The sequence below is a fragment of the Nitratireductor sp. WH36-1 genome (assembly GCF_058725515.1).
Window position 1 is genome coordinate 1,542,584 of record NZ_CM178970.1, and the last position, 113,288, is coordinate 1,655,871.

A 113,288-nucleotide genomic window follows, 5' to 3' on the forward strand; every position below is an offset into this window, starting at 1 on the left:
CTGATCGGTGCACAGATTGAGCGACATGACCCGCTCGGGCGCAGCTGAAACCGGCGCACTGAGAAGCGCGCCGGCCAGAAATGTCAGGCCGGAAAGGCGGGAGAGGCGTTTCCGGCGCTCACGCATCAGGGCGCGAACTTTGCCTGGAACCCGGCGAACACCGAGAAGCCGGGCGTGTTGTAGCCGCGCACCGTCTGATAATCCTGATCGAGCAGGTTCTCCGCGCGCACATAGAGCTCGGTGTCCTCGGTCGGCTTGTAGGCCACCTTGGCGTTGACCAGCAGGTAATCGTCCAGCTTGAAATTGCCCGTGTCCACCGTGTCGATGGCCGCCTTGGCCGAGGCCGAAATGGTCCATTTCTCGGCAGGCCGAACGCTGGCGACCAGCCCGATCTCGTGGCGCGGCACGCGCGGCAGCCGTGCATCGTTCTGATCCACCGAATGCGTGTAGGTGTAGGCTCCGGTGAGGTCCAGCCAGTCGGTCGCGGCATAGCTGAGCGAGGCCTCGACACCGCGCATGCGCGACGTGCCGGGGATCTGGTTATACTGGGTCGTGTAACCGATCAGATCGTCGATCTCGAGCTGGAAATAGGTGATGTCGGCGATTGCCCTGTCGTTCCAGAAACGCTGCTCCACGCCAATGTCGAAACCGAAGCTGGTTTCAGGCCGCAGATTGGGGTTTGCCCCGAACGGACCGAAAAGCTCGTTGAGGCTGGGTGCACGGAAGCCGGTTCCCACCGAGCCGTGCAGACGCGTTCCGGTCGCATCGATGAGATAGGAGGCGGTTGCCCGGTATGTGGTGTGCCCGCCGAATTCGCTGTGCTCGTCCTGCCTGAGGCCGGCTGTCAGCGTCAGGTTTTCTACCGGCGTGGCAATGGCCTCGCCCCAGACGCCTGCGATCCAGAAATCGGAATCGATCTGGGGGTTGAACATGCCGGCGGGAAAGACTGCGCTCTGGCGTTCGTAATCCGCGCCACCCTGAACCGTCAGCCATTCATTGACGTCGAATGCGCCCAGATAATCGGCCTTGTAGCGGCGACCGTCATAAGAGCCGTCGAACGCGGTGCCGGTGATGGAGCGTTCCAGGTCGAAGGCCTGCACGGAAACCGTGTTGCGGAAGCGGCCGTCCATCAGGTCGAGATTGAAGCCGGCGCGGCCGGCCAGCTGTTTGCTGTGGTTGGTCGCCGTCAGATTGTCGCTCGGCAGAATGGTGCCGAAGCCCTGATTGTCGAACTCGGCTTCCGCGTCGATGTAGAGCGCCGAGCCGAATACGGAGAACACGTCGGAAAATGCATGCTCGGCATTCACGTCGAAGGTGACGTTCTCATAGCCATCGCGCTCCGTGCCCGTAGCCGCAGCCGAAATGCCGTCGGTGCGGTAGCCGGTTGCGTTGATGGAGAGTTTCGACTGTTCGTTCGCCGCCCTGAAGCCGTAGGAGCCGCCGACCGTGCCGTGCGAGCCGCCTTCGCCCTGAATGATATGGGCGATGCCCGGTTCGATGTCGCCCAGCGTCGACAGGCTGATCACGCCGGCAATCGCATCGGAGCCGTAAAGCGTGCTCTGCGATCCCTTCAGCACTTCGATGCTCTGCAGGCCGCCCGACAGAAGATACTGGTAGGACGTCTGCACCTGTGGGCTGGTCGGATCGGAAATGTCGATGCCGTTATAGAGCGTCTTCACATAGCGGCGCGGCGCGCCGCGGATCGAAAGGCTGCCCTCCGCGCCAACGCCACCCGGCGATGAGAGGCTCACACCCGGCAGCAGGTCGAGATACTCGACGGCCAGCGGCAGGGACTGTTCCTCGATCTCTTCACGGCCCACCACGTTCACCGTCGACCCCACGGTGGAGGCCTCTGCCGGTGTGCGGTTGGGCGTGATGACCAGTTTTTCAAGCACATAGTCTTCTGCGCCCGCCATGGTGGCTGAAAGGCCCGTCAGCAGCGCCGAAGCGCTGAGCAGGAGCCGGGTGCGATAACGTCTGGATGGCATGCGTGCTCTCCATGAGAATGCTGCTTCTTTTGCTGGAGAGCGATGGCTGTCTGAATCTGTCCCCCGCCAGCGATGACATTTCGTCACCACTGCGAGATCCACAGCCCCGGAAGCGTCCCGCATCCGGTCGGTGACGGCTCAAGGCAGGTTTCCTGGCTCGCGCTTCATCGGCTTCCTCGCCTTCCCGGGGCATTGCACCCAGTGGCATAGGAGGAGCCTCGGCGCTCACAGTTGCGGGAGCAGCCACGGCTGCGGCCTGATCATGCAGGGCCGTTCCGTGTTCCCTTTTCCCCGGCATGCGAGTGCCTGCCGGAGCACCTCAAGCGAACAAAAAATCGCTTACCAACTGGCTCCGGCAGCGTCAATCGCGGCCTGTGGGGCGGCTGTTGCGCCCATAACGGCGCAAGTGGCGGGGATTGTCAGTACAGGTTTCGAAAATTGTTGCGAAATCGGCTTTATTTGTCAGTTTTGCGGCTCATTTGTCGCAAACTCGTCATTTCAACGGTCGAAAAACCTGCAAAACTTACCATTGGCCCCGGTCGTTTTTTGACATCGCTGGCGCGATGGGAAATGCTGAACACAAACTGATAACGGCAAGAAATGGGAGTGCGTCGATGACGTTTTTCAAGAGCAATGGCGAGAAAGTGCCAGCCCGCGTCGCCGAAATGGCGAACGAAGCGCGCGTCGGAAAAATGGACAGACGTGAGTTCCTGGCGCTCGCAAGCGCACTCGGCGCATCGACAGCCGCCGCCTATGGCATGCTCGGCCTTGCCGTGCCCACCCATGCGCTCGCTCAGGAGCCCAAAATGGGTGGCACGCTGCGTGTGGCCATGTTCATCAAGGATCCGAAAGACCCGCGCACGGCCGACTGGTCCGAGATCGCGAACGCCATGCGTCAGACGCTTGAGCCGCTGGTGAAATACACGCGCGACTTCACCTTTGAGGGCCGGCTTCTGGAGAGCTGGGAGGTCAACGAAGACGCCACCGAGTACATTCTCCACGTGCGTCCGGGCGTGACCTGGAACAATGGCGACGCCTTTACCGCAGACGATGTGATCTACAACTTCAACCGCTGGTGCGATCAGACGGTGGAGGGCAACTCCATGCCCGCCCGCATGGCTGCACTCATCGATCCGGAGACCAAGAAGGCGCGCGAAGGCGCGATCGAGAAGGTCGACGACATGACGGTGAAGCTCAACCTGTCTGCCCCTGACATTTCCATCATTCCCGGCATGGCCGACTATCCGGGCCTGATCGTGCATCCGAGCTTCGATGAGACGGGCCGTGATTTCATCGCCAATCCCATCGGCACCGGTCCCTTCGAACTCGTTTCATACGAAGTGGGCAACCGCGTCGAACTGAAGAAGCGCGAAGACGGCAAGTGGTGGGGCGGCGAGGCCTATCTCGATGGCATCGAATTCATCGATTACGGCACCGATCCATCGGCCATGGTAAGCGCCTTTGAATCCGGCGAGATCCACACCAATTACGAGACCACCGCCGATTTCGTGGACATTCTCGACGCCATTGGCCTGGTCAAGTCCGAGGTCACCACGGCAACCACGATTGTGGCCCGCACCAATGTCAACAACAAGCCGTATGACGATGAGCGGGTGCGCCGCGCGCTGCAGATGGCCGTGGACAACGCCACAGTTCTGGCGCTTGGCTACGACAATGCCGGCGAGGTGGCCGAGAACCACCATGTCTGCCCGATCCATCCCGAGTATGCGGAGCTGCCCAAGATCGAGCGCAATGTGGACGCGGCCAAGGCGCTGATGGAAGAGGCCGGCCAGATGGAGCACGAGCACGAGCTGATCTCGGTCGACGAGGACTGGCACAAGAACACCGGCGACGCCATTGCCGCACAGCTTCGCGAGGCGGTTTTCAAGGTCAAGCGCACCGTTCTGCCGGGTTCGACCTTCTGGAACGACTGGACGAAATACCCGCTGTCCATGACCAACTGGAACATGCGTCCGCTCGGCATTCAGGTGGTCGCGCTCGCTTATCGCACCGGCGAGGCGTGGAACGAGTCCGCCTATTCCAATCCCGAACTCGACAAGCTGATCGAACAGGCGCTGGCCATTCCGGACCCCGACAGCCGCCGCGAGGTGATGAAGCAGATCGAAGAGATCCTTCAGGGCTCCGGCATCATCATCCAGCCCTATTGGCGCAAGCTCTACAATCACTCCGTGGAGACCGTGATGAACCACGGCATGCACCAGACCTTCGAGATCGACCTGGAAAAGGTCTGGCTCGACGAGGGCTGAGACCCGGAACAAGGGGGCCGCACGGGCCCCCATTGCGCAGGCAACCAACAACAACCTCCGTAAACGGGGGAAGGGGAAACCGTGCTTGGATTTATACTGAGACGTTTGGGCGTCATGGCATTGACGATGCTGTGCCTGACCCTTGTCGTGTTCTTTCTGGTCAATCTGGAGCCCAATCTCAAGAAGCTCGCGATCAGCCAGCTCGACATGCGCTCCTCGGCTGAAGAGCTCGAAAGCTGGCTTGAGAAGAACGGCTACCGGCAGAATTTTTTTGTGCGCTATGGCCAATGGCTCGGCGTCGTCCAGAAACAGCCCAACATCGACCCCGAAACGGGCGTCGCCACGCCACGGTTTTCCTATTGCGACGAACCCGCCGAACCCTATTACGGCGGCATTCTGCAGGGTGATTTCGGCTGCTCCACCAAGTTCAAGGTGCCGGTGGCCGAAAAGCTCTTTCCGGCCCTGGGCGCCACCGGCATCCTCATGTTCTGGGTGATGGTGGTGATGGTGCCCGTGGCGCTTCTGATCGGCGTTCTGGCCGGAATGCGGGAGGGCAGCCGCACTGACCGCACCCTTTCGGTCGCCTCCATCGCCACCACGGCGACGCCCGAATATGTGTCGGGCGTGATCTTCGCCGTCATCTTCGCTTCCTGGCTCGGCTGGCTCAACGGCTCCGCCGCCACCGCCACGCGACAGGGCATTTCGTTCTACAATTTCACGCTGCCGGTCATGACCATGGCGATCTACGGCATCGGCTATATCGCGCGCATGACACGGGCCTCGATGGTCGAGGTGATGACGCAGCAATACATCCGTACGGCGCGCCTCAAGGGGCTCGGCTTCCGCACCGTCGTGCTCAAACACGCGCTGCGCAATGCGCTGATCGCACCGTTCACGGTCATCATGCTCCAGTTCCCCTGGCTCTTGACCGGCGTGGTCATCGTCGAGGTGATGTTCCGGTACCAGGGGTTTGGCTTCACGCTGGTGGAGGCGGCGAGCAACAACGACATCGACCTGTTGCTCGGCTGCTCTCTGGTCTCGGTTTTCGTGGTTTTGTCGACGCAGCTCATTTCCGATGTCGGCTATGCCTATCTCAATCCGCGCATCCGCGTGCAGTAGGGAGGACGCGCGATGCAAGTGGATTATCTTGGAACTTTCGGCATCATTCTTGGCGTTCTGGCGCGCTTCTGGCCGGTCTGGGTGGCGCTGGCGATCATTCTGGTTTTAAGCCTGCGCTTTCGCAGCCGGCTCGGCCTCTACGGCCAGCTTTTCGACACGGGCGTTGGCATTACCGGCGTCATGATCTGCTGCTTCTGGCTGTTCACCGCAATCTTCGCCGGCACGGTCGCCCCCTTCGACCCGCTGGCGCAGTTCCCGATCATGAAGAACGTGCTGCCCGGCGCCATCGAGCCGGAGACGGGACAGGCTTTCCTCTTCGGTGGCGACAGGCTCGCGCGTGACGTCTTTTCGCGCATGGTCTATGGCAGCCAGATCGTGCTTATCATCGCCCCGGCGGCCACGCTTTTTGCGCTGATGGTCGGCACCACGCTTGGTCTGCCCGCCGGCTATTATGGCGGGCGCATCGACAGTCTCCTGTCGTTCCTCGCCAATCTGGTGCTGGCCTTCCCGGTCATCCTGCTTTTCTATCTGCTGGTCACGCCGGGCATCCGCGAAACACCGATCCCGCAATGGATGGCGGGCACCTTCTTCATATTCCCGATCATCTTTTTCGTGACGTTGTTCTGGACGCGCTATCGCAGCCGCCCGCAATTGCTGGCCATCCAGCTTGCACTGACGCTTCTGATCGGCGGCTGGATTTATGTCGGCCTCGTCTTCGACGCCGATCCGCTCGGCATCATTTCGATCAGCTCGAACCAGCTCAACATTTTCGTTGCGGTGGTGTTTGCTTCATCGCCCGGCGTTTTCCGCATCGTGCGGGGCCTCGTCATGGACATCAAGACCCGGGACTATGTGGCCGCCGCCCAGACGCGGGGTGAAACGCCCTGGTACATCATGCTCTGGGAAGTGCTGCCCAATGCGCGCGGGCCGCTCATCGTCGATGTGTGCCTGCGCATCGGCTACACAACCATTCTGCTCGGCACGCTTGGCTATTTCGGCCTCGGTCTTGCGCCCGAAAGTCCCGACTGGGGCACCGGCATCAAGGAATCGAGCCGCCTTCTGCGCGCCTATGTGCATCCCGCGCTTCCGCCCGTCTTCGCCCTCATGTCCTTCGTTCTGGGGCTGAACCTGCTCGCCGACGCGCTGCGTGAGCAATCGCTGAAGGATTGAGTGGATGAACACTGAAAGCGACGCCATGAACGAAGCCATCAGCACCTCGCACGGTGAGAACGCAGGCGAACCGATCCTCGAGATCGAGAACCTGTCCATCTCTTTCTTCACGCGGGCCGGCGAGATACCGGCGGTGATGGATTTCTCCTGCAGGGTCATGCCGGGCGAGGCCATGGGCATTGTCGGCGAATCCGGCTGCGGCAAGTCCACCGTGGCGCTCGGCATCATGCGCGATCTCTCCAATGTGGGGCAGATCGTCGGCGGCCGCATCCGCTTCAAGGGGCGGGACATGGCCGAGATGAGCGAGGAGGAGTTGCGCCAGATACGCGGCAACGAGATCGCCATGATCTATCAGGAGCCGATGGCCAGCCTGAACCCGGCCATGAAGATCGGCAAACAGCTCATGGAAGTGCCGATCATCCATGACCGGGTGTCGAAGGAGGAAGCCTGGAACCGGGCGCTGGAGATGGTGGAGGCGGTTCGCCTGCCGGACCCGGAGCGCATCATGCGCTCTTTCCCGCACCAGCTTTCTGGTGGCCAGCAACAGCGCATCGTCATCGCCATGGCGCTTCTGTCAAAGCCGGCACTGCTCCTTCTGGACGAGCCGACCACCGCGCTCGATGTCACGGTCGAGGCCGGTATCGTGGAACTGGTTAAGGGGCTCGGCAAGAAATACGGCACGTCGATGATCTTCGTGTCGCACAATCTGGGCCTGATCCTGGAAACCTGCGACCGCGTCACGGTCATGTATTCCGGCGAGGCGGTGGAGACGGGCCGTGTCGAGGATGTCTTCGAACGCATGAGGCACCCCTACACGCAGGGCCTGTTCCGCTCGATCCCGCTGCCCGGAGCAGACAAGAACGCCCGGCCGCTGATCGCCATCCCCGGCCAGTTGCCGCTGCCGCATGAGCGTCCCGATGGCTGTAATTTCGGCCCGCGCTGCCAGCACTTCAAGGCGGGCCTGTGCGATGCCGGCGACATTCCCATGCGCGCGATCGAGGGGCATGAGCAGCACCGTTCGCGCTGCGTGCGTTTCGACGATATCGACTGGAAGGCGCTGCCGGAGGGGGCGCTTGTGGAGCAGGAGCCTGTCGAGCCCGGCGCTCCCATGCTGCGGATCGAGAATCTCAAAAAGTATTATCACGTTGCCGCAAACAGCATTTTCGGTGGTGGCGACACCAAGACGGTGAAGGCCAACGAGCAGATCAGCTTCGAGGCGCGCGAGTCCGAGACGGTGGCCATCGTTGGCGAATCCGGCTGCGGAAAGTCGACGCTCGCCAAGGTGCTTCTGGGGCTTGAAACGGCGACTGATGGCACGGTGATGCTCGGCAATGAACCGATCCAGGCGACGCCGGTCGAAGACCGCTCCACCGGCACGGTCGCCAGCATCCAGATGGTGTTCCAGAACCCGTTCGACACGCTCAATCCAAGCCATTCCGTCGGCTCGCAGATCATCCGCACGCTGGAGAAATTCAACATCGGGAAGACGCTGGCCGACCGAAAGCAGCGCATGCTGGAGCTGCTCGACCTGGTCAAGCTGCCGCGCGCCTTCGCCGAGCGCATGCCACGCCAGCTTTCGGGCGGTCAGAAGCAGCGCATCGGTGTGGCCCGGGCCTTTGCCGGAAACGCAAAGGTGGTGGTGGCAGACGAGCCGGTCTCCGCGCTCGATGTTTCGGTGCAGGCGGCGGTGACCGAGCTGCTGATGGATATCCAGCGCAAGAACAAGACGACCATGCTGTTCATCAGCCACGATCTCTCGGTCGTGCGCTATCTCGCCGACCGGGTGGTGGTCATGTATCTCGGCCACATTGTCGAGCAGGGCACGACCGACCAGATCTTCGCGCCGCCCTACCACCCCTATACGGAGGCGCTTCTTTCCGCGATCCCCATCGCCGATACCTCGGTGCGCAAGAAGCACATCGTTCTGGAAGGGGACATACCCTCAGCCATGAACCCGCCCTCGGGCTGCCCGTTCCAAACGCGCTGCCGCTACAAGGATCAGGTTCCGGGCGGAAAGTGTGAGCGCGAGGTGCCGCCGCTGAAGGATCTGGGCAATGGCCATTTCAGCCTGTGCTGGCTGGATGATGCAACGCTTGCGGGCATGGAGCCGGTCATCAGCTTCGACGCGCCATCGGATTGATCGGCCCGAACGGCCGGAGGGCAGGCCGTGGCGTTTGCGCCCCGCGCCCTCTCTGCGCCTGTCGTGAACATCATCGTTTTGTTCAATGACTTCTGGATATGCGGCTGATTTTCCATCACTTTGCGCCGACTAACCGGATTGCAACAGGAGATTCGCATGCCCTCGGGGTTCTTCCGCTTCCTTCTCATGGCGTTCGCCGCTCTTGGCCTGGCGGCCGTGCTGTCGGTTCCGGCGCGCGCGTGGTGACGCTGCGCTGTACTGATCGTTACGAATGGTGCGAAGTGGGTTATGCGGGGCGCACGGGCTGGGTTTCCGCGCGCTATCTGCGCGACACAAGGCCGGCTTACAGGGATCGCCCGATCTCCGATATCGGATCGACGCTCGGGCTCAAACTGTTTGATTTCGTCATGCGCGAGCTGGATGATCGCCGCCGTGACGACACCGCTTTCGACAATGACGACCGTTTCGACGGCGACCGCCGTCCGACCCCGCGCAATGTGTGCTTTTACGACCGTCCGAACTTTCAGGGCCGCCGTCTCTGCGCCGGCATTGGCGACGATGCGCGCGTGATGGATCGCAACTGGGATGGCCGCGTGGCCTCGATCCGCGTTGGCGAGCGCACCTCCGTCGAGATCTGCTCAAGGATCGACTATGCCGGTCGCTGCGATCTCCTCACCCGTGATGTGCCTTCTCTGCGCCGGGGCGACACGGTTTCGTCCTTCCGGGTCTATCGCCGCCGGCCGGGCGACGAGGGCAGCTATGACCGGGTCCGTCGCGCCTGTTTCTACGAGCGTGTCGATTTCCGGGGCGCGAGCATCTGTTTCGATGCCGGTGACGGCACGGCGCGTTTGCCGCGTGAATGGAACAACCGCATTTCCTCGGTGACGCTTGAGGGCGGGGCCGAGGCGCGTGTCTGCGAGCGGCGCAATTTCGGCGGCTGGTGTGAAACCATCCGTCGCGACACCCGCCGACTGCGCGACATTTACAACGACGACATCAGTTCCATCGAGGTCTTCTGATCGCCCATTGCAGGGCCGTCCGCATCGCAAACGCCGCCCTTGCCGGGCGGCGTTTTTTGTTTGATATCCGCGGCTTGTAAACATGAATTGTAAATTCATGTTTTAATTCAAAGGGATGCGATGGGCTCAAAAATTTGACCGATTGATAAAAAAAAGAAACTGCGCTAGCCTTTCCCCAATAATAAAAGGGGAATACGGAATGGCTGATGGTCTCTACGCGGACGGCATCGCCGCCGGCCGCCTTTCCGGTGAGGAATACGAAAAGAACTTCGCCGACCTGCATCCACCGCTCGACCGCCATGAGGCGGCCGTCGAGGCGGACAGGTGCTACTTCTGCTTCGATGCGCCGTGCACCACGGCGTGTCCGACATCGATCGACATACCCATGTTCATCCGGCAGATAGCGACGGACAATCCGTTGGGTTCGGCCAGAACGATCTTCGACCAGAACATTCTGGGCGGCATGTGCGCCCGCGTCTGTCCCACGGAGACCCTTTGCGAGGAGGCCTGCGTGCGTGAGGAGGCAGAGGGCAAGCCGGTCCAGATCGGCAGGCTCCAGCGCTATGCCACGGACGCGGCCATGGAGGCTGACGCGCAGTTCTATGAACGCGCTGCTCCAACCGGCAAGAGCGTTGCCATTGTCGGGGCAGGGCCCGCAGGCCTCGCCTGTGCGCACCGTCTGGCCATGCATGGTCATGACGTGACGATCCTTGAGGCGCGGCCCAAGCCCGGCGGGCTCAACGAGTTCGGCATCGCCGCCTACAAGACGCCCAATGGCTTCGCCCAGGCCGAGGTCGATTACCTGATGGCCATTGGCGGCATCCGTCTTGAGGAAGGAAAGGCGCTGGGGCGTGATTTTTCGCTTGGCGATTTAACGCGTGATCACGACGCCGTCTTTCTTGGCATGGGGCTTGCCGGCGTCAATGCGCTCGGTGCGGAAGGCGAAGCGGCTGACGGCGTCGAGAGCGCGGTCGACTACATTGCCCATCTGCGTCAGGCGAAGGATCTCGCCGGCCTGCCGGTCGGTCGGCGTGTCGTCGTCATCGGCGGCGGCATGACGGCCATCGACGCAGCCGTTCAGGCGCGGCTTCTGGGCGCGGAGGAGGTCACGATCTGCTACCGGCGCGGTCAGGAACACATGAACGCTTCGGCGTTCGAGCAGGATCTGGCGGCGTCCAAAGGCGTCACCATAAGGCACTGGCTTCAGCCAACGCGCATCATCGCCGACAATGGCCGGGTGAGCGGCATTGAGCTTGAATACACGGCGCTGAAGCATGGCAGGCTTTCAGGCACCGGCGAAACGCTGACGCTGCGCGCCGATCAGGTCTTCAAGGCCATTGGCCAGTCCTTCGAGGCAGGTGTTCTCAACGGCAGCACCGCGTCGGTTGAGCTTGAAGGGCGTCGCATCAAGACCGATGCGGAAGGGCGCACTTCCATGCCGAACGTCTGGGCCGGTGGCGATTGCATCGCCGGCGGCGACGATCTCACCGTATCGGCGGTCGCGCAGGGGCGCGACGCAGCCGAGAGCATTCATCGCGCATTGGCCGGCTGAGGAGCGGAAAACCCATGGCAGACATTCGCAGCAATTTCGTCGGCATCAAGTCTCCCAATCCCTTCTGGCTTGCTTCCGCACCACCCACAGACAAGGCCTACAATGTCGAGCGCGCCTTCAAGGCGGGCTGGGGCGGCGTCGTCTGGAAGACACTGGGCGAGGAGGGGCCTCCGGTCGTCAATGTCAACGGACCCCGCTACGGCGCGATCTGGGGCGCGGACCGCCGGCTTCTCGGCCTCAACAACATCGAGCTCATCACCGACCGCGACCTTTATCTGAACCTGCGCGAAATCAAGCAGGTGAAGAAGAACTGGCCGGACCGGGCGCTCATCGTTTCGCTCATGGTGCCGTGTGAGGAGCAGGCGTGGAAAGCCATCCTTCCGCTGGTGGAAGAGACGGAAGCTGATGGCATCGAGCTCAATTTCGGCTGTCCGCACGGCATGAGCGAGCGCGGGATGGGCGCAGCCGTTGGCCAGGTGCCCGAATATGTCGAGATGGTGGTGCGCTGGTGCAAGCAGAACACGCGCATGCCCGTCATCACCAAGCTCACGCCCAACATCACCGATGTGCGCCAGCCCGCCCGTGCGGCCCATGCCGGCGGCACGGATGCGGTGTCGCTCATCAACACGATAAACTCCATCACCTCGGTCAATCTCGACAATTTCGCGCCCGAACCCACCATCGACGGCAAGGGCTCCCATGGCGGCTATTGCGGCCCGGCGGTGAAGCCCATCGCGCTCAACATGGTGGCTGAGATCGCCCGCGATCCGCAGACCGCTGGCCTGCCCATCTCCGGCATTGGCGGCATCACCACATGGCGCGATGCCGCCGAGTTTCTGGCGCTGGGGTCCGGTACGGTTCAGGTCTGCACCGCCGCCATGACCTACGGTTTCAAGATCGTCGAGGAGATGATCGAGGGGCTTGAAAACTGGATGGACGCCAAGGGGCACGCCACGCTCGATGACGTGATCGGCCGCGCGGCGCCCAATGTCACCGACTGGCAGTATCTGAACCTCAACTATGTCACCAAGGCGCGCATTGATCAGGACCAGTGCATCAAGTGCGGTCGCTGCCACATCGCCTGCGAGGACACGTCTCATCAGGCAATCACGGCCATGGTCGACGGCAAGCGTCATTTCGAGGTGATCGAAGAGGAGTGCGTCGGCTGCAATCTGTGCGTCAATGTCTGTCCGGTGGAGGGCTGCATCGACATGGTGCCGCTGGCCGCCGGGGCGCTCGACAAGCGCACGGGCGAGAAGGTCGAGCCGGTCTACGCCAACTGGACGACGCATCCGAACAACCCTTCCAAAGTGGCTGCGGAATAGCTCTGGCGGCGGCGGTTATCCGCCGCCGTTTTTCTTTGAGCGTCTGTCAGGAAGTGGCAGAAGCAACGTCTATTCCTATTGCGGATAATTATTATCCAGGATATATTTTATCCGCAATAGGGAGATCGACATGAAACTGAGTGAAGGCGTTGAGGCGGCGATCCATTGCGCCACGCTTCTTGCGCAGCTGGAAGAGGGGCGCACCATGCCGGCCAGCGCGCTTGCCGAATATCACGGCCTCTCGCCAAGTTATCTGCTCAAACATTTGAAAACGCTGACGGCCGCCCGCATTCTGGAATCGGTTTCCGGGCCCCATGGCGGCTATCGTCTGGCGCGGTCGGCGGATGCGATCACCCTGCTGGACGTGGTGCTTGCCATCGAGGGGCCGCAGCCGGCCTTTCGCTGTGCGGAGATCCGCCAGCGCGGGCCGGGTGCGCTGGAACCCGAGGTCTATGCCGCGCCCTGCAACATCAACGCCGCCATGCTGCGCGCCGAGCAGGCCTATCGCGCCGAGCTGCGCAAGACGCGGCTTAGCGATGTGATCTCCGACTATCTGGGGGAGGCCGATCCGCGCGCGCTCGCCTTCAGCTGCGCCTTCGTTGCGCGAAACCAGCGTCCGCAGGGCTGACGCCATCTTCTGAAATGGAAAGGACTGATCATGCAAGAACGCCTGAACTACGTGAAGACCGAGCCGAAACTGCTTGGCGCGATCTTCAATCTCAAGAAGGCGGTGAACGAAAGCGGCCTCGATCAAGGGCTGATCCATCTGGTGAACCTGCGCGCCTCGCAGATCAATGGCTGCTCCTATTGTGTCGACATGCACACCCGCGAGGCGCGGCGCGATGGCGAGAGCGAGCAGCGTGTGCATCTCGTCTCGGCATGGCGTGAATCCCCGCTCTATACCGGGCGTGAGCGCGCAGCCCTTGCCTGGACCGAGCGTCTGACGCACATCTCCGACGGCCCGGTCGAGGATGCGCTCTACAATGAGATGCTGGAGCATTTCTCCGAGCAGGAGCTGGTGCAGCTTACCGTGCTCGTCGGTCTCATCAATGTGTGGAACCGCATCGCGATCCCGTTCCGCTCGGTCCATCCCGTGATCGCCGATGATGCGTCGGCTGCCGCCTGATCCCTTTTAAGCCAGAACACGCCTTTCTGCCGAGCAGCCCGAAATCCGGTTTGGATTTCCGGGCTGTTCCTTTAGGCTGAATGGCGTTCTTCGGGGGGGCATTGACTGACACGGTAGAGACAAAGGCCGCGCGGCGCGAGGCGTATCGCACCAGCGCGACGGGGGTGCAAAAGCGGCTTGGCCATTTGGCCATGCTGGCCTTTGCAACACTGGTCGCCGGCTCCTTCTCGCTGGGGTCGATGGCCGCGCAGCATATCGGCCCGGTCGCGCTCAATGCCGCCCGTTTCCTGATCGGCATTGTCTTCATGGGGCTGGTGGTGCGCTTTGTGCTGCGCCAGCCGCTTCCCTTCCCGAAAGCCCCGTGGCGCTTTCTGGTTCTGGGCAGCCTGATGGCGTTCTATTTCGTCACCATGTTCGTGGCGCTCGGCATGACCAGCCCGGTCTCGACCGGCGCGGTCTTCACGCTGATGCCGCTGCTCAGCGCCTTTTTCGGTTATCTCTTCCTGCGGCAGGTGCCGCGCGGGCTCGTTATCCCGAGTCTCGTTCTGGCCGGTCTCGGCTCGGTCTGGGTCATTTTCGACGGCAATTTCGAAGCCATGCGCCGCTTCGATATGGGCGAGGGGGAGCTGATTTTCTTTGTCGGGGTCATCGGGCATGCGGCCTATGCCTCGCTCGTCCGGCTCTACAATCGCGGCGAGCCGGTCTTCGCCTTCACCTTCTGGACGCTGCTGGCCACAGGCGTGCTGATTGCGCTTTACGGCGTGGGCGAGATCGCCGCGACCGACTGGTTCGCCCTGCCGCCGATCACCTGGCTGGCGATCTTCTATCTGGCGATCTTCACCACGGCCGGCACGTTCTTCCTGCTCCAGTTTGCCGCCCTGCGGCTGCCCGCCTCCAAGGTGCTCGCCTATAACTACCTCACACCGACGCTGATCATCGTGTTCGAAGGTCTGCTCGGCCATGGCTGGGCGAGCCTTTCGGTGATGGTTGGCGCAGTGGTGACCATTCTCGGTCTGGTCATTCTGGCGCTGTCGCCCGAAGGCTGAGTTCAGCCGCCGAAGCGCCGTCCGAACCCTTTTGGATCAACCAGCGCCGGCAGGCCGGTTTCATCGAGCCACGCTTCGCTCGGTGCGCTCAGTCTGCGATAGATGTCGCGCACCAGCCTGCGTGCCGTCTCGCCCGGCCAGTCCTGCGGCAGGAGCGCGGTCGGCAGGCCGGGATCGCGCAGCACGATGCGTCGCCAGTCATGAATGAGCAGGGTTCGCGCCGCCATCGCGTCGATGGGCGCGGGCATATGCGTGCCGGCAAGCTGATCGGCCAGCGGCGTGTAATCGGCGATCAGCTCCGCATAGGCGGCGGCGATCTCGTCTGAAGGCCAGAGGCTGCGCAGCATTTCGGGATGTTCGGCGCTTGAACCGTGGATCACCAGCATGTCCGCGAGCACGGCGTCACCGTTCGGCATTCTGGTGCGCGGCAGCAGGTGAACCCCTTCCGCGATCTTCAGGAAGCCGCGCTCCTTTAGCGCCTCGTCATGTTCGCCATTGCCGTTGGGCGGCGCGATCGCCACCGTCCACGAGCCATCCCAGTCGGGCGCGCCGGCTGCATAGATGCGCCGTGTCGCCAGGTCGAAGGCGTGCTGGCCATGCCGGTCCAGCGAGAAGAAGGAGTTGCGGCCGCGCCGTTCGCGCACCACCCAGCCATCGCCGGCAAGCCGCGACATGGCGGTGCGCAGCGCGCCGGCCTCGATGCCCAGCCGCGCCATCACGGTTTGAAGTGCGGCCAGCGGCGCTTCGCCGCCACGCGGCACGATGGCGTCGCCGAACAGGGTGATCACCAGTGACCAGACCCTGAGGCGGCCACGCCCGTGCAGGCGGTCGATCAGATCGGAAAGGGCGGTTTCTGCAGTTTCGGTCGGCGCATCCATGCCATCCACATGCCACGGGACGGGGAGGCGGGCAAGATTGTCAGTCGAGCCCCTTCACGCCACTCACCAGAAGATGCGTGGCAAGCTTCGCATAGTCCTGCCGGGAGATGCCGCGATCCTCGCGGAACCACATGTAAAACCAGTTGAGCATGCCGAACAGGCTCATCGTCACCGGTTTCAGAAGCGGCCGGTTGTCGAAGACTTCCGGGTTCACCTGCCGCACGGCTTCGGCAAACAGCGCAACCAGCCGGCGCTCCAGTGCTTTCAGCTCTTCCTGCTGCGCGTCGGGCAGAAGCTGAAGGCCGGAAAGCTGCACACGGTGTTCATTGTCCGCATCGCGATAGGCGTCGAGCAGCGCCGTCACCAGCCCTTCCAGCCGCTCCTGCGGAGCTTCATGGGGCTGGTCAGCCTCTTCCACGGCTTCCACCAGTTCCTGCAAATGCGTTTCGATGATGTCGAAAAGCAGCGCTTCCTTGGAGGTGTAGTAGTGATAGAGCAGCGCCTTCGAAACGCCGAGTTCCGTTGCAAGCTGGTTCATCGAGGCGCGGTCATAGCCGTCACGCGCGAAGATGCGCGCTGCGCCATGCAGCATGGCGTCGCGCTTGTCGTCATAATCCTTGGCTCGGGTGCGGGCCATCAATGCATATCCCGGGGGCGTTTGTGCGTTTGTGCGTCCGTGTCGCCCCTCGCGCCGTTCATGGGCGGGAAGGGGCGAGTCACTGTTGAAATGAGCGTCGGTACTCTCACTGTTTGTCGCGCTTGTCGATGATGCGCACGGCCTTGCCCTGGCTGCGGGCCACGCCGCCGGGGTCGGTCGCGTTGACGCGCACCGTCACGCCGACCACATCCTTGATGCGTTCGCCGAGCTGGCGGCAGGCCGCAAGTCGCACTTCTTCGCCCGCTTCCAGTGCTTCCATCTCCACATGGATGGTCATCGCATCCATGCGGCCTTCCTGCGTCAGCTCGATCTGGAAATGCGGCGCGAGCCCGTTGACGGTAAGAATCTGCTCCTCGATCTGGGTGGGAAACACATTGACCCCGCGCAGGATCATCATGTCGTCCGAGCGGCCGGTGATCTTTTCCATGCGGCGCATGGAGCGCGCCGTGCCCGGCAGAAGCCGCGTCAGGTCGCGCGTGCGGTAGCGCACGATGGGGAATGCTTCCTTGGTGAGCGAGGTGAAAACCAGCTCGCCCTTTTCGCCGTCCGGCAGCACTTCGCCGGTCTCCGGGTCGATGATCTCGGGATAGAAATGGTCTTCCCAGATGTGCAGCCCGTCCTTGGTCTCCACGCACTCATTGGCAACACCCGGTCCCATCACCTCCGACAGGCCGTAAATGTCGACCGCATGCATGTCGAATGCGTCTTCGATCTCGGCGCGCATGGCGTTGGTCCATGGCTCGGCGCCGAAAATGCCCACCTTGAGCGGGCTCTTGCGCGGGTCGAGGCCGCGCGCGCGGTATTCATCGAGGATCGACAGCATGTAGGAGGGCGTGACCATGATCGTGTCGGCCCGAAAATCCTCGATCAGCGTCACCTGCCGCGTGGTCATGCCGCCCGATGCCGGCACCACCGTCGCGCCCAGCCGCTCCGCGCCGTAATGCGCACCCAGACCGCCGGTGAAGAGCCCATAGCCATAGGCCACGTGAACGATGTCGCCCGCCCGCGTGCCGGATGCGCGGATCGAGCGCGCCATCACCTCGGCCCAGGTGTCGATGTCCTTTGCGGTGTAGCCCACAACGGTCGGCTTGCCGGTCGTGCCGGATGAGGCGTGAATGCGCGCCACCTTCTCGCGCGGCACGGCGAACATGCCGAACGGATAATTGTCGCGCAGGTCCGTCTTCACCGTGAAGGGGAATTTCGACAGGTCGGAAAGCTGCTTCAGATCGTCGGGATGAACACCGGCGGCGTCGAAGCTCTTCTTGTAATGCGGTACGTTTTCATAGGCGTGCCTGAGCGACCATTTGAGGCGCACAAGCTGCAGGGCCTGGATTTCATCGCGCGAGGCGATTTCGATCGGGTCCAGGTCTTCCTTTTTGGGGGTCAGGTCTTTCATCATTATCTCCCGAAGATGAGGATGCCGTCAGGCGTCTTCCTCGAAATGCTTGCCGCCAATGACGCGGGAATTGCCGCGAAACTCCGCGATGACTTTGCCGTTCTGGTTCTCCACGCGAACATCATAGATGCCCGAGCGCCCGAACCGCGCCACCTCGCGCGCCACCGCTGTAAGCCGGTCGCCGAGCGCGCCGGGCGCAACGAAGGTGATGGAATTGTGCTGCGCGACAACGATCTGGTTGTAGGAGTTGCACGCAAAGGCGAAGGCGGAATCCGCCAGTGTGAAGATGTAGCCGCCGTGGCAGATGTCGTGCCCGTTCGTGTGGTGCGTTTCCACCGTCATCGACAGGGTGGCGCTGCCCGGCGCCACCGCATCAAGGCTGCATCCCAGCCATTGCGAGGCGTTGTCGCGCGCCCACATGGCTGCTGCGCTGCGCTCTGCGATCTCCTGTGGAGACAGTTGCATTTGTGACATCTAGGCTCCTCCCAACGGCGTCGGTGAAAGCAGACTTGCATAAACCGACCGGTCGGTCAATAATGCTGTTGAGAGGAGGCGGTGGGGCCGCTTCCGGGAGGAGAGCATGACAAAAACGGCAGACAACGCTGCAACCAATGGCGAGAAACTGGCGGAGGACTTTGAATTGACGGCGCTGCCCGCGGGCTTCGTGGACGATCCGTTTCCGGTCTATCACGCACTTCTGGAGCACGCGCCCCTGAAGCGTTTCGCCGACGGCTCGGTCATGCTGTCGCGCTATGAGGATCTCGACCGCGTCTATCGCGACACGAAAACCTTTTCCTCCGACAAGAAGGCCGAGTTCCTGCCGAAGTTCGGCGACACGCCGCTTTACGAGCATCACACGACGAGCCTCGTCTTCAACGATCCGCCGCTCCACACACGGGTGCGCAAGATCATGATGGGCGCGCTCACGCCGCGTGCGCTGGCAGCGCTTGAGCCGGGTCTGATCACGCTGGTCGATGGCCTGCTCGACCGTATGGAAGAGAAGGGCGAGGTCGATCTCATCGAGGATTTCGCCGCCGCGATCCCCATCGAGGTGATCGGCAATCTGTTCGATATTCCCCACGAGGCGCGCAAGCCGCTGCGCGACTGGTCGCTTGCCATTCTTGGTGCGCTCGAACCGGTTCTCACCGACGAGCAGCTCAAATGGGGCAACACCTCCGTCACCGATTTCAAGGCGTTCCTGAAGGAGATTGCCGATGATCGCCGGCGCAATCCCGGTGATCCGGCGACCGACGTCCTGACCCGTCTCATCAATGGCAATGAGGGCGAAGAACTCTCCGAGGTGGAGCTTCTGCAGAATTGCATCTTCATCCTCAATGCCGGTCACGAGACCACCACGAACCTCATTGGCAACGCCCTTTATGAGCTGTTGCACTGGCCTGAAGAGAAGGCGCGGCTTGAAGCCGACCCGGACCTGATCGCGACGGCCGTCGATGAGTTCTTGCGTTTCCAGAGCCCCAACCAGCTCGGCAACCGCATGGCGGTGGAGCCGGTGGAGTTCCATGGCGAAACCGTGGAGCCGGGCACGCCGATCCATCTGTGCATTGGTGCTGCCAACCGCGATCCGCGCCAGTTTGCCGATCCGGACCGGCTTGATGTGGGGCGCAGGCCCAACAAGCATCTGGCCTTTGCCGGTGGGCCTCATCTGTGCGCGGGCTTCTCGCTTGCGCGCATGGAAGGGCGCATCGGCATTTCGCATTTTCTCAAACGTTTCCCCGACTACCGGATGACGGGCGAGCCGGAACGCACCGGACGTGTGCGCTTTCGCGGCTTCTCCCGGCTGCCGGCGCGGGTGCGCTGATCAATAAAGGAGTTTTCCATGAGCGTGATGCGGCTTGAAAGCTATGCGGCAGGGGCGTGGGTTGCGCCCTCGGGCGATCTCAAACCCCTGCGGAGTGCGGTCACCGGCGATGTGGTTGCCGAACTCGGTTCGCAGAAGCTGGATTTCGCCGGCATGGCCGATCATGCCCGCCAAGTGGGCGGGCCGGCGCTGCGCGCGATGACGTTCCACGACCGCGCCTTCGCCATCAAGGCGCTGGCGCAGTATCTGAACGACCGCCGCGAAGCGCTCTACGAGCTTTCCTACGAGACCGGTGCGACCAAGCCTGACTCGATGATCGACATTGATGGCGGCATCGGCACGCTGTTCGTCTATTCGTCCAAGGCCCGGCGTGAGCTGCCCGATGACAAGGTCTATGTGGATGGCGCGCTGGAGCAGCTTTCCCGCTCCGGAAACTTCGTTGGCCAGCACGTGGCGACCCCGCTTCAGGGCGTGGCCGTCCACATCAACGCCTTCAACTTCCCCGTCTGGGGCATGCTGGAAAAGCTTGCGCCGACGCTGATCGCTGGCGTTCCGGCCATCGTCAAACCGGCCTCCGCCACCGCGTGGCTCGCTGAAGCCTGCTTCCGCATGATCGTGGAATCCGGCCTGTTCCCGGAAGGCGCGGTTCAGTTCATCGCGGGTTCCACCGGAGACCTGCTTGACCGCCTGACCGGTCAGGACGTGGTGTCCTTCACGGGCTCCGCCTCCACCGCATCCATGCTGCGCGCCAACCCGAAGATCATCGGCAATTCGGTCCGCTTCGTGGCCGAGCAGGATTCGCTCAACGCCTCGGTGCTTGGGCCGGATGCAGCCCCCGGAACGCCTGAATTCGACGCTTTCATCAAGGAAGTGCACCGCGAGATGACGGCCAAGGCCGGCCAGAAATGCACCGCTGTGCGCCGTATTTTCGTGCCCGACGCGCACCGCGATGCGGTCACCGACGCGCTCATCGCCCGGCTTGAGAAGACCGTGGTCGGCAATCCGCGCAGCGAAGGCGTGCGGATGGGCGCGCTCGCAAGCCTCGCCCAGCGCGACGACGTTCTTGAAAAGGCCGGCATTCTGGCCACCGAGGCCCGCCGTGTCTTTGGCGACCCGGATGCCTTTTCGGTCACCGATGCCGATGCCGGCGCGGGCGCTTTCGTGCCGCCCATGCTGTTCTCCTGCGACGATCCTGATGGCGCTCAGAAGCTGCATTCCATCGAGGCGTTCGGCCCCGTCTCCACCATCATGCCGTACCGCGATCTCGGTCATGCGCTGAAGCTTGCTAATCGCGGCGAGGGCTCGCTTGTCGCCTCGGTCTTCACGCATGATCCGGCGGTTGCCCGGCAGGCGGTTCTTGACGCGGGCGCTTTCCATGGCCGGCTCTATTTCGCCAACCGCGACACCGGCAAGGAGGCAACCGGCCACGGTTCGCCGCTGCCGCACATGGTGCATGGCGGTCCGGGCCGCGCCGGCGGCGGCGAGGAGCTGGGCGGCGTCCGTGGCGTGATGCACTACATGCAGCGCACCGCGATCCAGGCGAGCCCCGATCTGATCGCCGGCATCACCAACCGCTATGTGGCTGGCGCTTCGACTGAAGAGAAAGAGCCGCATCCCTTCCGCCTGACCTTTGGCGAACTGGAGCCCGGCCGCACACTCTGGGCCGGTCCGCGCGAGGTGACGCTGGCGGACATCGAGCATTTCGCCGAGTTCACCGGTGATACGTTCTACGCGCATATGGACGAGGAGGCGGCTGCCGCCAATCCGTTCTTCCCCGGCCGCGTCGCCCATGGCTATCTCATTCTGTCCTTCGCGGCAGGCATGTTCGTTGAGGCTGCACCCGGCCCGGTGCTCGCCAATTACGGCCTCGACAATCTGCGCTTCATGAAGCCGGTCTCCCCCGGCGACACGCTGAAAGTGCGCCTCACGGTCAAGCAGAAGACCCGCCGCAAGGATGAATATGGCGAAGTGCGCTGGGATGTCGGCGTCTACAATCAGGAAGGCGAGCAGGTTGCGGCCTACGAACTCCTGACCATGAACGCCATGTAGTGTGGGGCGATTTGGGGCGTCCTTTGCCATGTCCTCCCGCTTTCTGGAGAACTGGCGCAGCGCCCCTCATCCCCCTGCCGGGACCTTCTCCCCGCCTGCGGGGAGAAGGCAGCGTTGCGCCGCTGCGTTTCTCAGGAGCACCACCGGCTGAACATTTCCCCGCCACGTCGAGGTCTACCTCTCCCCGCCTGCGGGGAGAGGGTAAGGGTGAGGGGCGAGCGCCGACCGAAACCGGAAGATCTCTCCCAATCAACCCGCACGTTAAAAAGCGCCCCGGCATTCTGGAGAACCAGCGCAGCGCCCCTCATCCCCCTGCCGGGACCTTCTCCCGCCTGCGGGGAGAAGGCAGCGTTGCGCCGCTGCGTTTCTCAGGAGCACCATCGGCTGAACATTTCCCCGCCACGTCAAGGTCTCCCTCTCCCCGCTGGCGGGGAGAGGGTAAGGGTGAGGGGCGAGCGCCGACGGACGCCCGGGAACATCGCGCCCCGCTAAACGCTCCTGGCCTGGAACGCCAGCCCGTCCACCAGTTCCGAAGCCTTGAGCAGCGCCGCACCCGTTGCGACAACCATCTGCGGCAGAAGCATCCATTCCAGCGTCCATGCCGCGCCGGAGCGTTCGTTTTCATGCACCAGCGCCTGATGCACGCCACCCACCAGCGTGGCGTTGAAGCGCGCGAGCGTCACCAGCGCTTCGGCGGCGACCGGGTTCTTCTTGTGCGGCATGGCGGAAGATCCGCCGCCCGCCGCCAGTTCGATCTCGCCAATTTCGCTTTGTGCCGCAAGCACGATGTCCTGCCCCATCTTGCCGAGGCTTCCGCTGATCAGCGAGAGAACGGAGGCAAAAGCGGCGATCCCGTCGCGCTCGCTGTGGCGGGCATGGTCAGGCTGCGCAAGGCCAAGCCGTGCCGCCAGCCGCCCGGCAACGGCCTCGCCCTTGTGGCCGAGCTTGTCGAGCGTGCCGGCTGCGCCACCGAAATGCAGCACCGCGATGTCGCCCTGAACCGTCTCCAGCCGTCGCACATCGCGGATGAGCGGTTCGCGCCATGACCGGATTTTCCGGCTGGCGGAAACGGGAATGGCGGCCTGCATGCGCGTATGCGCCATCACTTTGGTCTGTCCGTCCCGCGTCTCCAGCGCCGCCAGCGCGTCGATCAGCCCGGCAAGCCGCCGCGCAAGGATCGCCATCGCATCGCGCGCCCGCAGCGCAAATCCCGTATCGATCACGTCCTGGCTGGTCGCGCCAAAATGGAGATGCGCCCTGACGTCTTCGGGAAGGGCTGCGCGTAATTCCCTGACCAGCGCCGGCACGACCACCCCGTCCTGCGCCACGCCGGCCTTCAGACCGGCCACATCCGGGCTGAAACGCGCTAGCGTCGCGGTGATCGCCTCCGCCGCCGGGCGCGGAATGACGCCCTCATCGGCTTCGGCTTCGGCAAGCGCGGCCTCGAATTTCAGCATCGCGTCGAGTTCCGCCCGCGCGGAAAAGAGATGCGCGAGCTCCTCATCGCCAAGCAGGCCTGAAAGGATGGGATGATCGAACACGGAGATGGTCATGCGGCAAATGTCCCGGTTGGCGTTCTGAGTAGCTCAATAACACATCTGCCGCCGGGCGATTGGCCCGGCGGCAGGTTGATGCGGCAAAAAAGAAAGCGGGGTGTCGTTCAGATGTCGAAGAACACCGTTTCCTTCTCCCCCTGGAGATGGATGTCGAACGTGTAGACGTCGCCGTCGCGGCTGGCGATCAGCGTCGGCACGCGGTTTCGATGTTCGATCCGCGCGAGCACCGGGTCCTCGGCGTTTGCTGCCTCTTCGTCACCGAAATACAGGCGCGTCGCCAGCCCCAGATTGATGCCGCGCGCCACGATCCAGAGATTGATGTGCGGCGCCATCATGCGTCCACCGGGGAAGGGAACCGGTCCGGGCTTGATCGTCTCGAAGCGGATTTCGCCGCTTTCCATGTCGGAGGGAAACCGCCCCCAGCCGCTGAAGGCAGGGTCCGCCGCGCCGCGCGTCTCCGAAGGGGAGTTGTAAAGCCCCTCGGCGTCGGCCTGCCAGGTTTCCACCAGCGCGTCCTTCAGAACCGAGCCTGTTCCGTCAAACACGCGGATCACCACGCTGATGCGCTCGCCCTTCGTCTGGTCGCTGACGAGCGATGCGCCGAGATCTTCAGGGAAGATGCCTTCAATGCCGCAGAAATTCGGCGTCAGGCCGATATGGACGTAAGGGCCGGCGGTCTGCGACGCGCTTTCCTTCAGGCGATTGAGATCCTGGGCCATCAATTGCCCTCCATGCGGTTTTCAAAAAGGGTCGAGCGGCGGCCACGCAGAACGATGTCGAACTTGTAGGCGCGCGCATCCATCGGCACGGTCGCCTCCATGTCGAGCGCAGCGATCAGCCCCTCAATGGCCCTGCGGTCGGGAATGGTGCCGACAATCGGGCATTTCCAGATCATCGGATCGCCCTCGAAATACATCTGGGTGATCAGGCGCTGCACGAAACCGTGTCCGAACACGGAGAAGTGGATATGCGCCGGCCGCCAGTCATTGATGCCGTTCGGCCAGGGATAGGCTCCCGGCATGATCGTGCGGAAGGAATAATTGCCGTCCTCGTCGGTGATGGTGCGCCCGCAGCCGCCGAAATTGGGGTCCAGCGGAGCGAGGTAGCCGTCCTTCTTGTGCCGGTAGCGGCCGCCTGCATTGGCCTGCCAGAACTCGACCAGAACATTGGGAACGGGGCGCGCATTCTCGTCCACAACCCGGCCATAGACGATGATGCGCGGTCCAATCGCGCTTTCGCCGGAGCGTGCATGGTTCAGCGTCAGGTCGTTGTCGAGCGCGCCCAGAATGCCGTGCCCGAATGTCGGTCCGGTGATCTCAGACGGCGTGTGCGGAAAGGCGATCGGCGCTTTCTGCGGCGAGCGCACGACGGATGTCTTGTAAAGCGGGGTCAGCGCTGGCGGTTGCCAGGCCCGGTCACGCTGGAAGAAGCCGCCGGTTTCCGGTCTCTGGTTCTTCATGCCTTGTCTTCCTCCATCGCCGCAAGCGTCTGCTTGACGATCTTGATTGCATGGTTTGCCGCAGGCACGCCGGCATAGATGGCCACGTGCAGCATGGCCTCGCGCAGATCCTCCGCGCTCGCACCCGTATTGGCGGTGGCGCGCACATGCATGGCCAGTTCCTCGTCCTGTCCGAGCGCTGCCAGAAGAGCGATGGTCACCATCGAGCGCTCACGCTTTGTCCATTCGGTCCGCGACCAGACATGTCCCCAGGCGGCTTCCGTGATGAGTTCCTGAAAAGGCTCGTCGAAGGCGGTCTTGCGGGCTTGCGCATTGTCCACCCAGACATCGCCCAGCACCGCGCGACGCGTCTTCATGCCCTCCTTGTGTCGGGCGCTTTCTTCCTTGCTGGACATGCTATTCTCCTTGGTAGTCTGGGGCCCGACCACAGGGTCGGGTGTTCTAATGGCAGGGGATCAGAAGGGCAGGCCGACATAGTTTTCGGCGAGCATGGTAAGTGCTGCGCGCGACTGGAACAGATAGTCGAGCTCCGCATGCTGGATGCGCTGGCCGAATGTGCCCTGATCGGGGAAGCGGTGAAGCGTGCTGGTCATCCACCACGAAAACCGCTCCGCTTTCCACACGCGGGCCAGCGCCTTCTGCGAATAGGCGTCGAGGCCGGCCGTGGAGTTTTCGATGTAATATTCTCGAAGCGCATCAAAGAGATAGCGCACGTCGCTCGCAGCGAGATTCAGGCCCTTTGCGCCGGTTGGCGGCACGATATGCGCCGCGTCGCCGGCGAGGAATAATCGGCCAAAACGCATGGGCTCGGCGACGAAGGAGCGTAATGGCGCGATGGATTTCTCGATGGAGGAGCCGGTGGTCATGGCCTCGGCTGTGGCTTCCGGCAGGCGGCGGCGGATCTCGTCCCAGAAGCGCGCATCCGTCCATTCCTCGACGCGCTCATCGGCGGCCACTTGCACATAGTAGCGGCTGCGTGTGGTGGAGCGCATGGAGCATAAGGCAAAGCCACGCGGATGATTGGCGTAGATCAGTTCGTCGCCCACCGGCGGCACGTCGGCGATGATGCCAAGCCAGCCAAACGGGTAGATGCGCTCGAACGTCTCCAGCGCCTCATGCGGGATGGACTGCCGCGCAATGCCGTGAAACCCGTCGCAGCCGGCGATGAAATCACAGGCGATGCGGTGCGTCTGGCCGTCTTTCTCATAAGTCACGGAAGGGGTGTCGGTATCGAAACCGTGCGGCTGCACGTCCCGCGCTTCGTAGACCGTCTGCGCGCCGATGGCGTCGCGCCCGTCCATCAGATCATGAGTGACTTCGGTCTGCCCGTAGACGAGAACCCGTTTGCCGCCGGTCAGCGTGTGAAGGTCGACCCGGTGGCGGCGATTGTCGAAGGCCAGATCGAAACCGTCATGCGGCAGGCCCTCGGTCCGCATGCGTGCGCCAACGCCGGCTTCGTCCAGCATGGCGGCGGTGCCTTCCTCCAGAACGCCGGCGCGGATGCGCGAAAGCACATGCGCTCTGGATGCGCGCTCCAGAATCACATTGTCGATCCCGGCGCGCGATAAGAGCTGCCCCAATAATAACCCGGCCGGGCCGGAGCCGATGATGGCGACCTGAGTCCGCACGATGGCAATCCTCCCAATTGCATCGCGAAGAGTGGTTGTTTCCGCCGGGCGCGGCAATGGACATTTCCGGCAAACGATTGCACTATTCGCGCATCGTGCGGGAGGGGGGCGGTGCAGAGATCGATACCGAATTACAGACTTTACCAAGAAAAAACAGGCGAATCTCCTGATTTCTGGCTGCATTGCGAAACGCTCTCCGTTCGCAGTTCACTGCACAATTGGGAAATTTCGGTGCACCGCCATTCCGCGCTTTTCCAGATATTCTGGGTGACGGAGGGCGAGGGCATCATGATGGTCGAAGGACAGGCCGATTGTCATTTTACCGCCCCTTGCGCGCTTTTCATTCCGCCCGGCGCTGCACATGGCTTCCGCTTTCTCGGCCAGTCCGAAGGGCTGGTGACCACGGTTCTGGCAGACCGGCTTTCCCTGCCCATCGCCGCCGACCGGACCCTTGCCGATTTCTTCGCCTCCACCCGTATCGTTCCGCTGGGCGAGCCTGATGCTTCCACCGGGGAGGGCGGTGCGCAGGTGGGGCGTCTCCTGCGGCGCATTCACGCCGAAAACGGGCGAAGGGACATTGGCCGCGATCTCATTCTCGATGCGCTTTTGACGGAGGTTCTGGTCTGGCTGGCGCGTCTTGGCGCAAGGGCCGGCTTGCCGAAGAAAGCCATGTCGACGCGGGACAATGCACGCATGGAGGCGCTCGATACGCTGATCGCCGCGCATTTTCGCGAGCATCGTCCGGTTGGTTTCTACGCCGGGCGGGTCGGCGTTTCCGTTGCACAGTTGAACCGCATCGCAAGACAGGAGGCCGGCGTCAGCGTTTCGCAGCTCATCGCCCGCCGCCTGCTCGATGTGGCGCGTCGTGATCTGGTGTTCACGCCAACCCCGGTGCAGGCCATCGCCTATTCGCTGGGTTTTCAGGACCCTGCCTATTTCAATCGCTTCTTCCGGCGGCAGACAGGCGCTACGCCCGGCGCGTATCGCGAGGCGGAACGTCGGCGCATGGCCGCCTGAAAGGCTCCGGTTCAGAACAAAGAAAAGGGGCCGCTTGGCCCCTTCCTTTTCGCCTCTTCCCTGGAAAAGCATGGGTTGTGTTGTCAGCCGGGCGTCGAGCCCGGCCAGCCATCACATCGCCTTGTTGGAAATGTCGTGCGTGAATGCGCCTTCCGGCTCCTTGGTGATCACCGGATCGGAACCGCCCTGCAGCAGCGTGTCGACGGTCTGCTGGTAAGCAGCTTCATCCAGCGTCGGGCTGTCGCCCAGAAGCTTGGCAATCTCGCGCGTCATGCGCTTCTGGTGCTTTTCGGTCTGCGCACCGGTCGCATCATTGTCGAGCACGATGAGCGCCGCCTCATCCGGGTTGTCCTTGGCCCACATCCAGCCCTTCATGGACGCTTTCACGAAGCGCGCCATCTTGTCCACGAATTCAGGGTCCTGAAGCTTGTCTTCCAGCACATAGAGCCCGTCTTCGAGCGTGGCCACGCCCTCGTCCGTGTAGTTGAACACAACGATGTCGTCTTCGCTCAGCCCGGCGTCGATCACCTGCCAGTATTCATTGTAGGTCATGGCGGTGATGCAGTCGGCCTGCTTCTGCAAAAGCGGGTCGACATTGAAACCGATTTTCTGGATGGTCACGCCGTTTTCGGAACCGTCGCGCGGCAGGTCGAGCTTCGACAGCCAGCTATAGAGCGGATATTCATTGCCGAAGAACCAGGTGCCGAGCGTCTTGCCCTTGAAGTCTTCCGGCTTTTCGATGCCGGTCTCCTTGCGGCAGACCATGGTGAGGCCAGAGCGGGCGAAAGGCTGGGCGATGTTGACCACCGGCACGCCTTTTTCGCGTGCGGCCAGTGCTGACGGGAGCCAGTCCACCATCACGTCCGCGCCGCCGCCGGCCAGCACCTGAACGGGCGCAATGTCCGGACCGCCGGGCTTGATCTCGACGTTGAGATCTTCTTCCTCGTAGAAACCCTGATCCTTGGCGACGTAGTAGCCGGCGAACTGCGCCTGCGTCACCCATTTGAGCTGCAGGGTCACGTCGTCGGCTGCAAGAGCTTGCGAAGCGGCGAGCATCAGCGCGCCGGAAAATATGCCTGTGACTGCGTGTTTCATTTCGCTTCCCTCTTTGATTGGGCCGTTCTCCTCACGGCCGTGATTATCCACTCCTGATGGATGGATGCCAGAAGGTGACAGCGCGCTCCAGAAGCGCGACCGCACCATAGAAGAGCGAACCGGCGAGTGCGGCAACGGCAATCTCGGCCCACACCATGTCGATGTTCATGCGCCCCACCTCGGTTGAGATGCGGAACCCCATGCCCACAATCGGCGTGCCGAAGAATTCGGCGACGATGGCCCCGATCAGCGCCAGTGTGGAATTGATTTTCAGCGCGTTGAAGATGAAGGGGGCCGCTGCCGGCAGGCGCAGCTTGAAGAGCGTCTGCCAGTAGGATGATGCATAGGTGCGCATCAGGTCGCGGTCGATGGCGGTAGAGGCGGTCAGCCCCTGCACCGTGTTCACCAGCATGGGAAAGAAGGTCATGATGATCACGACGGCTGCCTTGGAGGGCCAGTCGAAGCCGAACCACATGACCATGATCGGCGCAACGCCGATGATCGGCAGCGCGGAGACGAAATTGCCCAGCGGCATCAGGCCGCGCTGCAGGAAGGGCGAGCGGTCGATGGCGATGGCCGTCAGGAAGCCCGCGCCGCAGCCGATGGCGTAGCCGATCAGCACCGCTTTCAGGAAGGTCTGCTGAAAGTCCGCCCACAGGGTTGGAACGGAGGAGACCAGCCGCGCCCAGATGGCGCTTGGCGGTGTGAGAAGCACGGGCGAGATGTTGAAGCCGCGCACCAGCCCTTCCCAGACAACCAGAAGCGTGATGCCGAAAATGGCCGGGATCAGAATGCCGAGCGCGCGTTTGGCCGATGCCGAGCGCGGGTTGAGCCGCGCAAGCCACTCATTGAGCGCCCAGGCCCCTGCCCAGAAAAGAAAGGCTCCCGTCAGCGCCCAGTTCATGGCTTTTCTCCCATCCGCGCCATCACCATGCGCTGGCCGATGCCCACCACGCCCACCAGAATGGCGGCGAGTGCGGCCGCCATGAAGAGGGCAGACCAGATCTGCACCGTCTGCCCGTAATAGGAGCCGGCCAGAAGCCGCGCGCCGAGGCCCGAAACAGCACCCGTCGGCAGTTCGCCGACAATCGCCCCCACAAGGCTGATCGCCACCGCCACCTTCATGGAGGTGAAGAGATAGGGAAGGGCGGCTGGCCAGCGCAGTTTCCAGAAGGTCTGTGCGCCGCTGGCATTGTAGGTCCGCATCAGGTCGAGCTGGAAGGCTTCGGGGCTGCGGAAACCCTTCACCATGCCCACCACCACGGGAAAGAAGGACAGATAGGTGGAAATCAGCGCCTTGGGCAGAAGGCCCGAGAGGCCGATGGCGTTCAGCACCACGATGATCATTGGCGCGACCGCCAGGATCGGGATCGTCTGGCTGGCGATCACCCAGGGCATGACCGATTTGTCCATCGCCCTGTTGTGCACGATGCCCACGGCCAGCAGCACGCCGAGCGCGGTGCCGATCACGAAGCCGAGCAGGGTGGAGGAGAGGGTGATCCAGGCGTGATAGAACAGGTTGCGCTTGGAGGTGAGCCGCGTGCCGACCGTGGTTTTCCAGATTTCCGCCACCACCTGATGCGGCGAGGGCAGCACGGGCCGCTCCTGCGCCATCGTATCGCGCACGAGATCGGCGGCTGTCCATTCCGTCCCCGCGCGCTCATAGGCGTCGATCTGCCATGGCGCGTTCAGATAGACGGTGAAGGCGTACCAGATCAGAACGATGACGCCGAGCACGATCAGGATCGGCAGCGTCTTGCCCTCCACCGCACGGCGAAAGAAGGGCGTTGTGGCGCCCGCCGGCGCCGTTCCCGCCGCCGCCGTCATGGCGTCACCTTTGGGGCGGGGCGCTCGCCCCTCATCCTCACCTTCTCCCCGCAGGCGGGGAGAAGGGGGCATAGACGGGGCCGCTTCGTCCTTCTCCCCGTGCGCGGGGAGAAGGTGCCGGCAGGCGGATGAGGGGCAGCGCTGGCGGTGGACAATCTTCTAGTCATCCCCATGCCCCGCTCTCAGCCCATCGCGCACCCGGTGTGCGATCTCCAGAAACTCCGGCGTTTCGCGGATGTCGAGCGGCCGCTCCCTTGGCAGGGGCGAAACGATCACGTCCGTCACGCGGCCGGGCCGTGGCGACATGACGACGATGCGCGTCGACAGATAAACCGCCTCCGGTATCGAGTGTGTCACGAAGCCGATGGTCTTGCCGGTGCGCGCCCACAGTTCGAGAAGCTGCTCGTTCAGATGGTCGCGCACGATCTCGTCGAGCGCGCCGAACGGCTCGTCCATGAGAAGAAGGTCGGCGTCAAACGCCAGCGCCCGCGCAATCGAGGCGCGTTGCTGCATGCCGCCGGAGAGCTGCCATGGGAACTTCTTCTCAAAGCCCGCAAGGTTCACCAGGTCGAGCGTGCGGTGCACGCGCTCTTTCTGCTCCGCCCGCGAATAGCCCATGATCTCCAGCGGCAGGGCGACATTCTGCTCGATGGTGCGCCAGGGAAAGAGCCCCGCCGCCTGAAACACGTAGCCATAGGCCCGCTTGCGGCGGGCCTCTTCCGGCGTCATCCCGTTGACGAGGATCTCGCCGGCGGTCGGCTGCTCCAAATCGGCGATCACGCGCAGAAACGTGGTCTTGCCGCAGCCCGATGGGCCGATGAAGGAGACGAACTCGCCCTTGTTGATGGTCAGGTCCACATCGGCGAGCGCGCGCACCGGCCCGTCATTGGTCTCGAAGGTGAGGCCAAGCCCCTTGGCTTCCACGACGGGCTGGCTGGTTTGAGGGGAGGACGCTTCCTGGCGAATGGCTGGGTTGGCGTTCACTGGATCCGTACCCCCTTAAACGCCGCTTGCCGGAATGCCCGTCCGCTCCACCCTGCGTGGCGCGGTCACTTCCTTCCATTGCGACAGCGCCCTGTTCACCGCCATATGCGGTTCGCGCGCCACGAATTTTCCGTGGCCCGGCTTCGCTTTGACCACGCCATCCTCGACCACGATCTCGCCGCGCGACAGAACGGTCTTCGGCAGGCCCTTCACCTCGATGCCCTCGAACACATTGTAATCGATGGCCGATTGCTGGCTCTTTGCCGAAATCGTCTTCGTGGCTTCCGGGTCCCAGATCACGATGTCCGCGTCCGCGCCTTCAACGATCGCACCCTTCTGTGGATACATGTTGAGGATTTTCGCAATGTTGGTGGAGGTGACGGCGACGAACTCGTTCATGGTCAGCCGCCCGGTGTTGACCCCGCGTGTCCAGAGCACCGGCATGCGGTCTTCCAGTCCACCCGTGCCGTTCGGGATCTTTGTGAAATCGCCAACGCCATAGCGCTTCTGCTCGGTGGAGAAGGCGCAATGGTCGGTTGCCACCACCTGTAACGAGCCTGCCTGCAGCCCCGCCCACAGCGAATCCTGATGCTGCTTGTTGCGGAAGGGCGGGCTCATCACCCGCCGCGCCGCATGGTCCCAGTCGGCATTGGCATATTCGCTTTCATCCAGCACCAGATGCTGGATCAGCGGTTCGCCGTAAACGCGCATGCCCTTCTGCCGCGCCCGGCGGATCGCCTCATGGCTCTGTTCACAGGACGTGTGCACCACATAAAGCGGCGTGCCCGCCATGTCGGCGATCATGATGGCGCGGTTTGTGGCCTCGCCCTCCACTTCGGGCGGGCGCGAATAGGCGTGCGCCTCCGGCCCGTTATTGCCTTCCTCCATCAGCTTTGCCTGAAGCTGCGCGACCACATCGCCATTCTCGGCATGAACGAGCGGCAGTGCGCCAATCTCGGCGCAGCGCTGGAACGACGAATACATCTCGTCATCGTCCACCATCAGCGCGCCCTTGTAGGCCATGAAGTGCTTGAAGGAGGTGATGCCCTTTTCCACCACCTGCGGCATCTCGTTGAAAACCTGTTCGCCCCACCAGGTGATCGCCATGTGGAAGGAATAGTCGCAGGTCGCCCGGGTCGACTTGTTGTCCCACATCTGGATCGCTTCCAGCAGAGACTGGCCGGGCGAGGGCAGGCAGAAATCCACCACCATGGTGGTGCCGCCGGAAACGGCGGCGCGTGTTCCGCTTTCGAAATCGTCGCTTGAATAGGTGCCCATGAAGGGCATTTCGAGATGGGTGTGCGGGTCGATCCCGCCCGGCATCACATAGCAGCCGGTGGCGTCGATCTCGTGATCGCCATGTAGATCGTGGCCGATCGCCACGATCTTGTCATGCTGCACGAGAATGTCGGCCTTCCACGTCCGGTCGGCCGTGACGATGGTTCCGTTTCTGATGACCTTGGACATGAGTTTCCCCTCTTATTGTGTTGTCCTCGGCGGATATGCAGGATCGTCAGATCATTCGACGATCTCCGCCGTTTCCACCACGGCATGGAACAGGACATCCGCGCCGCCCTGCGCCCACTCCTTCGTGATCTCTTCCGCCTCATTGTGCGAAAGCCCGTCGACGCAGGGGCACATCACCATGGCGGTCGGCGCCACGCGGTTGATCCAGCAGGCGTCGTGACCAGCGCCCGAAACGATGTCGCGATGCGAATAGCCAAGCCGTTCGGCGGCGTCGCGGATCGCCTTCACGCAGCCCTCGTCAAAAGTGACCGGTGCGAAATGGCCGACCGGCTCGATCTCGAACTTGATGTCGAGCGCGTCGCAGATGGTTTCGATGCCCGCCTCGATCTTCGCGCGCATGCTGTTCAGCGTCTTCTCGTCGGGCGAGCGGATGTCGACGGTGAACACCGTCTTGCCCGGAATGACGTTGCGGGAATTGGGGTAGACCTCCACATGGCCGATGGCGCCCACGGCGTTCGGCTGGTAGTCCATCGCCACTTCGTGCACCAGTTCCGTTACCCGCGCCATGCCGAGCCCGGCATTGCGGCGCTTGGGCATCGGCGTCGAGCCGGTGTGGCTCTCCTTGCCGGTCAGCGTCACCTGCAGCCACCACAGGCCCTGCCCATGGGTGACAACGCCGATATCCACGAATTCGTCTTCAAGGATCGGGCCCTGCTCGATGTGCAGTTCGAAGAAGGCCTTCATCTTGCGCTGGCCAACGGGTTCGTCGCCTTTCCAGCCGATGCGCTCCAGCTCGTCGCCGAAGCGCTTGCCGTCAGCATCCGTGCGGTCATAGGCCCAGTCGCGCTCATGCACGCCGGCAAACACGCCCGACGCCAGCATGGCCGGGGCGAAGCGCGTGCCTTCCTCATTGGTCCAGTTGGTCACCACGATGGGGTGCTTGGTCTTGATGCCCAGATCGTTCATCGAGCGGATGACTTCGAGCCCGCCCAGAACGCCGAGCACGCCGTCATACTTGCCGCCCGTCGGCTGGGTGTCGAGATGCGAGCCCACATAGACGGGCAGGGCGTCCGGGTCGGTGCCTGCGCGTGTCGCGAACATGGTGCCCATTTCGTCCACGCCCATTTCGAGCCCGGCTTCCTCGCACCATTTCTGAAAGAGCCTGCGGCCTTCGCCGTCTTCGTCCGTCAGTGTCTGGCGGTTGTTGCCGCCGGCCACACCGGGCCCGATCTTCGCCATCTCCATGAGTGAATCCCAGAGGCGGTCGGCGTTGATCTTTAAGTTCTCGCCCGGTGCGGCCATGTTGCGTATTCCCTTACTTCAATTCGACTTCGACGAACGACATCGGTTTGTCGCCGCCATTGATGACATTGTGCTCCACGCCCTCGTCGCGGCGGTAGGAAACGCCCGCTTCAAGGTTGTTGTGCACGGTTTCGCCGCCCGGCATTTCCAGATGGAAAGCGCAGGGCGTGAGCGTGGTGATGACATAGTCCATGCCATGGCGGTGCCAGCCGGTCTCCGCCCCCGGCGCGAAATCCCAGCGGGTCACGCGCACGCGCTCGTCCTCGATCAGCACCTCATGGGTGGCCTTTTCGCGTTCCGTCGCCATATCAGTCAATCATCCTCAAAACGTCGCGCAGATTGTCGATCAGCTCATCGATCTGGCCGCGGGAGATGATCAGCGGCGGTGAAAGCGCGATGATGTCGCCCGTCGTGCGGATCAGGAACCCGCGCTCATAGGCCTTGAGGAAGGCCGAGAAGGCGCGCTTGGTCGGTTCGCCGGGAATGCTCTCCAGCTCCACCGCGCCGACAAGGCCGATATTGCGAATGTCGATCACATGCGGCTCGCCCTTGAGCGAATGCAGCGCGTCGGCCCAGTGGTCGGCAAGCTCCGAGGCGCGCGTGAGCAGCCCCTCTTCCTGATAGGTGTCGAGCGTTGCCAGACCCGCCGCACAGGCAATCGGGTTGCCCGAATAGGTGTAGCCGTGGAAGAACTCGATCAGGTGCTCCGGCCCGTTCATGAAGGCGTCGTGGATTTCCTTCTTCACGAACACCGCGCCCATCGGGATGACGCCGTTGGTCACGCCCTTGGCGGTGGTCATGATGTCCGGCACCACGCCGAAATAATCCGCAGCAAACGGCGCGCCGAGGCGGCCGAAACCGGTGATGACCTCATCGAAGATCAAGAGGATGCCGTGCTTGTCGCAGATGTCGCGCAGGCGCTTCAGATAGCCCTTCGGCGGGATCAGCACGCCCGTGGAACCGGCCACCGGCTCGACAATCACCGCTGCCACCGTCGATGCGTCATGCAGTGCAACGATGCGCTCCAGCTCGTCGGCCAGGTCGCCGCCATGCTCCGGCTCGCCGCGCGTGAACGCGTTTTCGCCGGGCAGATGCGTGTGCGGCATGTGGTCGACGCCCGTCAGAAGCGTGCCGAACATCTTGCGGTTGGACACGATGCCGCCCACCGAGATGCCGCCGAAATTCACGCCATGATAACCGCGCTCGCGGCCGATCAGGCGGAAGCGCGAGCCGTCCCCCTTCACCCGGTGATAGGCAAGCGCGATCTTCAGCGCCGTGTCGACGCTCTCCGAGCCCGAATTGGTGAAGAACACATGGTCCATGCCCTCCGGGGCCATCGCGGCCAGCCGGTTGGCGAATTCAAACGCGATGGGATGGCCCATCTGGAAGGCGGGCGCATAGTCCAGCTCTGCGGCCTGTTTCTGGATGGCCTCGGTGATCTTCGGCCGGCAGTGCCCGGCGTTCACGCACCACAGCCCCGCCGTGCCATCCATGATCTTGCGGCCGTCCTCGGCCGTGAAGTGCATGTCCTTGGCTGCGACCAGCATCCGTGGCGTTTCCTTGAACTGCCGGTTCGCAGTGAACGGCATCCAGAACGCGGATAGGTCGTTCGGCCTCTTGTTTTGCCTGTCGAGCATGACCAAGCTTCCCCTGATTGTTTGTTGCGCTCGGCTTATCCCGGTCAATGCTTGGTAGTTCGCACATAGTTATGCTACGAAATTTTTGACCGTTTGGACAAACGTTAACACCGCCATGTGGGCGGTCAAGAGTATAGTAGGGGAAATGTCCTTGCGCCGGCGCATTCCACAGTGGACTAATCGGCTGGACCAGAAGCGTCGTTTACACGGCCTTGATGGCCGCTGTCGCACGCGCGCAAACGACCCCGCAGCCCATGGAACGGCAGCCTGATGGACGAGCCCGCTGTCCGCCCCAAACGCACCCGCATCCAGCGCGAGAAACGCGAGCTGATCGGAGAGGCGGCGCTTGAGGTTTTTTCCAGGCACGGTTTCCGTGGTTCGACCATCGATCAGATCGCCGATGAGGCGGGTATGTCGAAGCCCAATCTCCTCTATTATTTCAAGAACAAGGAGGAGATTTTTACGACCCTGATTCAGCGTCTCATGGAGACCTGGCTCGCCCCCCTGCGCGCCATGGATGCGGCGGGCGACCCACAGTCGGAAATCCGCTCCTACATCCGCCGCAAGATGGAGATGTCGCGCGACTTTCCGCGTGAGAGCCGGCTTTTCGCCAATGAGATCCTGCAGGGCGCGCCGCGCATCCTTCCGCTGCTTGAGGGCGAGCTCAGGGAGCTGGTGGACGAGAAGGCGACCGTCATCGCCGCATGGATGCGCGAGGGGCGGCTAAAGAAGAGCGATCCCTATCACTTCATCTTCGCCATCTGGGCGACCACCCAGCACTACGCCGATTTCGACGTCCAGGTACGCGCTGTCCTCGGCGAAAAGCGCGGTGGCGAGGGCCGTTTCGAGGATGCCGCGCGGTTTCTGGAGGGGTTGTTTTTGGAGTAAGTAACGGCAAGATTGCGATAGCAGATTTTGCGTCGTTTTTTTGCCAAGGGGGATTTGGACTTGAATTTTTGCAAAGCGGGTATTTGGGAGGATGTTGTTAAATTCTCTCAGGGCGATTTGTTCGACATTGATTTTCTTCTTGGGGCAGGAGCTGATTTTCGAAAGCAGTATAGCGGGGCGAAACCCGTTTCCTGGCCGTACATTCCCGCTGATGTTGCCAAATTTGAGCAGGGAAAGGCTGACGACATCTGCGCCGGCTACGATATGCCGATTACCTTTACGCCGGATAATTGGAATGGGCGCTTTTTTGCGCTGATCGCGCAGGATCCCTTAAGGAGTCCGGTTGAAGGCAAGGGGAAGCGACAATTCACTCTGGCAACCCCCTGGGGTTTCAGTAACCCGGAGGCACCAAAAGCCGCTCACAACGGCAAGCTCTGGCCGTCAGTCGAAGCGATCTGTCGTTCCGGTCATGGCGTCTATCTCACCGATGCCTCGAAAATCTACATCCATCCGAAGAACAGCCTCAAAACTGCCGAGACCCGGGCGCTTGAAGACAAGGTCTTCAAGAAGGAGATGGAAGCGGTCAAACCGGTCCATGTGGTGGTCTTTGGTCGTGAGGCGGAAGCTTCAATCCGTGCGCTTGGTGTGTCCAATTACGACTACCATCCGCATATCTCCGCATGGGGAAAGCAGAAGTCCCACTACGGTACGGAAAACGAAACCCATGCGGTAATCGCAGGAGCCCTGATGGCGCAGATCGCCCGCAACAGCGGTGTCGAACTCAGCTGACCCGAGCCTTCCCCGAAGAGGCTGGCTCGATGGTTTCAGCCAGCCTTGTTCGGATGCGATCAGGCGCGTTGCCTCTGCGCCGCACAGCTGTTAAACGCCCGGTCCCAACTCAACCGGAGCACTCACATGCGGCCTGCACTCAGGGCGAAAGCCATCGCGATCTGCGAAGAGAAAATCGCGAAGAAGGGTGAGGGCGTCGGGCTCTCTTTCTATGCCTTCTTCGCCAACAGGAATGACGATCCGGAGCTTCTCATGGAAGCAGCGGAATGGTGGATCAGGACGCATGCGCTCGATCATTTCGAAAAGGCGATGAAGATCCGGGACATGATCCGGTCCGGCAAATAACCAGCTGTCTTTCAAGCGGTTCGTCTGGCCGGTGCATTCCATTTGCGCCGGTCAGTCCCCATATTGGGGGCATCCGAGTTTGAACCGTTCGAGACAGGCCATGCGTTTCTCCCTTCCGACCCTTGCCGCGTCATTCATCGCGTCCGTTTTCATCGCAGCTCCCGCATCCGCCGAGCAGGTGGGCGAAATCGGTGTCGACTGGCTCGGCAACGACATCATCATCGAAGCCGTCAATGACCCGAAAGTGGAGGGCGTGACCTGTCACGTCACTTATTTCGATCGCGGCGTGATCGACCGTTTGCAGAAGGGCAACTGGTTCGAGGACCCGTCCAACTCCTCCATCTCCTGCCGCCAGACCGGTCCCATCGTCATCGGCGATATCGAGATGGATGACGGTGGTGAGGAGGTGTTCAAACAGCGCCAGTCGCTCATCTGGAAGTCGGTCGTCGTCAAGCGCATCTATGATGAGGCCAACGACACGCTGATCTATCTGTCCCACGCCCGCCAGGTGCAGGACGGTTCGGCCAAGATGGCGATCTCCACCGTGCCGCTCTACGGGCAGGATGCGGTCTGGAAAGAGGGGGAATAGTCTTCTCTGCTGGTGCGAAGCGGGCGCAACGCGTTTCGCCCGCTTTCGCCTCGTTTTCTCATCCTCAGACCGCGCGTGGCCTGTCGTAAGGGCACCACCAGTAAGCCCTGTGAATGCAGTTTCCCTGTCCATCGCCGAAGGCGTGATAGGTGCGCTTGAAGCGCTTTTCGTCAATGCCGAAAAGGGCCGCCACGTCTGCGATCTGGAAATCGTTGAGGCCGGCTTTCGCCAGATCGCCAAAGTAGATTTTCGAGACGAAGCCGTTCTCGTCGAAGTCCAGGCAATGCCTGAAAAACGAGATTTCCTCATTGCTCAGGATCGAAAGGTGCGATGTGTCGAGCTTCTGGTCGTCCCCGCAGAACTCGTCGAAATCTTCAAGTGACCTGATCATGACTTTCCTCCACAGCGTAATTGCAGCGAGAATTGCCGGATCAGGCTACTTTAATTCCGATTGATCTGTCACTCGAAATAAAACGCAGATCCTTGGAAGTTTAGCCGTCAAGATAAGCGTAGGCGCCGGTTGCCGTGAAGGCGAGGCGTGCGTCGCCTTCAGCGCGCATCTCCACCCGCACATAGGCCATGCGCCGTCCATTCGACAGCACCTCGACGCGGATCGCCACGGGGCCGGGTTTCAGCGGGCGAATGAAATGCGTCGTCATGTCCACCGTCGTGCAGGTGCGGAAGCGGCCATTGGCGGCGGAAAGCGCTGCCACCGCACATGTGTCGGCCGCAGAAGCCGTTGCCTGCCCGCAGATCACGCCGCCCGCATGCGCAAGGTCCCGGTTTTCCGGCAGGCGGAATTCCACGCCCGTTTCGTCCGCTGCGAGCGCCTCGATCTCAAGCGCTGCAATCCACGGTGCGAAAACCGTTGCAAGCGTGTCGCGCGCGGCCGTCAGCGCGTTCTTTTCGATCGCCGTTTCGCTCATCATTTCTCCCGTCGCCAAAAAGCGTTACAAAATATTGCAAGTTTCAAGCTTTTTTGTTACACGTTTTCTGTGAGGGCATGTTCCCCCGCCCTGAGCCGCCGCAAGCATGGAGGACAAGCGATGTATAGCCAAGGGCTTATCGGCGCTAAGACCGATACGAACGAAGACGAGGCTTTCCTCGCCGCGTTTCAGGCGCGCATCGACGCCGAAGAGAAAATCGAGCCCAACGACCCGATGCCGGAGGGCTACCGCAAGACGCTCGTCCGCCAGATCGGCCAGCACGCGCATTCCGAGATTGTCGGCATGCTGCCGGAGGGCAACTGGATCACGCGCGCCCCGTCGCTGCGCCGCAAGGCGGCCCTGCTCGCCAAGGTGCAGGATGAGGGCGGCCACGGGCTTTATCTCTATTCCGCCGCCGAGACGCTGGGCGTTTCGCGGGAGGAGATGACCGAGGAGCTTCTGTCCGGCAAGGCAAAGTATTCCTCCATCTTCAACTACCCGACGCAGACCTGGGCCGACATCGGCGCGATTGGCTGGCTTGTGGATGGCGCGGCCATCATGAACCAGATCCCGCTCTGCCGCTGTTCCTACGGCCCCTATGCGCGCGCCATGATCCGCGTGTGCAAGGAAGAAAGCTTTCACCAGCGTCAGGGCTACGAGATCATGATGACGCTGGCGCGCGGCACGCCCGAGCAGAAGGAAATGGCGCAGGATGCGCTGAACCGCTGGTGGTGGCCCTCGCTCATGATGTTCGGTCCGCATGATGGCGACAGCCAGCACAGTGACCAGTCCATGAAGTGGAAGATCAAGCGCTTCACCAATGACGAGCTCAGGCAGAAATTCGTCGATGCAACGGTGCCGCAGGGCGAGTTCATCGGCCTGACCTTCCCCGATCCGGACCTGAAATGGAACGAGGAGAAGGGCGGCTACGATTTCGGCGCCATCGACTGGGATGAGTTCTGGCGCGTGGTGAAGGGGCATGGCCCCATGAACCGCGACCGCATCGCCGCCCGTCAGAAGGCCTGGGACGATGGCGCATGGGTGCGCGAGGCGGCCCTTGCGCATGCGGAAAAACGAAATGCCCGCCGCGAAGCGGCGAAAATGGCGGCAGAGTGAGCGGAGAGACGCTATGAGCAAGAACCAGATCCCCCTTTGGGAAGTCTTCATCCGCCCGCGCAACGGGCTGGCCCACAAGCATTGCGGCTCGGTGCACGCCGCCGATGAGGTGATGGCGCTTCAGGCTGCGCGCGATGTCTACACGCGCCGCGGCGAGGGCACCTCCATCTGGGTCGTTCCGTCGTCTGCGATCACCGCGTCGGACCCGGAAAACAAGGACGAGAACTTCGAGCCGGCAATGTCGAAGGTCTACCGTCACCCGACCTTTTACGAAATTCCGGAAGAAGTGGGGCATATGTGATGGCCGCCGCTTCTTCCACCGCTCCTTCCATCTCCGGCGAAACGCTGACGGCCTTCCTGCTGCGGCTTGCCGACGATCATCTGGTTCTCGGCCACCGGCTTTCGGAGTGGTGCGGCCACGCGCCCATGCTGGAAGAAGATCTCGCCATGCCCAACATGGCGCTAGATCTCATCGGCCAGGCGCGCGCGCTCTACCAGTATGCCGGCGAGGTCGAGGGCAAGGGCCGCGACGAGGACCAGATCGCCTATGTGCGCCGCGAGCGTGAATATGTGAACTGCCTGATGGCCGAGCGCCAGAATGGCGATTTCGCACACACCATGCTGCGCCAGTTCTATTTCGCAGCCTTCATGCAGCCGCTCTGGCAGGCCATGATGACGTCGACCGACGAGCGTCTGGCCGGCATCGCCGCCAAGGCCGAGAAGGAAGTCGCCTATCACATCCGCCATGCCGGCGAATGGGTGGTGCGCCTTGGCGATGGCACCGAGGAAAGCACCCGCCGCATGAAGGCGGCGGTCGAGGCGCTCGCGCCCTATGTGGACGAGCTGTTCGAGAGCGACGACGTCACCCGCACCGTGGCCGGGGCCGGCATCGCGCCCGACCCGTCCACCCTGCGGCCTGCCTTCGACGCCATTGTTGGCCCGGTCTTTGCTGAGGCTGGCCTTGAATGGGTGGAAACGCCCTATGGCCAGACCGGCGGCCGTCAGGGTCGCCATGGCGAGGCGCTGGGCTTTCTGCTCGCGGAGCTGCAATACATGCAGCGCACCTATCCGGGGATGACCTGGTGATGGGCGACACGGTGGTGAATGCCTCTTTTCCTCAGTCTGCGGGGCAGAGCGCCCGGCAGGCCGGTGAGGGGCAGAGCCACCTTTCTCAGGCCGAGCGCGCCTATCGCGCCGCCGCTTCCGTGGTCGATCCGGAAATCCCCGCCGTCACCATTGCCGATCTCGGCATCCTGCGCGGTGTCGAGATGGAGGGTGACGTCGCCGTTGCCCGCGTCACGCCCACCTATACGGGCTGCCCGGCGGTGCTTGCCATCGAGCTCGCGGTGGAGACGGCGCTGCGCGAGGCTGGCTTCGAACCGCGCATCGAGCGGGTCATTTCGCCCGCATGGACGACGGACTGGATCACGGCGGAGGGGCGTGAAAAGCTGCGCGCCTATGGTATTGCGCCACCGGCGAATGCGTCCAATTCCATCCGCTCCCTTTTCGGCGAGACGGAGGTGGCGTGCCCGCGCTGCGGCTCGCTCGAGACCGCGCGCATTTCCGAGTTCGGTTCCACGGCCTGCAAGGCGCTTTACCGCTGCCAGACCTGCCACGAGCCTTTCGACTATTTCAAATGTATCTGACTGAACCCAGACCGAGGTGACCATGGCCCCGCGTTTTCACGATCTGAAAGTGGCCTCCATCGAGCGCCAGACCCCCGAAGCCGTGGCGATCGCCTTTGAGATCCCGGCCGATCAGGCCGAGGCCTTTGCCTTCACGCCCGGCCAGTATCTGACGCTCGCCACCGATATTGACGGCACGGAGGCGCGCCGGTCCTACTCCATCTGCTCCGCGCCCGGCGATCCGTATCTCCGCGTCGGCGTGAAGAAGGTGGCCGATGGCCGCTTCTCCACCTTCGTCAACGATGTCCTGTCGGTTGGCGACACGATCCGGGTTATGCCGCCGCAGGGCCGCTTCACCGCGCTGAAGGGTGAACGCCACGATTACCTGTTGTTCGCCGCCGGCTCCGGCATCACGCCAATGCTCTCCATCGCCCGCACGGTTCTCTCCCACGAGCCCGAGAGCACCATCACGCTGGTCTATGGCAACCGCTCCACCGAGACGATCATGTTCCTTGAGGAGCTGAACGATCTCAAGGACCGCCATATGGGCCGCTTCACGCTGATCCATCTCCTGTCGCGCGAAACGCAGGATGTGGAGCTCCTGAATGGCCGCATTGATGCCGGGCGCGTTGGCGAGCTCGCCTCCGGCGGTCTCATCGAGCCCGCCGCCATGGATGGCGTGTTCCTGTGCGGCCCCGGCGAGATGATCGACGCGGTTTCCGGCGCACTTGAGACCATGGGCGTCGAGCGTGACCGCATCCGCTTCGAGCGCTTCACGCCCTCCGGCGAAGCGCCCGCGCCCCGCAAGGCATCGAAGGCCGCACGCGAAGCGGTTCAGGATGGTGTTGCCATTGAGGTCGTTGTCGATGGCGTGCGCCGCAGCTTCTCCATGCAGGATGCCGATGGCACCGTGCTCGACGCCGCCCACAAGGCCGGCATCGAGCTGCCTTACTCCTGCGCCGGTGGCATGTGCTGCACCTGCCGCTGCCGCGTTGTGGAGGGACAATCGGAGATGGCCGTGAACTTCTCGCTCGAACCCTGGGAAGTGGAAGCCGGCTTCACACTCGCCTGCCAGACCCGCCCCACGGCGAAGAAGCTGGTCCTCGATTTCGACGCCGCCTGATCAGCGCGCTTCATTTCTGACAACCGTCAATGACGCGTTCCTTCTCCCCGCAAGCGGGGAGAAGGTCCCGGCAGGGGGATGAGGGGCAAGCGCCTGCTCTTCTCGTTTGCCGTCGTGCTCTCCATGTCGCCCCCGCCCTTCGACAAGCTCAGGATGAGGGCTGGGTTGGGGAGGACTTGGCAAGTCGGAGCCCACCCTATCAGTGGGCTTTCAAACGTAATCTCGCCTGATCAAAGATAGCACGGTCAATCTGCCTTCTCCCTCATCCTGAGCTTGTCGAAGGGCGGGGGAGAAGGCACGCGCTGACAGTGCTGCAGGCTCACGCCCGCAGCACAAATGATCCTCAACGCTTCTCGCGGATATCCGTCAGCGTTTTGGCGGGCGTGATGGCTTCCGGGTCGAGCCGGATTTCAATCAGCGCCGGTTTGCCGCTGGCCTGTGCGCGCTCGAATGCTTCGGCAAACGCTTCCGTTTTCTCCACCGTTTCGCCATGTCCGCCATAGGCGCGGGCAAGCGCTGCGAAATCGGGGTTGTTGATCGAGGTGCCGGAAACGCGGCCGGGATATTCGCGCTCCTGATGCATGCGGATCGTGCCGAAAATGCCGTTGTTCACCACCACCACGATGATCGGCAGGTTCTCCTGCACGGCAGTGGCGAATTCCTGACCGTTCATCATGAAGCAGCCATCGCCGGCAAATGCCAGCACGGGGCGCTCGGGGAAAAGCGCCTTGGCGGCCACGGCTGCCGGTGTGCCATAGCCCATCGAGCCGGAGGTCGGCGCGCCCTGCGTGGCGAAACGGCGGAAACGGTGGAAACGATGCACCCAGGTGGCGTAATTGCCTGCGCCATTGGTGAAGATCGCATCGTCCGGCAGAACGCTTTCCAGATACTCCATGATCGGACCCATCTGCACCGCGCCGGGGCCGGTCTTTGGCGGGGTCGACCAGTCGAGATAGGCCTGATGCAGGCGTTCGGTCTCTTCTGCCCATGGCATGTCACGGGGCGCGTCACCCGGTGCGAGCCCGGCAAACGCCTCGGCAAAGGCTGCCGATGATGCGTTGATGGCAAGCGTAGGGCGATAGACGCGGCCAAGCTCATTGGCGTCGGCGTGCACATGCACCAGCTTCTGGTCGGGATAGGGGCTCTTCATGAGCGTGTAGTCTGAGGACGGCATCTCGCTGAACCGGCCGCCGACGAGCAGCACCAGATCGGCATCCTTGACGGCGGCTGCGAGCTTCGGATTGGGACCGATGCCCACATCGCCGGCATAGGAGGGGTGCAGGTGATCGAACAGCATCTGCCGGCGGAACGAGCAGCCAACGGGCAGGGACCACGCTTCCGCCGCCTTCTGGAAATCGGCCACGGCCTTCTCGTTCCAGCGCGAGCCGCCAAGAATGACGAAGGGCCGTTTGGCGTCCTTCAGGAGAGCGGCAAGCTCTTCCATCTCGGCTGCGCCCGGGCGCGTTTCGACCGGCGTGGCGGCCCGTGCTGCGGGCGCATCCACCAGGCTGGTCAGCATGTCCTCGGGAAGCGAAATCACCACCGGGCCGGGGCGGCCGGAGGTCGCGACCGAAAAGGCGCGCGTCAGGATTTCGGGAATCCGCGCCGCATCGTCAATCTCGGTTGCCCATTTGGCGATGGGGCCGAAGAAGGCGCGGTAATCCACTTCCTGAAACGCCTCGCGTTCGCGGGCATGGCTCGCCACCTGTCCGATGAACAGGATCATCGGCGTGGAATCCTGCATGGCGATGTGGACGCCGGGCGATGCGTTGGTCGCGCCGGGGCCGCGTGTCACGAAACAGATGCCGGGCTGGCCGGTCAGCCGTCCGTGGCAGTCCGCCATCATCGCCGCGCCGCCTTCCTGACGGCAGACAATGTTGCGGATCTTTGAATCGTGAAGCGCGTCGAGCACCGCCAGGTAGCTTTCGCCCGGCACGCTGAAAATGCGGTCGACGCCATTGGCTTCAAGGCTGTCGACGATAAGCTGGCCACCGGTCTTCATTCGCTGTCGTCTCCGATTTCGCGCAGGATCTCTGCCGTGTGTTCGCCAAGCCGGGGGCTTGGCCGTTCATAGGAAAGCGGGGTTTGTGAAAGGGCGATGGGCGCACGCACCGAAGGCAGCGCCGTCCCGTGTCCGTCATCGAGCGAAAGCTGCATGCCGCGCGCCTTCACCTGCGGATCATCGAACATTTCCTCAATCGTGTTGATCGGGCTCGCCGGCACCGCATTGGCGTCGAACTTGCCCAGGAGTTCCGCCTTTTCCCAGCCCGCCAGCGTGGCGACGATGCGTTCGCGCAGCGCCGTGCGGTTGGCCACGCGCGCCGGGTTGGTTGCAAAGCGTTCGTCTGCCGGCAGATCGTCAAGGCCGACGATCTTGCAGAAGCGCTGGAACTGGCCGTCATTGCCCACGGCGAGGATGATGTGCCCGTCCTTCACCGGCAGCACCTCATAGGGCGCGATGTTCATGTGGGCGTTGCCCATCTGCACCGGGCTGTTGCCGGAGATCAGATAATTCATGTTCTGATTGGCAAGCACGGCCACCTGGCTGTCGAGCAGCGCCATGTCGATGTGCTGGCCCTGGCCGGTCGCCTCCGCGTGGCGAAGTGCGGCCTGAATGGCGATCACCGAGTAGAGCCCGGTGAAGATGTCGCTCACCGCCACGCCCACCTTCTGCGGCTCGCCGCCCGGTGCGCCGGTGATGGACATCAGCCCCGACATGCCCTGAATGATGAAGTCGTAGCCCGCGCGCGGCGCATAGGGGCCGGTCTGGCCAAAGCCGGTGATGGAACAATAGACGAGGCGCGGGTTGATGGCCTTCAGGCTCTCATAATCGAGCCCGTATTTTTTGAGCCCGCCCAGCTTGAAATTCTCGATCAGAACGTCAGCGGTGGCGATCAGCTTTTTCAGCTTCTCCGCCTCTTCCGGCTTCGAGAAGTCGAGCGCGATGGAGCGCTTGCCCCGGTTGCACGAATGGTAATAGGCGGCCGAAAGGTTCTCGCCGTCCGCACCTTCCACGAAGGGCGGTCCCCATTTGCGGGTGTCGTCGCCGCCATTGGGGTTTTCGACCTTGATGACATCGGCGCCCAGATCGGCCAGAACCTGGCCCGCCCAGGGACCGGCCAGAATGCGCGCCAATTCGATGACGCGAACGCCCTTCAGGGGTGGGTTGTTCATGATCGCCCGCAGCCCTCCAAAACTGATATGCTTTTGAGGTAGCAAACGGCCCGGTCGCCTTCTAGATGCGCTCACCGCATTATTTTGGCATTAATTGATGATTTTTTCGGCCCAGGCCGCAAAGTCCTCCATGGCCTGCTCGCGCCCGATCTCCCTGAGGGATTCGTGCCGGAAACCCTCGTAAATCCTTGTTTCGAGATTCGAAAAGCCGTTTTTGCGCAGATGCGTTTCAAGCTTCCGTGTGATCTTGCCGCCGCGTGTCGAAGGATCTTCCGAACCGCCGACCAGTTGATAGGGCAGGGTCTTGCGCGCTGCCGCAAGCGTCGCCGGGTCGGCGGGGCCCCGACCCAGTTCGAACAGCACCGTCCAGATGCCGACCGACGGATCCCAGCCGGACAGCGGATCGGCGATATAGGCGTCGACCTCGGCAGCGTCCCGCGACAGCCAGTCGGACCCGGTGCGCCGCTCCGGGAAGGCGCTCGCCCAGAGCGCAAAGGTAAATTTAGGCAGAAGCCATGAAGGCACATCCGATCCGAGGCGGAAGCGCTCCCACGCCAGAACGGACCGGCCGGCAAACGCTTCCAGCGCGGTGGTCAGTGGTGCGTTCCACACCGCAGCACCCGCCAGCCGGTCGCCATGGCGAAGCGCGAAATTGAGGGCGATCATGCCGCCCATCGAATGCCCGAAGATGACCACCGGCAGACCGGGATGTTCCCCGGCGATATGATCATGCACCGCGTTGACGTCCGTGAGCAGCGTGTCCATCCCGGCGCCTGGTCCGAAATGGCCAAGCGGGGCGCCCGGCGCTTTTGTTTCGCCATGGCCGCGATGGTCGTGCGCATAGACATGAAAGCCTCGCTGCGACAGGAAATCGGCGAAGGCCGCATAGCGCGCGGCATGTTCCGCAACGCCGTGGTTTATCTGCACGGCAGCGCGCGCCTCGCCGCTCGCCGAGCGTTTGAACAGATGCAGATCAGCACCGGTCGGCGTTGCAAGCCGTGTTTCGATATCGAAGCCCATCTTCCCTCCGTGCTGCGGATTGCCCCGCCGCTTCGTTTGGCCTACATACGCTGCTCAACAGGTTCCCCCCAATTCGAGTGAGACGGAGCGCGACGAGCCACATGGCACGCCAATTCATCTACCACATGTCCGGCCTCAACAAGGCCTACGGCTCCAAGAAGGTTCTTGAGAACGTTCATCTGTCCTTTTACCCGGACGCCAAGATCGGCATTCTCGGCCCCAACGGCGCGGGTAAGTCGACCGTGCTCAGGATCATGGCCGGTCTCGACAAGGAGTTCACCGGCGAAGCATGGCTCGCCGAAGGCGCGACCTGCGGATATCTGCCGCAGGAGCCGCAGCTTGATCCGGCCCTCGACGTGATGGGCAATGTGATGGAGGGCGTCGCCGCCAAGAAGGCGATCCTCGACCGCTACAACGAGCTGATGATGGACTACTCCGACGAGACGGCGGAGGAGGCTTCCCAGCTTCAGGATCAGATCGACAGCCAGAACCTCTGGGATCTGGAAAGCCAGGTCGAAATGGCCATGGAAGCGCTGCGCTGCCCGCCGGCCGATGCATCCATCGACCATCTGTCGGGTGGTGAAAAGCGCCGCGTGGCGCTGTGCCAGCTTCTCCTGCGCCAGCCCGATCTGCTGCTGCTCGACGAACCGACCAACCATCTGGACGCAGAAACCACGGCGTGGCTTGAAAAGCACCTGCGCGAATATCCCGGCGCCGTGATGATCATCACCCACGATCGCTACTTCCTCGACAATGTCACCGGCTGGATTCTCGAGCTCGACCGTGGTCGTGGCATTCCCTATGAAGGCAATTACACCGCCTATCTGGAAGCCAAGGCCAAGCGCATGGCGCAGGAAGGCCGCGAAGAGGCCGCCCGCGAGAAGGCGCTGTCGCGCGAGCGCGAGTGGATGGCGGCCAGCCCCAAGGCCCGTCAGGCCAAGTCGAAGGCCCGTATCCGCGCCTATGACGAGCTGGTGCAGTCGGCCGCCGACCGGCGTCCCGGCGATGCGCAGATCATCATTCCGGCCGGCGAACGTCTCGGCAATGTGGTCATCGAGGCCGAAGGCCTCTCCAAGGGCTATGGCGACCGCCTCCTGATCGACGGTCTCGACTTCAAGCTGCCGCCCGGCGGCATTGTCGGCGTGATCGGCGCCAACGGCGCGGGTAAGACCACGCTGTTCCGCATGATCACCGGCCAGGAAAAGCCCGATGGTGGCGAGATCCGTGTCGGCGAGACCGTCAAGCTCGGCTATGTCGACCAGAGCCGCGACTCGCTCGACCCCGACAAGACGGTCTGGGAAGAGATTTCCGGCGGCAACGACATCATCAAGCTTGGCGCTCACGAAGTGAACAGCCGCGCCTATTGCTCGTCCTTCAACTTCAAGGGCGGCGACCAGCAGCAGAAGGTCGGCTCGCTGTCCGGCGGTCAGCGCAACCGCGTTCACATGGCCAAGCTGCTCAAGGAAGGCGGCAACGTCCTGCTGCTCGACGAACCGACCAACGACCTCGACACCGAGACGCTGGCCGCACTCGAAGACGCGCTGGAAAACTTCGCCGGCTGCGCCGTTATCATCTCGCATGACCGCATGTTCCTCGACCGTCTGGCCACGCACATCCTCGCCTTTGAAGGCGATAGCCATGTGGAGTGGTTCGAGGGCAACTTCGAGGATTACGAGCAGGACAAGATCCGCCGTCTCGGCCCCGACAGCGTCAACCCCAGGCGGGTGACCTACAAGCGCCTGACGCGGTAGACAGACCGAAACGTGTCTGTAGAATGAGCATTCGGGAAGGGGCTTCGGCCCCTTCTCTTTTTGCGTTCACACTCTGTTTGAGTGTTTCGTTCATTATTGCATCGTGAACGCCCGGGGCAGTGTTTCCTTGACACCGTGGCGTCACGTCGTAAATCGGCCATAGATCGCCATGTATCCATTCGGACGCAAAAGGGACGATCGAAACTATTTGTGGGGCGTCGGATCAACCGAAACCGGTTTCCGGTCCGAACCTCCAGAAGGCAAACACAGGCACGGATCATGCTGCGCACCAGCGAGCAAGAGGCTTCAGACTTCGCACCGCACCATTCCAACGCCATGACGCGCGTCTGCGTCGGCGGAATTGGCGTCGAAATCCCTGAAGCGTCCATCTCCAATGAAGAATTGGTCGAGAGCTTCAACGCCTGGGTCGACACGGAAAACCCGAAGCGCGAGGCCGCGGGCCTGCCGCCGCTGGCGAAATCCGATGCCGGCTTCATCGAGCATGCGTCCGGCATCCAGCGCCGCCATGTCTACGAGCGTGACGGCATTCTCGATCCAGCCCGCATGGCGCCCAACATTCCCGCCCGCGCCGATGACGAACTTTCCGTCATGGCCGAGTTCGGTGTGGCCGCAGCCCGAAAGGCGCTTGCCCATGCCGGCGTCGAGGCGCGCGATGTCGATCTTGTCATCTGTGCGTCTGCCCATCATCAGCGGCCCTATCCGGCCATCGCCATCGAGATCCAGAAGGCGCTCGGCACCAGCGGCGCTGGCTTCGACATGGGGCTTGGCTGCTCCTCGGCGCTCGCCGGCCTGCATGTGGCGACCAATCTCGTGCGCTCCGGCGCGCACCGCCGTGTGCTCGTCGTCACGCCGGAGCTCATCACCGCGCATCTGAATTTTCGCGACCGGCAGACCCACTTCATCTTCGGCGACGCCTCCGTGGCCGTCCTCATCGAGGCGCTGGGCGCGAGCGAGGAGCGTCCCGGCCGTTTCGAAATCGTCGACACGCGCAGCTGGACCCAGTTCTCAAACAACATCCGCACCAATTTCGGCTTCATGAGCCGCCTGGCGCAGGACGATCCGTCCTATCTCGCCATGGAAGGCAATCTCATCAAGCAGAACGGAAACAAGGTCTTCAAGGATGTGACCATTGCCGGTCACAAGTTCATTGTCGACTTTCTGGCGGAGCACGGTCACACACCGGAGACGATGCGTCGCTTCTGGCTGCATCAGGCCAATGCGCGCATGAACGCCATGATCCTCAAGCTCGCCTTTGGCGGCGAGGTGGGGCAGGACCGTGCGCCCACCGTGCTCGACCGTCTGGGCAACACGGCAGCCGCCGGCGCAATCATCGCGCTTGAAGAAAAGCACCGGGACATGAAACCCGGTGAGCACGGGCTGCTCTGCGCCTTCGGCGCCGGCTACTCCATTGGCGGCGCGCTCCTGCGCATGATGTGATGCAGGGCATGGCTGCCCGCCGGCAGGTTCAGTCCTGCCGGGCTTCCATGCCGTCTTCTTCCGCCGGATCGAGCAGGCGCGTGGCGCGCCAGCGCGTCAGAACGGTGTTGATGTCGTCCACCACGAAGTGCCGCGCCGCATCCCGGTCATAACCGTCTTCCAGCATCGCGTCGTAATCCGTGTGCTCATGGCGCACATGCGTCACCGTTGCCAGCCAAACGGCGATGGCCGGAGGCAGCGTGCGCAGCTTGCGGTCGTCTGCCTTGTCGCGGATCGCCTCGGCATCCGCCATCGGCGCCCAGGGAATCAGCAGCGTCAGCGCCTTGTCGACCGCTTTGCGCCGCCCGGTTGATGCCCGCTTCATGTCCCTGAAAACTCTCTTCTTCCTGTGCGCGGCCCGCATTGCTGCGCGCTGTGCCCCGCTTTGCCGCACGCTTTGCCGCACGCTTTGCCCCACGCTTTGCCCCACGCTTTGCAGTGTGAACTGCGCCGCCTTGCCAAGCAAGCCGAAACGATATAAACATATCTTTATATGTATCAGGAGAAGCGCATGCTGATGCGTCCGGCAATTCATCTCGACCAGATGGTCGATACGTTGAAGGCGGCGGCTGAAACCAGTCGCCTGCGTATCCTTGCGCTTCTGTCGCAGGGCGATCTGACCGTGACCGATCTGACCGAGATTCTCGGCCAGTCGCAGCCGCGCGTTTCCCGTCATCTCAAGCTCCTGCTCGAAGCCCATCTCATCGTCCGTTACCAGGAAGGTTCCTGGGCCTATTTCCGCCTGTCGGATGCCGACGCCGCGCGTGAATTCGTCGATGGCGTCGTGGTGCGGCTCGATCAGGCCGACCCGGTCATTGAGCGTGATCTGGAGCGGCTTGGTGCAATCAAGCGCCGGCGCGAGGAGAGGGCGGCGGAGTATTTTTCGCAGAACGCGGCAAGCTGGGATGAGATCCGCTCGCTTCACGTGCCCGACAAGGCCGTGGAAGAAGAGCTCCGAAAGCTCATCGGCGACCGGCCGTTCCAGTCCATGGTGGATCTTGGCACGGGCACCGGCCGCATGCTGGAGCTGTTCGCGCCGCTCTACCAGCGCGGGGTCGGCATTGATCTGTCGCGCGAGATGCTTGCGGTGGCCCGCGCCAATCTCGACCGGGCCGGCATCGCCAATGCGCAGGTGCGCCTTGGCGATATCTCCGCCCCGCAGCTTGAGCGTGACGCGCATGATCTGGTGACCATTCATCAGGTGCTGCACTATATCGACAGGCCAGGAAACGCCATTCGCGAGGCCGCCCGGCTTTTGAGGCCCGGCGGGCGGCTGGTGATCGTCGATTTCGCGCCGCATGAGCACGAGTTCCTGCGCGAGGAACATGCCCATATGCGGCTCGGACTGGCCGACAGCCAGATTGCAGAATGGCTTGAAGAGGCCGAACTCGATCTGGCCGAAACACTGGAATTTGCGCCGCGTGGCGAGGCCGGAAAGGGCCTAACGGTCAAGCTTTGGCTGGCCCGCGACCGGCGCATGCAGATTGCGGACGGCATGGCGCCGTCGATTGCTCAGAAGGAGACGGCTTGATGCCGCAACAGCGTTTTTCCCGTCAGCCGGACACGGCTGGCAAGCTCCGTGTGTCGTTCGAGTTCTTCCCCCCGAAGACGGATGCGATGGAGGACCGCCTGTGGGAAACGGTGAAGCGGCTTGAGCCTCTGGCGCCGTCCTTCGTCTCCGTCACCTATGGCGCGGGCGGCTCCACGCGCGAGCGCACGGCCCGCACGGTCCGCCGCATCCTTGAAGAGACGACGCTGACGCCGGCCGCTCACATGACCTGTGTTGACGCTTCACGCGAGGAAGTCGATCAGGTGGTGGCCGAGTTCGTCGAAATGGGCGTAAAGCGCTTCGTGGCGCTGCGCGGCGATCCGAGTGCGGGTGTCGGCGCTGCCTATCGCCCCCATCCCAATGGCTACGCCAATGGCGCAGAGCTCACGGGCGCGATGAAGCTGCAGGGCGATCTCGATATCTCGGTGTCCGCCTATCCGGAAAAGCATCCCGAAAGCCCGGATTTCGCAACCGACATCGACATGCTCAAGCGCAAGGTCGACAATGGGGCGACACGCGCCATCACCCAGTTCTTCTTCGACAACGATCTCTATGAGCGTTACGTCGAGCGCGCGCGCCGCGCCGGCATCTACATCCCCATCGTTCCGGGCATTCTGCCGGTGCACAATTTCACGCAGGTGGCCAACTTTGCGGGCCGCTGCGGCGCAAGTGTTCCCGGCTGGCTGGCCGAGCGTTTCGCGGGGCTGGAAAACGAGCCTCAGATCCACGCTCTCGTGGCTTCGGCGGTGGCCGCCGAGCAGGTTTTGGACCTTATCGAGCGCGGCATTGACGATTTCCATTTCTACACGATGAACCGTGCGGATCTCGTCTACGCCGTCAGCCACATGATCGGCATCCGCCCGAAGGCTGACCTTGGCGCCGAGCAGCCGGCGGCAGCATAAACCGCTTGTGAGAAAGGGCCGGCGAACCGGCCCTTTTTTATGTCTATCAACAAAATCCGGATGGCTGCCTTCCAGAGCATCGAAACCCTGGATCAACCCTTTTGCATCCGCATGGATGCGGGGAGGGGCTGGGTGGCTGTTCCGGTTATGGCTTTACGGCAACACGCCCATCACGAGAGCGCCGATAAAGACGAATGCCGCACAAATCATCAGTGCATTAACAGGCCGTGTCAGTCCCATGGCAAAGCCTCCTCTGCTTATGCTTCCCGGATTCTAGGGATGGGCGGGTCTGCGGCAAGCGGATTTTATGCTGCGCTGCGGTAGGAATCTGGAAAATCCGACCACTGTCGCACGCGCCCTTTTGAAATCATTGGGCAATCGGTTTGATTCACTTTGTGTTAACGGATGCGCGCGATCAGCCGCCCGTCGATCACGATGAGGCCCGCCGCGATCAGCGCCATTCCGGCCATCTCGAAACGCGCCAGCCTTTCCCCCAGAAACACGGTTCCAAGCAGGATCGCGCTCACCGGATTGAGGAAGGTGACAAGCGAAGCGTTGGTCGCGCCCGCGCTTGCCAGGACACGGAAATAGATCAGATAGGCGAAGGCCGTCGAAAGGGCGGCCAGCCCGATCACGGCGGCCCAGACATTGCCCGAGAACGCAAACAGGTTGCCCGTGCCGTAAAGCGCCAGAACCAGCGGGATCATGATCACGCTCGAAGCGCTTAGCTGCCCGGCGGCGACGATGGGCGAAGGCACGTTGCGGAAGCGGCGCGCATAGATGAAGGCGAAGCCGTAGGAGACCGCACCGCCGATCATCGCGAACTTGGCCCAGATCGGCCCGCCCAGCCCGGCAAAAAGGCCGGGGCCGATCATCACCGCCGTGCCGGCGATGCCGAGTGCTATGCCCGTGATCTTCGTGACCGACAGTTTTTCATCCGCTGTCAGCATGTTTGCGAGGATGGCCGTCCAGAAGGGCGTCGTTGCATTGAGCACCGAGGCAAGCCCCGCGCCAACCTCCGTCTGGCCCATGAAGATCAGCGAAAACGGGATCACATTGTTCAGGAGCGCCATCACGCAGAAACTGCCCGCAAGCGGTAGCGCCGTGCGGAAAGAAGGGCCGCGCAGGGCGAGATAGGCCTGCAGGATCAGGGCTGCGATCGACACGCGAAACATGACCAGCATGAGCGGCGGCGTCTCGCCGACCGCGATCCGCGCGAAGAAATAGGAGCCGCCCCAAACCGCGCCGAGAACGATGAGAAGCGCCCAGTCTTCAAGCGACATATGCGGCGTGGTGGTTCCGGCTGGCGATTGTGCGGTCATCGCATTGTCTTTCGTCTTGGAAACATTCGGGATCGAATGCCTGTCTGGTGCATTAAATCGGAGAGGCGCGCGCCGCCCACCCGAAACATGCCTTCCCGTTTCCAGTGCCGGAAAAACCCTTTGGAGGAGCGTTTACTTGAACGGCAAATCCTCTACCCTTCCGGTCCGCCCTAAGCGTTCAACCGAACCCGGAGCCGCCAATGCAGTTTTTTGAGACCGCCCGAGACGCCGCCATGAAGCTTCGTCCGGATGAGCCGATCTACTGTTTCCGGCCCGATGTTCTGAAAGCCGATGCACGTGATTTCATGGGGCAGTTCCCCGGCAAGACGGCCTATGCGGTCAAGACGAATGGCGAGAAACTGGTTTTGAAGACGCTGGCGGAAGCCGGCGTCGATGCGTTCGATGTGGCCTCACCCGCCGAGTTTGCCGCCGTCCGTTCCGTCGCGCCGCGGGCCGAGATGCTCTACATGCACCCGGTCAAGGCGCAGTCCGATATTCGCCTTGCGCTGGAGGAATACGGCATTCGCGTCATCGCGGTCGATCACGAGGATGAGGTCTCCAAGCTGATCCGCGTGGTCCGCGCCCTCGATATCGATCCGGGCACGCTCACCGTCTTCGTGCGCATCCAGACCAAGGGCCACGCGGCCTACGAACTGTCGAAGAAATTCGGGGCCGGTCCTGCTCAGGCGGTTGAGCTTCTGCGGCGTCTGCATCGCCATGGCTACAGGCTTGGCCTGTGCTTCCATGTCGGTTCACAGATCCAGGACCCGGATACCTATGAGCGCGCGCTTGCCTCGGCAGACTGGGTGCGGGGCAGGGCGGGCGTGCCACTCGCCGCGCTCGATGTGGGCGGTGGTTTCCCGGCGGAATATGGCCACGACCCAAACCGCAAGAAGCCCGAAATGCCGAGCCTTGATGAAATCATGGCGCGGTTGCGGGCCGATATTGTGGAGTGGGGCTTTGATGAAATGCCGCTCGTTGCGGAGCCCGGTCGCGTCATCGTTGCGCGCGCCTTTTCGCTCATCGTGCGCGTTCTCCTGCGCAAGGGCCGCCGGCTTTACATCAATGACGGCATCTGGGCCTCGCTCTCCGATTCCTGGACCGGAAAAATCACCCTGCCGGCCCGCTTCATTCCCGACCCCGCGATCCGCAACCGCAATGGCGATCCTGAAAAGGTGGTGCCGTTCAAGGTCTGCGGGGCGACCTGTGATTCCGTCGACATCCTGTCCCGTCCGTTCTGGCTGCCGGAAACGGTGGATACCGGCGACTGGATCGAGATCGGCCATATTGGCGCCTATTCCATGTCGCTAAGAACCCGGTTCAACGGGTTTTATCCCGACACGTTCGTCGAGGTGAAAACGCCTTTCGATGCGGGTTCCGCACCGGAAGGTTTCGCCAGCCTCGAAACCATGGCGGACTGATCGGGCGCACACGGAAAAGGGAACCGGAACTTGGAAGCGGAAGCACACGCCTTTCCACTGACGGAGATCGCCTTCGTCCTTCTGGTGGCCATTGCGCTCGGGCTTGGCCTGATGCGCCTGAAACAGCCTCCGCTTGTCGGTTTCATTCTGGCCGGTGTCGTCATGGGGCCGACCGGTTTCGGCCTCATCGGCAATTCCGACAGCGTGACCGCGCTTGCCGAGATGGGCGTGCTCATGCTGCTCTTCTTCATCGGCATGGAGCTTTCGCTGAGAGCCTTCATCATGAGCCTCAAGCCCGCCGTACTCGTTGCGGTCGGGCAATTGGCCGTGGCGCTGGCCATCGGTCTGTCCATCGCATGGATGGGCGGAACGGGGCTTTCCGAGGGCATCATCTTCGGCTTCATCATCGGCCTGTCGAGCACGGTCGTCGCCATGAAGATGCTCAGCGACATGGACGAGCTGCGCCGCGACGCGGGCCGCATCGCCATCGCCGTGCTGATCGCGCAGGACATTGCCGTGGTGCCGATGCTCATCATCGTCTCGGCGCTTGGCGGTGCCGACACGAGCCTTCTCGCCATCGCCGCCAAGGTGGCGCTGGCGGTCGGGTTTCTCGGCTGGCTGCTGTGGTGGCTCGGGCGACGCGGCAAGCTGCGCGTGCCCTTCGCTGCCGCCATTGCCGACAATGTCGAGATCCTGGCGCTTGGCGCGCTGGGCGTCTGTTTCGGCGCGGCCGCTCTCTCGGGCTTTCTCGGTCTTTCGCCCGCCTATGGCGCGTTCGTGGCCGGCATTCTGGTGGGCAACTCAAATCTGCGCGCCCGCATCATCCCGGTCATCGAGCCGATCCAGAGCATCCTCGTGGTGATCTTCTTCCTGTCCATCGGCCTTCTGTTCGACCTGACCTATATCTGGAACAATCTCTGGATGGTGCTGGGGGCCGCCCTTCTGGTCATCGCCGCCAAGACGCTGCTCAACGTCTTCCTGCTGCGCGCCACCGGTCACGACCGCAACACGGCGCTGATCGGCGGCCTCTCCATGGCGCAGATAGGCGAGTTCTCCTTCGTGCTGGCGGCTGCCGGCCTGTCGGCGGGCGCGCTGGGGCAGGACAGCTATCGCCTTGCCATCGCCGTCACGGCCATCTCGCTTCTCTTCTCGCCGGCGTGGATGTCGGTCATGCGCCGCATCGACTATGTGGCGGCCAAGGGCTTTTCTTCCTATCGCGAAGCGCTGTCGGAAGCCTATGCCGATGAGATCGGGAATGTGGGTGAGGGGCTCTGGTGGGTGCGCGCCCGCTATCGCGCCGGCCGTCTGACCCTGCGCAAATGGCGCGCCCGCCGCGCGCTTGAAAAAGCCGCGAAAGCCGCCCGGAAGAAAGAAGAGAAGGCGGAAAAGGAAGCCGCCGAGGCGACGGTCGCATCTGAGGCGGCGGAAGAAAAACCCCGGCAACCCGATGAAGAACCGGCTGCCGGGGCGTCTAAAGAAAACGCCTAGAGGTTGGAGAACAGCGTCGGCGTCGGCCAGCCATCGGCGGGCAGGCCAAGGCGCAGCTGTTCCTGACGCACCGCTTCGCGGGTTCCGGCGCCCAGAATGCCGTCGATCTTGCCCACGTCATGGCCGCGCGCGGCAAGCTTGGTCTGCAACTGCTTCATCGTCTCGGGCGCAAGGCCCTGCTCGGGCGAGCGCACGTCAAAGCGCGGTGCGCCGGCAAGGCGCGCCGCCAGATGCGCCGCCGTCAGCGTGTAGATGAGAGACTGGTTCCATTCCAGATAGATGTCGTAATTGTCGTAGACGAGGAAGGCCGGTCCCTTGTGGCCCATCGGCAGAACCACAGCTGTCGCCATGCCATCGGCCGGCAGCGGGCTGCCATCGCGATAGGTCACGCCCATCGCCGCCCATTCCGAGCGCGGCAGCTTGGTCACGCGGCCGGTCTTCTCCCAGGCCATCTGATCGGGCACGCGCACTTCTTCCATCCAGGGCTGGCCTGGCTTCCAGCCAAGCGACTGGAGGTTCTTCGCCGCCGTCAGAATGGCGTCGGGCGAACTGCCTTTCAAATCCACCTTGCCGTCGCCGTCGCCATCGACACCCTTGGTATAATAGTCGGACGGCAGCATCTGCATCTGGCCGATCTCGCCGGCCCACGCGCCGGTCACATTGGCCGGCACCCAGCCCTGATCGATCAGGTGCAGAAGCGCGATCAGCTGCGGGCGGAAGATCTCCGGCCGGCGGCAGTCATGCGCCAGCGTGGCGAGCGCGTTGAGCGTCGAGAAGTCGCCCTGCACCGCGCCGAAATCCGTCTCCAGCGCCCAGAAGGAGGCGATCACCGGGCCGGGGACGCCAAACTCGTTCTGGGCGCGCGCGAAGGTGTTGGCGTATTTCTTCAGATTGGCCGCGCCGTTCTTCAGCCGGTAATCATTGATCATGCGGCCGGCGAATTCGGCAAAGGTCTGGTTGAACACGCCCTGCGCGCGGTCGCGTTGCAGAACCTTCTGCTCGATGCCGGCGCCGTTCAGCGCCGAAAGGCCGCGCTCGCCGATGCCGTCGGCTGCAGCCTCCTGCCGCACGCCTTCCCGCCAGGCGTTGAAATCGCCGCCACATTGCTGCGCCACGGCGCTGCCGGCAAAGCCAAAGGCGAACAGCGCCCCAAGCGCGATGGATTTTCTGCGCATATGAACTCTCCTTGATAACACGGGCTGAAGGCGTCTGGCGCGATCAGCTGGCATTGGCCCGGAGCCAGTTCTTCCAGGCTCTGGAATTGCCGTTGAACACGTTGATATCGGCCTTCCCCTCAATGCCCGGGATCACGCCGGTGCCCGTATATTGCCAGAAGACCCAAGGATGATCGGAATATTTGTCATCCGGATGACCGGCCACCGAGCGTAACCAGAAGGGATAGCCCTTGAAGCTGCTCAGATCATTGTCATCGAAGAAGTCGATCGAGGTATAGATGATCGGCCGCTTGCCATAATGGCGTTCCACCGCGTTCAGGAAGATGCGCATCTCCGAACGCACCTTCTCCGCCGGCGGGCGGATGGTGCAGGTGGGAGAGAAGGGCGTCCACTCCATGTCCAGAACGGGCGGCAGGGCCGAAGCGTCGCGCGGCACATTGCGGATGAACCACCGCGCCTGCTCGATGGCCGGGCGGCAATGGTAGTAGAAATGGTAGGCCCCGCGCGGAACGCCGGCCGCCTTTGCCGCGCGCCAGTTGCGCGCAAAATAATCGTCGACAATGTCGCCACCCTCCGTCGCCTTGATGAAGGCAAAGGAAATGTCGTTGCGGGCAACCTTCTTCCAGTCGATGTCGGCCTGATATTTGGCGACATCCGTTCCGTGCACCGCATAGTGCCAGGGTGCGCCACCCTCCCATTCATGCGGGTCGGTGTCGGCGAAGCGCAGGCCGCCGCTGCTGCGCATTGTCGAGGGTTGCGCCTTGGGCGCAACATCGGAAAAATCATAGTCGACGGTCGAGCAGCCGACGAGCAAAGCGGATAGACTGGCGATCATCAATCGACGCATGATGAGCGGGGCTCCTCAGGGTGCGAATCAGCAAATAGGGGCGTCGCCGACAGAAATAGGCGAAGTTGCCGGCCCCGTCACCACAGGATGAAAGGGCTGGCCGCAAGGGAAGACGGAGAAGACGACGGAATGCGAACTGCTCTCAGGCTCTTCAAATGGCTCCTCGGTCTCCTTGCCGTTGCAATCGCTGGTGCCGCTCTCTGGCTTTACGTCTCGCCGCCCGCGCTCATTCGTGTCGGCTCTAATTACGCCGCCAAGATTATCTGCTCCAATGTGTTCATAGCCGGGCGCGACCCGCAGACCGTGCTCGAGCGCGACGTTCAGGCCCCGGGCCATCCGCTTTTGAAGCTCATGAGCGTGCGGGTCGAGCCGTCCGACGCCACGGTTCACACCGGCCTCTTCGGGGTCTTTGGCGACGGGCTTGCCGTCTATCGTGGTGCGACCGGCTGCGCCGCCGTGCCCGATGGCGATGTGAAGGCGGCGCTGGGCGCCCGTTTCGACAGGCCGGAGCCTGTGTCTCGGGGAACGGATCTGTGGCCGGATGGCCCGCGCATCGACGTTAAGGGGCATGAACTGGTGGCCGAACTCCTCGATGATCCGGCGCTCACCGGCCCCGGCATGCGCGCCGTGGTCGTCGTGCAGGATGGCCGCATCATCGGCGAGCGTTTTGGCGAGGATGTCGCCCATTACACGCAGCCCCTGATCGGCTGGTCCATGACCAAGACCGTCACCGCCGCGCTCATCGGCACCCGCGTCAAGGCTGGCCGCCTGTCCGTCGAGGACAGCAATCTGTTCCCCGAATGGGCGGGTGACGAACGATCGAAGATCACCGTTGCCGATCTTCTCGCCATGGAGAGCGGTCTCTACTTCAACGAGGATTACGGCGATGTGAGCGATGTCACGCGCATGCTCTATCTCGCCTCCGACATGCCGGCCTTCGCGGCCGACCAGAAGCTTGAAGGTCCCGTCGGCGGGGTCTTCAACTATTCGAGCGGCACGAGCGTTCTCCTGTCGCGTGTCTGGCAGGACACGTTCAATGCGCCACAGGATGCGCTGGCGTGGCCCTATGAGGCCCTGTTCGGTCCGCTGGGCATGGACAGCGCCGTCTTCGAGACGGACCCGCGCGGCACCTATGCCGGTTCTTCCAACCTCTATGCGTCAGCACGCGACTGGGCGAAGTTCGGCCAGCTTCTCCTGCAGGATGGCGTGTGGAAGGGCGAACGCATTCTGCCGGAAGGCTGGGTGCGGTGGATGCGCACCCCCACGGAAGCTTCGGGCGGCGAATATGGCCGGCAGACCTGGCTGCACGGTCCCCGCGCCAACACGCCGCGTGGCGTGCCGGAAGACGAGGGGTTCAACCTGCCGCCCGACGCTTTCTGGATGCTCGGCCATGATGGCCAGACCATCACGGTCATTCCCTCGCTGCGCATGGTGGTGGTGCGCATGGGCCTCACGCCCTCACGCCTCGGCTACAAGCCGCAGGCGCTGATCGAGGCTCTGGCGAAGATCCCGGGGGAGATGGAGTAGGGTGGAGTGGTGCGTGGTTCGACAAGCTCACCATGAGGGATGGGATTGGCTGCACAACTGTTGAGCAAGGGCGTGGAACCGGTCTGCACCGCGAAGCTCCACCTCCCTCATGGTGAGCTTGTCGAACCACGCACAACGTCAATGCAACAGTATCTCGTCTACTGCGGCAGTTCCACAATCGCCTGCACGGCATAACCCCGAAAAGACGAGTCGAAACGCAGGCTTGCGCCCCGTTTCTCGCATTCCGATTCCAGCGCTTCACGCAGTGAATCACGCGGTGTCACGTGGAAGGCCGCAAGCCAGCGGCGCAATCCTGCGCGAAACCAGCCGGGCAGCCGTTCCTGCCGGCCGAAATCCACGATGTGCAGCGACCCGCCCGGCGCAACGCAGTCGAGGCCTGCTGCAATGGTCTCGCGCCATGGCGGGATCATCGACAGCGAATAGGAAATGAAGACCCGGTCGAACCGGGCCTGCCCGAACAGCGCCTCGGCATCGAAAGACGATGCATCGGCTTTGGCCAGTCGGGCGTCGATCCCCTCACGCTCCATGCGCCTTCTTGCGGTGGCGAGCATCTCCTGCGAAATATCGAGGCCGAAAAGACGCGCTTTCGGATAATGATCCGAAACGAGCGCCAGATTGCGCCCCGTTCCGCAGCCCAGCTCCAGCACCGCGCCGCCTTCCGGCGCGTTCAGCCCGCCGATCAGCCCGTCACGCCCAAGCAGATAATATTTGCGCGTCAGGTCGTAGATATGGCGCTGGCGGCGATAGACGCCGTCCATCAGACTGGCGTGCCCGGCGGTCTGCGGTATGGCCATTCTCAGGCCGCTTTCACATAGAGGTGGAACCCGCCATAGATCGCCGAGCGGTCATTGGCCGAGAGTTCGCGCGAGCGGAGCTTCTCATAGCGCCACTGGTTCAGAATGTGGTCGTTCACGCGGCCCGGCAGCAGGCTCGGCGCTGCCGCGGTGCGGAAGATGACGCGCGCGCCGGGCGCTGCCGTGCGGGTGATCTCGCTCCACAGTGCGTTGAGCTGATCGTCGTTCATCCAGTCCTGCGCGTCGAGCAGCACATAGCGGTCCACGCTCTGCGCGGGCTTGTTGCCCAGCACATCCATCAGGTTCGCGTGATGCACCGTCACATTGTCTGCCGCAGCGCGGATCGTGTCGAAGTTCCTGCGCTCCAGATAGGCGGGCAGGGTGGCTTCGCCCTGAGCGGGGTAATGGCGGGCGAAGGCCTGCCAGGCGAAATAGTTTTCCTTCAGCGGAAAATGGCAGGCGAGCTTCTCAAGCCGGCTCGACAGAACATCCGCCATGGTGCCGTCACCCGCCGTGATCAGCGAGTCATACTGCGCCGGCGGAATGCCGAGGCCAAAAAGCGATGCCTTGCGCGAGGTCGCCCAGCGCACGAGCCCGCGGTCGAACAGCGGGCGTAACTGCTCATCGAAGAAGATGCGCTGATCGCGAAGCGAGCGCGATTTCATGATGTCCGCCGGGTTCACGCCATAGAACTTTGCGACCGTGTGGCCGGTGGCGATGAAGAAGCCGAGCAGGCCCTTGCGGTAGAAATTGCGCGTGAAGGCGTCGATGCGCTTGCGGCCGAGCGGCCCGCGGCTTTCCCAGTGCCGGCGCGACTGGGCGTCGAGCGCTGGCGCGATGAAGCGGCGATAGGCTTCGCTGTTGCTGCGCTGGTTGGTTGCGCCGAAGAAGCGCAGCAGGTCGCCATGGGCGGGCAGCGCCTTGAAGGCGGTGAGCTTCAGCCGGTTGAGCGCCACATGCGCGGCGTTCAGGTCCACGGCGTCGATCTTCGCTGGCTGGCGGGTGAGATAGGCCAGCACATTGCAGCCGCCCGACGCGATGGTGACGATGCGGTGGCTCTCATCGAGTTCCATCGCCGCAATGTCCACGTCCGGGTCTTCCCAGATCTGCGGATAGACGAGGCCCGAAAAAAGAAGGGCGAAGAGGCGTTCGGAAAGGCCTGCGCGCGTGGTGGCCCTGTTCTGATAGACCGCCTTGCCGAGATGGCGGCGGGTGGAAAGGCCGGTGCCGGCTGAAAGATCTGTCATGGGTCTCTCCCCTCAATCTTGTCTTGAGGGGCTACTGCGCTTCCATGACGCGCGCGTGAAACCTGAATGACCGAGTGTGACGGGGCTGTTAAAGGCGGGGTGCAGGTTTAGCCCCGAGCGCCGCCCGTTCGGCAGCGCCTGGCCCCGGACCGGGGGCTTCAATGACAATGCGGGCGGAGAAGCATGCTCCCCCGCCCGCAATCCTGATTGCTTTAAGCCTTGCCGAAACCGCCGGCGGTGGGCGTGGTCACGATCACCGCTTCGCCGGACTGGATCACTGTCTGGTCACAGCCCTTGAGCGTTTCGACATGACCGTCCTTGCGGCGCACCTCGGTCTTGCCCATTTCGCCATCGCCACCGCCCTCAACGCCGCGTGGCGGCTGGGTGCGGTGGGAGGAGAGAATGGCGCATTCCATGGTCTTCAGGAAGCGGATGGTGCGGCGCGTGCCGTCGCCCGCATTCCACTTGCCCTTGCCGCCCGAGCCTTCGCGGATATGGAAGTCCTCAAGCAGAACCGGGAAGCGCAGTTCGAGGATTTCCGGGTCCGTCAGGCGCGAATTGGTCATGTGGACATGAACGCCGGACGCGCCATCGAAGCCGCGACCGTCATTCATGCGACCGGCCGGCGAGCCGGAGCAGATGGTCTCGTAATACTGATACTCTTCATTACCGAAGGTCAGATTGTTCATCGTGCCCTGGCTGTTGGCGATGGCCTTCATCGCGCCGAACAGCGCATTGGTGACGTGCTGGGACGTCTCCACATTGCCGGCCACGACCGCTGCCGGATAGGAGGGGCGCAGCATGCAGTCTTCCGGGATCACGATGTTGATCGGCCGCAGACAGCCCGCATTCATCGGGATCTGCCCTTCCACCATCACGCGGAAGGCATAGAGCACCGCTGCGCGGGTCACCGGTTCGGGCGCGTTGAAATTGTTCTTCTGAACATTCGACGTGCCGGTGAAGTCGACGGTCGCCTCGCGCTTCTCGCGGTCGACGGTGATCTTCACCTTGATCACCTGGCCCGTGTCGGTCGGATATTCATATTCCGAGGCGTCCGGCAGGCGTTCGAGCACACGGCGCACGGCCTCCGCCGCATTGTCCTGCACATGGCCCATATAGGCCTGCACCACGTCCAGACCGAACTGGTCGATCATCTTGCGCAGTTCCGCCACGCCCTTTTCGTTGGCGGCGATCTGCGCCTTCAGATCGGCGATGTTCTGGTGCGGGTTGCGCGCCGGATAGGCGTGGTCGGTGAGAAGCGTGTGCAGCTCCTTTTCGCGGAACTTGCCGCCTTCGACGAGGCGGAAATTGTCGAACAGAACGCCTTCTTCATCCACCGTGGTCGCCAGCGGCGTCATGGAGCCGGGTGCTGTGCCGCCGACATCGGCATGGTGGCCGCGCGAGGCGGTGTAGAACAGAATGTTCTCGCCGTGATCGTCAAACACGGGCGTGACCACCGTGATGTCGGGCAGATGCGTGCCGCCATTGTAAGGCGCGTTCAGCGCGAACACGTCGCCGGGGCGGATATTGCCCTTGTTCAGCCGGATGACGGTTTCCACCGAGCGGTCCATGGAGCCCAGATGCACCGGCATGTGCGGGGCATTGGCCACCAGCGCGCCATTCTGGTCGAACACCGCGCAGGAGAAGTCGAGCCGCTCCTTGATGTTCACCGAATAGGCGGTGTTCTGCAGCGTCACGCCCATCTGTTCGGCGATCGACATGAACAGGTTGTTGAAGACCTCCAGCATCACCGGATCGGCTTTGGTACCGAGTGCGGCCATGCGGGCCTTCTTTTCCACGCGGCGCATCAGAATGTGGTCGAGCGCGGTGATCTCGGCCTGCCAGCCGGGCTCCACGACAACCGTCTGGTTGGCCTCGATGATGAGGGCAGGGCCGTTGACCCTGGCGCCGCGCGACAGCGTCTCGCGGCGGTAGATGCCGGCGTCGTGCCATGCGCCGTCGCAGAAGATTGCGCGCGTTTCGCCGGGGGCGGGCGTGGCGTCGCTGGTTGCCTGCTCCTGCTCAACCGGACGGCCGTCGCCCGCGTCCAGTCCCTCGACGCTGACGGCTTCCACCACCATTGGCTTGTCGTCATAGACGAAGCCGAACTGCGCCCTGTGCGCCGCCTCGAAGGCGGCCCTGGCGGTCTCAAGCGTGCCGTCGAAGGCGATGGGCAGCGTCGTGTCAGTGCCCTCGTAGCGGATTTCCAGCTTGGTTGCCCACATCACCTTGTCGCCGGTGATGCCCTGATCTGCCAGCTCCGCGCGCACTTCTTCGCGCAGCGACGCCGAAAGCGCGTCGATGGCGTCCAGAGAGCTTTCCGCAAAGGGCTTCAAAAGCGCCTGCTGGCGCGAGGCGAACACGGTCGCAAGCCCGATGCCATAGGCCGACAGCAGGCCCGACATCGGATGGATCAGCACCGCTTCCATGCCCAGCGCGTCGGCCACGAGGCAGGCATGCTGGCCGCCCGCGCCGCCAAAACAGTTCAAGAGATAGCCGGTCACGTCATAGCCGCGCTGCACGGAGATCTTCTTCACCGCATTGGCCATGTTTTCCACGGCAATGGTGATGAAGCCTTCCGCCACGGCTTCCGCGGGACGTCCGTCGCCGATCTGCTCGGCCAGTTCGGTGAAGCGGGCGCGCACGGCGTCCACATCGAGCGGCTCGTTCTGCTCGGGGCCGAAAATGGCCGGGAAGAAATCCGGCTGCAGCTTGCCCAGCATCACATTCGCATCGGTCACGGCCAGCGGCCCGCCACGGCGATAGCATGCGGGGCCGGGGTTTGCGCCGGCCGAATCCGGACCCGCCTTAAGGCGGTTGTCTTCATAATGCAGGATCGAACCGCCGCCGGCGGCCACGGTGTGAATGCGCATCATCGGCGCGCGGATGCGCACGCCCGCCACTTCCGTGTCGAAGGCGCGTTCATATTCGCCGTCATAATGGGCTACATCCGTCGAGGTGCCGCCCATGTCGAAGCCGATCACCTTGTCGAAGCCGGCAAGCCGCGCCGTCTCCACCATGCCGACCACGCCGCCGGCAGGGCCGGAAAGGATCGCGTCCTTGCCCTGGAACTTGTCGGCCGCCGTCAGGCCGCCCGACGACATCATGAATTTGAGGCCCGGGCCTTCGCCGTTCTCGTTGACGCCCAGTTCCGCCGCCACGCGGCTCACATAGCGCGACAGGATCGGCGACAGATAGGCATCCACCACCGTGGTGTCGCCACGACCCACCAGCTTGATCAGCGGCGAGGTCTCGTGGCTGACCGAAACCTGCGAAAAACCGGAATCGCGGCAAAGGCTTGCCGCCGCTTTCTCATGCTCGGGATATCTCCACGCATGCATGAAGACGATGGCGACCGCATCGATGCCGTCTGCCTTGGCCGCCTCGATCTCGCCCTTCACGGCGTCGAGGTCGAGTTCCGTTTCCACCGTGCCGTCGACACGGCGGCGCTCCGGCACCTCGATCACGCGCTCATAGAGCTGTTCGGGCAGGATGATTTCCTTGGCGAAGATGTCGGGCCGCGCCTGGTAGGCGATCTTGAGCGCGTCGCGGAACCCCTTGGTGATGACCAGCGCCACGCGGTCGCCCTTGCGCTCCAGAAGCGCATTGGTTGCCACGGTCGTGCCCATCTTCACGTCGCCGATCAGATGCGAAGGCATGGTTTCACCGGCCTTGACGCCGAGGTGATCGCGAATGCCCTGAATACCGGCATCGGCATAGGCTTCCGGATTTTCAGAAAGCAGCTTGCGGGCGAAAAGCCCGCCATCCGGATCGCGGCCGATCACATCGGTAAACGTGCCGCCGCGGTCGATCCAAAAATCCCATTTGCCAGCTGTCATCGTCGGTTCCTTCGCATTATCCTTGGCAAAAGGAGAAACATGTCTCGGATAAAACGTCAATAATTTATTGACATATTATCTGAGTGTGCGACGCTCCTTCCATTGCAACGAAAGAAGGTGAGGGAACGCCTCCGTTGCCTCATACAAATGGGAGATTGACGATGCATCATTCCGTGAAATTCGCTGTGGCCGCAGCCGCTCTCGGCTTTGCCACCTCTGCTTCCGCGCAGACCAAGTGGGACATGCCGGTGCCCTATGGCGACACCAATTTCCACACGCAGAACATCGCCCAGTTCGCTGAGGATGTGAAAACCGCCACCGATGGCGGTCTGGAGATCACCGTTCATTCCAACGGCTCGCTGTTCAAGCATCCCGACATCAAGAACGCCGTGCGTCAGGGCCTTGCTCAGATCGGCGAGGTTCTGGGATCGCGTCTTTCCAATGAAGACCCGATCTATGAAGTGGATTCGATCCCCTTCCTGGCGACCAGCTATGATGACGCGAAGAAGCTCTATGGCGCGTCGAAGGACCAGCTTGCCGCAAAGCTTCAGGAGCAGGGGCTTCAGCTTCTCTTCTCCGTGCCGTGGCCGCCGCAGGGCATCTACACCCAGAAGGAAATCTCTTCGGTCGACGACCTCAAGGGCCTCAAGATGCGCGCCTACAATGCCGCCACCGAGCGTCTGGCGCAGCTCGCCGGCTCGCTGCCGACCCAGGTAGAGGTGCCGGACCTGCCGACCGCCTTCGCCACCGGCCGCGTCGAGGCCATGGTCACGTCGCCCTCCACCGGCGCAAACTCCAAGGTCTGGGACTTCCTCTCCCATTATTCCGACGCGCAGGCCTGGCTCCCGCGCAACATGGTCTTCGTCAACAAGGCCGCGTTCGATGCGCTGCCGGAAGATCAGCAGGCAGCGGTGCTTGAGGCTGCGGCCACCGCCGAGACGCGCGGCTGGGAAGCCTCCGTCAAGGAGACGGAAGACAAGACCCAGATCCTCAAGGACAATGGCATCACCGTCACTGCGCCGAGCGCCGGGCTCAAGGAAGGGCTTGCCGCAATCGGTGCGGAAATGTCCGCCGAATGGGCCGAAAAGGCTGGCGACGAAGGCAAGGCCGTCCTCGACGCTTACAGGAACTGACCGCTTTGACTGACCCTGCGGGCGGCTGGATGTCCGGCCGCCCGCAGACCGGTCGCCATGTGCGACCAGAATGAGACCGTCGAGCGGAGACGACGACAATGAGAAAAATACTGAACGGGCTTTATGGCGCGGCCGAGTGGCTGGCCATGGCTGCCCTCTGCGCGATTGCAGTTCTGGTGTTCGCCCAGGTCATGGGGCGCGTGGTGGACACCCTGCTTGGGCTTTTCGGCCTGCCTCCTTACGGGTTTCTCGTGCCGTCGCTGGCCGAGATCGCGGGCTTCCTGCTGGTCGGCGCGTCTTTCATGGCGCTTGCCGGCTCCCTGCGCGGCGGTGCGCAGATCCGTGTGACGCTGGGTCTTGCCGCCATGCCCGAGGGCATGCGCCGGGTGGCCGAGGTGTTCGTGCTTCTGGTCGGCGCGGCGCTGGCCAGCTTCTTCTTCTATTATGCAGCGAAGCTCGCCCTCGACAGTCACCGCTTCAACGAATTGTCTTACGGCATCATTGCCATCCCGCTCTGGATACCGCAGGCGGTCATGGCGCTCGGGATCGGCATCTTCGCCGTTGCGCTGCTGGATGACCTGTTCGCCGCGCTCACGGGCCGGTCTCCATCCTATCTCGCCACCGAAGACGGCGCAGCGGAGGAAGTGTGATGGACCTTCTGACCATTTCCCTCACGCTCGGCGGGCTGATGCTCGTCCTGCTTGCCGCCGGCCTCTGGGTCGCTCTGGCGCTCATGGTGGCCGGCCTTACCGCCATCTATCTCATGGTTCCGGTGCCGCCCGGCGCGGTGATGGCCACCACCGTATGGGGTTCCATCAATTCGTGGGACCTGGCTGCTCTTCCCATGTTCATCTGGATGGGGGAGATCCTGTTCCGCACGCGGCTGGCCGAAGACATGTTCGCCGGTCTTGCGCCGTGGATGCGGCGTCTGCCGGGCCGGCTCCTGCACGTCAACATTCTGGGCTGCGCCATCTTTGCCGCCGTGTCCGGCTCGTCTGCCGCCACCACGGCCACCATCGGCCGCATGTCTCTGCCCGAACTCAGAAAGCGTGGCTATGACGAGCGCATGGCCATCGGCTCGCTTGCCGGTTCCGGCACGCTCGGCCTGCTCATCCCGCCATCGATCATTCTGATCGTCTACGGTGCGGCCACCGAGCAGTCCATCGCCCGTCTTTTCATCGCCGGCGTCATTCCCGGCATCATGCTGGCGGCGCTCTTCATGGGCTACACGGCCGTTTGGTCGATGATCAATCACAAGCGCATGCCCGAGGCCGATCCGCGCATTCCCTATCTTCAGCGCATCTGGCAGACGCGCCGCCTGTTCCCGATCCTGGCGCTCATCATCGGTGTCATCGGTTCGATCTATGGCGGCTTTGCTTCGCCCACCGAGGCCGCCGTTGTCGGTGTGGTCCTCTCACTGGCCCTGTCATGGTTCACCGGCACGTTAAGCCGCTCGACCTTTTTCGCTGCGCTGCGCAACGCCTCGCGCACTTCCTGCATGATCGTGCTCATCCTCGCCGGTGCGTCCGTTCTGACCGTGGCCATGGGCTATACGGGCATTCCCCGTGCGCTGGCGCAGTTCATCGCCGAGCAGGGCTACTCGCCCTATGCGCTTCTGGCTGTGCTGACCCTTTTCTTCGTCGTGCTGGGCTGTTTTCTCGACGGTATTTCCATCGTCGTGCTCACCGCATCGGTCATTCTGCCCATGGTCGAGGCTGCGGGGCTCGACATCATCTGGTTCGGCATCTATCTCGTGCTCGTGGTCGAGATGAGTCAGATCACGCCGCCGGTCGGCTTCAACCTGTTCGTCATTCAGGGGCTCACCGGTCACAACATTCTCAAGGTCGCCGGCATGACCCTGCCGTTCTTCCTCATGATGATCGTCGCCGTTGCGTTGGTCGTCCTGTTCCCGCAACTGGCGCTATGGCTGCCGCAAACCATGCTCGCGAGGTAATGATGTCGAACGCCGAACGGAAAGTCGGACCGGTCGTCTCCGCAGCCCATCTGGCCGCTGGCGCCATGCCGGCGCTGTCGGAGATCGAGTTTGCGATGACCGTGATGAGCCATTCCTTCGAGCGCTGGATGGTGCGCTGCATGGCGGCGGCGGGGGTTCCTGGTCTGCAGCCCACCGCCGTGCAGATCCTGCACGCCGTCAATCACAGGAACCGGGAGAAGACGCTTTCGGAACTGTGCATGATGTTCAACATCGAAGACGTTCACGTCGCGTCCTACGCCATCAAGAAGCTGGCCGCGCTAGGTCTGGTCAAGACCGGGCGCAGGGGCAAGGAGAAGACGGTGAAGGCGACTGCGGAAGGGGCTGCCGCCTGCGAGCGCTATCACGAGGTTCGTGAAGCGCTGCTCGTTTCGAGCACCAAGCGCCTCAAACTCGATGAGGAAGCGCTTTCCGGCATCGCCGCGGTAATGCACGCCCTGTCCGGGCAATATGATCAGGCCGCGCGCAGCGCCACCAGTCTTTAGGGGCCTGACCCTGGCCCGTAAGCCTGCGGGCAGGGCGCATGGCGCGTCCGCGATCCCGCATCGTTACGGCCCGTCACTCAACGTTACGAAACTCCGTGCGGTCTGGCGCATTTCCTCGCTGTGGGCGCGCGGCGACGCGCCCGGAAGATGTGCTTTGTATGGAGAGTGGATATGAAAAAGTTTCTAGCTGCAACCGTTTCGGGGCTGGCTCTTCTCGGACTTGCCGCCTGCAGTGAGGGCGACAACACGACCACCCAGAGCATCGAGCCCGAGCAGCAGGATACGACCCCGATGGATGCGCCCGCTGCTGCGCCGGAAGCGCCTGACACGATGCAGGATCAGGGCACGACCAGCCAGTAAGGTCCAGTAAGGTGACGCACCGTCTGGCATCGAGCTGATGCCGGCGGGCGTTGACGCTCATGAATGAGACCGGGTGAGCCGTGCGGCTTGTCCGGTTTCTTCATGCGCCAATCTGCGTCTCGAAATCGTCAGCAATTGCGGTTACAAAACCGCATGACTTTTTGGGATCGCATTACAGACTTTATTACGCGCGCACCCGGCAGCGCGCTTTCGGCGATGGTCGAGGCCATTCGCACCGTTTTCGAAGGCGATCCGCAGCTGCGCCGGCGCGTCGCCTTCTCCGTCGCCATCATTGCCCTGTCTGCAAAGATGGCCAAGGCCGATGGCGTCGTGACGCCCGACGAGGTGCAGGCGTTTCACGAGATTTTCTCCGTTCCGCGCAATGAGCAGGCCAATGTTTCGCGTCTTTATGGCCTGGCGCAGCAGGATGTGGCCGGCTTCGAGGCCTATGCCCGTCAGATGTCCGGACTCTGCGGCTCCGGTGACACCAATTGCGCCATGCTTGAGGATATCCTTGATGCGCTGTTCCACATCGCCAAGGCCGATGGTGTGATCCATGAGCGCGAGCGTGACTTCCTTCAGCGGGTCGCCGAGATCTTCGATATCCGCGAAGACCATTTCGAGCAGATCCTCTCGCGCCATGCGCTTCAGGGCGAGGGCAATCCCTACATGGTTCTTGGCGTCGAGCAGGATGCCCCGTTTGACGAGATCAAGCGCCGCTACCGCAGGCTCGTTGCCGAAAACCATCCTGATCGCATGATCGCACGTGGCGTTCCCGAAGAATTCCTCGCTATCGCCAACACGCGGCTCGCTTCCATCAATGCCGCCTATGAGAGCATCGAGAAAGCGCAGGTTCGCGCGTGAGCGCGGTTGACCGCGCCCTCATGATGTTCGAGCCTGATTTCGCAGGCGCCGAAGTGTGTCCCTCTCCGAATTTCGGAGAGCGGCGTGGCTGGCTTCTGCCCGACATGCTCATCCTGCATTACACCGGCATGGAAACGGGCCAGGGCGCACAGGACTGGCTGTGCGCGCCCGAAAGCGAGGTCTCCAGCCATTATCTCGTTCACGAGGATGGCCGGATCGTGCAGATGGTGCGCGAGGCAGACCGCGCCTGGCATGCCGGGCGCAGCTCATGGCAGGGCTGCGAAGACATCAATTCCTGCTCCATCGGCATCGAAATCGCCAATGCGGGACACTCGCAGGGGCTGCCTGATTTCCCCGATATCCAGATCGAAGCCGTCCTGAAACTGGGCAAAGATATCTGCCGGCGTCACAAAATCGGGCCAAAACGGGTCCTCGGACACTCCGATATTGCGCCCGGCCGCAAGGTTGACCCCGGCGAAAACTTCCCCTGGGAGCGTCTCGCAAAGGGCGGTCTTGGCACTTTTGTCGCAGTTCCGCCCATTTCGGGCGGCCATTCCCTGGGCGCTGGAGACGCGGGGCCGGCGGTGCAGGCTCTCCAGAGATTACTCTCCGGTTATGGGTATGGAATCGCCCAAACAGGCATTTTCGACCGTGACACGGAGGTTTCCGTAAGGGAATTTCAAAGGCATTTCAGACCGTTAGAGATAAATGGGATTGCCGATGTCTGGACATGCGCAATTTTGCAAAAACTAATGTATGATTAACCTGTGATTGATTCTTCTCCCTGACGATCACTCACTCCCAAGACTGGCGCAAAATTTCATCAGTTCATATTATTTGAATTGAAGCGCCTTTTTTGTTTCTCCTTCCCCTGCAAAACAGCGACCCGTGTTGAGGCCGAGGGACCACGTCCCGGCCTCGTGGAAAACAAAACCTGCCGCGCCCTGATGCAGCGGCACAGAATTACGGGTCGAAATGAAAATCACTACCTTATTCGCGGCAGCGCTTGCTGTCTGCGCCGCAACGTCTTTGTCTCACGCTGACGAGCCCCGCTACAGCCAGGTCATTGCCACGCATTCTGCAAAGAAGGCTGCAGAGAAGAAGGTTGATACGGGCAAGGAGCCGACCACGCTCCTTCAGGCAATCATTCGCGGCGGAAAAGGTTCCAGTGCGACTGACGTGGACATGACGACCACCGGTTCCATCAAGGCCGACAAGAAGACCGTCAAGAAGGCCCTGCAGGCGAAGTCCCGCAAGTCCACGAAAACGGCCAAGGCTTCCAAGTCCCGGAAGAAGACCACCGTCAAGACGTCGGTCCGCAAGAGCGGTTCGGGCGGTTCCTACCACACCATCATTTCCAAATACGCGGCTGCCTACGGTGTGCCGGTCTCGCTCGCCAACGCCGTTGTGCGCGTTGAAAGCAACTACCGCGCCAATGCCCGCGGTGCGGCAGGTGAAATCGGCCTGATGCAGATCAAGCCGGCAACCGCGCGCATGATGGGTTACAGCGGTTCCTCCAAGGGCCTCTACAACCCCGAGACCAACATCAAATACGGCATGAAATATCTCGCCAAGGCGCACAAGCTCGGCGGCGGTTCCACCTGCGGCACGATCCTCAAATACAATGCCGGTCACGGCGCAAAGCGCATGAACCCGATCTCCTCGCGCTACTGCTCCAAGGTGAAGCAGATCCTGGGGCATTAATTCTCGGGCTGTGAAGCGGAAACCTGCTTTCGGTTCCTCCGCTGCTTCAGGTGAAATTTGGATCGCCGCGCGTCCGGAAGGGCGCGCGGCGATTTAAGTTCGGGACGAAGGCGCTTTCCTGCGCGAACGCGGCTGTTTTGAGTTGCGTTTTGCCGCATGAAACCCTTTATACGCATTGCCAGCCGGTCGGACGGCCGCGCGGACCGGGGCCGAAAGGCTGTTCGCGAGGAAAGTCCGGGCTCCACGGAAAAACGGTGCCGGATAACATCCGGCGGGGGCGACCCCAGGGACAGTGCCACAGAAAGCAGACCGCCCCGCCTTCGGGCAGGGTAAGGGTGAAAGGGTGGGGTAAGAGCCCACCGCGTCGACGGTAACGGAGGCGGCAAGGTAAACCCCACCGGGAGCAAGACCGAATAGGAACGGCGCGGGGGGGCAACCCTCAGGGCTTTTTCCGGCTTGACCGTTCGGGTAGGTTGCTAGAGGCCGATGGCAACATCGGTCCCAGAGGAATGGTCGTCACGTTGCATCGCTTTCGGGCGGTGCGGCCATACAAAACCCGGCTTATAGACCGGCTGGCATTTTCGTCTTTCATTTTCCGGAATTCTGTCCCGTTTGGGAAAATTCCGGATGCTTTTGGAAAATTTACAGGCCGTTCAGCGCCGTTTCGATGGATGCCCACAGTGCCTCGGTCGGCTCGCATCCAATCGACAGGCGCACAAAGCCTTCCGCCACATCGTCACCCCATCTTGCACGCCGCTCCGCTGAAGAGTGAACGCCGCCGAACGAGGTCGTGGCTTCGAGTAGCGGGCAGGTGTTGATGAAGGCTTCCGCCTTTTCTTCCGTTTCCAGAGTTAGCCCGATCAGCGAGCCGAAACGCAGCATCTGCGTGCGGCTGAGCGCATGGGATGGATCGCCTGCAAGGCCGGGATAGCGCAGCGCCGTGATGGCCGGATGCTCGGCAAGGCGGGCGGCGATGGTTTCGGCCGACGAGCACATCCGGTCAAAACGCAGTTCAAGCGTCTCGATCCCGCGCAGCACCAGCCAGGCCTCGAACGGGCCGGGAATGTTGCCGGAAAGCTTGCGCCAGTCGCGCACCGCACCGATCAGCGTGCTGTCGCGGCTTGCCACATGGCCGAACAGCACATCCGAGTGCCCGTTGACCGCCTTGGTGTCGGCGGCAAGAACGATGTCCGCGCCCAGATCCAGCGGGCGCTGGCCGAAAGGCGTCATGGTCGTGTTGTCGGCAACGACGATGGCGCCATGTTCATGGGCAGCCTTCGCGACGGCCGCGATGTCGCACACATCGAGCCCCGGATTGGACGGCGTTTCAATGAGAACCATGCGGTAGCTTTCAAACCCGCCTTCAAGGAAGGAGGCCGTGGGGCGCGTGTCGTAAAGAATGCCAAGCCGGGAGAGGTGTTTCTCCAGAAGAACGCGCGGTGTGTAGTAGCCGTCCGCGGGCAGAAGCACCCGGTCGCGAGTCGAAAGCAGCGCCAGAAAGACGGACGAAATTGCAGCCATGCCCGATGGGAAGCTCACGGTCTCGGCATCTTCCAGATGGGCGAGGGCGGCTTCGACCGCTTCCCAGGTGGGATTGTCGAAACGGCCATATTGCCTAAAGCCTGCGGGATCGCCGGGAAGATGAAACACCGAGCTCATGACGATGGGCGTAGAGAGCGGATCGCCCTTTGCGAGCCGTGCCGAATGAAGGTGCGAAAGGCTTGCAGCGCGGGCGTTCTGGCTGTCGGACATGGGGCTCCTCGCAGGCGTCATGGGTGACTTTGGGGCAGGTGCGGACCGGCCGGCCCGAAGCCTTTCCTAACCTTTTGTTAGCCTTAATGCACGATAAATGACCATGGCCCGATGCATGCCGAAATCGCCTGTCATCGAGGCATAAGTGAAGGTTAATCCCGTTGACGCCCATATCGGCCCATGGTACCCCATAAATCAAATCAGCGTTTCGTTGCAGTTGGAGTACGGGTTCCACCCATGTCGGCCTCTTTTTCAGGGCGACGTGGCGTATGGGATTCACCCTTGCAGAGGGGCGGGCACACATTCGGAGAGCCGCTTTTGACAGCGGCAGAAGAGATGCAAAGGGGCATAGGCCAATTGGCCGTTAAGCGTCATGGACCGGTTTCTGTCGAATGCAGTAAACAAGATCGACTCCAAGGGTCGGGTCTCGGTGCCGGCGCACTTTCGCTCCGTTGTTCAAAAGCGTGGTTTCACGGAACTCTATGCACTGCGTGCGCTCGACATCCCGGCGATGGATGTGGGCGGTCTCGACCTGCTCGACCGCTACGAGGAGCGCATTGCGCAGGAGGATCCGTTCCTGCAGACGGCGGACGACATGTCCTTTTTCGTGCATGGCGACGGCGCCTTCCTCAAATTCGATCAAGATGGGCGCATCACGGTGACCGATTTTATTCGCGAGCACACGGGCATCACGAAGGAAGTGGCCTTCGTGGGGCGTGGACTGTTCTTTCAGATCTGGGAGCCGGAGCGGCTGAAAGCCCATGGGCAGGCAGTGCGCGAACGGCTCCTCAAACTTCGGCAAGCGGCCGCATCCGGCCGGACTGCCGGACAGTCGGAATGATGGCGGGCCCCGGCGGCGAAAGCCCGGCCGGTGGCGGACCGGCCCGCCACATTCCGGTTCTTTTGCGTGAAGTTCTTGAAGCCCTGCATCCGCTCGAAGGTCATTCCTTCATCGACGGCACATTCGGCGCCGGCGGCTACACCACCGCGCTTCTGGAAGCCGGCGGTTCGGTCACGGCCATTGACCGCGACCCGACGGCGATTGCCGCAGGGCAGGCGCTGGTCGACAAATGGGATGGACGCCTGCGTCTGGTGGAGAACCGCTTCTCCCGCCTCGACGAGGTGGTTGACGCGCCGGTTGACGGCGTCGTTCTCGACATCGGCGTTTCCTCCATGCAGATCGACGAGGCGGTGCGCGGCTTTTCCTTCCAGAAGGAAGGCCCGCTCGACATGCGCATGGAGCGCACCGGGCTGAGCGCAGCCGACGTGGTCAACACGATGAAGGCGGGGGATCTCGCCCGCATCTTCGGCATTCTGGGCGAAGAGCGGCAGGCCGGGCGCATCGCGCGCGGGCTTGAGCGACTTCGTGCCGAAAAGCTTTTCGAGACGACGCTCGACCTTGCCAATGCGGTCGAGAAAATCGTGGGCCGGCGTCCGCAGGAAAAGATCCACCCGGCGACCCGCGTGTTCCAGGGCCTGCGCATCTACGTCAATGACGAGCTGGGCGAACTGGCGCGCGCGCTCTTTGCAGCCGAGCGTGCTCTGAAGCCCGGCGGGCGGCTGGTCGTGGTCACGTTTCATTCGCTCGAAGACCGGATCGTGAAGCGTTTCATGGCTGAACGGGCCGGCGGTTCCGGCGGTTCGCGCCATCTGCCGCAGGTTCAGGAAGCGGCGCCCCTTTTCCAGAAACCGGCGAAATCCGTTTCGCCGTCGAAGGAAGAGACGGACGTCAACCCGAGGGCGCGCTCGGCGCGTCTGCGTCTGGCCGTGCGCACCGATGCGCCGGCGGGCGATGTGGATTTCGACATTGTCGGTCTTTCGCGGTTCCCGCGGCCGACACGTGCTGGTGAAAGGTAGGCTCAGATGTTTCGCACGAGCGATATTGTTCTGATCACGGTGATGATGGCTGCCGCCGCCTTTACCTACAAGACCAAGCACGACGCCGAGGCCAGCTACAAGGAACTGCGCACGATTGAGCGGCAGGCCCAGCTGGAGAAGGATTCCATCGACATTCTGAAGGCGGACTGGAGCCTGCTGACGCAGCCTGCGCGCCTGCAGCGGCTGACGGAAACCTACAAGGAAGAGCTGGGGCTTGAGCCGGTGGAAGCGCCGCGCATCGCCGAGTTCTCCGATCTGCCGGAGCGGCCATTGACCATTGAGGGGATCGTCACCGACATGGCGGGTGCCGATGGCGGTCCTGACCAGACGACAACCGGGGCGGTGCGGCCATGACTGGGGCAAGCGAATACACCCACGACACGGATACCTCTGCGGTGCGCCGCGGGGCTGCAACCATTGTCATGGATGGCGCAGGCAAGGCGCGTGGCGGCCGGGCGCAGAACCGCGTCGTCATGGCCATGGCCGTGATCTTCGGCATTTACGCTGCGCTTGGCGGCCGTCTCGTGCATCTGGCCATGCAGGAAGAGCCCGAAGCGAGCCTTCCCGCTGCCCGCGTGACCGCGTCGCGGCCCGATCTCGTGGACCGCAATGGCGAAGTTCTGGCGACCGACATCAAGACGGCGTCGCTCTTTGCAGAGCCGCGTCGCATCGTCGACATCGACGAGGCCATCGAGAAGCTCTCCACGGTTCTGCCCGACCTGAACTATCAGCAGACCTATCGCCGGCTCGACAGCGATGCCGGTTTTGTGTGGCTGCGTCGCCAGCTTTCGCCGCGTCAGCAGGCCGACATTCTGGCGCTCGGCATTCCGGGCCTTGGTTTCCGCACCGAGAAGCGCCGCTTCTATCCGGGTGGCCCGACGGCCTCGCACATTGTTGGTCTCGTGAACATCGACAACAAGGGTATCGCCGGCATCGAAAAATTCGTCGACGATCAGGGGCTTGCCGACCTTCAGGCGACGGGCCTCGCGGTCGAGGGGCATCTGGAGCCGGTCAGGCTTTCTCTTGATCTGCGCGTCCAGCACATCATTCGCGACGAGCTGGTGCAGGCGCTCGACCGCTACAAGGCGATTGCCGCCGGTGCGGTGGTGCTCAATGCGCGCACGGGCGAAGTGGTGGGCATGGGCTCGGTGCCCGATTACGATCCCAACAACCCGGTCAACGCGCTCGACAAGGATCGGCTGAACCGCATGTCGGCAGGCGTGTTCGAGATGGGGTCGACCTTCAAGCTCTTCACCGCCGCCATGGCGCTCGATTCCGGCCTGGTCAGCATCAATGACAGTTTTGACGCCACACGGCCGATCCGTATCGGCGGCTTTACCATCACCGACTTCCACGGCAAGCGCCGTGTGCTGAGCGTTCCGGAGATCTTCATCTACTCGTCCAACATCGGCACGGCCAAGATGGCCGACGTTGTTGGCATCGACGGACACCGCGCGTTCCTGCAGAAGATCGGCCTTCTGGGACGCCTGCCCACGGAACTGCCGGAGGTTGCGCTTCCGACCGAGCCGAAGACCTGGAAGAAGATCAACTCGATCACGATCTCCTACGGTCACGGCATGGCGACCACGCCGCTTCAGACGGCGGTGGCAGCGGCAGCGATGCTGAATGGCGGCAAGCTTTTCCCGCCGACCTTCCTGCCGCGCACCGAGGCCGAGGCCAACGAAATCGCCGAACAGGTGATCTCGCCGAAGACCAGCGCCGAAATGCGCTACCTCTTCCGTCTCAACACGGAAAAGGGCTCAGGCCGCCGCGCCGAGGTGGAAGGCTATTATGTGGGTGGCAAGACCGGAACAGCCGAGAAGGTCGTCAACGGTCGCTACTCAAACAATGTGCGCTTCAACGCCTACATCGCCGGTTTCCCGGCTGATGATCCGGACTATGTGGTTCTCGTCTTCGTCGATGAGCCGAAGCCGGAGCGGGATGGCATCAGTGCAACAGCGGGCATGAATGCCGCACCGATGGTGCGTAACATCATTCGCCGCTCTGCGCCGCTTCTTGGCGTGAAGCCCGAATTCGGTCAAGAAAGTAATGCTTTGCTGGTCTCACAGCAGTGAGTCGGCCATGCGCCGAGGGGAAACGTGGTAATTGAAAGCGCCGGGGCCCATGAAATTCAGTGAATTTGCAGACATTCTTTCCAGTCAGGGGCTCTTGCCGGCGGATCGACCGATTTCAGGCGTTTCGTCGGATTCTCGCACGGTTGAAGCCGGTGACCTGTTTTTCGCGCTTGCCGGCGTAAAGGCGGACGGCGCGTCCTTTGCGCAGGAGGCTGCGCGCAAGGGCGCTGCGGCCATCATTGCACGACCGGGCGCGCTTTCGTCCGATCCGGGCATTCCCGTCATCGAGACCGACGATCCGCGCCGTGCGCTGGCGCTCTGCGCTGCGCGTGTGTTTCCGCGCCAGCCCGAAACCATGGTCGCCGTGACCGGCACCAGCGGCAAGACCTCCGTTGCCTCTTTCACGCGGCAGATCTGGGAACATGCGGGACTGCCCGCCGCCAGCATCGGCACCACCGGCGTGGTTGCGCCGGGGCGCGACGAATATGGCGAGCTGACGACGCCCGACCCGATTGCGCTGCACCGTCTTTTGGACGAGCTCGCGGGGGCGGGCGTGACGCATGCCTCCATGGAGGCTTCCAGCCACGGGCTCGACCAGCGCCGTCTCGATGGCGTGCGGCTCGCTGCCGGCGGTTTCACCAATCTTGGCCGCGACCACATGGATTACCATCCGACGATCGAGGAGTATCACCGCGCCAAGATGCGGCTCTTCGATGCGCTGCTGCCCAAGGGCGCGCCGGCGGTGATCTTCGCTGACGATCCGTGGTCGGAGCCGACCGAGAAGGCGGCGAAGGCTGCGGGTCTCGATGTGCGCACCGTGGGCCGCCAGGGCGGTTTTCTGACCCTGAAGCGGGTTGAGCATGAGCGGCACCGCCAGCGCGCCGAAGTGGATGTCGATGGCGTGATCTACGAGGTGGACCTGCCGCTTGCGGGCGACTTCCAGGTGGCCAATGCGCTGGTTGCGGCAGGCCTTGCCATCAGCACCGGCACTGCGGCGGAAACGGCTTTTGCCGCGCTTGAGACGCTGAAGGGCGCTTCGGGACGGCTGGAGCTGGTCGGAACGGCCGGCAATGGCGCGCAGGTCTATGTGGACTACGCCCACAAGCCGGACGGTCTTGAGAATGTGCTCCAGTCGGTGCGGCCCTTCACCACCGGTCGCGTGATCGTGGTGTTCGGCTGCGGCGGCGACCGCGATACGGGCAAGCGCCCGATCATGGGTGAGATCGCCGCGCGGCTTGCCGATGTGGCCATCGTGACCGACGACAATCCGCGCTCGGAAGATCCGGCGATGATCCGCGCCGCCGTCATGGAAGCGGCGTCGGGCGCGCGTGAGATCGGCGACCGCCGTGAAGCGATCCGCGCCGCCGTCGCCATGCTTGAGGAAGGCGACACGCTGATCGTGGCTGGCAAGGGGCATGAAACGGGTCAGGAAATTGCAGGCCGCAAACACCATTTCTCCGATCATGAGGAAGTGCGCACGGCACTCGCGGAGCGCGCCGGATGAGCACGTTGTGGACCTTCGAGGCGCTGGTGCAGGCGACGGGCGGAAGACCGCTGGGCCAGGCATCAGGCCCGATCACCGGTATTTCCATCGATACGCGGACGCTCAACCCGGGCGACGCGTTCTTCGCCATTGAGGGCGAGCGTTTCGACGGGCACAGCTTCGCCACCGCTGCCATGGCGGCGGGCGCTTCGGTGCTGATCGTCGCCGAGGCGAAGCTGCCGGCGCTCGGGCGGCTGGCCGTGCCGATGGTGGTGGTGCCGGACGTTCTGGGCGCGCTGGAAGATCTGGGGCGCGCGGCGCGACTGCGCAGCCGCGCGAAAATCGTGGCGGTGACCGGCTCGGTCGGCAAGACCTCCACCAAGAACATGATGCGCCAGGCGTTTTCCGCCTGCGGCAGCGTGCATGCGGCCGACCGCTCGTTCAACAATCACTGGGGCGTGCCGCTGACGCTCGCCCGCATGCCGGCCGATTGCGATTACGCGATCTTCGAGATTGGCATGAACCATCCCGACGAAATCCGCCCGCTGGTCAAGATGGTGCGTCCGCACATCGCCGTGGTGACGCTGGTGGCTGCCGCGCATCTGGGCTTCTTCAAGAGCGTTGAGGAAATCGCCCACGCCAAGGGCGAGATCTTCGAGGGGCTGGTGAAGGGCGGCGCGGCGCTGATCAACCGCGACGATGCGCACTGGGACACGCTTGCGCGTCTGGCCGAAGAGGCCGGCGTGAAGACCATTGCCGGCTTCGGCGCGCACGAAAAGGCCGATATCCGGCTGACCCATGTGGAGTGCGGTCCGCAATCCTCAACCTTTGCCATCGAGATCGATGGCGAGGCGACCGAGGTGCGGCTGGGCGCGCCGGGGCGGCACATGGTGCAGAATGCGCTGGCGACGCTGGGTGCGGTGCATCTGGCGCAGGCCGACATGCAGAAGGCTGCGATGGCGCTTGGCTCCTTCGACGCCGAGGCCGGGCGCGGCGCACGCCACCGGCTGATGCTCGATGGCGGCGCGTTTACGCTGATCGATGAGAGCTTCAACGCCAATCCGGCCTCCATGGCGGCTGCCTTCGACCTGTTGAAGCGCGCCGAGCCGGAAGCCGGTGGACGGCGCATCGCCGTTCTGGGCGATATGGCGGAGCTTGGCGAACATGCAGAAAAGCTGCATGCCGGGCTCGCCGGCATGGTGACGGATGCGGGCACGGAGCTCGTTTTCCTCGCCGGCAGGGAAATGAAAGCGCTGGCCGCGGCACTGCCCGAAGGGCTGCCGGTGGAACACCGCGAAGCAACGGACGATCTGCGCGCGCTTGTGCTTGCGGCTGTGAAGCCCGGCGACGCCGTCATGATCAAATCTTCAAAAAGCATCGGCTTCAACAAACTGGTCGACGCCATCCTAAAAACCTATCCGGGCGCGGCGACGGGGGACTGATCCATGCTCATGATGCTCGTTGACCTGGCCGATGAAGTTTCGGTTCTCAACGTATTTCGTTACATCACCTTCCGCACCGGCGGCGCGCTGATCACCTCGGCGCTGATCGTCTTCCTGTTCGGGCCGATGATCATCGCATCGCTGCGTGTGCGTCAGGGCAAGGGGCAGCCGATCCGCGCCGACGGTCCGCAGACCCATTTCAAGAAGGCCGGCACGCCCACCATGGGCGGGCTCATGATCCTGTCGGGCATTCTTGGCTCCTGTGCGCTCTGGGCGAACCTCTCCAGCGTTTATGTCTGGGTGGTGCTGATGGTCACGCTGGGCTTCGGCGCCATCGGCTTCTATGACGATTATCTCAAGGTGATGAAGCAGTCGCATCTGGGCTTTTCGGGCAAGGCGCGCCTGACGGCCGAATTCGTGATTGCGGGCATTGCCGCCTGGGTCATCATGAATGCGGGGCAGGCGCCGTTCTCCTCGTCTCTGACCTTCCCCTTCTTCAAGGATTTCCTGCTCAATCTGGGCATCTTCTTCGTGCCTTTCGCGGCCTTCGTGATCGTGGGCGCGGGCAATGCCGTGAACCTGACCGATGGTCTCGACGGGCTTGCCACGGTGCCGGTCATGGTGGCGGCGGCGTCGTTCGGCGTGATCGCCTATCTCTCTGGTAACGCCATCTTCGCCAACTATCTGCAGATCCACTTCGTGCCGGGCACGGGTGAGCTGGCGGTGATCCTTGGCGCGGTGATCGGTGCGGGGCTCGGCTTCCTGTGGTTCAACGCGCCGCCGGCGGCAATCTTCATGGGCGACACGGGATCGCTGGCGCTTGGCGGCCTGATCGGCTCGGTTGCCGTGGCCACCAAGCACGAGATCGTGCTCGCCATCATCGGCGGCCTGTTCGTGGTGGAAATCCTTTCGGTGATCATTCAGGTGGCGGTCTTCAAGATGACCGGCAAGCGGGTGTTCCTGATGGCCCCGATACACCATCACTTCGAAAAGCTCGGCTGGACCGAAAGCCAGGTGGTGATCCGTTTCTGGATCATTGCGGTGCTTCTGGCGCTGGTGGGCCTGTCCACCCTCAAGCTGCGCTAGGGCGGGCGCGATGATCCCGGCCTCCGTCTTCAAGGGCAGGAATGTCGCTCTGTTCGGGCTTGGCGGCTCGGGCATCGCGACGGCGCGCGCGCTGGTTGCCGGCGGCGCGGTGGTGACCGCGTTTGACGACAATCCCGAAAGCGTGGCGCGGGCTGCCGGCGAGGGCGTGCCCACGGGCGACCTGCGCGGCATCGACTGGAGCGCGCAGGATGCGTTCGTCTTGTCGCCCGGCGTGCCGCTGACCCATCCGCGCCCGCACTGGAGCGTGGAGCTGGCGCAGGCGGCGGGTGTGGAGATCATCGGCGATGTGGAGCTGTTCGCCCGCGAGCGGCAGGCCCATGCGCCCGACGCTCCGCTGGTGGCGATCACCGGCACCAACGGCAAATCGACCACCACGGCGCTTATCGCGCATATTCTCGCCGATGCGGGACGCGACACGCAGATGGGCGGAAATATCGGCCGGGCGGTCATGACGCTCGACGCGCCGCAGCCCGAACGGCATTACGTGGTGGAGTGCTCCTCCTACCAGATCGATCTCGCACCCACACTCGACCCTTCGGTCGGCATTCTCCTGAACCTGTCGCCCGATCATCTCGACCGGCACGGCTCGTTTGAGAATTATGCCGCGATCAAGGAACGGCTGGTGGCGAAAAGCGGGCTGGCGATTGTCGGTGTCGACGATCCCGATTGCCGCCGCATCGCCGACCGGCTTGCTGAGGCAGGGCGCAGGGTCGAGCGCATTTCATCAACGTCCCGGCTCGATGACGGGTTCTATCTCGACGGGCTCGCCCTCATGCGGGCGGTGAACGGCGTTGCCGAACAGCTCGCCACGCTTGAAGGCATCGGCTCGCTGCGCGGCGCGCACAATGCGCAGAACGCGCTTGCCGCACTGGCGGCCTGTCTGGAATGCGGGCTCAGCCTCGAAGAGATACAGGCAGGGTTCAACAGCTTTCCGGGGCTTGCCCACCGCATGGAGCAGGTGGCGCGCAAGGGGCGGGTGCTGTTCGTCAACGATTCCAAGGCGACCAACGCCGATGCGGCGGAGCGGGCGCTTTCAAGCTTTGAACGCATCTACTGGATTGCCGGCGGCCTGCCCAAGGATGGCGGGATTGAAACGCTGAAGAGCCTCTTTCCGCGCGTTGCCAAGGCCTATCTGGTGGGCGAGGCCGCACCAGCCTTTGCTGCTACGATCGGAGAGGCGACGGCGTTCGAGATTTCGGGTACCATAGACAAAGCCGTCGACCATGCGGCGCGCGATGCGGCGGGCGATCCCGCGCCGGAGGCTGTAGTCCTGTTATCGCCAGCCTGTGCGAGTTTCGATCAGTTCAGGAATTTTGAGGTGCGTGGCGATGCCTTCCGCGAGGCGGTTCGTTCGCTCGCCGGCGCCGAGATGATGGGGAGCAAGTGACATGGTGAGCCGCACCGACCGAAGCCCGGTTGCCAATTGGTGGTGGACCATTGACCGTTGGTTCCTTGGCGCGTTCCTGCTTCTTATGGGGCTTGGCGTCGTTCTGTCGTTTGCGGCAAGCCCGGCGGTTGCCGATCGCATCGGCCTGTCCAGCTTTCATTTCGTGACGCGCCAGATTGTCTACATGCTGCCTGCGGTGGTGGTGATGATCGGTGTTTCGTTCCTCAGCCCGCGTCTGGTGCGGCGGTTGGCGCTCGTGATGCTGGTGGGCGCTCTGGCGCTGATGGTGCTGACGCTCTTTGCCGGTATGGAAGTGAAGGGCTCGCGGCGCTGGCTCCACATATTCGGCGTCTCCATTCAGCCTTCGGAGTATCTGAAACCCGCCTTTGTGGTGATCTGCGCCTGGCTCTTCCATGAGCATGCGCGCCAGCCCGAAATTCCAGGCAATCTGTTTGCGATGCTGCTGCTCGGTCTCGTCATCGCGCTTCTGGTCGCGCAGCCCGATCTGGGTCAGACCATGCTGGTGCTTGGCACATGGGGCGCGATGTTCTTCATCGCCGGCATGCCGTGGCTCTGGATCGCCGTGCTCGGCGCGCTGGGCGCGGGCGGCGCGTTTCTCGCCTACACGATCTTCCCGCATGTGGCCGACCGTATTGACCGCTTTCTGACCGGCGAGGGCGACACCTATCAGGTGGACATGAGCATCGAGGCGATCACCCGCGGTGGCTGGTTTGGACGTGGACCGGGCGAAGGCACGGTGAAGCGCATTCTTCCCGACAGCCACACCGACTTCGTGTTCGCCGTGGCGGGCGAAGAGTTCGGGATCATCATCCTTCTTATCATTTTGAGTATCTTCGCCTTCGTTGTGCTGCGCGGTCTTTCAAAGGCGCGCCGCGAAGAAGACGATTTTACGCGCTACGCGGTGAGCGGGCTGGTGATTCTGTTCGGCTTCCAGTCGATCATCAATATGGGCGTGAATGTCCGCATGCTGCCGGCCAAGGGCATGACGCTGCCCTTCATCTCCTATGGCGGTTCATCGCTGATCGCCATGGCCATTTCCATGGGCTTCGTGCTGGCGCTCACGCGCCGCAAGCCCGAAAAGCGCCGCCCGGTCGCCTATGCGCAGCCGGCGGGACGCGAGGCAGTCGCAGGATAACATGACCAAGGGTACGATCCTTCTTGCCGCCGGTGGGACCGGCGGGCACCTTTTTCCGGCCGAAGCTCTGGCGCACACGCTGCATGAGCGCGGCTGGTCGGTGCATCTGGCGACCGACCGGCGTGCGGCGCGTTTTGCGGGTTCGTTTCCCGCCGACGAGACGCACATCGTTGAGAGCGCCACGTTCGGTTCCAAAAATCCGATTGCGCTTCTGAAGGCCGGCTGGACCATCTGGCGCGGCGTCAAGCAGGCTTCGGTGATCCTGCAGCGGTTCAAGCCTGCCGCCGTGGTGGGGTTCGGTGGTTATCCGACGCTTCCGCCGCTCTATGCCGCCACACGGCGCAGCATACCGGCGCTGGTTCATGAACAGAACGCGGTGATGGGACGCGCCAACAAGGCGCTAGCTGGCCGTGTGCAGGCGATTGCCGGCGGCTTTCTGCCGGATGAGGGTGCGTTTGCCGACAAGATCGTGGCGACGGGCAACCCGGTGCGCCCTGCGGTCATCGAAGCTGCGGCAGAACCTTATCGTGCGGCAGGCGCGCAGGAGCCTTTCAGGCTTCTGGTCTTTGGCGGCAGCCAGGGCGCGCAGTTCTTTTCCGATGCGATCCCCGCAGCGATTGCGCTGCTTGAGCCTGAGCAGCGGGCGCGGCTCGTCGTGACGCAGCAGGCGCGTCCCGAAGACGAGGGCGAGGTGCGCGCGGCCTATGATAAGCTTGGCGTGCCAGCGGAGGTCTCCACCTTTTTCAAGGACATGGCGCGCCGCATCGCCGATAGCCATCTGGTCATTTCACGCTCCGGCGCTTCGACCGTTTCGGAAATCGCGGCCATTGGCCGTCCGGCGTTTCTTGTGCCTTATCCGCATGCGCTCGATCACGATCAGGCGGCCAATGCGGCAGCGCTTGAGCGGGCCGGCGGCGCGGAGCTTCACGCCCAGTCAACGCTCTCGCCCGAGCGGCTTGCAGAGCTGATCGGCGGAGCCATGAACGATCCCCGGCATCTGGCCGAGATGGCGGCTGCCGCGCGCAGCGTGGGCAAACCCAATGCAGCGGAGTTGCTTGCCGACCTCGTGGAGGCTATTGCCTCCGGCCAACCCGCAGACACAATGAAGGAAGGAACCCGCGCATGAAAATGCCGCAGACGATTGGAACCGTGCATTTCGTCGGCATCGGCGGCATAGGCATGAGCGGCATCGCCGAGGCGCTGCACACGCTTGGCTACAAGGTGCAGGGATCCGACCAGGCCGAGAACCCCAATGTGGTGCGCCTGCGCGAGAAGGGTATCGAGGTTTTCATCGGTCACGCCGGAGAAAATCTGGGCGAGGCGGAAGTCATCGTCGTTTCGACGGCCATCAGGAAAGACAATCCCGAGATCGTTGCAGCGCGCGAGAAGCATCTGCCCATCGTTCGCCGTGCAGAAATGCTGGCCGAGCTGATGCGCTTCGGTCAGGCGGTCGCCATTGGCGGCACCCATGGCAAGACGACCACCACCTCGATGGTGGCAGCACTCTTCGATGCGGGCGGGTTCGACCCGACGGTCATCAATGGCGGCATCATCAACGCCTATGGCACCAATGCGCGCATGGGCGAGGGCGACTGGATGGTCGTCGAGGCCGATGAGAGCGATGGCACCTTCCTCAAGCTGCCCGCCGACATTGCCGTCATCACCAATATCGATCCCGAGCATCTCGATCATTACGGCGATTTCGACAAGCTGCGCGCGGCCTTCCGCCAGTTCGTCGAGAATGTGCCGTTCTACGGCTTTGCCGCCATGTGCATCGACCATGCCGAGGTGCAGGCGCTGGTTGGCCGCATCGAGGACCGCCGCGTCATCACCTATGGCGAGAACCCGCAGGCCGATGTGCGGTTCTCCAATCATCACATGGACGGTCCGGTCTCCGTGTTTGATGTGACGTTTCGCGACCGCAAGACGGGCGAGACGCAGACGCTTGAGGGCCTGCGCCTTCCGATGCCCGGCCGGCACAATGTGTCGAACGCGACGGCGGCCATTGCCGTGGCGCATGAGCTTGGCATCGACCATGAGGCGATCCGCGCAGGTCTGGCGGGCTTTGGCGGCGTGAAGCGCCGCTTCACGCTTACGGGCGTGTGGAACGGCGTCAGCGTGTTTGACGATTACGGCCATCACCCGGTCGAGATCCGCGCCGTGCTGAAGGCTGCGCGCGAGGCGTGTCAGGGGCGCATTCTGGCGATTGCGCAGCCGCACCGCTATTCGCGCCTGCATGACCTGTTCGACGATTTCGCCGCCTGCTTCAACGAGGCGGACAAGGTGCTGGTCGCGCCGGTCTATTCGGCGGGCGAAGACCCGATCGAAGGTGTGTCGTCCGACACGCTCGTTTCGCGCATCCGCGCTTCGGGCCACCGCGATGTGGCGTATATCGAAGGGCCGGAAGCGGTCGAGCAGATCGTGCGCAACTGGGCGAAGGAAGGCGACTTCATCGTCTATCTGGGCGCCGGCAACATCACCCAGTGGGCCTATGCGCTGCCCAAAGAGCTTGAGGCCAAGGGATGAGCGGAGCGGAACTGCTGGAGCGTCTCGGCGACCGGCTGTCGGGCCTGCGCGGACGGCTGACGCCCGACGCCGGCATGGACAAGATCACCTGGTTTCGTGCCGGCGGTCCGGCTGATGTTCTGTTTCAGCCGGCCGATGAGGAAGACCTCTCCGCATTTCTGAAAGCGGTGCCGGAAGACATTCCGGTGACCATGGTGGGCATCGGCTCGAACCTTCTGGTGCGCGAGGGCGGCATTCGCGGTTTCGTGGTGCGGCTTTCGGCCAAGGGGTTTGGCCAGGCGGAAGTGGTTTCCGATACGCGCATTCGCGCGGGCGCGGCCATTCCCGACAAGCGGCTTGCCGCAGCGGCGCTTGAGGCAGGCATTGGCGGGTTTCATTTCTACCACGGCATTCCCGGTGGTCTGGGCGGTGCGCTGCGCATGAATGCGGGCGCCAATGGCGTCGAGACGAAAGAGCGGGTGATCGAAGTGCGCGCGCTTGACCGGAAGGGCGAGCTGCATGTCTTCTCCAATGCCGATATGGGCTATGCCTACCGGCATTCGGACGCGCCCCGTGACCTGATCTTCACCTCCGCGCTGATGGAAGGTTACCGGGAAGATCCCGATGTCATCCGTCGCGAGATGGATGCGGTTCAGCATCACCGCGAGACCGTGCAGCCGGTGCGTGAGAAAACGGGTGGCTCCACCTTCAAGAACCCGCCTGAAAGCTCGGCCTGGAAAGAGGTCGACAAGGCCGGATGCCGCGGGCTGACCATCGGCGGCGCGCAGATGTCGCCCATGCACTGCAACTTCATGATCAACACCGGAACGGCGAGCGGCTACGACCTGGAATATCTGGGCGAGACGGTGCGCGCGAAGGTTCTTGAGCATTCGGGCGTTCGTCTCGAATGGGAGATCAAGCGCATCGGTGAATTCCGCGACGGTCGCGAGATCGACCCGTTTCTGGGGCAGATGCTCTAGTCTCGTTCCTGAATGAATACCGGCCGCACGAAGATGCGGCCGGGGATATTTGCTCCCGCGCGGTCTATGTTGCGCCGCAGCAGTTTTGCCCCTCCCGGATGTGTCAAGTTGCGTCCCGGGGGTGTTTGCGTTCACAAAATGTAAAATTTTCAGAAAATTGAATCTTCGGGAATCTCAAGCCCTTGCCTTGGAATCAAACCTCTGATTCTTTGGCCCATAAGTAATCACTGATTTGAGTCGCGGCGTTCGGGTCGGGGGCTTTCCCATTTGAGGAGGTCTTGCTCGGCCAATGCGGAATATTGCCCGAAATTCCGGGCGCTTGGACAAGGGGGTAGCCGGAAAATGAAGAGGAAGCACGTTGCCGTCCTGATGGGGGGATTCTCCTCCGAGAGGCCGGTTAGTCTTTCTTCCGGTACTGCCTGCGCCGACGCTCTCGAAGTCGAGGGCTATGCTGTCACGCGCGTCGATGTGGGGCGCGATGTTGCGCGGGTCCTGTCTGATCTCAATCCCGATGTCGCCTTCAATGCTTTGCATGGTCCGTTCGGTGAGGACGGGGCCATTCAGGGCATTCTCGAATATCTCGACATTCCCTACACGCATTCCGGCGTGCTGGCGTCCGCGCTTGCCATGGACAAGCAGCTTGCCAAGACCGTGGCGAAGGCGGAGGGCATTCCGGTCGCCGACGCGCTGGTGGTCAACCGTTTCCAGATCGGCAATGAGCACCCGATGGAGCCGCCCTATGTGGTGAAGCCCGTCAATGAGGGGTCCAGCTTTGGTGTGGTGATCGTGCAGGAGGGGCAGAGCACGCCCCCGCAGATCATCAGCTCGACGGACTGGCAGTATGGCGAGCGCGTGATGGTCGAGCGCTATGTGGCCGGACGCGAGTTCACCTGTGCGGTGATGGGTGATCGTGCGCTCGGCATTGCCGAGATCATTCCGGTCGGTCACACCTTCTACGATTACGACTCGAAATACGTTCCGGGTGGGTCAAAACACGAATGCCCGGCAAAAATTTCACCAAATATTTACCAAAAAATAGAGACACTGGCCCTCACGGCACACAAGGCTATTGGCTGCCGGGGCGTGTCCCGGTCCGACTTCCGTTTTGACGATCGCAAATCCGCTGATGGAGAGCTTGTCTGGTTGGAGGTGAACACGCAGCCCGGCATGACGCCAACCTCTCTGGTGCCCGAGATCGCCGCAGCGGCGGGAATTGGGTTTGGTGAATTGTTGAGTTGGATTGTGGAGGACGCTTCGTGTTCTCGCTGACGTCATCAAAGGCTGGGAAGGACCGGTACATGGCAAGGCGTCGTGGCGGCGATGTGGTGCTGCCGCGCTGGCTGCGCCGGCCGGCCCGCTTCATGCAGCGCGTCAATGCGGGCGAAGTGGAGCCGCCGCGCTTTGGCGCGAGTATTGCAACAGCTGCCCTTCTCGGCGCGACCGCGATCTACGGAACGCTTGCCGGTGGACATCTGCCGCAGGTGGTGCAGAGTGTGACCGCGCGCACCGGTCTGGCGATTGCGCAGGTACATGTGGTCGGCAATGATGAAACGTCCGAGATCGACGTGATCCAGGAAGTGGGTCTCGACGGCTGGACGGCGCTGGTCGGTTTCAGCGCCGAGGGCGCGCGCGAGCGGCTTTCCGCCCTGCCATGGGTCGAAGGTGTGGCTGTCCGCAAGATTTACCCGGCGACGCTTGAAGTCGACATCACCGAGAAGAAGCCTTTCGCGATCTGGCAGCATGGCAACGAGCTTTCCCTGATCGAGAAGGATGGTTCGGTGATCGCGCCGTTCGATGGCGGGCGCTACACGGCGCTGCCGATGGTGATCGGCGTTGGTGCGCGTGAGGCCGGACCGGAGTTCATTGCCAAGGTGGCGCGTCATCCCGCGATTGCGGATGCAGTGCGCGCCTATATCCGCATTGGCGACCGGCGCTGGGATCTGCGTCTGAAGAATGGCGTGACCATCAAACTGCCCGAGCGTGACGAGGCGCTGACGCTGGCGACACTGGCTTCGCTCGATCGCCAGAAGGGCCTTCTGTCGCGTGACATCACCTCGGTGGATATGCGTCTTGGTGATCGCATCGCCATCGGCCTGTCCGAGGATGCCGCCGAGGATCACCAGGAAGCGATGCGCAAGCGTTACAAGGCGCGGATTGCAGGTGGGGCGCAGATATGAGCTGGTTATCAGATCCCAAGAAGAACGCTGCGCGCCGCTCCGGCATCATCACGGTTCTCGATGTTGGTTCGAGCAAGGTGTGCTGCATCATCGCCAAGCTCATGCCGGCGGAGGAAGGCCGCGCGCTGCGCCATCGCACGCACCGTGTGAAGGTCATCGGCATCGGTCATCAGCAGTCGCAGGGCGTGAAGTCCGGCGTCATCATCGATCTCGACCGGGCCGAGGAATCGATCCGGCTTGCGGTGGACGCGGCCGAGCGCATGGCGGGCCTGACGGTGGATTCGCTGATCGTCAACGTGTCGGCGGGACGCCTGCGCAGCGAGACGATCTCGGCGTCGATCAATCTTGGCGGTCACGAGGTCGCCCGGTCCGACATCAACCGCGTTCTCGCGGCCGGTGCGCGCCAGGGGCTCGAGACCGAGCGTGAAGTGGTGCATTCGCTGGCGACGGGCTTCAGCCTCGATGCCGAGCGCGGCATTCGCGATCCGCGCGGGATGGTTGGTGCGGAACTCGGCGTCGACATGCACATCCTGACGGCGGACGCAGCGCCGCTGCGCAATCTGGAGCTTTGCATCAACCGTTCGCACCTTTCGGTCGAGCGCATGGTGGCAACGCCCTACGCAAGCGGTCTGGCTGCACTTGTGGATGACGAGGCGCAGATGGGTGCGGCCTGCATCGACATGGGCGGCGGCACGACGACGATTTCCGTCTTCGCCGAAGGCAAGTTCGTGTGGGCCGAGGCGCTGCCGGTTGGCGGCAACCACGTGACCATGGATCTGGTGCGCGGCCTGTCGGCGCGGCTTGAGGATGCGGAGCGGCTGAAGGTCATGCACGGTTCGGCGCTCATCTCTTCGAGCGACGACCGGGACATCGTTTCGATCCACCCGATGGGGGCGGACCCGAGCGAACAGCCGATCCAGGTGCCGCGCGCCGTGATGACCCGGATCATCCGCGCGCGCATCGAAGAAACGCTGGAGATGGCTCGCGACAAGCTGAACCGCTCCGGATATGGCGGCCTGGTGGGGCGTCGGGTGGTGTTGACGGGTGGCGCTAGCCAGCTTGTCGGTCTGCCTGAGGCAACCCGCCGGCTTTTCGGGCGCAATGTCAGGCTCGGGCGTCCGCTCGGCGTGGCGGGGCTTCCGGAAGCGGCCAAGGGGGCGGCTTTCTCCGCCTCGGTGGGCCTCTTGATCTATCCGCAGGTTGCGGAGTTCGAAAACCGTGGCCGCAGCGGAAAGAGCGGCATATTCACGCGCGCGACTGGCACTGGCGGCCGGTTCCAGCGCGTCAGCCAGTGGCTGAGAAGCAACTTCTAGCGGGGGCGGCCCCAAATTGACGACCGCGGCGGCGACCAGGCGGCGGCAAAGGCGGAAAGGACGAGGACAATGACTATCAATCTGCAGAAGCCGGACATTACCGAGCTGAAGCCACGCATCACCGTTTTCGGTGTTGGGGGCGGGGGCGGCAACGCCGTCAACAACATGATCAATGCCGGTCTGCGTGGCGTCGAGTTCGTCGTCGCAAACACCGATGCACAGGCTCTGACCCAGTCCAAGGCCGAGCGCCTGATCCAGCTCGGCGCTGCCGTGACCGAGGGGCTTGGTGCCGGTTCGCAGCCGGAAGTTGGTAGGGCCGCCGCCGAAGAATGCATCGACGAACTGGTCGATCACCTGTCCTCCACCCACATGTGCTTCGTGACCGCCGGCATGGGCGGCGGCACCGGCACCGGTGCTGCGCCCGTTGTGGCCCGCGCCGCCCGCGAGAAGGGCATCCTGACCGTTGGCGTCGTCACCAAGCCGTTCCACTTCGAAGGCCAGCGCCGCATGAAGACGGCGGAAGCCGGCATCGAGGAACTGCAGAAGTGCGTTGACACGCTGATCGTCATCCCGAACCAGAACCTCTTCCGCATCGCCAACGACAAGACCACCTTCGCCGACGCCTTTGCGATGGCCGACCAGGTGCTCTACTCGGGTGTCGCCTGCATCACCGACCTGATGGTCAAGGAAGGCCTGATCAACCTCGACTTCGCCGACGTTCGCTCGGTGATGCGCGAGATGGGCAAGGCCATGATGGGCACCGGCGAAGCATCCGGCGAGGGCCGTGCAATGGCCGCCGCCGAGGCTGCAATCGCCAACCCGCTGCTGGACGAGAGCTCCATGAAGGGCGCACGCGGCCTTCTGATCTCGATCACCGGCGGCCGCGACCTGACCCTGTTCGAGGTTGACGAAGCTGCGACCCGCATTCGCGAGGAAGTGGACCCGGACGCGAACATCATTCTCGGCGCGACCTTCGACGAAGACCTGGAAGGCGTCATCCGCGTTTCGGTCGTCGCGACCGGCATCGACAAGTCGGCAGCGGAGATTTCCGCACCTGCATCCGCTTCGCGTCCGGCTCAGCCGCGCACGGTGGAAATGCAGCGCCCGGCAGCCGTTGAAGCCAAGCCGCAGGTTGTTGCCGATCCGGTGGCCGAAGCAATCCGTGAGGCCGAGCGCGCCGAACCTGCTCCGGTAGCCGCCCGTGCGCCGACGCCGCGTCCTGCCGTCAGCAATGGTGGTTTCCAGCCGCAGAGCTCGCTCTTCCGTGGCGCACAGCCGGTTCAGCCGGCTCCGAAGGCCGCAGCGCCTGCGCCGGCTCCCAAGCCGGTACAGCAGCAGCCCGCACCGGCTCCGGTCGCCGCACAGGCTCCGCAGCAGCCGCAGCCGGCTCCGATGCAGCCGCGCGCCGAGCAGGTTCAGCCGCAGCCGCAGGCCGCCGCACCGCGCATGCCGCGCGTCGAGGACTTCCCGCCGGTCGTGAAGGCCGAGATGGAAGCCCAGGCGCAGGAGCATGAGGATCGTGGTCCGATGGGCCTGATCAAGCGCCTCACGCATGGTCTTTCGCGTCGTGACCCCGAGCAGGGTTATTCGGAGCAGCCGCGCGAGCCGAAGCTGCGTCAGGCAGCCCCGCAGGCGCGCCGTGCACCCGAAAGCGACGGTCAGCTCTATGCGCCGCGTCAGGGCCGTCTCGACGAGCATGGCCGCCTGACCACGCAGCAGCGCAATGTGCAGGAAGAGGATCAGCTGGAGATTCCCGCTTTCCTTCGCCGGCAGGCCAACTAGATCGCCGTGCATCCAATTGGATGCACAAAGGACGATCCAGGTTTTTGAAGAGCATCGGAATCAACCGAAAACCGGATTCCGCTTTTCGGTCCGATGCTCCGGCGGTAACGCCTGTAACGAAATGTCAGGGAGGGGGATGCGGCGCATCCCCCTTTTTGTTAAAAATTCCTAAACAAATCATGTCGTTATGGCTGAATCTGATTTTTGTGATGCCGTAACAAGAAGTAAGAAAGCGTGATTTGGAGTCTGTATTTGGCGACATTATCTTCCGTCGCAACTAAAGGCGGGGCGTGGGACGCATTTTGGGGGTGTTGTCCTGAAAACCATGGACGTGCTGGCGCTTGACTGAGCGCAGGCCTTTGAGAGCTTACGGGGACCATTTTGCTCGAATATCAGACGACACTCAAATCGCGCTGTTCTCTCTCGGGTATCGGCGTTCACAGCGGTAAGCCCGTTTCCATTCACTTTTCTCCGGCTGAGCCCGACACGGGTATCGTGTTTCAGCGGATCGACGAGGCCGGCACCGGTCGCGTGATTCGCGCGCTCGCCTCTGAAGTCTGCCAGACGGATCTCTGCACGGCGCTGGGCGATGCCCGCGGCGAATATGTCGCCACGGTCGAGCATCTCATGGCAGCGCTTCTGGCTGTCGGCATCGACAATGTCGTGATCGAGATCGACGGCACCGAAGTGCCGGTTCTCGATGGCAGCGCCATCGGTTTCATGGATGCGTTCGAGCAGGCCGGCATTGCAACGCTTGCCGTCAAGCGCCGCTATATCCGCGTCGTCAAACCGGTTCGCGTCGACAATGGTGGTTCCTGGGCGGAGTTCCGCCCCTATGACGGCACGCGTTTCGAGGTCGATATCGATTTCGACACTCCGGCCATCGGCCGGCAGGCGCTTGCGCTGGACCTGAATGCCGGGAACTTCCGCAAAGAGGTTGCGCGCGCCCGTACCTTCGGTTTCATCAAGGATGTTGAGCGGCTGTGGGCTGCCGGCTATGCGCTCGGTTCTTCGCTGGAGAACTCGGTCGTCATCGGTGAGGACCACAAGGTCATCAACATGGAAGGCCTGCGCTACCCTGACGAGTTCGTGCGTCACAAGATGCTCGACGCCGTGGGTGATCTGGCTCTGGCCGGTGCGCGTTTCATCGGCTGCTTCCGCTCCTACCGTGGCGGACACCGACTCAATGCGGCTGCACTGCGCCACCTTCTGACCGACCATTCTGCCTACGAGATCGTCGAAACGACGCGTCGTGAGCAGGGACGTCGTGCGGAAATGGTTGCCGTCAGCGCACCCGTTTACGCGCCCTGGACGCTTTAGTTCTGCGCTTTATGCGCCAGTTCAGGGCCTGCGCTTCCTTCCTCGTGCCACAAAATTGTACGATTGGCGGGCAATAGCGTTGCCGCGTGGCGGTCATTTGCTCTATGACTGCGTTCCGATATCGATTTTCCGTTTGCGAGAGGCGAAATGCGTTCAACTTTTGTTGCCGGCATGACCAGGACAGGCAGAGCTGCCATCACGACAGCTTCCGTGCTTGGCGTTTCGCTTCTTCTTTCCGCCTGTAATGCGGAGAAGGACCTTGATCTGTCGACCTATGTCGAACAGACTGATCCGGCTGACGTGCTCTACAATCAGGCGCTGGCCAACATGAATGCCGGACGGCTGAAGGAGGCGAGCGCGAAGTTCGAGTCCATCGACCGTCAGCACCCCTATTCGGAATACGCCCGCAAGGCGATGGTGATGAACACCTTCGCCAACTACCGGCAGGGCAAGTATGACGAGGCTATCAACAGCGGCAAGCGCTATGTGGCGCTCTATCCGACCACGGAAGATGCAGCCTATGCGCAGTATCTCGTTGGCCTGAGCTATTTCCGCCAGATCCGCGATGTGACGCAGGACCAGCGCGAGGCGCGCCGCACCGTCGAAGCGATGGAAGAGGTTGTGCAGCGCTGGCCGGATTCGGAATATGTGCCGGATGCCGAAGCCAAGATCCGCATTGCCCGCGACCAGCTCGCCGGCAAGGAAATGCAGATCGGCCGCTACTATCTCGAGCGTCGTGAATATGTTGCCGCCGTGCGCCGCTTCCGTGGTGTGGTGGAGAGTTATCCCAACACACGCCATGTCGAGGAAGCGCTCGCGCGCCTGACCGAAGCCTATTACGCGATGGGCCTGGTGTCGGAAGCGCAGACGGCTGCTGCCGTTCTGGGGCACAACTACCCGGACAGCCAGTGGTACAAGGATTCCTACGCATTGCTGCAGTCTGGCGGGCTGGAGCCGCGTGAAAACAGCGGTTCCTGGATTTCCAAGGCTGGAGCGGCAATTCTGGGCGGCTGACGCATTAGGGTCAGGACCTGTTGATATGGTCGCAATGGCGTTCGATAGACCAAGAAATGTAAGGAAAAGCCCGCAGAGCGGGGGCTTCCCCCCGGTCAAGGGATTTGACACGGCAGGTCGCCGGTCTACCGAGCGTCCTTCGGATCGGCCTTATTTGCACGGACTACTTTGTCGCAAGGCCTTGAAAGACATTAAGTCTTCCTGCAGCCTTGCTTCGCGTATCCGTACAAATCAGGCCGACCATTTCGGCCATATCAACAGGTCCTGACCCTAACCATGCTGTCTCATCTGTCGATCCGCGATATCGTCCTGATTGAACGCCTCGACATGGATTTTTCCTCGGGGCTCTCGGTTCTGACCGGTGAGACCGGCGCGGGCAAGTCCATCCTGCTCGATTCACTCTCACTGGCTCTTGGTGGCCGTGGCGACGCCTCACTTGTGCGCCATGGCGCAAATCAGGGGCAGGTGATCGCCGTGTTCGATCTGCCGGCGGCACACCCCGTGCGCGCCGTGCTGGCCGAGAACGCCATAGACGATGAGGGCGACGTCATTCTGCGCCGCGTGCAGAGCGCGGATGGTCGCACCCGTGTTTTCATCAACGACCAGCCATCCAGCGTTGCGCTGATGCGGCAGGTGGGGCGACAGCTTGTCGAGATCCACGGCCAGCATGACGAGCGCGCGCTTGTCGATGCCGCGATGCACCGCGACCTGCTTGACGCATTTGGCGGGCATGGGCCTGACGTTGAGCGTGTGCGCACCGCATGGCGCGATCTGCGCCAGTGTGAGCAGGAGCTTGCGCGGCACCGTGCGCGTGTTGAGGCTGCGGCCCGTGAGGCCGATTTCCTGCGCGCCTCGGTGGAGGAATTGACCAAGATCGATCCGCGCCCGGACGAGGAAGCGGTGCTCGCCGGCGAACGCGCGGACATGATGCGTGCGGAGAAGATCGCGTCCGACATCTCCGATGCGCAGGAAGTGCTGTCTGGCCATGCGTCGCCCGTGTCACAGCTCTCCAGCCTGCTGCGCCGCTTGCAGCGCAAGGCGGAAGAGGCGCCGGGCCTTCTTGACGGCATCATCGAACCGCTCGATTCAGCGCTTCTGTCGCTTGATGTCGCCCAGTCCGGTGTGGATGAGGCGATGCGCGCAACCGAGTTCGATCCGAAGCGTCTGGAAGACACGGAAGAGCGCCTCTTTGCGCTGCGCGCCGTTGCGCGCAAGCACAATGTCCAGGTGGATGATCTGGCCGAGCTGTGCGCCCGCATGGTGGGCGATCTGGATGACCTCGACGCCGGTGAGGAGCGCCTTGGCGCGCTGGAGGAGCGGGCGAAGGCTGCGATCGGTATCTACAGCGCTGCGGCGGAAGAACTCTCTCAGCGACGCCGTGAGACGGCTCTGACGCTGAGCAAGGCCGTCATGGCAGAACTGCCGGCCCTCAAGCTGGAGCGCGCCGAGTTTATCGTGGAGATTGCCACCGAGGCCGACGACCGGGGCGAGGATGGCATCGACCATGTGGAGTTCTGGGTGCGGACCAATCCGGGCACCCGCGCAGGCCCGATGATGAAGGTCGCTTCGGGCGGCGAGCTTTCGCGCTTCCTGCTGGCCCTCAAGGTGGTGCTGGCGGATCGCGGTTCTGCGCCGACGCTCGTTTTCGATGAGATCGACACGGGCGTGGGCGGTGCGGTGGCAGATGCCATCGGTCAGCGCCTTGCGCGCCTTTCCGACCGCATTCAGGTGCTTTCAGTGACCCATGCGCCGCAGGTGGCGGCGCGCGCGGGCACGCATTACCTGATCGCCAAGAGCGGCGATACGGACCGCGTCGCGACCGGCGTTTCGGTGATGAACACCGACGCACGGCGCGAAGAGATCGCCCGCATGCTGGCTGGCGCCACGGTGACCGACGAGGCGCGTGCAGCCGCGCACAAACTGCTTCAGGGCAACGCAGTCGCCTCCTGATCCATTCTTCTGTTCGGGGTTTGCCGGCGACCCTTGTCAGCAGGCTTCAGGCGCTTAAAAAGACCGCTGCCCCTATCGGGCGCGAATGTTTTACACTGCGCGCCGTTTCACACAGTCGGATCCATTGTCATGCCCAAAGCCAAGCCCGCCGTTGACACGCTGACGGAAGCCCAAGCCAGTGAAGAACTCGAGGCGCTCGCCCTTGAGATCGCCAAGCATGACCGGCTCTATCACGCTGAAGACGCTCCGGCGATTTCGGATGCTGACTATGACGCGCTGCGGCGGCGCAACCTGGCCATCGAGCAGCATTTTCCGGTTCTGGTGCGGGACGATTCGCCTTCGCGGCGGGTTGGTGCGCCTGTCTCCGGGAAGTTCGAGAAGGTCCGGCACAAAGTGCCGATGCTGTCGCTCGACAATGCCTTTTCCGACGAGGACGTGATCGACTTCGTGGCGCGCATCCGCCGCTATCTGAAGCTTGCCGCCGACGCGCCGGTGGTGATGACCGCCGAACCCAAGATCGACGGCCTGTCGCTTTCTCTGCGCTATGAAAACGGTCGCCTGATCTCCGCCGCCACCCGTGGCGACGGGCAGGAGGGCGAGAACGTGACGGCCAATGCGCGTGCGGTTGCTGACATCCCGAGCGTGCTTGCGGGCAATCCGCCCGAGGTGATCGAGGTGCGCGGCGAGGTCTATATGACCCATGCCGACTTCTTCGCGCTGAACAAGCGCCAGGAAGAGGCGGGCAAGCAGACCTATGTGAACCCGCGCAACACGGCTGCCGGTTCGCTGCGCCAGCTCGATTCCTCCGTCACCGCCGCCCGGCCGCTGAAATTCTTTGCCTATGCATGGGGCGAGGTGTCGGAAATGCCGTCTGACACGCAGACGGGCATGGTGGAAGCGCTCGAGGAATACGGGTTCCGCGTCAACGATCTGATGAAGCGCTGCGAGAGTGCCGAAGCGCTTATCGCGCAGTATCGCAAGATCGAGGAAGAGCGCGCGATGCTGCCCTATGACATCGATGGCGTGGTCTACAAGGTGGACGATCTTGAACTGCAACGGCGGCTCGGCTTCGTCTCGCGCAGCCCGCGCTGGGCGATTGCCCACAAATTCCCGGCCGAGAAGGCGACGACGATCCTGCATGGCATCGACATTCAGGTGGGGCGCACGGGCGCGCTGACGCCGGTTGCGCGGCTGGAGCCGGTCACGGTCGGCGGTGTGGTGGTGACCAATGCGACGCTCCACAATGCCGAGGAGATCGAGCGGCTGGGCGTGATGGTCGGCGACACGGTGACGGTTCAGCGCGCCGGCGATGTGATCCCGCAGATCCTCGGCTTCATCGAGGAGAAGCGTCCCAAAGACGCCGTGCCCTTCGCGTTTCCCACGGTCTGCCCCTGCGATCTCAAGACGCCGGTGGTGCGCGAGGGCATCGGCTCTGGCGTTGAGGGGGTGGTGCGCCGCTGTTCGGGCGAGTTTGCCTGCCCGTTCCAGCGCGTGGAGCATCTGCGGCACTTCGTTTCGCGCCGCGCCTTCGACATTGACGGGCTTGGCGAGAAGCAGATCGAATTCTTCTTCAACGATCCCGACCTGCCGGTGAAAGCGCCGGGCGACATCTTCACGCTGGCTGCGCGCGACGCCGAAAGCTTCAAGAAGCTGAAGGACAAGGAAGGCTGGGGTGCAACCTCCGCCGCCAAGCTGTTCGAGGCCATTGAGCAGCGCCGCACGATCACGCTGGAGCGCATGGTCTATGCGCTTGGCATTCGCCATGTGGGCGAGCAGACGGCGAAGACCCTGGCGCGCGCCTATGGCAGCTGGCAGGAGTTCCACGATGCCGCCCTGGCGGTGGCCAATGGCGACGCGCAGGCGCGTGAGGAAATGGACGCGCTTGACGATATCGGCGATGCGGTGATCGCTTCCATCGCGCAGTATTTCGGCGAGGCGCACAACCGGGAACTGGTCGAGCGTCTGGCAGGCGAAGTGACCGTGAAGGAAGCCGAGCGCCCGGCCGCCGATTCGCCCGTGGCCGGCAAAACCATCGTCTTTACCGGCAGCCTCGAACGCATGTCGCGCGATGAGGCGAAGGCCATGGCCGAACGGCTGGGCGCGAAGGTTGCCGGCTCCGTCTCCAAGAAGACGGATCTGGTGGTGGCCGGCCCCGGCGCAGGCTCCAAGCTCAAGAAGGCGGCGGAGTTCGACATCGAGGTGATCGACGAAGACACGTGGTTCGAGCGCGTCGGAGGTTAGAGCGCCATGCGTCCGTTCGGACGCACAACGGACGCTCTAACCCATTGAAAGCACGATGCGCTTCAAACAGCGCGCCGTCGGTGGTGCACTGTTTGAAGAGCACCGTGCCGCTGGCCCCCTTTGGCTGGGTGATTATGCGGTCGTGGCGTTCTGGCATGGATCCCCGGGTCAAGCCCGAGGATGACGAAGGGGGATAGTGTCCAGTCCAGTTTGAATGCGATTGCGTGCAAGCGTTAAAACACACTCGTCATCCTCGGGCTTGACCCGAGGATCCATGCCTGAGCATCCGGACAGCTCCAGCAACACTCTAAACCCTTGGAAGCTCGATGCGTCAGGTCAGCTTCGGTATTCACTGGTCCGTGGTTCAAAGGAATTCACGTGACTGGTCAGCACTGCTGACCTAGGGTCGCGCTTTTGAGGGTTTGATGTCAGTCGAAATTGCCAGAGAAGATGCGCCTCCGCGCGAATTTATGGATGGGTTGCGCGACAGCGTGCCCGTGGTCGTCGCGGCGATGCCGTTCGGCCTCCTGTTCGGGGCGCTGGCCGTCGAAAACGGTTTCACCACGTTCGAAGTCGTGCTGATGAGCGCGACGATCTTTGCGGGCGCGAGCCAGATGGTCGGCATCGACCTGTTCGGCCAGAAGGTTGCGCCATGGCTCATCGTCCTGTCCATCTTCGCCGTCAATTTCCGGCATGTGCTCTATTCGGCCACCACGGGAAGGCGCATTGCGCATTGGGGGCCGGTGCAGCGTCTGATGGGGTTCTTCCTGCTGGCTGATCCGGTCTTTGCGGAAGCCGAGCGCCGTGGCGAAACACATGGCAAGATCACCTTCGGCTGGTATATGGGCTCCGCACTGCCGCTCTATCTGTGCTGGGTGGCGGAAGGCTGGGTTGGCGCGCTGTTTGGAAATCTGGTGCCTGATCCGCAGGCTCTGGGCATCGACTTCCTTCTGCCGATCTATTTCCTCGGCCTCGTCATGAGTTTTCGAAAGCGGTCTTTCTGGCTGCCGGTGGTGCTGATGAGCGCCGTTGTATCGGTGATCGCGTATCGCACGGTCGGCTCGCCCTGGCATGTTTCGATCGGAGCCATTGCCGGTGTGGCGCTTGCCGCCGCCGTGGCGCCGGGCACGCGGGCACGGAAGGAGAAGTCATGAGCACGACAGTCTGGATCATTCTGGCAGGCGCACTCCTGACCTTTCTGACACGCGTTGGCGGCCATGTGGTGCTGTCGCGCTTCGAGCGCATTCATCCGCGTGTGGAGGCGGGCCTCAATGCGGTTCCCGCAGCGGTTTTGACCACACTGGTCGCACCGGCGGCGATGAATGGCGGCGTGGCCGAAACGGCGGCCCTTGTGACCGGCATCGCCGTTTCGCTGGTGACGGGCGGTATGATGCCGATGTTTCTGTCATCGGCGGCGGTGCTGATTCTGCTCCGCCACCTGCTTGGTTAGATGCCCGATCCGGTCCCCGCTCAATCGAGCGGGGCGGTCACTTTCTCCAGCCAGCCAAGCGCTTCTCCATCGAGCAGGGGCGAGAGCGTGTCACGCACCTGCGCATGATATGCATCGAGCCAGGCGCGCTCCTGCGTTGAGAGCAGGGCGGTGTCGATCAAACGGCGGTCGAACGGGCACAGGGTGAGTGTTTCGAAACCGTGCATGTCGATCTCGCCGCCTTCGATTGCGGTGGCAGGCTCGACGACGATCAAATTCTCCAGACGAATGCCATAGCCGCCCGGTTTGTAATAGCCGGGCTCGTTGGAGAGGATCATGCCGGCTTCCAGCGCCTGCGTACCGGTTTTGGCGACCCGTTGCGGCCCTTCGTGAACGGCAAGATAGGAGCCGACGCCGTGGCCGGTGCCATGGGCATAGTCGAGCCCGGCCTGCCAGAGGGCATGACGTGCGAAGGGATCGAGATCCATGCCGCGCGTGCCTTTGGGAAAGCGCACGGTGGTGAGCGCGATCAGCCCCTTGAGAACCCGCGTGTAGCGCTCGCGCATTTCATCATTTGGCGTGCCGGAAATCACCGTGCGGGTGATGTCGGTGGTGCCGTCTTCATATTGCGCGCCGGAATCGACCAGATAGAGCTCGTTCTGGCCAAGCGTGCGATTGGTTTTCGTGGTCACACGATAATGGATGATCGCGCCATTGGGGCCGGCGCCGGAAATCGTGTCGAACGAGATGTCGCGCAGCGGCATCTGCAGGTCCTGCCCGGTATCCGCCCGGCTTTCTTCCAGCTTGCGCACGGCGCTGATCTCGTCGACCGTGCCGGGGTTCTGCCGGTCCAGCCAGCTCAGGAAACGCACCATGGCGACGCCATCGCGGCGGTGCGCCGCGCGCGCGCCCTCAAGCTCCGTCGCGTTCTTGATGGCGCGGGGCAGGCGGGCGGGATCGCCCAGATCGACAATGCTTCCGCCGACCTGTTCGGCAACCTGCCGCAACCGCTCGGCGACCAGCACCGGGTCGAGGCCGATTGCGTTGCCGCCCTCGGCGCGCTCGGCCAGCACGTCGTCGAGCGTGGAGGGCGCTTTCAGATCGGCAAGCTGCGTCAGATAGGCTTCGGTCTCCCGGTCGAGCTTTCGTTTGTCGATGAACAGGATCGGACGCCCTTCGCCGGGGATCAGCGCGAAGCCGAGCGCGAGCGGGGTGTGCGGCACGTCCTGACCGCGAATGTTGAACGCCCAGGCGAGTGATGACGGATCTGTCAGAACGGTGCAGTCCGCGCCGCCTTCGCGCACGGTCTCGGCCATCCGTTCGAGCTTGGCGCTCGCCAGTTCGCCTGCGTATTCCTTCGGCTGGATGCGCGCCGGTCCAAGCGGCGGGGCGGGGCGATCATCCCAGATACTGTCCACCAGATTGTCATCGACCGGCACTATCTCGACGCCGCGCGTCGCAGCCGCCTTTCGCAGCGCGCGCAGTTCGGCAATCGTGTGAAGCCAGGGATCGAAGCCAATGCGCGCGCCCTTCGGCGCGTTCTGGCCGATCCAGTCCTTTGGCGGATTCTCGATCAGGCTTTCCACGGTGAAGGTGGATGGATCGGTCTGTTCCGCTGCCTGAAGCGTGTAGCGGCCATCGACAAAGAGAATGGCGCGGTCCTTCATGACAAGGGCAGCGCCGGCAGAGCCGGTGAAGCCGGTGAGCCAGGCAAGCCGCTCCGAGGAGGGGGCGACATACTCGCCCTGATGCTCGTCCGCCCTGGGAATGAGGTAGCCGTCCAGATTGGCCTTCAGGAGCGCTTCGCGGAGCCGTCCAACGCGGGATATGCCCTGGCTGGGATCGGCGGTGACATCAAAAGACTGAAACATGGAACCCTGTCGCTTCTTCGAAATCGGCCCGAACCTACAGCATGGCCGAAGAAAGCGGAACGGGTTTCACGCGAGGCGGTATGTTGCGCTGCACAATTTCAAGTGTGCAATGCAAAATGAGATGGTAGCCATGCGCAAACTGCGCTGGTTGTGCCGGAAAGACAGGCCTATCTACAGGGCCACGGGCGAGGGAACATCCTTCGCAGGATTTTTAGGAGAACTCAGATGGCCAATAAGCGTGGCTTTTTCCGCGGCGCATTCGACGCGCTGATCGAAGCTCGTCAGAAGCAGGTCCGGAGCTATGTCAACGGCGCGCTTCTGATGCTTGACGACGAGACCCTGCGTGCTCACGGCTACAACCGTGAAGAGCTGAAGCGCAGCCGTAGCGTGTCGCACATGTTCTGATCCGCTGGTAACAGCGTTTGACCGAAACCCCGGAAGCCTTGCTTTCGGGGTTTTTGTTTGTCATGGAGCGGGCTGTTGCCTCATGGAGACGCTGTTTCGCCCATTTGGTTGGTGTCACGTTCTGCGGACGTCAGATAGTGCCACCCAACTGAAAAACACCTTAAGCCATTGGATCGAAGTGTGGAATCCAGCTTTGGGGTTGTTGGGATGCTTCATCCACCGTCCGGATCGCCTTTTATGGCGCTTGATGGGCGTCCGGGATCTAGCGCTTCATGTGAATGGTGACCCAGCCCTCACGCGCCTGCGTGCGAATGTGCCGGAAGCCCTGAACGCTGTAGGCCGCGATGACGGCGCGGCGCTGACGCTCGAGAATGCCTGACAGGATGATCGAGCCGCCCGGCGTGAGATGCCGGGCCATGGCCGGTGCAAGGCCCATCAGCGGCCGGGCCAGAATGTTTGCCACGATCAGGTCGAAGGGTTTTTGCTGGGCAAAGATGGCGTGGTGAAAGCCCGGCGCCGTCTGCGTGTCGACCAGGCTGGTGACGCCGTTGAGCTGGACATTGGCGCGGGCGACCTGCGTGGCGATGTCATCGATGTCGGTTGCCAGAACCGGGATGCGCGCGGCCTTGGCCACGGCAATCGCCAGAACGGCGCTGCCGGTGCCCAGATCCAGCGCATTGCGCGGCTGCTCGCATTTCAGGACATCGGCAATCGCTTCAAGGCAGCCGGCAGTGGTGCCATGATGGCCGGTTCCGAAGGCGAGGCCCGCATCGATCTCGATGGCGATGTCGCCGATGCGCTGCAGATGCCGGTCGTGGCTGCCATGAACCAGAAAGCGCCCGACGCGGACGGGCTGCAGCCCTTCCAGCGAATGGCTGACCCAGTCGATATCCGGCACCGTCTCGCGCTCCAGCGCGGGCGTGGGCGATATGCCGGCCAGACATTCGAGAACCTGCTTTTCGAGCTGGTCGACATCGTCTTCCGTGTAGACGGAGATCTGGAAGATCCCGCTGTCTTCTTCCGGTTCGAAGATGCTGATCGGCAGCCCATCCTCTTCAAAACGGGTATCGAGGATAGAAAAGATCGCTTCGGCTTGTTCGCGCTGAGCGGTCAGGAAAAGTCGTGTCTGGCCCATGGATTTCCGATGTCAGGTTTCGTTCGCCAGACGCTTCAGCTTGGCGATTGCGGTGTCACGATTTTCTTCATAGGCGATCGTTCCGAAAAAGTCGCCATCGCTGTCGAGCAGCAGGATCGATGCGGTGTGGTCCATCGTGTAGTCGTCACCTTCAAGCTCGACCTTGCGCACATAGATGGAGAAGCCCTTGGCCATGGCCGCCACCTTCTCGGGATCGCCGGTGATGCCGGTGATGCGGTCGGAGAAGTTGGAGAGATAGGTCTTCATCACTTCGGGCGTGTCGCGCTCGGGATCGATGGAAACGAAATAGGGCTCGATCTCCTCGCCTTCCTCGCCAAGCTCTTCCAGATAGCCATCCAGTTCAAACAGCGTGGTGGGGCACACTTCCGGGCAATGGGTGAAGCCGAAGAAGACGACGCGCGGCCCGCCCCTGAAGGCGGCCTCGGTGATGGTGTTGCCATCCTGATCGACCAGTTCGAACGGCACGCCGAAGGCCCTGCCGGAATTCTGCTGCTGGTACCACTGGAAGGTAAGAAGTCCGACGCCCACGGCCATGACCGCGAGAATGCCGATAAGAATGGATCGCATCATTGAAGTTCACCCGGAAACAAGAAAGCGCTGAAAGGCGGTGTCAGAGGCACCAGGCCAGCCCGGACTGGGCCAGCGCGAGAAAGATGTCGGCTCCGTTCTCCAGCCACATGGCAAAGACAAGACCGGTCAGGGCGGCAAGAACCAATGCTGCCGCGCCCATCACGATCCAGTTGGCCAAAGGCCTGGAGCCGTTTGTTTTCATGCCCCATGATAGGCGAAATGCGCTGCCGGACGCAAAGCCCATCTTGTCGCAAGCCTGTGCAGAAAATCGGAAGGGGAGGGAACCTCCCGTCGCCGGGAGCGCGACGGGAGGACTGCGGGGTTGAGGTGTTTTGCCTGGAGGCATTGCGCGGGTTTCTGGCCCGCAGGAACACAATAGGCATTCACGGCTAGGAAATGGTGTCCTTGATCTTCAATCATCGGGTGTGGATGATTGTATCGCCAATGAGCAGGAGACCGGGCAATGTCGATTGCGGGCATTCGTCTCAAGCGGATCTATGATCCTGTCGAGCCGGAGGATGGGGCGCGCATCCTCGTCGACCGGCTGTGGCCGCGCGGCGTCAGCAAGGAGCGCGCTGCGCTTGAAAGCTGGCTGCCTCAGATCGGGCCGAGCCACGAGCTACGCCGGTGGTTTGCGCATCAGCCGGAGCGCTGGGACACGTTCTGCAACAGATATTGCGCTGAATTGAAGGCGCAGCCTGATCTTCTCGAAGACTTGCGTGAAAAAGCGCGGAAAGGACCTGTGACGCTGCTTTTCTCGGCGCGGGACCGTGAGCGCAATCAGGCGGCTGTGATCCGCAATCTTCTTCAAGAAAGCACGGATGGCTGAGGGAAAAAGTATACGAATTCTGAAAACGGCAACCTGCCATTGTACTTTTTCGCAAATGACTGTTTCTTGTAAAAAAGAGTAGAGCCGGTAATGAAACCTGTTTGCCTTTAGCGTATACGCAGGGGCTCTCTCTTGACTTCATTCATACAGACAGAGACATATGTGTTCAGGCAGCGCGCTTGTTTTGGGCAGCTGCGGCATCGGGGCGGATTTTATGATCAAGGATTTTGACAAGTTAAAGCAGCAACTTGCCGAGCTTTCCGAGGCGGTGAACAAGTTCGAGTCTGAAGCGGTGCAATTGCGCGTCGTGGAGCTTGTTCTGGGCCAGCGCGACGGTCAGGTTGCCGGCCTGTCCGAAAATGGTATCGATGGATACATTGCCGGACCGGGCATGATGCACATTGTGCGCAACACGCCGCGTCCCGGACGCAAGAAGACGACCACCGACAGCGCCAGGGGCGCGGTCGCGGCGCTGAATGAGCTGCTTGAAGGCGATTTCTTCAGCGAGCCGCGCACGATTGGCGATGTCGTCGCCCACTGCCAGAGCCAGTTTGGCACGCGCTACAAGTCGAACGCCTTTTCAGGCCCGCTCTCGCGCCATGCCCGCAACGGCATTCTGACCCGCGAGAAAAATGAAGACGGCAAGTTCGTCTACGTCGATCCGCAAAAGGCTGCCTAGAGCAGCGCGCAAACGTTGCGGGCCGGGTGAGTGCGCTTACAGCCGCCCGGGTTTGCTCCTTCCAGAAAACCGAAACGCTCGATTCCCGTCGGGGCCGCGCATTTTGCGGGTCAGGTGATTCCACCTGACCCCTTGTTCCTGTTTTCACGAAATTCTGGACGGAAAACCGTTTCCCGATTTTGCCGCTGGGTCTAGGCCGGCTCTAGGCCGGCTTCACGAAGCCTTCGAGAACGCGTTTCTGGCCGGCCTTGTCGAAATCGATGGTGAGCTTGTTGCCCTCGATTGCCGAGACATTGCCATTGCCGAACTTCATATGGAACACGCGGTCGCCGACCTTGAAGGTGGACGGCTTTTCGGACACGGATCTGGCGACCAGCTCGCCCTCGATCACACGGCCCTTCACCGAGCCGCGCCCGGCGCCATAGCCCGAATCCGCCTCGCCATAGCCGATGCGCTCGACCTGATGGCCGGAGCGATTGCCCCAGTTGCGCGCGGTTGCGTCGGTGCGGTTCTTCTGGGCGCGCTGCCAGCCGGGCGTCGCGTAGCTGTTGGAGAACACGCTCTGGTCGTCGAAACGCGATTTGCCATAGGGGTTGGGCCGGCCGGGCTGGCCGACGGAATACCCGCCATAGCTGTTGCTCTCTTCGGCCACGTCCACATGCGCTTCGGGAAGCTCGTCCAGAAAGCGGGAAGGAATGGTCGACTGCCACAGACCGTGGATACGCCGGTTTGAGGCGAACCACAGGTGCAGGTTCTTCTTGGCGCGCGTCAGGCCCACATAGGCCAGCCGCCGCTCTTCCTCGAGGCCCGAGCGACCGCCTTCGTCAAGCGCGCGCTGATGCGGGAAGAGGCCTTCCTCCCAGCCGGGCAGGAACACGGTCGGGAATTCAAGACCCTTGGCCGAGTGCAGCGTCATCAGGCTTACGGCGTCGAGCTCTTCATGGCGCTCGGCGTCCATCACCAGCGCCACATGCTCCAGAAAACCGCGCAGGCTCTCATATTCCTCCATGGAGCGGATCAGCTCCTTGAGGTTTTCAAGCCGTCCCGGCGCTTCGGCCGAACGGTCGTTCTTCCACATTTCCGTGTAGCCGGATTCCTCGAGGATCATCTCGGCCAGTTCCGTGTGGGGCGTCCGGTCGAGCATGCTCTGCCAGCGCTCGATGTTCTCCACCAGCGTGCGCAGCGAGGCGCGCGGCTTTGGCTTCATCTCCTCGGTGCCGACCAGATCGCGTGCGGCCTGCAGGAGCGTTGCCTCACGCATGCGCGAAACATCGTGGATCTGGCGCACGCTGGCTTCACCCAGCCCGCGCTTGGGCACATTGACGATGCGCTCGAATGCCAGATCGTCGGCGGCCTGCGCGACGATGCGGAAATAGGCCATGGCGTCGCGGATCTCGAGGCGCTCATAGAAGCGCGGTCCGCCGATGACGCGGTAATTGAGCCCCAGCGTGACGAAGCGGTCTTCGAACTCACGCATCTGGAAGGAGGCGCGCACGAGGATGGCGATGTCGTTGAGCGCGTGGCCCTTGGACTGCAACGCCTCGATCTCTTCGCCCACGGCCCGGGCCTCTTCCTCCGAATCCCAGGCAGCATGCACCTTCACCTTGGGATCGTCGGGGTCGGAATGCTCGGTGAAGAGCGTTTTGCCAAGCCGCCCTTCATTGTTGGCGATGAGGTGCGAGGCAGCGCCCAGAATGTGCTTGGTGGAACGGTAATTGCGCTCCAGCCGGATCACGGCAGCGCCGGGGAAATCCTTCTCGAAGCGCAGGATGTTGTCCACTTCCGCGCCGCGCCAGCCATAGATCGACTGGTCGTCATCACCGACGCAGCAGATGTTCACCGGTTCCGTGCTCCTGGGGCGCTGGGCGAGCAGCCGCAGCCACATGTACTGGGCGGTGTTGGTGTCCTGATACTCGTCCACCAGAATGTATTTGAACCGGCGGTGATAGTCCGCAAGCACATCGGGATGATCGCGCAGAATGCGGATCGGATGGCAAAGGAGATCGCCGAAATCGACGGCGTTGAGCGTCTTCAGGCGGTTCTGATAGGCGGTGTAGAGTTCACGGCCCTTGCCATTGGCGAAGGCGCGGGCGTCGCCCTCGGGAATTTCCTTCGGCGCGAGCCCCTTGTTCTTCCAGCCGTCGATCATCTGCGCGAACTGGCGCGGCGGCCAGCGCTTGTCGTCCAGCCCTTCGGCCTGAATGATCTGCTTGATGAGGCGGATCTGGTCGTCGGTGTCGAGAATGGTGAAGGAGCTTTTGAGCCCCGCCAGCTCGGCATGCTTGCGCAGGATCTTCACACCGATGGAGTGGAAGGTGCCGAGCCATGGCATGCCCTCGATGGCCTCGCCGACCAGCGTGCCGATACGCACTTTCATCTCGCGCGCGGCCTTGTTGGTGAAGGTAACGGCCAGGATCTGCGAGGGATAGGCGCGGCCGGAGGCCAGAATATGCGCGATGCGCGTGGTCAGAACGCGTGTCTTGCCGGTGCCCGCGCCCGCAAGCACCAGAACCGGGCCTTCGGTGGTTTCCACCGCGAGCCGCTGCTCGGGATTGAGCGCATCGAGATAGCGTGTGTCGGGTCCGCCCGTGCGCGCAGCCATGGCGCGCGCTGCAATGCCTGAAGGCTTCTGCGCAGCCGGGGGCGTCGGGGCGGGTTCGTCCTCGTCAAAGAACGGAATATCATCAGGAAAGCCGGACATCGCACCTGCTTATGGTGATTCGGGGGGCATAGCCCATGGATGTTTTCTATTTGTACCGGTTTGCGCCTCACGAACCAAGGGGGTGCCAAGCCGGCAAAATGCGGGGGAACAGCGTCGTCAGTGCTCGCTTTCGCAGAGTGAATGGTCGGATAGCGCCCGCAGCACATAGCAATCGCAAACCGAGCCGCTGTCGCAACTGTCGACGATGCGCTGGAGCTCATGCTCCAGCCTTTGCAGGCGGGCAATGCGCTCGCGCACTTCGGTAAGGTGCTCGCGGGCAATGCTGTCCGCCGTTTCGCAGGGTTTTTCGGGATGCCCGCTCAGTTCGATCAGAGAACGGATTGCGTCGATGCCCAGCCCCAGGTCGCGGGCGTGGCGGATGAAGGCGAGGCGTTCCATCGCCTGCTTTCCATAGCGGCGCTGGTTGCCGGAGGAGCGCTCGGGCGGTTCGATCAGCCCGGTTTCCTCGTAATAGCGGATGGTCGGTACTTTTACGCCCACCCGTTTCGACAGTTCGCCAATTGACCACATGCCGTGCGGCTCCTTCAAAATCTCTAGTCTATATAGGTATTGCCGGTCTTCTGCGAAAGGCCAAGGGGGAAGCCAGACGGGGGGCGGGCGAAGAGAAAATTGGTTCACGCGGGCGTGAATGGACGTTTTCCCGGCTGGCCCTACCTTGGACTTCGGCGGGAACCAGTCAACGAAATGGGAGTGAATTCATGCAGGATCAGCCGAAGATCACCCAGGCGATGATCGACGCCTATGACGAATACACCCATCTGACCCTCGACCGCCGCGCCTTCATGAACAGGCTGACGCGACTGGCCGGGTCGGGTGCAGCTGCGGCCGCCATCGCGCCCCTTCTGGCGGCAAATTCCGCCCGCGCGGCCATGGTCGCAGACGATGACGAACGCCTTGAAGCCGAAGACATCACCTATCCGGGGGAGGGCGGCGAGATGAAGGGCTATCTCGTGCGGCCTGCGGATGCGGGCGAGAAACTGCCCGCTGTGATCGTCGTTCACGAAAACCGCGGCCTGAACCCGCATATCCGCGATGTGGCGCGGCGTGTGGCGCTGGAAGGCTTTGTGGCGCTTGCCCCGGACTTCCTCTCACCGCTGGGCGGCACGCCGGAAGATGAGGACAAGGCGCGCGGTCTGTTTGGCGAACTGGATCGCGATCAGACGGTGGGCAATGCGGTGGCCACGCAGGCTTTTCTGGCAGGCCATGACGCCACGACCGGCAAGGTGGGCGTGATCGGCTTCTGCTGGGGTGGGGCGCTGGTGAACAATCTGGCCGTTGCCGATCCCGAACTGGATGCGGGCGTCGCCTATTACGGCACGCAGCCGGCGGCGGAAGATGTGGCGCGGATCGAAGCACCGCTGCTCCTGCACTATGCCGGGCTGGATGAGCGCGTGAATGCGGGCATCGACGCTTATCGGGCCGCACTTGAAGATGCGGGCAAGACCTTCACCATCCATGTCTATGAAGGGGTGAACCACGCGTTCAACAACGACACGTCCGAAGCCCGCTATGACAGTGCGGCGGCGGAACTGGCCTGGGAGCGCACGATTGCGTTTCTGAAGGAGAACCTGACCTGACTTCAGTATGAGCCGAAGGGCAGGGGATCGAAGTCCAGAAAAATGCGTTTCTGGCGCGCGGTGCGCACGATGGCGCGCACATAGATCAGATCGATGGGAATGGGCCTGCGGTTGCGCTCCAGCCAGTAGAGCTCGTCCTCGATGGATTTGAGCGCGCGCCAGAAATCATAATCGGAGATCTCGTGCGAATGCGCGAGACTGTCCGACAGGGCTCTGGCTTCCTCGTTCAACAACTGGCTTCTCGCCGCCTACGAATCGACTGGTTTCAGGCGATGGTCTGCGCGGGGAGGGGCCGCTTCAAGCGGGCGACATGGTTAAACTTGTGCAAAGATCTGGCCGCTGGCGTTATGGTTAACGGAGCCTTTAACCAGTCCTTATCCCTTTAAGCCTTTGGCGCAAAAGAACTATCGGTGTTCTTCCTCGCTGATGTCCACCAGCGCGCGGTTGAAGAAACGCAGCGCCCGCACATGGCTGGCAAAGGCGATGACGCGGCCCGAATCCTGCAGATCGACCACGGGCAGGCGGTCATAGCCGCCCTTGTCGAAGGCGCGCAGCGCCGCCTCCAGCGTGTCGGTCGGTTTGAGCGCCGGCGCGCCCGTTTCCGGGTCGAAGGCCACAGGTTCCTCATCCTCCGGCAGTGGCTCCATGAAATCCATCACACGGGTCATGTGGCCGAGCGTCTTGTGCGGCCCCTCCACGAGAAACAGCCCGCGCATCTCCAGCTGCCACTGGAACCAGGAATGGCCATGAATGGCCTGGGTGATGCCATGCGCCACCGCAACGGTGAGCAGGAGCGCGATGGACAGTTCGTAGCCGCCCGTCAGTTCGAACACGATGACGGTGGTGGAGATGGGGGCGCCGAGAACGGCTCCGGCAACGGCACCCATGCCGAGGATGGCGTAGAGCCCTTCGCTCGATGCCATGTTGGGGAAGGCTGCGGCGGCGATGATGCCGAATGCGCCGCCGGTGAGCGCGCCGAGGAAGAGGGCTGGGGAAAAGATGCCGCCGCCAAACCGCATGGCGAGCGTGATGGAGGTTGCGGCCGTCTTGACGACGATGAGCGCCAGCATGGTCATGAGCGGCAGGCGGTTCCACAGCGCCATGTCGGTGATCTCGTAACCGACGCCGAGGATCTGCGGGAAGACCACGGCCATGCCGCCGACGATGAGCCCGCCGACCACGGGGCGCGTCCATAAGGGAATGCGCACGCCGCGCGCCGCATAGTCGGAGACGAAGAGCGAGAACTGGAACAGGATCGCGACCACGGCGGCGGTCACGCCGAGCAGCGCGAAGGCCGGAAACTCCCAGAAGGACGTGATCTGGTGGGTGGGCACCAGAAAGGCCGCCGAACTGCCGAACCAGAGGCGCGAGGCCACCGCACCCGCCGCCGAGGCGATGACGATGGGCACGAAGGAGCGCATGGCGTAATGCCCGAGGATGACCTCATGGG

The 113,288-nt window shown here is 62.8% G+C and carries 103 protein-coding genes, 1 other RNA gene and 1 riboswitch (2 of these 105 running past the window's edge); of the genes, 64 read left to right on the plus strand and 40 right to left on the minus strand.

The window, feature by feature from the left end:
• Together AC4PTT_RS07375 and AC4PTT_RS07380 are read right to left on the minus strand one after the other, a co-directional pair.
• On the minus strand, positions 1-126 hold the 5' portion of the coding sequence (locus AC4PTT_RS07375; RefSeq protein WP_492162410.1) for an ABC transporter substrate-binding protein. Its footprint begins 744 nt before the window's first position; 126 of the gene's 870 nt are visible here — the first part of the coding sequence; the start codon lies at positions 124-126; its stop codon lies beyond the left edge, outside the window.
• Positions 126-1,988, minus strand: a complete 1,863-nt coding sequence (locus AC4PTT_RS07380; protein WP_492162411.1) for a TonB-dependent receptor plug domain-containing protein — start codon at positions 1,986-1,988, stop codon at positions 126-128. The genes AC4PTT_RS07375 and AC4PTT_RS07380 overlap by 1 nt, the downstream gene beginning before the upstream one ends.
• 125 nt (positions 1,989-2,113) lie before the next feature.
• Positions 2,114-2,325, minus strand: a riboswitch (cobalamin riboswitch).
• Between the two features lie 277 nt (positions 2,326-2,602).
• Here AC4PTT_RS07380 and AC4PTT_RS07385 point away from each other — a divergent pair.
• The 10 genes from AC4PTT_RS07385 to AC4PTT_RS07430 all read left to right on the plus strand — a co-directional run bounded on the left by AC4PTT_RS07385 (position 2,603) and on the right by AC4PTT_RS07430 (position 14,752).
• On the plus strand, positions 2,603-4,255 hold the full coding sequence (locus tag AC4PTT_RS07385) for an ABC transporter substrate-binding protein (protein ID WP_492162412.1): 1,653 nt from the start codon (positions 2,603-2,605) through the stop codon (positions 4,253-4,255).
• A gap of 114 nt (positions 4,256-4,369) precedes the next feature.
• On the plus strand, positions 4,370-5,374 hold the full coding sequence (locus AC4PTT_RS07390; RefSeq protein ID WP_210344079.1) for an ABC transporter permease: 1,005 nt from the start codon (positions 4,370-4,372) through the stop codon (positions 5,372-5,374).
• Positions 5,375-5,386: 12 nt separating this feature from the next.
• Complete coding sequence (locus AC4PTT_RS07395; RefSeq protein WP_113155705.1) at positions 5,387-6,544, plus strand: ABC transporter permease; 1,158 nt, start codon at positions 5,387-5,389, stop codon at positions 6,542-6,544.
• A 25-nt stretch (positions 6,545-6,569) separates the two neighbouring features.
• Positions 6,570-8,684, plus strand: coding sequence for a dipeptide ABC transporter ATP-binding protein (locus AC4PTT_RS07400; RefSeq protein ID WP_492162594.1), 2,115 nt, complete (start codon positions 6,570-6,572; stop codon positions 8,682-8,684).
• Between the two features lie 242 nt (positions 8,685-8,926).
• Positions 8,927-9,703, plus strand: a complete 777-nt coding sequence (locus tag AC4PTT_RS07405; RefSeq protein ID WP_492162413.1) for a peptidase inhibitor family I36 protein — start codon at positions 8,927-8,929, stop codon at positions 9,701-9,703.
• Between the two features lie 199 nt (positions 9,704-9,902).
• Complete coding sequence (locus AC4PTT_RS07410) at positions 9,903-11,255, plus strand: NAD(P)-dependent oxidoreductase (protein ID WP_492162414.1); 1,353 nt, start codon at positions 9,903-9,905, stop codon at positions 11,253-11,255.
• 14 nt (positions 11,256-11,269) lie between these two features.
• On the plus strand, positions 11,270-12,580 hold the full coding sequence (preA, locus tag AC4PTT_RS07415) for an NAD-dependent dihydropyrimidine dehydrogenase subunit PreA (protein ID WP_206543934.1): 1,311 nt from the start codon (positions 11,270-11,272) through the stop codon (positions 12,578-12,580).
• 130 nt (positions 12,581-12,710) lie between these two features.
• Positions 12,711-13,208, plus strand: coding sequence for an RrF2 family transcriptional regulator (locus tag AC4PTT_RS07420; RefSeq protein WP_113155701.1), 498 nt, complete (start codon positions 12,711-12,713; stop codon positions 13,206-13,208).
• Between the two features lie 30 nt (positions 13,209-13,238).
• Positions 13,239-13,706, plus strand: coding sequence for a carboxymuconolactone decarboxylase family protein (locus AC4PTT_RS07425; RefSeq protein WP_206543933.1), 468 nt, complete (start codon positions 13,239-13,241; stop codon positions 13,704-13,706).
• A 101-nt stretch (positions 13,707-13,807) separates the two neighbouring features.
• Positions 13,808-14,752, plus strand: a complete 945-nt coding sequence (locus AC4PTT_RS07430) for a DMT family transporter (protein ID WP_492162415.1) — start codon at positions 13,808-13,810, stop codon at positions 14,750-14,752.
• 2 nt (positions 14,753-14,754) lie between these two features.
• Here AC4PTT_RS07430 and AC4PTT_RS07435 read toward each other — a convergent pair whose 3' ends face one another.
• From AC4PTT_RS07435 to paaI, 4 genes are all read right to left on the minus strand, one after another.
• Complete coding sequence (locus AC4PTT_RS07435) at positions 14,755-15,630, minus strand: PaaX family transcriptional regulator (RefSeq protein WP_206994144.1); 876 nt, start codon at positions 15,628-15,630, stop codon at positions 14,755-14,757.
• Positions 15,631-15,670: 40 nt separating this feature from the next.
• Positions 15,671-16,267, minus strand: coding sequence for a TetR/AcrR family transcriptional regulator (locus AC4PTT_RS07440; RefSeq protein WP_113155697.1), 597 nt, complete (start codon positions 16,265-16,267; stop codon positions 15,671-15,673).
• A 106-nt stretch (positions 16,268-16,373) separates the two neighbouring features.
• A complete protein-coding gene (gene paaK / locus AC4PTT_RS07445; protein WP_113156373.1) occupies positions 16,374-17,684 on the minus strand; it encodes a phenylacetate--CoA ligase PaaK in 1,311 nt (436 codons plus the stop codon).
• Between the two features lie 27 nt (positions 17,685-17,711).
• Positions 17,712-18,149 carry a hydroxyphenylacetyl-CoA thioesterase PaaI gene (gene paaI / locus AC4PTT_RS07450; protein WP_492162595.1) on the minus strand — a complete coding sequence of 146 codons (438 nt, stop codon included), beginning with the start codon at positions 18,147-18,149 and terminating at the stop codon, positions 17,712-17,714.
• A gap of 115 nt (positions 18,150-18,264) precedes the next feature.
• On the opposite strand from paaI, the gene AC4PTT_RS07455 reads away from it, so the two are divergent.
• Complete coding sequence (locus tag AC4PTT_RS07455) at positions 18,265-19,503, plus strand: cytochrome P450 (protein ID WP_492162416.1); 1,239 nt, start codon at positions 18,265-18,267, stop codon at positions 19,501-19,503.
• 18 nt (positions 19,504-19,521) lie between these two features.
• A complete protein-coding gene (paaZ, locus tag AC4PTT_RS07460) occupies positions 19,522-21,552 on the plus strand; it encodes a phenylacetic acid degradation bifunctional protein PaaZ (RefSeq protein WP_492162417.1) in 2,031 nt (676 codons plus the stop codon).
• Between the two features lie 488 nt (positions 21,553-22,040).
• Here paaZ and AC4PTT_RS07465 read toward each other — a convergent pair whose 3' ends face one another.
• The 5 genes from AC4PTT_RS07465 to pobA form a co-directional block, all read right to left on the minus strand.
• Positions 22,041-23,105 (minus strand): 3-carboxy-cis,cis-muconate cycloisomerase, encoded by a 1,065-nt coding sequence (locus AC4PTT_RS07465; protein ID WP_475081421.1) that lies wholly within the window; start codon positions 23,103-23,105, stop codon positions 22,041-22,043.
• 107 nt (positions 23,106-23,212) lie between these two features.
• Positions 23,213-23,827 carry a protocatechuate 3,4-dioxygenase subunit alpha gene (gene pcaG, locus AC4PTT_RS07470; RefSeq protein ID WP_206554183.1) on the minus strand — a complete coding sequence of 205 codons (615 nt, stop codon included), beginning with the start codon at positions 23,825-23,827 and terminating at the stop codon, positions 23,213-23,215.
• Complete coding sequence (gene pcaH, locus AC4PTT_RS07475) at positions 23,827-24,567, minus strand: protocatechuate 3,4-dioxygenase subunit beta (protein ID WP_206543928.1); 741 nt, start codon at positions 24,565-24,567, stop codon at positions 23,827-23,829. The genes pcaG and pcaH overlap by 1 nt, the downstream gene beginning before the upstream one ends.
• Entirely contained in the window at positions 24,564-24,962 is a 399-nt protein-coding gene (gene pcaC, locus AC4PTT_RS07480) for a 4-carboxymuconolactone decarboxylase (protein ID WP_492162418.1), read from the minus strand. The genes pcaH and pcaC overlap by 4 nt, the downstream gene beginning before the upstream one ends.
• A gap of 60 nt (positions 24,963-25,022) precedes the next feature.
• Entirely contained in the window at positions 25,023-26,195 is a 1,173-nt protein-coding gene (gene pobA / locus AC4PTT_RS07485) for a 4-hydroxybenzoate 3-monooxygenase (RefSeq protein ID WP_492162419.1), read from the minus strand.
• Positions 26,196-26,426: 231 nt separating this feature from the next.
• Between pobA and AC4PTT_RS07490 the strand changes: the two genes are divergently transcribed.
• Positions 26,427-27,212, plus strand: coding sequence for a helix-turn-helix domain-containing protein (locus AC4PTT_RS07490; RefSeq protein WP_492162420.1), 786 nt, complete (start codon positions 26,427-26,429; stop codon positions 27,210-27,212).
• Between the two features lie 111 nt (positions 27,213-27,323).
• Here AC4PTT_RS07490 and AC4PTT_RS07495 read toward each other — a convergent pair whose 3' ends face one another.
• The 8 genes from AC4PTT_RS07495 to aptA form a co-directional block, all read right to left on the minus strand.
• Positions 27,324-28,307 carry an ABC transporter substrate-binding protein gene (locus AC4PTT_RS07495; protein WP_206543924.1) on the minus strand — a complete coding sequence of 328 codons (984 nt, stop codon included), beginning with the start codon at positions 28,305-28,307 and terminating at the stop codon, positions 27,324-27,326.
• A gap of 43 nt (positions 28,308-28,350) precedes the next feature.
• Positions 28,351-29,211 carry an ABC transporter permease gene (locus tag AC4PTT_RS07500; RefSeq protein ID WP_206543923.1) on the minus strand — a complete coding sequence of 287 codons (861 nt, stop codon included), beginning with the start codon at positions 29,209-29,211 and terminating at the stop codon, positions 28,351-28,353.
• The gene (locus tag AC4PTT_RS07505; RefSeq protein WP_206548159.1) at positions 29,208-30,134 is read right to left on the minus strand and encodes an ABC transporter permease; all 927 of its coding nucleotides are present in this window, start codon (positions 30,132-30,134) and stop codon (positions 29,208-29,210) included. The genes AC4PTT_RS07500 and AC4PTT_RS07505 overlap by 4 nt, the downstream gene beginning before the upstream one ends.
• Before the next feature lie 159 nt (positions 30,135-30,293).
• Complete coding sequence (locus tag AC4PTT_RS07510) at positions 30,294-31,118, minus strand: ABC transporter ATP-binding protein (protein ID WP_113155686.1); 825 nt, start codon at positions 31,116-31,118, stop codon at positions 30,294-30,296.
• Positions 31,119-31,133: 15 nt separating this feature from the next.
• Positions 31,134-32,585 (minus strand): dihydropyrimidinase, encoded by a 1,452-nt coding sequence (gene hydA / locus AC4PTT_RS07515; RefSeq protein ID WP_206554178.1) that lies wholly within the window; start codon positions 32,583-32,585, stop codon positions 31,134-31,136.
• A gap of 51 nt (positions 32,586-32,636) precedes the next feature.
• Positions 32,637-33,887 carry a Zn-dependent hydrolase gene (locus tag AC4PTT_RS07520; protein WP_492162421.1) on the minus strand — a complete coding sequence of 417 codons (1,251 nt, stop codon included), beginning with the start codon at positions 33,885-33,887 and terminating at the stop codon, positions 32,637-32,639.
• Between the two features lie 13 nt (positions 33,888-33,900).
• Positions 33,901-34,194, minus strand: coding sequence for a cupin domain-containing protein (locus AC4PTT_RS07525; protein WP_090327048.1), 294 nt, complete (start codon positions 34,192-34,194; stop codon positions 33,901-33,903).
• Between the two features lies 1 nt (position 34,195).
• Positions 34,196-35,524 (minus strand): omega-aminotransferase AptA, encoded by a 1,329-nt coding sequence (gene aptA, locus AC4PTT_RS07530; protein WP_113155683.1) that lies wholly within the window; start codon positions 35,522-35,524, stop codon positions 34,196-34,198.
• A gap of 270 nt (positions 35,525-35,794) precedes the next feature.
• Here aptA and AC4PTT_RS07535 point away from each other — a divergent pair, with 270 nt between their 5' ends.
• From AC4PTT_RS07535 to AC4PTT_RS07550, 4 genes are all read left to right on the plus strand, one after another.
• Positions 35,795-36,412 carry a TetR family transcriptional regulator C-terminal domain-containing protein gene (locus AC4PTT_RS07535; RefSeq protein ID WP_492162422.1) on the plus strand — a complete coding sequence of 206 codons (618 nt, stop codon included), beginning with the start codon at positions 35,795-35,797 and terminating at the stop codon, positions 36,410-36,412.
• A 60-nt stretch (positions 36,413-36,472) separates the two neighbouring features.
• A complete protein-coding gene (locus AC4PTT_RS07540) occupies positions 36,473-37,201 on the plus strand; it encodes a hypothetical protein (protein WP_492162423.1) in 729 nt (242 codons plus the stop codon).
• A 126-nt stretch (positions 37,202-37,327) separates the two neighbouring features.
• The gene (locus AC4PTT_RS07545) at positions 37,328-37,546 is read left to right on the plus strand and encodes a DUF6500 family protein (protein ID WP_492162424.1); all 219 of its coding nucleotides are present in this window, start codon (positions 37,328-37,330) and stop codon (positions 37,544-37,546) included.
• 100 nt (positions 37,547-37,646) lie between these two features.
• A complete protein-coding gene (locus tag AC4PTT_RS07550; RefSeq protein WP_206554176.1) occupies positions 37,647-38,135 on the plus strand; it encodes a CreA family protein in 489 nt (162 codons plus the stop codon).
• A 64-nt stretch (positions 38,136-38,199) separates the two neighbouring features.
• Here the strand turns inward: AC4PTT_RS07550 and AC4PTT_RS07555 are convergent, their stop codons facing one another.
• Both AC4PTT_RS07555 and AC4PTT_RS07560 read right to left on the minus strand, forming a co-directional pair.
• On the minus strand, positions 38,200-38,526 hold the full coding sequence (locus AC4PTT_RS07555; RefSeq protein ID WP_113155680.1) for a hypothetical protein: 327 nt from the start codon (positions 38,524-38,526) through the stop codon (positions 38,200-38,202).
• Positions 38,527-38,626: 100 nt separating this feature from the next.
• Positions 38,627-39,061: a PaaI family thioesterase gene (locus AC4PTT_RS07560; RefSeq protein ID WP_492162425.1), complete on the minus strand. Its 435-nt coding sequence runs from the start codon at positions 39,059-39,061 to the stop codon at positions 38,627-38,629.
• Between the two features lie 120 nt (positions 39,062-39,181).
• Here AC4PTT_RS07560 and paaA point away from each other — a divergent pair, with 120 nt between their 5' ends.
• From paaA to paaE, 5 genes are read left to right on the plus strand one after another with little or no spacing between them, the layout of a single operon-like run.
• Positions 39,182-40,177, plus strand: a complete 996-nt coding sequence (paaA, locus tag AC4PTT_RS07565) for a 1,2-phenylacetyl-CoA epoxidase subunit PaaA (RefSeq protein ID WP_113155679.1) — start codon at positions 39,182-39,184, stop codon at positions 40,175-40,177.
• 13 nt (positions 40,178-40,190) lie between these two features.
• Positions 40,191-40,478 (plus strand): 1,2-phenylacetyl-CoA epoxidase subunit PaaB, encoded by a 288-nt coding sequence (gene paaB / locus AC4PTT_RS07570; protein WP_065814923.1) that lies wholly within the window; start codon positions 40,191-40,193, stop codon positions 40,476-40,478.
• On the plus strand, positions 40,478-41,263 hold the full coding sequence (gene paaC, locus AC4PTT_RS07575) for a 1,2-phenylacetyl-CoA epoxidase subunit PaaC (RefSeq protein WP_492162426.1): 786 nt from the start codon (positions 40,478-40,480) through the stop codon (positions 41,261-41,263). Before paaB ends, paaC begins: the two co-directional genes overlap by 1 nt.
• Positions 41,260-41,823, plus strand: a complete 564-nt coding sequence (gene paaD, locus AC4PTT_RS07580; RefSeq protein ID WP_492162427.1) for a 1,2-phenylacetyl-CoA epoxidase subunit PaaD — start codon at positions 41,260-41,262, stop codon at positions 41,821-41,823. The genes paaC and paaD overlap by 4 nt, the downstream gene beginning before the upstream one ends.
• 22 nt (positions 41,824-41,845) lie before the next feature.
• Positions 41,846-42,925 carry a 1,2-phenylacetyl-CoA epoxidase subunit PaaE gene (paaE, locus tag AC4PTT_RS07585; protein ID WP_206994161.1) on the plus strand — a complete coding sequence of 360 codons (1,080 nt, stop codon included), beginning with the start codon at positions 41,846-41,848 and terminating at the stop codon, positions 42,923-42,925.
• 343 nt (positions 42,926-43,268) lie between these two features.
• Here the strand turns inward: paaE and AC4PTT_RS07590 are convergent, their stop codons facing one another.
• The 3 genes from AC4PTT_RS07590 to AC4PTT_RS07600 all read right to left on the minus strand — a co-directional run bounded on the left by AC4PTT_RS07590 (position 43,269) and on the right by AC4PTT_RS07600 (position 47,119).
• Positions 43,269-44,927 (minus strand): thiamine pyrophosphate-binding protein, encoded by a 1,659-nt coding sequence (locus AC4PTT_RS07590; protein ID WP_206543913.1) that lies wholly within the window; start codon positions 44,925-44,927, stop codon positions 43,269-43,271.
• Positions 44,924-46,099: a CaiB/BaiF CoA transferase family protein gene (locus AC4PTT_RS07595; protein ID WP_297563912.1), complete on the minus strand. Its 1,176-nt coding sequence runs from the start codon at positions 46,097-46,099 to the stop codon at positions 44,924-44,926. The genes AC4PTT_RS07590 and AC4PTT_RS07595 overlap by 4 nt, the downstream gene beginning before the upstream one ends.
• Positions 46,100-46,189: 90 nt before the next feature.
• Complete coding sequence (locus tag AC4PTT_RS07600) at positions 46,190-47,119, minus strand: alpha/beta fold hydrolase (RefSeq protein WP_492162428.1); 930 nt, start codon at positions 47,117-47,119, stop codon at positions 46,190-46,192.
• A gap of 101 nt (positions 47,120-47,220) precedes the next feature.
• On the opposite strand from AC4PTT_RS07600, the gene ettA reads away from it, so the two are divergent.
• Both ettA and AC4PTT_RS07610 read left to right on the plus strand, forming a co-directional pair.
• The gene (gene ettA / locus AC4PTT_RS07605) at positions 47,221-48,870 is read left to right on the plus strand and encodes an energy-dependent translational throttle protein EttA (protein ID WP_206543910.1); all 1,650 of its coding nucleotides are present in this window, start codon (positions 47,221-47,223) and stop codon (positions 48,868-48,870) included.
• A gap of 336 nt (positions 48,871-49,206) precedes the next feature.
• On the plus strand, positions 49,207-50,328 hold the full coding sequence (locus AC4PTT_RS07610) for a beta-ketoacyl-ACP synthase III (protein WP_113156369.1): 1,122 nt from the start codon (positions 49,207-49,209) through the stop codon (positions 50,326-50,328).
• Between the two features lie 28 nt (positions 50,329-50,356).
• On the opposite strand, the gene AC4PTT_RS07615 is transcribed toward AC4PTT_RS07610, so the two are convergent.
• The gene (locus AC4PTT_RS07615) at positions 50,357-50,692 is read right to left on the minus strand and encodes a DUF2293 domain-containing protein (RefSeq protein WP_113155671.1); all 336 of its coding nucleotides are present in this window, start codon (positions 50,690-50,692) and stop codon (positions 50,357-50,359) included.
• 186 nt (positions 50,693-50,878) lie between these two features.
• Here AC4PTT_RS07615 and AC4PTT_RS07620 point away from each other — a divergent pair, with 186 nt between their 5' ends.
• Together AC4PTT_RS07620 and metF are read left to right on the plus strand one after the other, a co-directional pair.
• Entirely contained in the window at positions 50,879-51,898 is a 1,020-nt protein-coding gene (locus AC4PTT_RS07620; protein WP_113156368.1) for an ArsR/SmtB family transcription factor, read from the plus strand.
• A complete protein-coding gene (metF, locus tag AC4PTT_RS07625; RefSeq protein WP_206543909.1) occupies positions 51,898-52,818 on the plus strand; it encodes a methylenetetrahydrofolate reductase [NAD(P)H] in 921 nt (306 codons plus the stop codon). The genes AC4PTT_RS07620 and metF overlap by 1 nt, the downstream gene beginning before the upstream one ends.
• Before the next feature lie 398 nt (positions 52,819-53,216).
• On the opposite strand, the gene AC4PTT_RS07630 is transcribed toward metF, so the two are convergent.
• A complete protein-coding gene (locus AC4PTT_RS07630) occupies positions 53,217-54,140 on the minus strand; it encodes a DMT family transporter (RefSeq protein WP_492162429.1) in 924 nt (307 codons plus the stop codon).
• 200 nt (positions 54,141-54,340) lie between these two features.
• Here AC4PTT_RS07630 and AC4PTT_RS07635 point away from each other — a divergent pair, with 200 nt between their 5' ends.
• Positions 54,341-55,561 (plus strand): alanine racemase, encoded by a 1,221-nt coding sequence (locus AC4PTT_RS07635; protein ID WP_113155668.1) that lies wholly within the window; start codon positions 54,341-54,343, stop codon positions 55,559-55,561.
• A gap of 30 nt (positions 55,562-55,591) precedes the next feature.
• Positions 55,592-57,049 (plus strand): cation:proton antiporter, encoded by a 1,458-nt coding sequence (locus AC4PTT_RS07640; protein WP_492162430.1) that lies wholly within the window; start codon positions 55,592-55,594, stop codon positions 57,047-57,049.
• Here AC4PTT_RS07640 and AC4PTT_RS07645 read toward each other — a convergent pair.
• Positions 57,046-58,224, minus strand: a complete 1,179-nt coding sequence (locus AC4PTT_RS07645) for a lytic murein transglycosylase (protein WP_113155666.1) — start codon at positions 58,222-58,224, stop codon at positions 57,046-57,048. The two genes, AC4PTT_RS07640 and AC4PTT_RS07645, sit on opposite strands and share 4 nt — an antisense overlap.
• A 43-nt stretch (positions 58,225-58,267) precedes the next feature.
• On the minus strand, positions 58,268-59,071 hold the full coding sequence (locus tag AC4PTT_RS07650; protein ID WP_025029643.1) for a glycoside hydrolase family 25 protein: 804 nt from the start codon (positions 59,069-59,071) through the stop codon (positions 58,268-58,270).
• A 129-nt stretch (positions 59,072-59,200) separates the two neighbouring features.
• Here AC4PTT_RS07650 and AC4PTT_RS07655 point away from each other — a divergent pair, with 129 nt between their 5' ends.
• Positions 59,201-60,598: a serine hydrolase domain-containing protein gene (locus AC4PTT_RS07655; protein WP_206543905.1), complete on the plus strand. Its 1,398-nt coding sequence runs from the start codon at positions 59,201-59,203 to the stop codon at positions 60,596-60,598.
• A gap of 158 nt (positions 60,599-60,756) precedes the next feature.
• On the opposite strand, the gene AC4PTT_RS07660 is transcribed toward AC4PTT_RS07655, so the two are convergent.
• The 3 genes from AC4PTT_RS07660 to AC4PTT_RS07670 form a co-directional block, all read right to left on the minus strand.
• On the minus strand, positions 60,757-61,413 hold the full coding sequence (locus tag AC4PTT_RS07660) for a class I SAM-dependent methyltransferase (protein ID WP_492162431.1): 657 nt from the start codon (positions 61,411-61,413) through the stop codon (positions 60,757-60,759).
• A 2-nt stretch (positions 61,414-61,415) separates the two neighbouring features.
• Positions 61,416-62,660: a BtaA family protein gene (locus AC4PTT_RS07665; protein WP_206543903.1), complete on the minus strand. Its 1,245-nt coding sequence runs from the start codon at positions 62,658-62,660 to the stop codon at positions 61,416-61,418.
• 212 nt (positions 62,661-62,872) lie between these two features.
• Positions 62,873-66,499, minus strand: coding sequence for a hydantoinase B/oxoprolinase family protein (locus AC4PTT_RS07670; RefSeq protein WP_492162432.1), 3,627 nt, complete (start codon positions 66,497-66,499; stop codon positions 62,873-62,875).
• Between the two features lie 161 nt (positions 66,500-66,660).
• Between AC4PTT_RS07670 and AC4PTT_RS07675 the strand changes: the two genes are divergently transcribed.
• The 9 genes from AC4PTT_RS07675 to rnpB all read left to right on the plus strand — a co-directional run bounded on the left by AC4PTT_RS07675 (position 66,661) and on the right by rnpB (position 73,618).
• Entirely contained in the window at positions 66,661-67,632 is a 972-nt protein-coding gene (locus AC4PTT_RS07675; RefSeq protein ID WP_113155660.1) for a TRAP transporter substrate-binding protein, read from the plus strand.
• A gap of 98 nt (positions 67,633-67,730) precedes the next feature.
• The gene (locus tag AC4PTT_RS07680) at positions 67,731-68,282 is read left to right on the plus strand and encodes a TRAP transporter small permease (protein ID WP_475081528.1); all 552 of its coding nucleotides are present in this window, start codon (positions 67,731-67,733) and stop codon (positions 68,280-68,282) included.
• Positions 68,282-69,586, plus strand: a complete 1,305-nt coding sequence (locus tag AC4PTT_RS07685; RefSeq protein ID WP_206548145.1) for a TRAP transporter large permease — start codon at positions 68,282-68,284, stop codon at positions 69,584-69,586. The genes AC4PTT_RS07680 and AC4PTT_RS07685 overlap by 1 nt, the downstream gene beginning before the upstream one ends.
• Positions 69,587-69,588: 2 nt before the next feature.
• The gene (locus AC4PTT_RS07690) at positions 69,589-70,110 is read left to right on the plus strand and encodes a winged helix DNA-binding protein (RefSeq protein WP_222474093.1); all 522 of its coding nucleotides are present in this window, start codon (positions 69,589-69,591) and stop codon (positions 70,108-70,110) included.
• A gap of 171 nt (positions 70,111-70,281) precedes the next feature.
• Positions 70,282-70,470, plus strand: a complete 189-nt coding sequence (locus AC4PTT_RS07695; protein ID WP_113155656.1) for a hypothetical protein — start codon at positions 70,282-70,284, stop codon at positions 70,468-70,470.
• Positions 70,471-70,623: 153 nt separating this feature from the next.
• Positions 70,624-71,334 (plus strand): J domain-containing protein, encoded by a 711-nt coding sequence (locus tag AC4PTT_RS07700; protein ID WP_113155655.1) that lies wholly within the window; start codon positions 70,624-70,626, stop codon positions 71,332-71,334.
• A 20-nt stretch (positions 71,335-71,354) separates the two neighbouring features.
• Positions 71,355-72,098: an N-acetylmuramoyl-L-alanine amidase gene (locus tag AC4PTT_RS07705; protein ID WP_492162596.1), complete on the plus strand. Its 744-nt coding sequence runs from the start codon at positions 71,355-71,357 to the stop codon at positions 72,096-72,098.
• 211 nt (positions 72,099-72,309) lie between these two features.
• Positions 72,310-73,038: a lytic transglycosylase domain-containing protein gene (locus tag AC4PTT_RS07710; protein WP_206543897.1), complete on the plus strand. Its 729-nt coding sequence runs from the start codon at positions 72,310-72,312 to the stop codon at positions 73,036-73,038.
• A gap of 178 nt (positions 73,039-73,216) precedes the next feature.
• Positions 73,217-73,618: RNase P RNA component class A (gene rnpB, locus AC4PTT_RS07715), an RNA gene on the plus strand.
• 62 nt (positions 73,619-73,680) lie between these two features.
• Here rnpB and AC4PTT_RS07720 read toward each other — a convergent pair.
• Entirely contained in the window at positions 73,681-74,790 is a 1,110-nt protein-coding gene (locus tag AC4PTT_RS07720) for a cystathionine gamma-lyase (RefSeq protein WP_492162433.1), read from the minus strand.
• 373 nt (positions 74,791-75,163) lie between these two features.
• Between AC4PTT_RS07720 and mraZ the strand changes: the two genes are divergently transcribed.
• From mraZ to AC4PTT_RS07830, 22 genes are all read left to right on the plus strand, one after another.
• Positions 75,164-75,631 carry a division/cell wall cluster transcriptional repressor MraZ gene (gene mraZ / locus AC4PTT_RS07725; protein WP_113155651.1) on the plus strand — a complete coding sequence of 156 codons (468 nt, stop codon included), beginning with the start codon at positions 75,164-75,166 and terminating at the stop codon, positions 75,629-75,631.
• Entirely contained in the window at positions 75,628-76,647 is a 1,020-nt protein-coding gene (gene rsmH / locus AC4PTT_RS07730; RefSeq protein ID WP_492162434.1) for a 16S rRNA (cytosine(1402)-N(4))-methyltransferase RsmH, read from the plus strand. The genes mraZ and rsmH overlap by 4 nt, the downstream gene beginning before the upstream one ends.
• 6 nt (positions 76,648-76,653) lie before the next feature.
• Entirely contained in the window at positions 76,654-77,022 is a 369-nt protein-coding gene (gene ftsL / locus AC4PTT_RS07735; RefSeq protein WP_113155649.1) for a cell division protein FtsL, read from the plus strand.
• The gene (locus AC4PTT_RS07740) at positions 77,019-78,743 is read left to right on the plus strand and encodes a peptidoglycan D,D-transpeptidase FtsI family protein (RefSeq protein ID WP_206543894.1); all 1,725 of its coding nucleotides are present in this window, start codon (positions 77,019-77,021) and stop codon (positions 78,741-78,743) included. Before ftsL ends, AC4PTT_RS07740 begins: the two co-directional genes overlap by 4 nt.
• Before the next feature lie 49 nt (positions 78,744-78,792).
• The gene (locus AC4PTT_RS07745) at positions 78,793-80,247 is read left to right on the plus strand and encodes a UDP-N-acetylmuramoyl-L-alanyl-D-glutamate--2,6-diaminopimelate ligase (protein ID WP_492162435.1); all 1,455 of its coding nucleotides are present in this window, start codon (positions 78,793-78,795) and stop codon (positions 80,245-80,247) included.
• Positions 80,244-81,668, plus strand: a complete 1,425-nt coding sequence (locus AC4PTT_RS07750) for a UDP-N-acetylmuramoylalanyl-D-glutamyl-2,6-diaminopimelate--D-alanyl-D-alanine ligase (RefSeq protein WP_206548139.1) — start codon at positions 80,244-80,246, stop codon at positions 81,666-81,668. Before AC4PTT_RS07745 ends, AC4PTT_RS07750 begins: the two co-directional genes overlap by 4 nt.
• A 3-nt stretch (positions 81,669-81,671) precedes the next feature.
• Positions 81,672-82,754, plus strand: coding sequence for a phospho-N-acetylmuramoyl-pentapeptide-transferase (gene mraY, locus AC4PTT_RS07755; RefSeq protein ID WP_492162436.1), 1,083 nt, complete (start codon positions 81,672-81,674; stop codon positions 82,752-82,754).
• A gap of 10 nt (positions 82,755-82,764) precedes the next feature.
• Positions 82,765-84,162, plus strand: coding sequence for a UDP-N-acetylmuramoyl-L-alanine--D-glutamate ligase (gene murD / locus AC4PTT_RS07760; RefSeq protein WP_492162437.1), 1,398 nt, complete (start codon positions 82,765-82,767; stop codon positions 84,160-84,162).
• A 1-nt stretch (position 84,163) separates the two neighbouring features.
• Positions 84,164-85,318 (plus strand): putative lipid II flippase FtsW, encoded by a 1,155-nt coding sequence (gene ftsW / locus AC4PTT_RS07765; RefSeq protein WP_113155643.1) that lies wholly within the window; start codon positions 84,164-84,166, stop codon positions 85,316-85,318.
• Position 85,319: 1 nt separating this feature from the next.
• Positions 85,320-86,444 carry an undecaprenyldiphospho-muramoylpentapeptide beta-N-acetylglucosaminyltransferase gene (gene murG / locus AC4PTT_RS07770; RefSeq protein WP_492162438.1) on the plus strand — a complete coding sequence of 375 codons (1,125 nt, stop codon included), beginning with the start codon at positions 85,320-85,322 and terminating at the stop codon, positions 86,442-86,444.
• The gene (murC, locus tag AC4PTT_RS07775) at positions 86,441-87,844 is read left to right on the plus strand and encodes a UDP-N-acetylmuramate--L-alanine ligase (protein ID WP_492162439.1); all 1,404 of its coding nucleotides are present in this window, start codon (positions 86,441-86,443) and stop codon (positions 87,842-87,844) included. Before murG ends, murC begins: the two co-directional genes overlap by 4 nt.
• The gene (gene murB / locus AC4PTT_RS07780; protein ID WP_113155640.1) at positions 87,841-88,803 is read left to right on the plus strand and encodes a UDP-N-acetylmuramate dehydrogenase; all 963 of its coding nucleotides are present in this window, start codon (positions 87,841-87,843) and stop codon (positions 88,801-88,803) included. The genes murC and murB overlap by 4 nt, the downstream gene beginning before the upstream one ends.
• Before the next feature lie 342 nt (positions 88,804-89,145).
• Complete coding sequence (locus AC4PTT_RS07785; RefSeq protein WP_113155639.1) at positions 89,146-90,072, plus strand: D-alanine--D-alanine ligase; 927 nt, start codon at positions 89,146-89,148, stop codon at positions 90,070-90,072.
• 29 nt (positions 90,073-90,101) lie between these two features.
• Positions 90,102-90,980 carry a cell division protein FtsQ/DivIB gene (locus AC4PTT_RS07790; RefSeq protein ID WP_113155638.1) on the plus strand — a complete coding sequence of 293 codons (879 nt, stop codon included), beginning with the start codon at positions 90,102-90,104 and terminating at the stop codon, positions 90,978-90,980.
• Entirely contained in the window at positions 90,977-92,293 is a 1,317-nt protein-coding gene (ftsA, locus tag AC4PTT_RS07795) for a cell division protein FtsA (protein ID WP_113155637.1), read from the plus strand. The genes AC4PTT_RS07790 and ftsA overlap by 4 nt, the downstream gene beginning before the upstream one ends.
• 69 nt (positions 92,294-92,362) lie before the next feature.
• A complete protein-coding gene (gene ftsZ, locus AC4PTT_RS07800) occupies positions 92,363-94,075 on the plus strand; it encodes a cell division protein FtsZ (RefSeq protein WP_475081794.1) in 1,713 nt (570 codons plus the stop codon).
• Positions 94,076-94,456: 381 nt separating this feature from the next.
• Positions 94,457-95,395 (plus strand): UDP-3-O-acyl-N-acetylglucosamine deacetylase, encoded by a 939-nt coding sequence (gene lpxC, locus AC4PTT_RS07805; RefSeq protein WP_113155635.1) that lies wholly within the window; start codon positions 94,457-94,459, stop codon positions 95,393-95,395.
• A 171-nt stretch (positions 95,396-95,566) separates the two neighbouring features.
• Entirely contained in the window at positions 95,567-96,409 is an 843-nt protein-coding gene (locus AC4PTT_RS07810) for an outer membrane protein assembly factor BamD (protein WP_222474089.1), read from the plus strand.
• Positions 96,410-96,685: 276 nt separating this feature from the next.
• Positions 96,686-98,359: a DNA repair protein RecN gene (gene recN / locus AC4PTT_RS07815; RefSeq protein ID WP_206543884.1), complete on the plus strand. Its 1,674-nt coding sequence runs from the start codon at positions 96,686-96,688 to the stop codon at positions 98,357-98,359.
• A 129-nt stretch (positions 98,360-98,488) separates the two neighbouring features.
• Entirely contained in the window at positions 98,489-100,600 is a 2,112-nt protein-coding gene (gene ligA, locus AC4PTT_RS07820; RefSeq protein ID WP_492162440.1) for an NAD-dependent DNA ligase LigA, read from the plus strand.
• A gap of 425 nt (positions 100,601-101,025) precedes the next feature.
• The gene (locus AC4PTT_RS07825) at positions 101,026-101,754 is read left to right on the plus strand and encodes an AzlC family ABC transporter permease (RefSeq protein ID WP_492162441.1); all 729 of its coding nucleotides are present in this window, start codon (positions 101,026-101,028) and stop codon (positions 101,752-101,754) included.
• The gene (locus AC4PTT_RS07830) at positions 101,751-102,050 is read left to right on the plus strand and encodes an AzlD family protein (RefSeq protein ID WP_113155630.1); all 300 of its coding nucleotides are present in this window, start codon (positions 101,751-101,753) and stop codon (positions 102,048-102,050) included. Before AC4PTT_RS07825 ends, AC4PTT_RS07830 begins: the two co-directional genes overlap by 4 nt.
• A 20-nt stretch (positions 102,051-102,070) precedes the next feature.
• On the opposite strand, the gene AC4PTT_RS07835 is transcribed toward AC4PTT_RS07830, so the two are convergent.
• Positions 102,071-103,900: an aminopeptidase P family protein gene (locus tag AC4PTT_RS07835; protein WP_492162442.1), complete on the minus strand. Its 1,830-nt coding sequence runs from the start codon at positions 103,898-103,900 to the stop codon at positions 102,071-102,073.
• Positions 103,901-104,125: 225 nt separating this feature from the next.
• Here AC4PTT_RS07835 and AC4PTT_RS07840 point away from each other — a divergent pair, with 225 nt between their 5' ends.
• Complete coding sequence (locus tag AC4PTT_RS07840; protein ID WP_113155628.1) at positions 104,126-104,305, plus strand: hypothetical protein; 180 nt, start codon at positions 104,126-104,128, stop codon at positions 104,303-104,305.
• Positions 104,306-104,567: 262 nt separating this feature from the next.
• Here the strand turns inward: AC4PTT_RS07840 and AC4PTT_RS07845 are convergent, their stop codons facing one another.
• Genes AC4PTT_RS07845 through AC4PTT_RS07855 form a run of 3 tightly spaced genes read right to left on the minus strand, consistent with a single transcriptional unit; the run spans position 104,568 to position 106,233 of the window.
• Positions 104,568-105,440, minus strand: a complete 873-nt coding sequence (locus AC4PTT_RS07845) for a 50S ribosomal protein L11 methyltransferase (protein WP_206543879.1) — start codon at positions 105,438-105,440, stop codon at positions 104,568-104,570.
• A gap of 12 nt (positions 105,441-105,452) precedes the next feature.
• Complete coding sequence (locus AC4PTT_RS07850; RefSeq protein WP_236042179.1) at positions 105,453-106,031, minus strand: SCO family protein; 579 nt, start codon at positions 106,029-106,031, stop codon at positions 105,453-105,455.
• Positions 106,032-106,071: 40 nt separating this feature from the next.
• On the minus strand, positions 106,072-106,233 hold the full coding sequence (locus AC4PTT_RS07855; protein WP_206544343.1) for a hypothetical protein: 162 nt from the start codon (positions 106,231-106,233) through the stop codon (positions 106,072-106,074).
• A 261-nt stretch (positions 106,234-106,494) separates the two neighbouring features.
• Here AC4PTT_RS07855 and AC4PTT_RS07860 point away from each other — a divergent pair, with 261 nt between their 5' ends.
• Both AC4PTT_RS07860 and AC4PTT_RS07865 read left to right on the plus strand, forming a co-directional pair.
• The gene (locus AC4PTT_RS07860; RefSeq protein ID WP_206543878.1) at positions 106,495-106,860 is read left to right on the plus strand and encodes a DUF488 domain-containing protein; all 366 of its coding nucleotides are present in this window, start codon (positions 106,495-106,497) and stop codon (positions 106,858-106,860) included.
• A gap of 214 nt (positions 106,861-107,074) precedes the next feature.
• Positions 107,075-107,539, plus strand: a complete 465-nt coding sequence (locus tag AC4PTT_RS07865; protein WP_113155623.1) for a hypothetical protein — start codon at positions 107,075-107,077, stop codon at positions 107,537-107,539.
• Positions 107,540-107,741: 202 nt separating this feature from the next.
• On the opposite strand, the gene AC4PTT_RS07870 is transcribed toward AC4PTT_RS07865, so the two are convergent.
• Positions 107,742-110,240 carry an ATP-dependent helicase gene (locus AC4PTT_RS07870; RefSeq protein ID WP_206548128.1) on the minus strand — a complete coding sequence of 833 codons (2,499 nt, stop codon included), beginning with the start codon at positions 110,238-110,240 and terminating at the stop codon, positions 107,742-107,744.
• Between the two features lie 117 nt (positions 110,241-110,357).
• Complete coding sequence (locus AC4PTT_RS07875) at positions 110,358-110,771, minus strand: MerR family transcriptional regulator (RefSeq protein ID WP_206543877.1); 414 nt, start codon at positions 110,769-110,771, stop codon at positions 110,358-110,360.
• 188 nt (positions 110,772-110,959) lie between these two features.
• On the opposite strand from AC4PTT_RS07875, the gene AC4PTT_RS07880 reads away from it, so the two are divergent.
• Entirely contained in the window at positions 110,960-111,838 is an 879-nt protein-coding gene (locus tag AC4PTT_RS07880) for a dienelactone hydrolase family protein (protein ID WP_283799675.1), read from the plus strand.
• A gap of 2 nt (positions 111,839-111,840) precedes the next feature.
• Here AC4PTT_RS07880 and AC4PTT_RS07885 read toward each other — a convergent pair whose 3' ends face one another.
• A complete protein-coding gene (locus AC4PTT_RS07885; protein WP_113155619.1) occupies positions 111,841-112,068 on the minus strand; it encodes a hypothetical protein in 228 nt (75 codons plus the stop codon).
• A gap of 174 nt (positions 112,069-112,242) precedes the next feature.
• Positions 112,243-113,288, minus strand: partial view of a chloride channel protein gene (locus AC4PTT_RS07890; protein WP_492162443.1) — the 3' portion only. 595 nt of this gene lie beyond the right edge of the window; 1,046 of the gene's 1,641 nt are visible here — the last part of the coding sequence; its start codon lies beyond the right edge, outside the window; it ends in the stop codon at positions 112,243-112,245.

What these genes read in the sequence shown, in the direction of transcription:
- AC4PTT_RS07380 (WP_492162411.1), bottom strand. Translation starts at nt 1,988, where the DNA reads ATGCCATCCAGACGTTATCGCACCCGGCTCCTGCTCAGCGCTTCGGCG.
- AC4PTT_RS07385 (WP_492162412.1), top strand. Translation starts at nt 2,603, where the DNA reads ATGACGTTTTTCAAGAGCAATGGCGAGAAAGTGCCAGCCCGCGTCGCC.
- AC4PTT_RS07390 (WP_210344079.1), top strand. Translation starts at nt 4,370, where the DNA reads ATGGCATTGACGATGCTGTGCCTGACCCTTGTCGTGTTCTTTCTGGTC.
- AC4PTT_RS07395 (WP_113155705.1), top strand. Translation starts at nt 5,387, where the DNA reads ATGCAAGTGGATTATCTTGGAACTTTCGGCATCATTCTTGGCGTTCTG.
- AC4PTT_RS07400 (WP_492162594.1), top strand. Translation starts at nt 6,570, where the DNA reads ATGAACGAAGCCATCAGCACCTCGCACGGTGAGAACGCAGGCGAACCG.
- AC4PTT_RS07410 (WP_492162414.1), top strand. Translation starts at nt 9,903, where the DNA reads ATGGCTGATGGTCTCTACGCGGACGGCATCGCCGCCGGCCGCCTTTCC.
- preA (WP_206543934.1), top strand. Translation starts at nt 11,270, where the DNA reads ATGGCAGACATTCGCAGCAATTTCGTCGGCATCAAGTCTCCCAATCCC.
- AC4PTT_RS07420 (WP_113155701.1), top strand. Translation starts at nt 12,711, where the DNA reads ATGAAACTGAGTGAAGGCGTTGAGGCGGCGATCCATTGCGCCACGCTT.
- AC4PTT_RS07425 (WP_206543933.1), top strand. Translation starts at nt 13,239, where the DNA reads ATGCAAGAACGCCTGAACTACGTGAAGACCGAGCCGAAACTGCTTGGC.
- AC4PTT_RS07435 (WP_206994144.1), bottom strand. Translation starts at nt 15,630, where the DNA reads ATGGATGCGCCGACCGAAACTGCAGAAACCGCCCTTTCCGATCTGATC.
- AC4PTT_RS07440 (WP_113155697.1), bottom strand. Translation starts at nt 16,267, where the DNA reads ATGGCCCGCACCCGAGCCAAGGATTATGACGACAAGCGCGACGCCATG.
- paaK (WP_113156373.1), bottom strand. Translation starts at nt 17,684, where the DNA reads ATGAAAGACCTGACCCCCAAAAAGGAAGACCTGGACCCGATCGAAATC.
- paaI (WP_492162595.1), bottom strand. Translation starts at nt 18,149, where the DNA reads ATGCAACTGTCTCCACAGGAGATCGCAGAGCGCAGCGCAGCAGCCATG.
- AC4PTT_RS07455 (WP_492162416.1), top strand. Translation starts at nt 18,265, where the DNA reads ATGACAAAAACGGCAGACAACGCTGCAACCAATGGCGAGAAACTGGCG.
- paaZ (WP_492162417.1), top strand. Translation starts at nt 19,522, where the DNA reads ATGAGCGTGATGCGGCTTGAAAGCTATGCGGCAGGGGCGTGGGTTGCG.
- AC4PTT_RS07465 (WP_475081421.1), bottom strand. Translation starts at nt 23,105, where the DNA reads ATGACCATCTCCGTGTTCGATCATCCCATCCTTTCAGGCCTGCTTGGC.
- pcaG (WP_206554183.1), bottom strand. Translation starts at nt 23,827, where the DNA reads ATGGCCCAGGATCTCAATCGCCTGAAGGAAAGCGCGTCGCAGACCGCC.
- pcaH (WP_206543928.1), bottom strand. Translation starts at nt 24,567, where the DNA reads ATGAAGAACCAGAGACCGGAAACCGGCGGCTTCTTCCAGCGTGACCGG.
- pcaC (WP_492162418.1), bottom strand. Translation starts at nt 24,962, where the DNA reads ATGTCCAGCAAGGAAGAAAGCGCCCGACACAAGGAGGGCATGAAGACG.
- AC4PTT_RS07495 (WP_206543924.1), bottom strand. Translation starts at nt 28,307, where the DNA reads ATGAAACACGCAGTCACAGGCATATTTTCCGGCGCGCTGATGCTCGCC.
- AC4PTT_RS07500 (WP_206543923.1), bottom strand. Translation starts at nt 29,211, where the DNA reads ATGAACTGGGCGCTGACGGGAGCCTTTCTTTTCTGGGCAGGGGCCTGG.
- AC4PTT_RS07505 (WP_206548159.1), bottom strand. Translation starts at nt 30,134, where the DNA reads ATGACGGCGGCGGCGGGAACGGCGCCGGCGGGCGCCACAACGCCCTTC.
- hydA (WP_206554178.1), bottom strand. Translation starts at nt 32,585, where the DNA reads ATGTCCAAGGTCATCAGAAACGGAACCATCGTCACGGCCGACCGGACG.
- AC4PTT_RS07520 (WP_492162421.1), bottom strand. Translation starts at nt 33,887, where the DNA reads ATGGCCGCACCGGGCGAGAACTTAAAGATCAACGCCGACCGCCTCTGG.
- AC4PTT_RS07525 (WP_090327048.1), bottom strand. Translation starts at nt 34,194, where the DNA reads ATGGCGACGGAACGCGAAAAGGCCACCCATGAGGTGCTGATCGAGGAC.
- aptA (WP_113155683.1), bottom strand. Translation starts at nt 35,524, where the DNA reads ATGCTCGACAGGCAAAACAAGAGGCCGAACGACCTATCCGCGTTCTGG.
- AC4PTT_RS07535 (WP_492162422.1), top strand. Translation starts at nt 35,795, where the DNA reads ATGGACGAGCCCGCTGTCCGCCCCAAACGCACCCGCATCCAGCGCGAG.
- AC4PTT_RS07545 (WP_492162424.1), top strand. Translation starts at nt 37,328, where the DNA reads ATGCGGCCTGCACTCAGGGCGAAAGCCATCGCGATCTGCGAAGAGAAA.
- AC4PTT_RS07550 (WP_206554176.1), top strand. Translation starts at nt 37,647, where the DNA reads ATGCGTTTCTCCCTTCCGACCCTTGCCGCGTCATTCATCGCGTCCGTT.
- AC4PTT_RS07555 (WP_113155680.1), bottom strand. Translation starts at nt 38,526, where the DNA reads ATGATCAGGTCACTTGAAGATTTCGACGAGTTCTGCGGGGACGACCAG.
- AC4PTT_RS07560 (WP_492162425.1), bottom strand. Translation starts at nt 39,061, where the DNA reads ATGAGCGAAACGGCGATCGAAAAGAACGCGCTGACGGCCGCGCGCGAC.
- paaA (WP_113155679.1), top strand. Translation starts at nt 39,182, where the DNA reads ATGTATAGCCAAGGGCTTATCGGCGCTAAGACCGATACGAACGAAGAC.
- paaB (WP_065814923.1), top strand. Translation starts at nt 40,191, where the DNA reads ATGAGCAAGAACCAGATCCCCCTTTGGGAAGTCTTCATCCGCCCGCGC.
- paaC (WP_492162426.1), top strand. Translation starts at nt 40,478, where the DNA reads ATGGCCGCCGCTTCTTCCACCGCTCCTTCCATCTCCGGCGAAACGCTG.
- paaE (WP_206994161.1), top strand. Translation starts at nt 41,846, where the DNA reads ATGGCCCCGCGTTTTCACGATCTGAAAGTGGCCTCCATCGAGCGCCAG.
- AC4PTT_RS07590 (WP_206543913.1), bottom strand. Translation starts at nt 44,927, where the DNA reads ATGAAGACCGGTGGCCAGCTTATCGTCGACAGCCTTGAAGCCAATGGC.
- AC4PTT_RS07595 (WP_297563912.1), bottom strand. Translation starts at nt 46,099, where the DNA reads ATGAACAACCCACCCCTGAAGGGCGTTCGCGTCATCGAATTGGCGCGC.
- AC4PTT_RS07600 (WP_492162428.1), bottom strand. Translation starts at nt 47,119, where the DNA reads ATGGGCTTCGATATCGAAACACGGCTTGCAACGCCGACCGGTGCTGAT.
- ettA (WP_206543910.1), top strand. Translation starts at nt 47,221, where the DNA reads ATGGCACGCCAATTCATCTACCACATGTCCGGCCTCAACAAGGCCTAC.
- AC4PTT_RS07610 (WP_113156369.1), top strand. Translation starts at nt 49,207, where the DNA reads ATGACGCGCGTCTGCGTCGGCGGAATTGGCGTCGAAATCCCTGAAGCG.
- AC4PTT_RS07615 (WP_113155671.1), bottom strand. Translation starts at nt 50,692, where the DNA reads ATGAAGCGGGCATCAACCGGGCGGCGCAAAGCGGTCGACAAGGCGCTG.
- AC4PTT_RS07620 (WP_113156368.1), top strand. Translation starts at nt 50,879, where the DNA reads ATGCTGATGCGTCCGGCAATTCATCTCGACCAGATGGTCGATACGTTG.
- metF (WP_206543909.1), top strand. Translation starts at nt 51,898, where the DNA reads ATGCCGCAACAGCGTTTTTCCCGTCAGCCGGACACGGCTGGCAAGCTC.
- AC4PTT_RS07630 (WP_492162429.1), bottom strand. Translation starts at nt 54,140, where the DNA reads ATGACCGCACAATCGCCAGCCGGAACCACCACGCCGCATATGTCGCTT.
- AC4PTT_RS07635 (WP_113155668.1), top strand. Translation starts at nt 54,341, where the DNA reads ATGCAGTTTTTTGAGACCGCCCGAGACGCCGCCATGAAGCTTCGTCCG.
- AC4PTT_RS07645 (WP_113155666.1), bottom strand. Translation starts at nt 58,224, where the DNA reads ATGCGCAGAAAATCCATCGCGCTTGGGGCGCTGTTCGCCTTTGGCTTT.
- AC4PTT_RS07650 (WP_025029643.1), bottom strand. Translation starts at nt 59,071, where the DNA reads ATGCGTCGATTGATGATCGCCAGTCTATCCGCTTTGCTCGTCGGCTGC.
- AC4PTT_RS07655 (WP_206543905.1), top strand. Translation starts at nt 59,201, where the DNA reads ATGCGAACTGCTCTCAGGCTCTTCAAATGGCTCCTCGGTCTCCTTGCC.
- AC4PTT_RS07660 (WP_492162431.1), bottom strand. Translation starts at nt 61,413, where the DNA reads ATGGCCATACCGCAGACCGCCGGGCACGCCAGTCTGATGGACGGCGTC.
- AC4PTT_RS07665 (WP_206543903.1), bottom strand. Translation starts at nt 62,660, where the DNA reads ATGACAGATCTTTCAGCCGGCACCGGCCTTTCCACCCGCCGCCATCTC.
- AC4PTT_RS07670 (WP_492162432.1), bottom strand. Translation starts at nt 66,499, where the DNA reads ATGACAGCTGGCAAATGGGATTTTTGGATCGACCGCGGCGGCACGTTT.
- AC4PTT_RS07675 (WP_113155660.1), top strand. Translation starts at nt 66,661, where the DNA reads ATGCATCATTCCGTGAAATTCGCTGTGGCCGCAGCCGCTCTCGGCTTT.
- AC4PTT_RS07680 (WP_475081528.1), top strand. Translation starts at nt 67,731, where the DNA reads ATGAGAAAAATACTGAACGGGCTTTATGGCGCGGCCGAGTGGCTGGCC.
- AC4PTT_RS07685 (WP_206548145.1), top strand. Translation starts at nt 68,282, where the DNA reads ATGGACCTTCTGACCATTTCCCTCACGCTCGGCGGGCTGATGCTCGTC.
- AC4PTT_RS07690 (WP_222474093.1), top strand. Translation starts at nt 69,589, where the DNA reads ATGTCGAACGCCGAACGGAAAGTCGGACCGGTCGTCTCCGCAGCCCAT.
- AC4PTT_RS07695 (WP_113155656.1), top strand. Translation starts at nt 70,282, where the DNA reads ATGAAAAAGTTTCTAGCTGCAACCGTTTCGGGGCTGGCTCTTCTCGGA.
- AC4PTT_RS07700 (WP_113155655.1), top strand. Translation starts at nt 70,624, where the DNA reads ATGACTTTTTGGGATCGCATTACAGACTTTATTACGCGCGCACCCGGC.
- AC4PTT_RS07705 (WP_492162596.1), top strand. Translation starts at nt 71,355, where the DNA reads ATGATGTTCGAGCCTGATTTCGCAGGCGCCGAAGTGTGTCCCTCTCCG.
- AC4PTT_RS07710 (WP_206543897.1), top strand. Translation starts at nt 72,310, where the DNA reads ATGAAAATCACTACCTTATTCGCGGCAGCGCTTGCTGTCTGCGCCGCA.
- AC4PTT_RS07720 (WP_492162433.1), bottom strand. Translation starts at nt 74,790, where the DNA reads ATGTCCGACAGCCAGAACGCCCGCGCTGCAAGCCTTTCGCACCTTCAT.
- mraZ (WP_113155651.1), top strand. Translation starts at nt 75,164, where the DNA reads ATGGACCGGTTTCTGTCGAATGCAGTAAACAAGATCGACTCCAAGGGT.
- rsmH (WP_492162434.1), top strand. Translation starts at nt 75,628, where the DNA reads ATGATGGCGGGCCCCGGCGGCGAAAGCCCGGCCGGTGGCGGACCGGCC.
- ftsL (WP_113155649.1), top strand. Translation starts at nt 76,654, where the DNA reads ATGTTTCGCACGAGCGATATTGTTCTGATCACGGTGATGATGGCTGCC.
- AC4PTT_RS07740 (WP_206543894.1), top strand. Translation starts at nt 77,019, where the DNA reads ATGACTGGGGCAAGCGAATACACCCACGACACGGATACCTCTGCGGTG.
- AC4PTT_RS07745 (WP_492162435.1), top strand. Translation starts at nt 78,793, where the DNA reads ATGAAATTCAGTGAATTTGCAGACATTCTTTCCAGTCAGGGGCTCTTG.
- AC4PTT_RS07750 (WP_206548139.1), top strand. Translation starts at nt 80,244, where the DNA reads ATGAGCACGTTGTGGACCTTCGAGGCGCTGGTGCAGGCGACGGGCGGA.
- mraY (WP_492162436.1), top strand. Translation starts at nt 81,672, where the DNA reads ATGCTCATGATGCTCGTTGACCTGGCCGATGAAGTTTCGGTTCTCAAC.
- murD (WP_492162437.1), top strand. Translation starts at nt 82,765, where the DNA reads ATGATCCCGGCCTCCGTCTTCAAGGGCAGGAATGTCGCTCTGTTCGGG.
- ftsW (WP_113155643.1), top strand. Translation starts at nt 84,164, where the DNA reads ATGGTGAGCCGCACCGACCGAAGCCCGGTTGCCAATTGGTGGTGGACC.
- murG (WP_492162438.1), top strand. Translation starts at nt 85,320, where the DNA reads ATGACCAAGGGTACGATCCTTCTTGCCGCCGGTGGGACCGGCGGGCAC.
- murC (WP_492162439.1), top strand. Translation starts at nt 86,441, where the DNA reads ATGAAAATGCCGCAGACGATTGGAACCGTGCATTTCGTCGGCATCGGC.
- murB (WP_113155640.1), top strand. Translation starts at nt 87,841, where the DNA reads ATGAGCGGAGCGGAACTGCTGGAGCGTCTCGGCGACCGGCTGTCGGGC.
- AC4PTT_RS07785 (WP_113155639.1), top strand. Translation starts at nt 89,146, where the DNA reads ATGAAGAGGAAGCACGTTGCCGTCCTGATGGGGGGATTCTCCTCCGAG.
- AC4PTT_RS07790 (WP_113155638.1), top strand. Translation starts at nt 90,102, where the DNA reads ATGGCAAGGCGTCGTGGCGGCGATGTGGTGCTGCCGCGCTGGCTGCGC.
- ftsA (WP_113155637.1), top strand. Translation starts at nt 90,977, where the DNA reads ATGAGCTGGTTATCAGATCCCAAGAAGAACGCTGCGCGCCGCTCCGGC.
- ftsZ (WP_475081794.1), top strand. Translation starts at nt 92,363, where the DNA reads ATGACTATCAATCTGCAGAAGCCGGACATTACCGAGCTGAAGCCACGC.
- AC4PTT_RS07810 (WP_222474089.1), top strand. Translation starts at nt 95,567, where the DNA reads ATGACCAGGACAGGCAGAGCTGCCATCACGACAGCTTCCGTGCTTGGC.
- recN (WP_206543884.1), top strand. Translation starts at nt 96,686, where the DNA reads ATGCTGTCTCATCTGTCGATCCGCGATATCGTCCTGATTGAACGCCTC.
- ligA (WP_492162440.1), top strand. Translation starts at nt 98,489, where the DNA reads ATGCCCAAAGCCAAGCCCGCCGTTGACACGCTGACGGAAGCCCAAGCC.
- AC4PTT_RS07825 (WP_492162441.1), top strand. Translation starts at nt 101,026, where the DNA reads ATGTCAGTCGAAATTGCCAGAGAAGATGCGCCTCCGCGCGAATTTATG.
- AC4PTT_RS07830 (WP_113155630.1), top strand. Translation starts at nt 101,751, where the DNA reads ATGAGCACGACAGTCTGGATCATTCTGGCAGGCGCACTCCTGACCTTT.
- AC4PTT_RS07835 (WP_492162442.1), bottom strand. Translation starts at nt 103,900, where the DNA reads ATGTTTCAGTCTTTTGATGTCACCGCCGATCCCAGCCAGGGCATATCC.
- AC4PTT_RS07840 (WP_113155628.1), top strand. Translation starts at nt 104,126, where the DNA reads ATGGCCAATAAGCGTGGCTTTTTCCGCGGCGCATTCGACGCGCTGATC.
- AC4PTT_RS07845 (WP_206543879.1), bottom strand. Translation starts at nt 105,440, where the DNA reads ATGGGCCAGACACGACTTTTCCTGACCGCTCAGCGCGAACAAGCCGAA.
- AC4PTT_RS07850 (WP_236042179.1), bottom strand. Translation starts at nt 106,031, where the DNA reads ATGATGCGATCCATTCTTATCGGCATTCTCGCGGTCATGGCCGTGGGC.
- AC4PTT_RS07855 (WP_206544343.1), bottom strand. Translation starts at nt 106,233, where the DNA reads ATGAAAACAAACGGCTCCAGGCCTTTGGCCAACTGGATCGTGATGGGC.
- AC4PTT_RS07860 (WP_206543878.1), top strand. Translation starts at nt 106,495, where the DNA reads ATGTCGATTGCGGGCATTCGTCTCAAGCGGATCTATGATCCTGTCGAG.
- AC4PTT_RS07865 (WP_113155623.1), top strand. Translation starts at nt 107,075, where the DNA reads ATGATCAAGGATTTTGACAAGTTAAAGCAGCAACTTGCCGAGCTTTCC.
- AC4PTT_RS07870 (WP_206548128.1), bottom strand. Translation starts at nt 110,240, where the DNA reads ATGTCCGGCTTTCCTGATGATATTCCGTTCTTTGACGAGGACGAACCC.
- AC4PTT_RS07875 (WP_206543877.1), bottom strand. Translation starts at nt 110,771, where the DNA reads ATGTGGTCAATTGGCGAACTGTCGAAACGGGTGGGCGTAAAAGTACCG.
- AC4PTT_RS07880 (WP_283799675.1), top strand. Translation starts at nt 110,960, where the DNA reads ATGCAGGATCAGCCGAAGATCACCCAGGCGATGATCGACGCCTATGAC.